This window comes from Micromonospora sp. NPDC007220, assembly GCF_040634035.1.
Taxonomy (GTDB): domain Bacteria; phylum Actinomycetota; class Actinomycetes; order Mycobacteriales; family Micromonosporaceae; genus Micromonospora; species Micromonospora reichwaldensis.
The window spans coordinates 340,237-453,651 of sequence record NZ_JBEYEU010000002.1 but is presented as its reverse complement, the minus strand read 5'-3'; the positions used below and the strand labels follow the sequence as shown (position 1 = coordinate 453,651).

106 protein-coding genes and 2 pseudogenes (1 of these 108 only partly in view) are annotated in these 113,415 nt (G+C 75.0%); 37 read left to right on the top strand and 71 right to left on the bottom strand.

The genetic code is table 11. The annotated features are described in order from the left end of the window. Positions 1–474, bottom strand: the beginning of a protein-coding gene (gene lgt / locus ABZ573_RS08225; RefSeq protein WP_358116676.1) for a prolipoprotein diacylglyceryl transferase. 714 nt of this gene lie to the left of the window's left edge; 474 of the gene's 1,188 nt are visible here — the first part of the coding sequence; it begins with the start codon at positions 472–474; its stop codon lies off the left edge, out of view. 101 nt (positions 475–575) lie between these two features. Between lgt and ABZ573_RS08220 the strand changes: the two genes are divergently transcribed. Further along, positions 576–1,115 (top strand): NUDIX hydrolase, encoded by a 540-nt coding sequence (locus tag ABZ573_RS08220; protein WP_327029101.1) that lies wholly within the window; start codon positions 576–578, stop codon positions 1,113–1,115. A 151-nt stretch (positions 1,116–1,266) separates the two neighbouring features. Here ABZ573_RS08220 and trpA read toward each other — a convergent pair whose 3' ends face one another. The 3 genes from trpA to trpC all read right to left on the bottom strand — a co-directional run bounded on the left by trpA (position 1,267) and on the right by trpC (position 4,305). Continuing rightward, positions 1,267–2,070 (bottom strand): tryptophan synthase subunit alpha, encoded by an 804-nt coding sequence (gene trpA, locus ABZ573_RS08215; protein WP_327029102.1) that lies wholly within the window; start codon positions 2,068–2,070, stop codon positions 1,267–1,269. A gap of 4 nt (positions 2,071–2,074) precedes the next feature. Continuing rightward, positions 2,075–3,313, bottom strand: coding sequence for a tryptophan synthase subunit beta (trpB, locus tag ABZ573_RS08210; RefSeq protein ID WP_151454262.1), 1,239 nt, complete (start codon positions 3,311–3,313; stop codon positions 2,075–2,077). A 188-nt stretch (positions 3,314–3,501) separates the two neighbouring features. Beyond that, positions 3,502–4,305, bottom strand: a complete 804-nt coding sequence (gene trpC / locus ABZ573_RS08205; protein ID WP_192581374.1) for an indole-3-glycerol phosphate synthase TrpC — start codon at positions 4,303–4,305, stop codon at positions 3,502–3,504. Between the two features lie 489 nt (positions 4,306–4,794). Here trpC and ABZ573_RS08200 point away from each other — a divergent pair, with 489 nt between their 5' ends. Then, positions 4,795–5,052, top strand: a complete 258-nt coding sequence (locus tag ABZ573_RS08200) for a hypothetical protein (RefSeq protein ID WP_151454286.1) — start codon at positions 4,795–4,797, stop codon at positions 5,050–5,052. On the opposite strand, the gene ABZ573_RS08195 is transcribed toward ABZ573_RS08200, so the two are convergent. The 4 genes and pseudogenes from ABZ573_RS08195 to ABZ573_RS08180 form a co-directional block, all read right to left on the bottom strand. Further along, positions 5,045–5,674 carry a Trp biosynthesis-associated membrane protein gene (locus ABZ573_RS08195; protein WP_358116671.1) on the bottom strand — a complete coding sequence of 210 codons (630 nt, stop codon included), beginning with the start codon at positions 5,672–5,674 and terminating at the stop codon, positions 5,045–5,047. The two genes, ABZ573_RS08200 and ABZ573_RS08195, sit on opposite strands and share 8 nt — an antisense overlap. Next, positions 5,671–7,257, bottom strand: a complete 1,587-nt coding sequence (locus tag ABZ573_RS08190) for an anthranilate synthase component I (protein WP_358116669.1) — start codon at positions 7,255–7,257, stop codon at positions 5,671–5,673. The genes ABZ573_RS08195 and ABZ573_RS08190 overlap by 4 nt, the downstream gene beginning before the upstream one ends. Further along, positions 7,254–7,691, bottom strand: coding sequence for a phosphoribosyl-AMP cyclohydrolase (hisI, locus tag ABZ573_RS08185; protein WP_311411668.1), 438 nt, complete (start codon positions 7,689–7,691; stop codon positions 7,254–7,256). Before hisI ends, ABZ573_RS08190 begins: the two co-directional genes overlap by 4 nt. Positions 7,692–7,871: 180 nt before the next feature. Continuing rightward, a pseudogene (locus ABZ573_RS08180) lies at positions 7,872–8,468 on the bottom strand (phosphoribosyl-AMP cyclohydrolase); the annotation flags it as partial. 308 nt (positions 8,469–8,776) lie between these two features. On the opposite strand from ABZ573_RS08180, the gene ABZ573_RS08175 reads away from it, so the two are divergent. The 3 genes from ABZ573_RS08175 (at position 8,777) to ABZ573_RS08165 (ending at position 10,933) form a co-directional block, all read left to right on the top strand. Then, positions 8,777–9,505 (top strand): ABC transporter ATP-binding protein, encoded by a 729-nt coding sequence (locus ABZ573_RS08175; protein ID WP_151454265.1) that lies wholly within the window; start codon positions 8,777–8,779, stop codon positions 9,503–9,505. Then, positions 9,502–10,257, top strand: a complete 756-nt coding sequence (locus ABZ573_RS08170; protein WP_358116665.1) for an ABC transporter permease — start codon at positions 9,502–9,504, stop codon at positions 10,255–10,257. Before ABZ573_RS08175 ends, ABZ573_RS08170 begins: the two co-directional genes overlap by 4 nt. A 67-nt stretch (positions 10,258–10,324) precedes the next feature. Continuing rightward, positions 10,325–10,933, top strand: a complete 609-nt coding sequence (locus ABZ573_RS08165) for a TetR family transcriptional regulator (protein ID WP_358116662.1) — start codon at positions 10,325–10,327, stop codon at positions 10,931–10,933. A 27-nt stretch (positions 10,934–10,960) separates the two neighbouring features. Here ABZ573_RS08165 and ABZ573_RS08160 read toward each other — a convergent pair whose 3' ends face one another. Continuing rightward, positions 10,961–11,719, bottom strand: a complete 759-nt coding sequence (locus tag ABZ573_RS08160; protein ID WP_151454268.1) for a DUF2470 domain-containing protein — start codon at positions 11,717–11,719, stop codon at positions 10,961–10,963. 68 nt (positions 11,720–11,787) lie between these two features. On the opposite strand from ABZ573_RS08160, the gene rpsD reads away from it, so the two are divergent. After that, positions 11,788–12,399 (top strand): 30S ribosomal protein S4, encoded by a 612-nt coding sequence (gene rpsD, locus ABZ573_RS08155; protein WP_151454269.1) that lies wholly within the window; start codon positions 11,788–11,790, stop codon positions 12,397–12,399. 93 nt (positions 12,400–12,492) lie between these two features. Here the strand turns inward: rpsD and ABZ573_RS08150 are convergent, their stop codons facing one another. Then, a complete protein-coding gene (locus ABZ573_RS08150; protein ID WP_151454289.1) occupies positions 12,493–14,220 on the bottom strand; it encodes an ABC transporter ATP-binding protein in 1,728 nt (575 codons plus the stop codon). 196 nt (positions 14,221–14,416) lie between these two features. Further along, positions 14,417–16,297: an ABC transporter ATP-binding protein gene (locus tag ABZ573_RS08145; protein ID WP_358116782.1), complete on the bottom strand. Its 1,881-nt coding sequence runs from the start codon at positions 16,295–16,297 to the stop codon at positions 14,417–14,419. 145 nt (positions 16,298–16,442) lie between these two features. Here ABZ573_RS08145 and ABZ573_RS08140 point away from each other — a divergent pair, with 145 nt between their 5' ends. The 3 genes from ABZ573_RS08140 to ABZ573_RS08130 all read left to right on the top strand — a co-directional run bounded on the left by ABZ573_RS08140 (position 16,443) and on the right by ABZ573_RS08130 (position 20,127). Further along, positions 16,443–17,072, top strand: coding sequence for a TIGR03085 family metal-binding protein (locus tag ABZ573_RS08140; RefSeq protein ID WP_327029107.1), 630 nt, complete (start codon positions 16,443–16,445; stop codon positions 17,070–17,072). A 124-nt stretch (positions 17,073–17,196) separates the two neighbouring features. Continuing rightward, a complete protein-coding gene (locus tag ABZ573_RS08135; RefSeq protein WP_358116657.1) occupies positions 17,197–18,162 on the top strand; it encodes a terpene synthase in 966 nt (321 codons plus the stop codon). A gap of 138 nt (positions 18,163–18,300) precedes the next feature. Next, complete coding sequence (locus ABZ573_RS08130; RefSeq protein ID WP_327029109.1) at positions 18,301–20,127, top strand: long-chain fatty acid--CoA ligase; 1,827 nt, start codon at positions 18,301–18,303, stop codon at positions 20,125–20,127. 66 nt (positions 20,128–20,193) lie between these two features. Here ABZ573_RS08130 and ABZ573_RS08125 read toward each other — a convergent pair whose 3' ends face one another. After that, positions 20,194–21,507, bottom strand: coding sequence for a low temperature requirement protein A (locus ABZ573_RS08125; protein WP_225852150.1), 1,314 nt, complete (start codon positions 21,505–21,507; stop codon positions 20,194–20,196). An 86-nt stretch (positions 21,508–21,593) separates the two neighbouring features. Beyond that, entirely contained in the window at positions 21,594–23,051 is a 1,458-nt protein-coding gene (locus tag ABZ573_RS08120; RefSeq protein ID WP_151454274.1) for a PLP-dependent aminotransferase family protein, read from the bottom strand. Between the two features lie 58 nt (positions 23,052–23,109). Between ABZ573_RS08120 and ABZ573_RS08115 the strand changes: the two genes are divergently transcribed. Both ABZ573_RS08115 and ABZ573_RS08110 read left to right on the top strand, forming a co-directional pair. Then, entirely contained in the window at positions 23,110–23,763 is a 654-nt protein-coding gene (locus tag ABZ573_RS08115) for a hypothetical protein (RefSeq protein WP_132236350.1), read from the top strand. 55 nt (positions 23,764–23,818) lie between these two features. Continuing rightward, positions 23,819–24,280: a hypothetical protein gene (locus tag ABZ573_RS08110; RefSeq protein ID WP_151454275.1), complete on the top strand. Its 462-nt coding sequence runs from the start codon at positions 23,819–23,821 to the stop codon at positions 24,278–24,280. Positions 24,281–24,379: 99 nt separating this feature from the next. On the opposite strand, the gene hisF is transcribed toward ABZ573_RS08110, so the two are convergent. The 12 genes from hisF to hisD all read right to left on the bottom strand — a co-directional run bounded on the left by hisF (position 24,380) and on the right by hisD (position 32,678). After that, complete coding sequence (gene hisF, locus ABZ573_RS08105; RefSeq protein ID WP_151454276.1) at positions 24,380–25,147, bottom strand: imidazole glycerol phosphate synthase subunit HisF; 768 nt, start codon at positions 25,145–25,147, stop codon at positions 24,380–24,382. Between the two features lie 97 nt (positions 25,148–25,244). Next, positions 25,245–26,246 (bottom strand): NADP-dependent oxidoreductase, encoded by a 1,002-nt coding sequence (locus ABZ573_RS08100; RefSeq protein WP_358116651.1) that lies wholly within the window; start codon positions 26,244–26,246, stop codon positions 25,245–25,247. Further along, a complete protein-coding gene (locus ABZ573_RS08095) occupies positions 26,243–26,668 on the bottom strand; it encodes an organic hydroperoxide resistance protein (RefSeq protein WP_311411665.1) in 426 nt (141 codons plus the stop codon). The genes ABZ573_RS08100 and ABZ573_RS08095 overlap by 4 nt, the downstream gene beginning before the upstream one ends. 5 nt (positions 26,669–26,673) lie before the next feature. Further along, positions 26,674–27,117, bottom strand: a complete 444-nt coding sequence (locus tag ABZ573_RS08090; protein ID WP_151454278.1) for a MarR family transcriptional regulator — start codon at positions 27,115–27,117, stop codon at positions 26,674–26,676. 93 nt (positions 27,118–27,210) lie between these two features. Beyond that, positions 27,211–27,600: a RidA family protein gene (locus tag ABZ573_RS08085; protein ID WP_132236340.1), complete on the bottom strand. Its 390-nt coding sequence runs from the start codon at positions 27,598–27,600 to the stop codon at positions 27,211–27,213. Continuing rightward, the gene (priA, locus tag ABZ573_RS08080; protein WP_151454280.1) at positions 27,597–28,322 is read right to left on the bottom strand and encodes a bifunctional 1-(5-phosphoribosyl)-5-((5-phosphoribosylamino)methylideneamino)imidazole-4-carboxamide isomerase/phosphoribosylanthranilate isomerase PriA; all 726 of its coding nucleotides are present in this window, start codon (positions 28,320–28,322) and stop codon (positions 27,597–27,599) included. The genes ABZ573_RS08085 and priA overlap by 4 nt, the downstream gene beginning before the upstream one ends. Before the next feature lie 17 nt (positions 28,323–28,339). Beyond that, positions 28,340–28,663, bottom strand: a complete 324-nt coding sequence (locus tag ABZ573_RS08075; RefSeq protein ID WP_358116647.1) for a hypothetical protein — start codon at positions 28,661–28,663, stop codon at positions 28,340–28,342. A gap of 99 nt (positions 28,664–28,762) precedes the next feature. Continuing rightward, positions 28,763–29,395 carry an imidazole glycerol phosphate synthase subunit HisH gene (gene hisH / locus ABZ573_RS08070; RefSeq protein WP_151454282.1) on the bottom strand — a complete coding sequence of 211 codons (633 nt, stop codon included), beginning with the start codon at positions 29,393–29,395 and terminating at the stop codon, positions 28,763–28,765. After that, positions 29,392–29,565, bottom strand: coding sequence for a hypothetical protein (locus ABZ573_RS08065; protein ID WP_192581373.1), 174 nt, complete (start codon positions 29,563–29,565; stop codon positions 29,392–29,394). The genes hisH and ABZ573_RS08065 overlap by 4 nt, the downstream gene beginning before the upstream one ends. Further along, the gene (gene hisB / locus ABZ573_RS08060; protein ID WP_132236332.1) at positions 29,565–30,176 is read right to left on the bottom strand and encodes an imidazoleglycerol-phosphate dehydratase HisB; all 612 of its coding nucleotides are present in this window, start codon (positions 30,174–30,176) and stop codon (positions 29,565–29,567) included. Before hisB ends, ABZ573_RS08065 begins: the two co-directional genes overlap by 1 nt. A gap of 38 nt (positions 30,177–30,214) precedes the next feature. After that, a complete protein-coding gene (locus tag ABZ573_RS08055) occupies positions 30,215–31,288 on the bottom strand; it encodes a histidinol-phosphate transaminase (protein ID WP_151454283.1) in 1,074 nt (357 codons plus the stop codon). Positions 31,289–31,355: 67 nt separating this feature from the next. Beyond that, complete coding sequence (hisD, locus tag ABZ573_RS08050) at positions 31,356–32,678, bottom strand: histidinol dehydrogenase (RefSeq protein ID WP_327029118.1); 1,323 nt, start codon at positions 32,676–32,678, stop codon at positions 31,356–31,358. Positions 32,679–32,784: 106 nt separating this feature from the next. Here hisD and ABZ573_RS08045 point away from each other — a divergent pair, with 106 nt between their 5' ends. Then, positions 32,785–33,489, top strand: coding sequence for an LON peptidase substrate-binding domain-containing protein (locus ABZ573_RS08045; protein WP_151454285.1), 705 nt, complete (start codon positions 32,785–32,787; stop codon positions 33,487–33,489). Here ABZ573_RS08045 and ABZ573_RS08040 read toward each other — a convergent pair. The 24 genes and pseudogenes from ABZ573_RS08040 to mraZ form a co-directional block, all read right to left on the bottom strand. Then, positions 33,404–34,066, bottom strand: coding sequence for a DUF2567 domain-containing protein (locus ABZ573_RS08040; protein ID WP_151454292.1), 663 nt, complete (start codon positions 34,064–34,066; stop codon positions 33,404–33,406). The two genes, ABZ573_RS08045 and ABZ573_RS08040, sit on opposite strands and share 86 nt — an antisense overlap. A 383-nt stretch (positions 34,067–34,449) precedes the next feature. Next, positions 34,450–36,258 carry an AAA family ATPase gene (locus ABZ573_RS08035; RefSeq protein WP_358116641.1) on the bottom strand — a complete coding sequence of 603 codons (1,809 nt, stop codon included), beginning with the start codon at positions 36,256–36,258 and terminating at the stop codon, positions 34,450–34,452. 310 nt (positions 36,259–36,568) lie between these two features. After that, positions 36,569–37,513, bottom strand: a complete 945-nt coding sequence (locus tag ABZ573_RS08030) for an RluA family pseudouridine synthase (protein WP_151455897.1) — start codon at positions 37,511–37,513, stop codon at positions 36,569–36,571. After that, positions 37,510–38,145, bottom strand: a complete 636-nt coding sequence (gene lspA / locus ABZ573_RS08025; protein ID WP_151455896.1) for a signal peptidase II — start codon at positions 38,143–38,145, stop codon at positions 37,510–37,512. The genes ABZ573_RS08030 and lspA overlap by 4 nt, the downstream gene beginning before the upstream one ends. 66 nt (positions 38,146–38,211) lie before the next feature. After that, positions 38,212–38,631 carry a TraR/DksA C4-type zinc finger protein gene (locus tag ABZ573_RS08020; RefSeq protein WP_121400566.1) on the bottom strand — a complete coding sequence of 140 codons (420 nt, stop codon included), beginning with the start codon at positions 38,629–38,631 and terminating at the stop codon, positions 38,212–38,214. Positions 38,632–38,853: 222 nt separating this feature from the next. Next, positions 38,854–40,353, bottom strand: coding sequence for a potassium/proton antiporter (locus ABZ573_RS08015; protein WP_358116638.1), 1,500 nt, complete (start codon positions 40,351–40,353; stop codon positions 38,854–38,856). Between the two features lie 22 nt (positions 40,354–40,375). After that, positions 40,376–40,675 carry a DUF167 domain-containing protein gene (locus ABZ573_RS08010; RefSeq protein WP_151455895.1) on the bottom strand — a complete coding sequence of 100 codons (300 nt, stop codon included), beginning with the start codon at positions 40,673–40,675 and terminating at the stop codon, positions 40,376–40,378. 18 nt (positions 40,676–40,693) lie between these two features. Next, a complete protein-coding gene (locus tag ABZ573_RS08005; protein ID WP_151455894.1) occupies positions 40,694–41,317 on the bottom strand; it encodes a hypothetical protein in 624 nt (207 codons plus the stop codon). A 76-nt stretch (positions 41,318–41,393) separates the two neighbouring features. After that, on the bottom strand, positions 41,394–42,206 hold the full coding sequence (locus ABZ573_RS08000; RefSeq protein ID WP_151455893.1) for a DivIVA domain-containing protein: 813 nt from the start codon (positions 42,204–42,206) through the stop codon (positions 41,394–41,396). A gap of 44 nt (positions 42,207–42,250) precedes the next feature. Next, positions 42,251–42,556 carry a YggT family protein gene (locus ABZ573_RS07995; protein ID WP_088999245.1) on the bottom strand — a complete coding sequence of 102 codons (306 nt, stop codon included), beginning with the start codon at positions 42,554–42,556 and terminating at the stop codon, positions 42,251–42,253. 30 nt (positions 42,557–42,586) lie between these two features. Further along, a complete protein-coding gene (sepF, locus tag ABZ573_RS07990; RefSeq protein WP_151455892.1) occupies positions 42,587–43,282 on the bottom strand; it encodes a cell division protein SepF in 696 nt (231 codons plus the stop codon). 191 nt (positions 43,283–43,473) lie between these two features. Next, positions 43,474–44,220: a YggS family pyridoxal phosphate-dependent enzyme gene (locus tag ABZ573_RS07985; RefSeq protein WP_358116633.1), complete on the bottom strand. Its 747-nt coding sequence runs from the start codon at positions 44,218–44,220 to the stop codon at positions 43,474–43,476. Between the two features lie 9 nt (positions 44,221–44,229). Next, positions 44,230–45,345, bottom strand: coding sequence for a cell division protein FtsZ (ftsZ, locus tag ABZ573_RS07980; protein ID WP_132236307.1), 1,116 nt, complete (start codon positions 45,343–45,345; stop codon positions 44,230–44,232). A 246-nt stretch (positions 45,346–45,591) separates the two neighbouring features. Then, positions 45,592–46,407 (bottom strand): FtsQ-type POTRA domain-containing protein, encoded by an 816-nt coding sequence (locus ABZ573_RS07975; protein WP_358116630.1) that lies wholly within the window; start codon positions 46,405–46,407, stop codon positions 45,592–45,594. Continuing rightward, a complete protein-coding gene (murC, locus tag ABZ573_RS07970) occupies positions 46,404–47,957 on the bottom strand; it encodes a UDP-N-acetylmuramate--L-alanine ligase (RefSeq protein WP_151455889.1) in 1,554 nt (517 codons plus the stop codon). Before murC ends, ABZ573_RS07975 begins: the two co-directional genes overlap by 4 nt. Positions 47,958–48,156: 199 nt before the next feature. Then, positions 48,157–49,263 carry an undecaprenyldiphospho-muramoylpentapeptide beta-N-acetylglucosaminyltransferase gene (murG, locus tag ABZ573_RS07965; RefSeq protein ID WP_151455888.1) on the bottom strand — a complete coding sequence of 369 codons (1,107 nt, stop codon included), beginning with the start codon at positions 49,261–49,263 and terminating at the stop codon, positions 48,157–48,159. Further along, a complete protein-coding gene (locus ABZ573_RS07960; RefSeq protein WP_151455898.1) occupies positions 49,263–50,675 on the bottom strand; it encodes a putative peptidoglycan glycosyltransferase FtsW in 1,413 nt (470 codons plus the stop codon). The genes murG and ABZ573_RS07960 overlap by 1 nt, the downstream gene beginning before the upstream one ends. 307 nt (positions 50,676–50,982) lie before the next feature. Further along, positions 50,983–52,110 (bottom strand): phospho-N-acetylmuramoyl-pentapeptide-transferase, encoded by a 1,128-nt coding sequence (gene mraY / locus ABZ573_RS07955; protein WP_151457328.1) that lies wholly within the window; start codon positions 52,108–52,110, stop codon positions 50,983–50,985. Continuing rightward, entirely contained in the window at positions 52,107–53,531 is a 1,425-nt protein-coding gene (murF, locus tag ABZ573_RS07950) for a UDP-N-acetylmuramoyl-tripeptide--D-alanyl-D-alanine ligase (protein WP_151457327.1), read from the bottom strand. The genes mraY and murF overlap by 4 nt, the downstream gene beginning before the upstream one ends. Next, positions 53,528–55,090, bottom strand: coding sequence for a UDP-N-acetylmuramoyl-L-alanyl-D-glutamate--2,6-diaminopimelate ligase (locus ABZ573_RS07945; RefSeq protein ID WP_358116626.1), 1,563 nt, complete (start codon positions 55,088–55,090; stop codon positions 53,528–53,530). The genes murF and ABZ573_RS07945 overlap by 4 nt, the downstream gene beginning before the upstream one ends. Before the next feature lie 52 nt (positions 55,091–55,142). Continuing rightward, complete coding sequence (locus ABZ573_RS07940; RefSeq protein ID WP_358116623.1) at positions 55,143–57,356, bottom strand: penicillin-binding protein 2; 2,214 nt, start codon at positions 57,354–57,356, stop codon at positions 55,143–55,145. A gap of 5 nt (positions 57,357–57,361) precedes the next feature. Next, positions 57,362–57,967: a septum formation initiator family protein gene (locus ABZ573_RS07935; RefSeq protein WP_151457256.1), complete on the bottom strand. Its 606-nt coding sequence runs from the start codon at positions 57,965–57,967 to the stop codon at positions 57,362–57,364. Beyond that, positions 57,957–59,070: pseudogene (gene rsmH / locus ABZ573_RS07930) on the bottom strand (16S rRNA (cytosine(1402)-N(4))-methyltransferase RsmH). Before rsmH ends, ABZ573_RS07935 begins: the two are co-directional and overlap by 11 nt. A gap of 205 nt (positions 59,071–59,275) precedes the next feature. Beyond that, a complete protein-coding gene (mraZ, locus tag ABZ573_RS07925) occupies positions 59,276–59,707 on the bottom strand; it encodes a division/cell wall cluster transcriptional repressor MraZ (RefSeq protein ID WP_151457255.1) in 432 nt (143 codons plus the stop codon). A gap of 355 nt (positions 59,708–60,062) precedes the next feature. Here mraZ and ABZ573_RS07920 point away from each other — a divergent pair, with 355 nt between their 5' ends. Genes ABZ573_RS07920 through ABZ573_RS07905 form a run of 4 tightly spaced genes read left to right on the top strand, consistent with a single transcriptional unit; the run spans position 60,063 to position 63,559 of the window. Next, positions 60,063–61,310, top strand: coding sequence for a MurT ligase domain-containing protein (locus tag ABZ573_RS07920; RefSeq protein WP_151457258.1), 1,248 nt, complete (start codon positions 60,063–60,065; stop codon positions 61,308–61,310). Beyond that, a complete protein-coding gene (locus ABZ573_RS07915; protein WP_151457254.1) occupies positions 61,300–62,022 on the top strand; it encodes a glutamine amidotransferase in 723 nt (240 codons plus the stop codon). The genes ABZ573_RS07920 and ABZ573_RS07915 overlap by 11 nt, the downstream gene beginning before the upstream one ends. After that, positions 62,019–62,702 carry a VTT domain-containing protein gene (locus tag ABZ573_RS07910; protein ID WP_357580155.1) on the top strand — a complete coding sequence of 228 codons (684 nt, stop codon included), beginning with the start codon at positions 62,019–62,021 and terminating at the stop codon, positions 62,700–62,702. The genes ABZ573_RS07915 and ABZ573_RS07910 overlap by 4 nt, the downstream gene beginning before the upstream one ends. Before the next feature lie 8 nt (positions 62,703–62,710). Continuing rightward, positions 62,711–63,559: a phosphotransferase gene (locus ABZ573_RS07905; RefSeq protein ID WP_358116618.1), complete on the top strand. Its 849-nt coding sequence runs from the start codon at positions 62,711–62,713 to the stop codon at positions 63,557–63,559. A gap of 28 nt (positions 63,560–63,587) precedes the next feature. Here ABZ573_RS07905 and ABZ573_RS07900 read toward each other — a convergent pair whose 3' ends face one another. Further along, positions 63,588–64,244, bottom strand: a complete 657-nt coding sequence (locus ABZ573_RS07900; protein ID WP_327029132.1) for a response regulator transcription factor — start codon at positions 64,242–64,244, stop codon at positions 63,588–63,590. Next, on the bottom strand, positions 64,241–65,515 hold the full coding sequence (locus ABZ573_RS07895; RefSeq protein ID WP_358116615.1) for a histidine kinase: 1,275 nt from the start codon (positions 65,513–65,515) through the stop codon (positions 64,241–64,243). The genes ABZ573_RS07900 and ABZ573_RS07895 overlap by 4 nt, the downstream gene beginning before the upstream one ends. 123 nt (positions 65,516–65,638) lie before the next feature. On the opposite strand from ABZ573_RS07895, the gene ABZ573_RS07890 reads away from it, so the two are divergent. Together ABZ573_RS07890 and ABZ573_RS07885 are read left to right on the top strand one after the other, a co-directional pair. Then, on the top strand, positions 65,639–66,562 hold the full coding sequence (locus ABZ573_RS07890) for an ATP-binding cassette domain-containing protein (protein WP_358116613.1): 924 nt from the start codon (positions 65,639–65,641) through the stop codon (positions 66,560–66,562). Then, positions 66,559–67,413, top strand: a complete 855-nt coding sequence (locus tag ABZ573_RS07885) for an ABC transporter permease subunit (protein WP_358116611.1) — start codon at positions 66,559–66,561, stop codon at positions 67,411–67,413. The genes ABZ573_RS07890 and ABZ573_RS07885 overlap by 4 nt, the downstream gene beginning before the upstream one ends. A gap of 131 nt (positions 67,414–67,544) precedes the next feature. Here the strand turns inward: ABZ573_RS07885 and leuS are convergent, their stop codons facing one another. Continuing rightward, entirely contained in the window at positions 67,545–70,379 is a 2,835-nt protein-coding gene (gene leuS, locus ABZ573_RS07880) for a leucine--tRNA ligase (RefSeq protein ID WP_358116608.1), read from the bottom strand. Between the two features lie 581 nt (positions 70,380–70,960). Between leuS and ABZ573_RS07875 the strand changes: the two genes are divergently transcribed. From ABZ573_RS07875 to ABZ573_RS07865, 3 genes are read left to right on the top strand one after another with little or no spacing between them, the layout of a single operon-like run. Continuing rightward, a complete protein-coding gene (locus ABZ573_RS07875; RefSeq protein WP_151455428.1) occupies positions 70,961–72,016 on the top strand; it encodes a MoxR family ATPase in 1,056 nt (351 codons plus the stop codon). A 1-nt stretch (position 72,017) separates the two neighbouring features. After that, positions 72,018–73,316 carry a DUF58 domain-containing protein gene (locus ABZ573_RS07870; RefSeq protein ID WP_151455427.1) on the top strand — a complete coding sequence of 433 codons (1,299 nt, stop codon included), beginning with the start codon at positions 72,018–72,020 and terminating at the stop codon, positions 73,314–73,316. Between the two features lie 16 nt (positions 73,317–73,332). Further along, complete coding sequence (locus ABZ573_RS07865; protein WP_151455426.1) at positions 73,333–75,795, top strand: DUF3488 and transglutaminase-like domain-containing protein; 2,463 nt, start codon at positions 73,333–73,335, stop codon at positions 75,793–75,795. A gap of 412 nt (positions 75,796–76,207) precedes the next feature. Here the strand turns inward: ABZ573_RS07865 and ABZ573_RS07860 are convergent, their stop codons facing one another. The 9 genes from ABZ573_RS07860 to ABZ573_RS07820 all read right to left on the bottom strand — a co-directional run bounded on the left by ABZ573_RS07860 (position 76,208) and on the right by ABZ573_RS07820 (position 87,378). Further along, entirely contained in the window at positions 76,208–76,603 is a 396-nt protein-coding gene (locus ABZ573_RS07860; protein WP_132236265.1) for a DUF3040 domain-containing protein, read from the bottom strand. Positions 76,604–76,718: 115 nt separating this feature from the next. Then, on the bottom strand, positions 76,719–77,978 hold the full coding sequence (locus tag ABZ573_RS07855) for a DNA polymerase IV (RefSeq protein WP_151455425.1): 1,260 nt from the start codon (positions 77,976–77,978) through the stop codon (positions 76,719–76,721). A 51-nt stretch (positions 77,979–78,029) separates the two neighbouring features. Continuing rightward, positions 78,030–79,211 (bottom strand): nucleotide pyrophosphatase/phosphodiesterase family protein, encoded by a 1,182-nt coding sequence (locus tag ABZ573_RS07850; RefSeq protein WP_225852280.1) that lies wholly within the window; start codon positions 79,209–79,211, stop codon positions 78,030–78,032. Continuing rightward, positions 79,208–79,972: a methyltransferase domain-containing protein gene (locus ABZ573_RS07845; RefSeq protein ID WP_151455434.1), complete on the bottom strand. Its 765-nt coding sequence runs from the start codon at positions 79,970–79,972 to the stop codon at positions 79,208–79,210. Before ABZ573_RS07845 ends, ABZ573_RS07850 begins: the two co-directional genes overlap by 4 nt. Before the next feature lie 57 nt (positions 79,973–80,029). Beyond that, positions 80,030–80,203 carry a hypothetical protein gene (locus ABZ573_RS07840; RefSeq protein ID WP_192581451.1) on the bottom strand — a complete coding sequence of 58 codons (174 nt, stop codon included), beginning with the start codon at positions 80,201–80,203 and terminating at the stop codon, positions 80,030–80,032. A gap of 99 nt (positions 80,204–80,302) precedes the next feature. Then, entirely contained in the window at positions 80,303–83,593 is a 3,291-nt protein-coding gene (locus ABZ573_RS07835; protein WP_358116601.1) for an error-prone DNA polymerase, read from the bottom strand. Positions 83,594–84,448: 855 nt separating this feature from the next. Further along, positions 84,449–86,011, bottom strand: a complete 1,563-nt coding sequence (locus ABZ573_RS07830) for a DNA polymerase Y family protein (protein WP_327029139.1) — start codon at positions 86,009–86,011, stop codon at positions 84,449–84,451. A gap of 28 nt (positions 86,012–86,039) precedes the next feature. Next, the gene (locus ABZ573_RS07825; RefSeq protein WP_358116598.1) at positions 86,040–86,840 is read right to left on the bottom strand and encodes a hypothetical protein; all 801 of its coding nucleotides are present in this window, start codon (positions 86,838–86,840) and stop codon (positions 86,040–86,042) included. Between the two features lie 88 nt (positions 86,841–86,928). Continuing rightward, positions 86,929–87,378 (bottom strand): SAV_6107 family HEPN domain-containing protein, encoded by a 450-nt coding sequence (locus tag ABZ573_RS07820; protein ID WP_132236251.1) that lies wholly within the window; start codon positions 87,376–87,378, stop codon positions 86,929–86,931. 489 nt (positions 87,379–87,867) lie between these two features. Between ABZ573_RS07820 and ABZ573_RS07815 the strand changes: the two genes are divergently transcribed. The 7 genes from ABZ573_RS07815 to crtI all read left to right on the top strand — a co-directional run bounded on the left by ABZ573_RS07815 (position 87,868) and on the right by crtI (position 94,399). Further along, the gene (locus ABZ573_RS07815; RefSeq protein ID WP_358116595.1) at positions 87,868–88,953 is read left to right on the top strand and encodes an EamA family transporter; all 1,086 of its coding nucleotides are present in this window, start codon (positions 87,868–87,870) and stop codon (positions 88,951–88,953) included. A gap of 34 nt (positions 88,954–88,987) precedes the next feature. Continuing rightward, complete coding sequence (locus ABZ573_RS07810; protein ID WP_358116592.1) at positions 88,988–89,476, top strand: YbaK/EbsC family protein; 489 nt, start codon at positions 88,988–88,990, stop codon at positions 89,474–89,476. 91 nt (positions 89,477–89,567) lie between these two features. Then, positions 89,568–90,332: a monooxygenase gene (locus ABZ573_RS07805; RefSeq protein WP_358116776.1), complete on the top strand. Its 765-nt coding sequence runs from the start codon at positions 89,568–89,570 to the stop codon at positions 90,330–90,332. Then, the gene (locus ABZ573_RS07800; protein WP_132236245.1) at positions 90,329–90,904 is read left to right on the top strand and encodes a GNAT family N-acetyltransferase; all 576 of its coding nucleotides are present in this window, start codon (positions 90,329–90,331) and stop codon (positions 90,902–90,904) included. Before ABZ573_RS07805 ends, ABZ573_RS07800 begins: the two co-directional genes overlap by 4 nt. Continuing rightward, complete coding sequence (locus ABZ573_RS07795) at positions 90,901–91,776, top strand: carotenoid biosynthesis protein (RefSeq protein WP_358116589.1); 876 nt, start codon at positions 90,901–90,903, stop codon at positions 91,774–91,776. Before ABZ573_RS07800 ends, ABZ573_RS07795 begins: the two co-directional genes overlap by 4 nt. Next, positions 91,773–92,900, top strand: a complete 1,128-nt coding sequence (locus ABZ573_RS07790) for a glycosyltransferase family 2 protein (RefSeq protein ID WP_358116587.1) — start codon at positions 91,773–91,775, stop codon at positions 92,898–92,900. The genes ABZ573_RS07795 and ABZ573_RS07790 overlap by 4 nt, the downstream gene beginning before the upstream one ends. An 11-nt stretch (positions 92,901–92,911) precedes the next feature. Beyond that, on the top strand, positions 92,912–94,399 hold the full coding sequence (crtI, locus tag ABZ573_RS07785; protein WP_358116585.1) for a phytoene desaturase family protein: 1,488 nt from the start codon (positions 92,912–92,914) through the stop codon (positions 94,397–94,399). A 111-nt stretch (positions 94,400–94,510) separates the two neighbouring features. Here the strand turns inward: crtI and ABZ573_RS07780 are convergent, their stop codons facing one another. Beyond that, the gene (locus ABZ573_RS07780; protein WP_358116583.1) at positions 94,511–95,200 is read right to left on the bottom strand and encodes a CDP-alcohol phosphatidyltransferase family protein; all 690 of its coding nucleotides are present in this window, start codon (positions 95,198–95,200) and stop codon (positions 94,511–94,513) included. Between the two features lie 43 nt (positions 95,201–95,243). Next, entirely contained in the window at positions 95,244–96,161 is a 918-nt protein-coding gene (gene metF, locus ABZ573_RS07775; protein WP_151457013.1) for a methylenetetrahydrofolate reductase [NAD(P)H], read from the bottom strand. A gap of 254 nt (positions 96,162–96,415) precedes the next feature. Between metF and ABZ573_RS07770 the strand changes: the two genes are divergently transcribed. Both ABZ573_RS07770 and ABZ573_RS07765 read left to right on the top strand, forming a co-directional pair. Then, on the top strand, positions 96,416–97,774 hold the full coding sequence (locus ABZ573_RS07770; RefSeq protein WP_358116580.1) for a transcriptional regulator: 1,359 nt from the start codon (positions 96,416–96,418) through the stop codon (positions 97,772–97,774). Between the two features lie 9 nt (positions 97,775–97,783). Continuing rightward, positions 97,784–98,866, top strand: a complete 1,083-nt coding sequence (locus tag ABZ573_RS07765; protein WP_327029146.1) for a polyprenyl synthetase family protein — start codon at positions 97,784–97,786, stop codon at positions 98,864–98,866. A 46-nt stretch (positions 98,867–98,912) separates the two neighbouring features. Here ABZ573_RS07765 and ABZ573_RS07760 read toward each other — a convergent pair whose 3' ends face one another. After that, complete coding sequence (locus ABZ573_RS07760; RefSeq protein WP_327031260.1) at positions 98,913–99,275, bottom strand: Rv2175c family DNA-binding protein; 363 nt, start codon at positions 99,273–99,275, stop codon at positions 98,913–98,915. Between the two features lie 194 nt (positions 99,276–99,469). On the opposite strand from ABZ573_RS07760, the gene pknB reads away from it, so the two are divergent. Both pknB and ABZ573_RS07750 read left to right on the top strand, forming a co-directional pair. Next, positions 99,470–101,455 carry a Stk1 family PASTA domain-containing Ser/Thr kinase gene (gene pknB, locus ABZ573_RS07755; RefSeq protein ID WP_358116578.1) on the top strand — a complete coding sequence of 662 codons (1,986 nt, stop codon included), beginning with the start codon at positions 99,470–99,472 and terminating at the stop codon, positions 101,453–101,455. 2 nt (positions 101,456–101,457) lie between these two features. Beyond that, positions 101,458–102,321 carry a deoxyribonuclease IV gene (locus ABZ573_RS07750; protein ID WP_151456991.1) on the top strand — a complete coding sequence of 288 codons (864 nt, stop codon included), beginning with the start codon at positions 101,458–101,460 and terminating at the stop codon, positions 102,319–102,321. 19 nt (positions 102,322–102,340) lie between these two features. Here ABZ573_RS07750 and ABZ573_RS07745 read toward each other — a convergent pair whose 3' ends face one another. From ABZ573_RS07745 to ABZ573_RS07730, 4 genes are all read right to left on the bottom strand, one after another. Beyond that, on the bottom strand, positions 102,341–103,372 hold the full coding sequence (locus tag ABZ573_RS07745; protein WP_327029148.1) for a GntG family PLP-dependent aldolase: 1,032 nt from the start codon (positions 103,370–103,372) through the stop codon (positions 102,341–102,343). Between the two features lie 95 nt (positions 103,373–103,467). Further along, positions 103,468–104,874, bottom strand: coding sequence for a class II 3-deoxy-7-phosphoheptulonate synthase (locus ABZ573_RS07740; RefSeq protein WP_151456989.1), 1,407 nt, complete (start codon positions 104,872–104,874; stop codon positions 103,468–103,470). 87 nt (positions 104,875–104,961) lie between these two features. Then, on the bottom strand, positions 104,962–105,444 hold the full coding sequence (locus ABZ573_RS07735) for a hypothetical protein (protein ID WP_327029149.1): 483 nt from the start codon (positions 105,442–105,444) through the stop codon (positions 104,962–104,964). Positions 105,445–105,692: 248 nt separating this feature from the next. After that, complete coding sequence (locus ABZ573_RS07730) at positions 105,693–107,318, bottom strand: glycosyl hydrolase family 18 protein (RefSeq protein WP_327029150.1); 1,626 nt, start codon at positions 107,316–107,318, stop codon at positions 105,693–105,695. 169 nt (positions 107,319–107,487) lie between these two features. On the opposite strand from ABZ573_RS07730, the gene ABZ573_RS07725 reads away from it, so the two are divergent. Both ABZ573_RS07725 and ABZ573_RS07720 read left to right on the top strand, forming a co-directional pair. Further along, the gene (locus ABZ573_RS07725; protein WP_358116572.1) at positions 107,488–107,982 is read left to right on the top strand and encodes a glutathione peroxidase; all 495 of its coding nucleotides are present in this window, start codon (positions 107,488–107,490) and stop codon (positions 107,980–107,982) included. A 78-nt stretch (positions 107,983–108,060) separates the two neighbouring features. Further along, entirely contained in the window at positions 108,061–108,492 is a 432-nt protein-coding gene (locus ABZ573_RS07720) for a hypothetical protein (protein WP_358116570.1), read from the top strand. A 10-nt stretch (positions 108,493–108,502) separates the two neighbouring features. Here the strand turns inward: ABZ573_RS07720 and ABZ573_RS07715 are convergent, their stop codons facing one another. Then, positions 108,503–108,943 (bottom strand): DUF4259 domain-containing protein, encoded by a 441-nt coding sequence (locus ABZ573_RS07715; RefSeq protein WP_358116568.1) that lies wholly within the window; start codon positions 108,941–108,943, stop codon positions 108,503–108,505. 74 nt (positions 108,944–109,017) lie between these two features. Between ABZ573_RS07715 and ABZ573_RS07710 the strand changes: the two genes are divergently transcribed. Together ABZ573_RS07710 and ABZ573_RS07705 are read left to right on the top strand one after the other, a co-directional pair. Continuing rightward, complete coding sequence (locus ABZ573_RS07710; protein WP_358116566.1) at positions 109,018–109,911, top strand: NADPH-dependent F420 reductase; 894 nt, start codon at positions 109,018–109,020, stop codon at positions 109,909–109,911. Between the two features lie 143 nt (positions 109,912–110,054). Next, the gene (locus tag ABZ573_RS07705) at positions 110,055–111,002 is read left to right on the top strand and encodes a threonine/serine dehydratase (RefSeq protein ID WP_151454550.1); all 948 of its coding nucleotides are present in this window, start codon (positions 110,055–110,057) and stop codon (positions 111,000–111,002) included. Positions 111,003–111,092: 90 nt separating this feature from the next. Here ABZ573_RS07705 and ABZ573_RS07700 read toward each other — a convergent pair whose 3' ends face one another. Beyond that, positions 111,093–111,443, bottom strand: coding sequence for a DUF2203 domain-containing protein (locus tag ABZ573_RS07700; protein ID WP_151454549.1), 351 nt, complete (start codon positions 111,441–111,443; stop codon positions 111,093–111,095). 171 nt (positions 111,444–111,614) lie between these two features. On the opposite strand from ABZ573_RS07700, the gene ABZ573_RS07695 reads away from it, so the two are divergent. After that, positions 111,615–112,910, top strand: a complete 1,296-nt coding sequence (locus ABZ573_RS07695) for a DUF1343 domain-containing protein (protein ID WP_151454548.1) — start codon at positions 111,615–111,617, stop codon at positions 112,908–112,910. Between the two features lies 1 nt (position 112,911). Here ABZ573_RS07695 and ABZ573_RS07690 read toward each other — a convergent pair whose 3' ends face one another. Next, entirely contained in the window at positions 112,912–113,301 is a 390-nt protein-coding gene (locus tag ABZ573_RS07690; RefSeq protein ID WP_151454547.1) for a hypothetical protein, read from the bottom strand. Positions 113,302–113,415 lie beyond the last annotated feature (114 nt).

The following is a 113,415-nucleotide window of genomic DNA, read 5'->3' as shown; positions in this document are numbered from 1 at the left end:
GCCGTAGAGCTCGTTGTTGAACCAGTTGCCGAGCCGGCCGATCGCCTGCGCCAGCGGCAGGCCGGGGGCCAGCGCGTCGGCGACCACCCCGAACGGGATGCCGAGCTGCCGGGCCGCGAACCACGCGCCGACGGCCCCGCCGGCCACCGCGCCCCAGATGCCGAGACCGCCCTCCCAGATGGCGAACGCCTTCATCGGGTCGCCGCCGGTGCCGAAGTACTTCTCCGGAGAGGTGATCACGTGGTAGATGCGGGCGCCGACGATGCCGGCCGGCACCGCCCAGACCGCGATGTCGAGGACCGCACCGGGGGCGACGCCGCGCTGGCGCAACCGCCGCTCGGTGACCCAGCAGGCCACCACGATGCCGACGATGATGCACAGCGCGTACGCCCGGATCGGCACCGGTCCGAGCTGCCAGACGGCGGTGCTGGGGCTCGGCAGGGCCGCCTGGGGAGTCAGCGAGGCGAGAGTCACGGATGCACACGCTACCGCCGTGGCCCCCTCCGGTGGCACCCCGGTCCACCGTCCGCCGGTCCCGGTGACTTCTGGTTTGCGCCGCCGTAGGCTCTTTGTCCATGAGCGCGCTCACCTGGGCGGTCGCCGCGGTCGTCACCGACGACGCCGGCCGGGTGCTGCTGTGCCGGCAGGGCCGGGGTGAGCGCCACGGCCTGCCCGGTGGGCGGCTGCGCCCGGCCGAGAGCCCCGTGCACGCGGTCACGCGCGACATCCGGGCCGAGACCGGGTGGGAGGTCGAGGTCGTCGACCTCGTCGGCCTCTATCACCTCGCCGGGCGGTACGGGGCGGTGCTCGCCGGTCCGGCCCCGGCGGCCGGGCGTGCCGGGCCGCTGCCCGACGTCCTGGTGCACGTCTTCCGGGCGCGTACGCGGGGGTCTGGGCCGGCCGGCGACCCGGTGGGCGGCTGCCGGCCGTCCTGGCACCACCCCTCGGCGCTGCCCGAGGCGCTCACCCCGACCACCCGGGCGGCGCTCACCGACGCCCTGGCGGGCCGCTCCGGCGTGCTGCGTGACACCGCCCCGGGCGCCCCGGCGCCGACGGCGGGCCACCCACCGGGGCAGCGGAGCACCCCGCCGGCCGACCGGGCACCGCACCCCTGACCCGGGCGGGACAGGAGGCCAGGCACCGCACCCCTGACCCGGGCGGCACGGGAAGCCGGGCACCGCGCCACCGACCCGGGCGGGACAGGAGGCCGGGCACGCACGGCTGACCCGGGGCGAGCGGGCGGGAGGGCGGCTGGGGGCGGTCGGGTCAGCGGGTCGGGTTGCGGACGCCCTCGGCGAGTTCCGCGCTCAGCGCGCGCAGGGCGGCCAGCCCGGACTTCTCGTCGGGCGCGTCGAGCAGGCACCGGATCAGCGCGCTGCCGACGATGACGCCGTCGGCGTAGCCGGCGACCGTGCCGGCCTGCGCGCCCGTGCCGACGCCCAGCCCGACGCCGATCGGCAGGTCGGTGACCTCCCGCGTGCGGGAGACCAGGATCGGGGCCGCGTCGGAGGTCTTCGCCCGGGCGCCGGTGACGCCCATGATCGCGGTGGCGTAGACGAAGCCCCGGCAGTGCTCGACGGTCATCGCCAGCCGCGCGTCGGTCGAGGACGGCGAGACCAGGAAGGTGCGGTCCAGCCCGTACGCGTCCGAGGCGGCGAGCCACTCGCCGGCCTCCTCCGGGATCAGGTCCGGGGTGACCAGCCCGGTGCCCCCGGCCGAGGCGAGGTCCCGGGCGAAGGCGTCGACGCCGTAGCGCTCGACCGGGTTCCAGTAGGTCATGGTGACCACGGGCGCCCCGGTGGCCGCGACGGCCTCGATGACGCGCAGCGTGTCGCGGGTGCGTACGCCGCCGGCGAGGGCGATGTCGCTGGCCTTCTGGATCACCGGGCCGTCCATCACCGGATCCGAGTATGGGATCTCCACCTCGATGACGTCGACGCCGGCCTCGACCATCGCGGTCATCGCGGCGATGCTGCCCTCGACGGTCGGGAAGCCGGCCGGCATGCAGCCGACCAGCACGGCCCGCCCGTCGGCGCGGGCCTTGTCGAAGGCCACCCCGATCCGGCTCACGTTCTCACTGCTCCTTGTCGAGGATGCCGAAGTAGTCGCCGGCGGTGTGCACGTCCTTGTCGCCCCGGCCGGAGAGGTTGACCACGATCGTCGGCTCCCGACCCAGCTCGGCGGTGAGCTTCGGCGCGATCTTGAGGGTGCCGGCGAGCGCGTGCGCGCTCTCGATCGCCGGGATGATGCCCTCGGTGCGGCAGAGCAGCTCGAACGCCGCCATCGCCTCCTCGTCGGTGACCGGCAGGTACGTCGCCCGGCCGCTGTCGTGCAGCCAGGCGTGCTCCGGCCCGACGCCCGGGTAGTCCAGCCCGGCGGAGATCGAGTGTGACTCGCACGTCTGCCCGTCGGCGTCCTGGAGCACGTACGTCCGGGTGCCGTGCAGCACCCCGGCGGACCCGCCGGTGATGCTGGCCGCGTGCCGGCCGGTCTCCACCCCGTCGCCGCCGGCCTCGAAGCCGTAGAGCCGCACGTCGGGGTCGCCGACGAAGGCGTGGAAGATGCCCAGCGCGTTGGAGCCGCCGCCGACGCAGGCGGTGACGGCGTCCGGCAGCGCGCCAGTCAGGTCCAGGCACTGCTGGCGCGCCTCGTCGCCGATGCCCCGGACGAAGTCGCGGACCATCGCCGGGAAGGGGTGCGGCCCGGCGGCGGTGCCGATCAGGTAGTGGGTGTCGTCGACGTTGGCGACCCAGTCGCGCATCGCCTCGTTCATCGCGTCCTTGAGGGTGCGCGAGCCGTTGGTGACGGGGACGACGGTGGCACCGAGCATCCGCATCCGGGCCACGTTGAGCGCCTGCCGCTCGGTGTCGACCTCGCCCATGTAGACCACGCAGTCGAGATCGAACAGGGCGGCGGCGGTGGCGGTGGCGACGCCGTGCTGGCCGGCCCCGGTCTCCGCGATCACCCGGCGCTTGCCCATCCGCCTGGTCAGCAGGGCCTGGCCGAGCACGTTGCGCACCTTGTGCGCCCCCGTGTGGTTGAGGTCCTCCCGCTTGAGCAGCACCCGCGCGCCCAGCTTGGCGGAGAACCGCTCCGCCGCGTAGAGCAGCGAGGGGGTGCCGGCGTAGTCGCGCAGCAGGGCGCCGAACTCGGCCCGGAACGACTCGTCGGCCATCGCCGCGCGGTGCGCCGCGTCCAGCTCGTCGAGCGCCGCGACCAGTGCCTCCGGTACGAACCGGCCGCCGAACCGGCCGAAGTGACCGGCGGAGTCAGGCAGCGGACCGGCCGCGGCGGCCGTCACGTCGGCGCTCATGCCGGCACTCCGCTTCGCTCCGTGCCGCCATGAGGCAACTCCGCACTGAGCCTGATGACTCGCTCGCTCCGCTCGCTCATGCCGGCACTCCGCTTCGCTCCGTGCCGCCATGAGGCAACTCCGCACTGAGCCTGAAGATTCGCTCGCTCATGGGATCGTCCTCTCGGTGCTGACGAACCGGCGCGGGGTCAGCGCACCGGGCGGGGCGTGGCCGGGTGGTTGCCGGCGTTGACCAGCTCGGCCACCGCCTCGCGGGGGCTCTTCTGGGTGACCAGACCCTCGCCGACCAGGACCGCGTCGGCGCCGGCCGAGGCGTACCGGATGAGGTCGTGCGGGCCGCGCACCCCCGACTCGGCGATCTTGACGACGCTGCTGGGCAGGCCGGGCGCGATCCGCTCGAACACCGAGCGGTCGACCTCAAGGGTACGCAGGTTGCGGGCGTTGACCCCGATGACCTGGGCGCCGGCCTCCAGGGCGCGGTCGGCCTCCTCCTCGTCGTGGACCTCGACCAGCGCGGTCATGCCCAGCGACTCGATCCGCTCCAGCAGGCCGACGAGGGCGTTCTGCTCCAGCGCGGCGACGATCAGCAGCACCAGGTCGGCACCGTGCGCGCGGGCCTCGTGCACCTGGTAGCTGGAGACGACGAAGTCCTTGCGCAGCACCGGGATGCGGACGGCGGCGCGGACGGCGGCCAGGTCGTCGAGCGAGCCGCCGAACCAGCGCCCCTCGGTGAGCACGCTGATCGCCCGCGCCCCGCCGGCGGCGTAGTCGCCGGCCAGGTCGGCCGGGTCGGCGATCTCGGCCAGCCGCCCCTTGGACGGCGACGAGCGCTTCACCTCGGCGATCACCGCGACGCCCGGCTTGCGCAGGGCCGCGTACGCGTCGAGCGGCGGCGGCGCGGCGGCGGCCAGTTCGCGGATCCGCTCCAGCGGAACCTGCTCCTGGCGCCGGGCGACGTCCTCGCGCACGCCGGCCAGGATCTCGTCGAGCACGCCTACGGACGCTGCCGTACCGGCGTCGTCCCCCTCCGCGTGCGCATGCTCAGCAGTCACCAACGGACTCCCCTCTCCGGGTGTCATGGGCCGATGCTAGGGGGCGCCACCTGGCGACGGCCGCCGGGGGTATGGCGTGCCTCACGAGATGGGCTGGGGCATAATGGCCGACCTCCGGTGAACGGGATGTCACGCAGGGCGACCGCACCCAGCGACGAAAGACACCCGACCATTCCCGCCCCCACCCCCCGGTCATCGACGTGATCCTATCTGAGGGTGCGGCCGGCCGCCCGGCCCGGCGACCGCCGCGGACGCCGGTCGATGGTGTGACCTACCTCAAGGCCGAACGGCCCTTTGCCTGGTGGCGGCCCTGCGAGCAGTGTTGACGTGTCGGTCACCACGGCGAAACGTGAACCAGCCAGCATCGTCCTCGGGCAGACTCGATGACGCGCCTGCCCCACCGTCACCAACGATCCTCGCGGGGTGATCATGAGCACTGTCGAGCCGCACCAGCCCATCGGACTGACGACCGTCTCGCGCACGGTCGCATCGCTCGCCGTCGGCGTGGTCCACACCCTCGAGCGCGCCGTGGTGGGCGAGGCCCGCATGCGGACCGCGCGGGGCAACGCCTGGGAGGCGGTCTGCGCCGACCGGGCCCGGGCCGAGCAGCGGGCCGAGCTGGACCGCCTGGTGGCGGAGCTGGCGGCGGCCCGGGCCGCCGCCCGCGAGCACCAGCCGGTCAGCTGACCGTCGGGTCCTCGCCCCGGTCCAGCGCGTCCCACGCCTCGGTGGTGTGCCGGCCGGTGACCCGGTCGCCCTCGCCGCGGGCGGCGGGCGCGGCGTCGCCCGCGGGCCGCCGCTCGTAGCGGGCGCCCATCGCCGGCCAGTGCCGCCCCCGCAGCGCCGTCAGCAGCCCGCCCGCCGTGGCGAGCACCCCGCCGAGCAGGCAGAGCGCCGGCCACTGCCGGGCGACCTCGCCCTCGAACGCCGCGACCAGGCCGTAGCCGCCGCCGGCCGCCACGGCCGCGCCGAGCACGCACAGCAGCCCGCCCAGCAGCCGCCGCGCCCGTCCCCGGGTGGCGAGCACGGCCCCGCCGCCGGCCAGCCCGACCAGGGCCAGCGCCGGCAGCCAGGGCAGCAGGCCGGCGCCCGTGCGGGCGTCGCGTACCGGCGGCAGCGGGGTGGGCCGGGCGGTCAACTCGACCGCCCAGGTGCGGGTCGACGCCCACAGCGCCAGGCCCGCGCCGGCCACGCAGAGCAGCACGGCGTACGTCAGCTCGCGCCGCTGCGTGCCGGACCGCGCGCCCCCGCCCGCGTCGGCGGCCGGAGTCGTCCCCGGCTCCTGGCCGCGCGGCTCGGCGGCCGTCATCGGGCGGGCCGGAGGGTCTCGGCGGCGGCGATGGCGGCGAGCACGGCCGCGGCCTTGTTCCGGGTCTCCTGGTCCTCGGCTGCCGGGTCGGAGTCGGCAACCACCCCCGCCCCGGCCTGCACGTACGCCCTGCCGTCGCGCATCAGCGCGGTGCGGATCGCGATCGCCATGTCCAGGTCACCGCCGAAGCCGAAGTAGCCCACGGTGCCGCCGTAGATGCCGCGCCGGACCGGTTCCAGCTCCTCGATGATCTCCATGGCCCGCACCTTGGGCGCGCCGGAGAGGGTGCCGGCGGGGAAGGTCGCGGCCAGCGCGTCGAAGGCCGTACGGTCCTCGCGCAGCGTGCCGACCACGGTCGAGACGATGTGCATGACGTGGCTGTAGCGCTCGATGGTGGCGAACTCCGGCACCTCCACCGTGCCCGGGCGGCAGACCCGGCCCAGGTCGTTGCGCCCCAGGTCGACCAGCATCACGTGCTCGGCGCGCTCCTTCGGGTCGGCGAGCAGCTCCGCGGCGAGGCGGGCGTCGGCCTCGGGGGTGCCGCCGCGCGGCCGGGTGCCGGCGATCGGGTGCAGCAGCGCCCGCTGCCGCCCCTCGGCGTCGCTGGTCACCTTCAGGTGCGCCTCCGGCGAGGAGCCGACGATGTCGAAGCCGTCGAAGCGCAGCAGGTACATGTACGGGCTGGGGTTCGTCGTGCGCAGCACGCGGTAGACGTCCAGCGGGTCGGCGTGCGTGTCCCGCTCGAACCGCTGGGCCAGCACGATCTGGAAGCACTCGCCGGCCCGGATCGCCTCCTTGGCCGCCTCGACGGCCTTCGGGTAGCCGCCCTCGGGCGTACGGCTGCGCACCTCGCCCGCCGGGGGCCGCCCGACGGTCGAGACCATCGGCGGGATCGGCCGCGACAGCGCGGTGGTCATCGCGTCGAGCCGCCCGACCGCGTGGTGGTAGGCCGCCGTGACCTGGGCGTCCCGGTCCGGCTCGGCCAGCGGCGGCAGGATCGCGTTGGCGACGAGGATCGCCGAGCCGTCGTAGTGGTCGAGGACCACCAGGTCGGTGGCGAGCATCATGCCCAGCTCGGGCACGCCCAGGTCGTCCTCGGTCAGCTCGGGCAGCCGCTCGAAGCGCCGGATCAGCTCGTAGCCCAGGTAGCCGACCATGCCGCCGGTCAGCGGGGGCATGCCGCTGGCCGCGTCGAACGCCGGGCCGGCGAGCGCCTCGACGGTCTCGCGCAGCACCTGGACCGGGTCGCCGGAGGTGGGCAGGCCGGCCGGTGGGTGGCCCGTCCACACCGCCGCGCCGTCCCGCTCGGTCAGCGTGGCGCTGCTGCGTACGCCGATGAACGAGTAGCGCGACCAGGCCAGGCCGGCCGAGCCGACGCCCTGCTCGGCCGACTCCAGCAGGAACGTCCCCGGGCCGCCGGCGAGCTTGCGGTAGACGCCGACGGGGGTCTCCGCGTCGGCGAGCAGCCGGCGGGTGACCGGCACGACCCGCCAGCGGGCGGCCAGCTCGGCGAAGGTGGCGAGGTCGGGGCTGACCGCGCCGTCGGTGCGGGAGCCGCCGGGCGTGACCCGCTGCGCGCTCACCGGGCACCCGCCCCGTCCCCGCCGACCGGCAGCTCGGTGAAGAAGCAGGTGCGGTGCCCCGTGTGGCAGGCCGCGCCGACCTGGTCGACGTCGACCAGCAGCGCGTCGCCGTCGCAGTCCAGCGCCACCGCGCGGACGTACTGGTGGTGCCCCGAGGTGGCGCCCTTGACCCAGTACTCCCGGCGGCTGCGCGACCAGTAGGTGGCCCGGCCGGTGGTCAGGGTGCGGTGCAGCGCCTCGTCGTCCATCCAGGCGACCATCAGCACCTCACCCGAGTCGTGCTGGCGGACCACGGCGGCCACCAGGCCGTCGGGGGTGCGGCGCAGCCGGGCGGCGATGGCCGGGTCGAGCCGGGACGGACGGACCGCGCCGTCGGCCGCGGGCTCCTGCGGACTGGGGTGGGCGCCGGTCACGGGCGCGTCAGGTACGGGCACAGTGACCCATTGTCCCGCACGCGTGGCGGGCACGGGTGACGGCTCCCGCCGGGGCCGCGGCGGCCGGTGGGCGGGCCGGGTCAGCTGGTCGACGTAGCGGTCCAGCCGGCCGTCGGTCAGGGCGTCGGCCAGGTCCCCGCCGGCGGCCCGGGCGACCTCGGCGGCGTACGGGCGGACCAGCGGCAGGACGCCGGTGACGAGGCGGGCCGCGGCGGCGCAGAGCTGGCCGACGGAGCCGGGCCGCAGGCCGAGGCAGAGCAGCAGGTCCTCCCGGTAGTGCGGAGGCGCCACCGGCAGGTCGAGGGCGGCGGCGAAGGCCGCCCGCCGGGACGTCACCCGCACCGTGGGGTTGGCCAGCCGCAGCACCGACGGGCAGAGCCGGGCCAGATCGGCGGCGGCCAGCCGGACGCCGAGGTGGTCGTCGGCGTCCCGCGCGCCGGCCACCTTACCGAGCGTCGCGATCAGCTCCTCCAGCTGCGGCTCGCCGGCGGGGTGGCAGAGCACCGGCAGGTCGATCCGGGGCCGCCAGTGCGGGTCCGCCCAGAGCAGCCGGACCGGCGCCGTCACCGGCAGCCCGAACGCCCATTCGGCGGGCTCGCCGAGGCGGGTCAGCCAGGAGTTCACGTCGCGGGCGGCCACCGAGACGTGGGTCAGCCGGCCCCCGTGCTCGGCCAGGAACGCCCGGCGGGCGGCGTACGGGGCGCCGTCGAGCAGCACGTCGACGTCGACGTCGCTGTGTGCGGTGGCGGCCCGCCGGGCGTGGCTGCCGCGCAGCATGATGCCCACCACGGGCTGCTCGGCACCGGCCCGCAACCGGGCCGCCCATTCGCCGAGGAACCTCTCGTCCGGTGACGCAGCGTGACCCACGGCGCCATCGTGCCGTACGTCCGATCAGGGCGCAATGCCCGATGGTACGCCTGATGCCCGTTGGCGGACCCGCTGTCCGGGTCCGAAGGCTAATGCCCGACCGATCTCCCCGCCGCGCCGGGGGTCCGTGCGGGTGGACCGGGGTCGACCGTTGCGGCCCGGCGGGCGTCTCCGTTAGCGTCGAGTTCAACGGATGATGAGTTTCCCGGGAGGCGCCGGTGGACGAGGCGATCGCCGTACGCGACCTGGTCGTCGAGCGGGGCGGGCGGCGGGTGCTGCACGGCGTCAGCGCGGACGTGCCGCGCGGTTCGGTCACCGGGCTGCTCGGCCCGAGCGGCAGCGGCAAGACCACACTGCTGCGGGCGGTGGTCGGCGTGCAGGTGGTCGGCGCCGGCTCGGTGACCGTGCTGGGGCGCCCCGCCGGGTCGCCGGAGCTGCGCCGCCGCGTCGGCTACCTGACCCAGGCGCCCAGCGTCTACGCCGACCTGACGGTGCGCGAGAACGCGCGCTATTTCGCCGCCCTGCACGGCCGGGGGCGGGCCGAAGCCGACCGGGCGGTCGCCGAGGTCGGGCTCGCCTCGGCCGCCGGCCAACTGGTCGGCACCCTCTCCGGCGGGCAACGCAGCCGGGCGTCGCTGGCCTGCGCCCTGGTCGGGGAGCCGGAACTGCTCGTCCTCGACGAACCGACCGTCGGCCAGGACCCGGTGCTGCGGGCCGACCTGTGGGCCCGGTTCCACGCCATGGCCGCCGCCGGCACCACCCTGCTGGTCTCCAGCCACGTCATGGACGAGGCGGCCCGCTGCGACCGGCTGCTGCTGATCCGCGAGGGGCGGCTGATCGCCGACGACACCCCCGACGCGGTCCGCGCCGCTGCCGGCACCGACGACCTGGACGAGGCGTTCCTGCGGTTGATCAGGGCGGGCGCCGCCGGACGGGAGGCGTCGTGAACCCCCGGATCCTGGCCGCCACCACCGGCCGCATCCTGCGCCAGCTGCGGCACGACCGGCGCACCGTGGCGCTGCTGCTGGTGGTCCCGTCGGTGCTGCTCGCCCTGGTCCACGCCATGTACGTCGACCAGCCCGCCCCGCCGGGGCAGCCGTCGACCTTCGACCGGGTCGCCCTGGTGATGCTCGGCTTCTTCCCCTTCGTGATCATGTTCCTGGTGACCAGCATCGCGATGCTGCGCGAGCGCACCACGGGCACGCTGGAGCGGCTGCTCACCACCCCGCTGGGCAAGCTCGACCTGCTCTTCGGCTACGGCATCGCGTTCGGGCTGGCCGCGGTGGTCCAGGCGGTCGTCGCGTCCGTGGTCGCGTACGGCGTCTTCGGGCTGGACACCGCCGGACACAGCGGGCTGGTGGTGCTGGTCGCCGCGCTGAACGCCGTGCTCGCCGTCGCGCTCGGGCTGTTCTGCAGCGCCTTCGCCCGCACCGAGTTCCAGGCCGTACAGTTCATGCCGGTCGTGGTCGTGCCCCAGTTGCTGCTCTGCGGGCTCTTCGTGCCCCGGGGCGAGATGGCGGGCTGGTTGCAGGCGGTCAGCGACGTGCTGCCCCTGTCGTACGCCGTCGAGGCGCTCCAGGAGGTCGGCGCCCACGCGGAGCCGACCGGCACGATGTGGCGGGACGTGGCGGTGGTCGCCGGCGCGGCGGCGCTGGCGCTGGTGCTCGCCGCGGCCACCCTCCGGCGGCGCAGCGGCTGAGCCGCCGACCCGACCGGCGGGCCGCGACGCGGCCGGCGGCGGGACGAAGGTGGAGCGAAGGGCGACGATGGCGCGGCGGACCGGACGACGACCCGGCAACCCGGACACCCGGCAGGCCATCCTCGACGCGGCCCGCGCCGCCTTCGCCGAGCGGGGCTTCGACGGGGCCTCGATCCGGGCCGTCGCCGCCGCCGCGCAGGTGGACCCGGCGCTGGTGCACCACTACTTCGGCAGCAAGGACCGGCTCTTCCTGGCCGCGATGCACGCGCCGGTCGACCCGGCCGAACTGCTGCCGAGGGTGCTCGCGGGCGACCGCGCGGGTCTCGGGGAGCGGCTGGTGCGCACCTTCCTCGGCGTCTGGGACTCCCCGGCCGGCACCGCCGGCGTGGCCCTGCTGCGTTCGGCGGTGAGCAACGAGTGGACCGCCCGGCTGCTGCGGGAGTTCCTGGTCACCCAGGTGCTGCGCAGGATCCTCGACCAGCTCGACGTCGACCCGGCCGAGCTGCCGCTGCGCGGCTCGCTGGTGGCCAGCCAGCTGATCGGGCTGGTCATGATGCGGCACGTGGTCCTGCTGGAACCGGTCGCCTCGGCCGCCCCGGAGACCCTCGTCGCGGCGGTCGGCCCCACCGTGCAGCGCTACCTGACGGGCGATCTCGCCGAGGTCTTCGCCGGCTGACCGGACCGCCGGGGCGGCGGCACCCGGTCAGGCGTGGTCGGCGTGCCGGGACGGGGCGTGCCGGCAGACCAGCGGATGCAGGAGCCGGGTCAGCTCCGCCTGGCAGTCCAGCGGACGCGGGAACGCCAGCCGGACGCGCCGGCGGGCGCCGGGTCGGCCGTGGACGACCAGCAGGCCGTACCGGTCGATCCGGACCACCCGGGGCGCGGTGTCGATGCCGCCGTCGGCGAGGCCGAGCTGGCGGCGCAGGTACCCGGCCACCTCGGCGGCGTGGTGGTCGGCGAGGTCGGCCAGCAGCTCGGCCTCGACGGCGTGCAGCGGGTCGGGCTCCGCCTCGGCGTACGCCTCGGGGTCGATGCGGCGGACGGTGTCGCCGCGTTCCCAGCGGGCCTCGACCACCTCGAAGCGGTGCAGCCGGAACCGGGTGCCGACATCGAGCAGGTCACCGGCCGGCTCCACGGCCGCGAAGTCCAGCGCGGCGCGGCGCTCCTCGTCGCCGTCCAGCCGGGCCGCCCAGCCGGAGACCCAGGCCCGGCCGAGGCTCGGCGCGCCGGCGGCGGGCGGCAGGTCCAGCACGTCCAGCACCAGCGCGACCTCGGAGTCGCCGTCGGCGGGGCGCAGCGCGGCGGCGAGGTCGCTGACGACCGGCACCAGCAGCAGCACCCGACCGTCCGGATCGGTCACGTGCCGGACCTGGTGCGGGCCGGGCCGGTGCGCGACGTGGGCGATGCCGGGCAGCCGGCCCGCGACGAGGGTGCGGACGATCTCCGCCGGGCTGGGCCGCATGAACGACTCCTTCGTAGGTTAGCCTTACCTAACTCGGAGACTAGAGCACCGGATCGGAGACGTCCAGCGTGAACCAACCCAGGCCCAAGGCCCGCCTCTCCCGCGCCCTCGGCATCCCCCTCACCCGCAAGTGCGTGCGGTACTTCGAGCGGCGCCCCTTCCCGCCCGGCGTGCACGGCCGGCAGCGCCGCAAGACCTCGGACTACCAGGTGCGACTGCTGGAGAAGCAGCGCCTGCGCCACCAGTACAACGTCAGCGAGACCCAGCTACGGCGCGCCTTCGACGAGGCCGCCCGGAGCGCGGGCAAGACCGGCGAGAGCCTGGTCGCGCTCCTGGAGCGACGGCTCGACGCGGTGGTGCACCGGGCCGGCCTGACCCGCAGCATCTACCAGGCCCGGCAGCTCGTCGCGCACGGCCACTTCACCGTCGACGGGCGCAAGGTCGACCGGCCGTCGTACCGGCTGCGTCCGGGACAGGTGGTGGCCGTCCGCGAACGCAGCCGCACGACCCTGCCGTTCCAGCTCGCCGCCGCGGGCGCCAACGCCACCGAGGGACCCGGCCAGCCGTACCTGTCGGTGGAGCTGGCCGAGCTGCGGACCACGTTGCTGCGCGAGCCCGCCCGGCACGAGGTGCCGGTGATCTGCGACGAGCAGCTGGTGGTGGAGTTCTACTCCCGCTGACCACCGCGCGGCCCGGTACACCGCCGGGCCGCGCGCCGCACGGGACCGACGCCCGCGCCGGGTCTGCTCAGCGGGACGGCTCAGCGGGATGGCTCAGCGGGTCTGCTCCAGCCAGGAGGCGTAGAGCAGGCCGTAGACCGACTCCGGGTCGCGGACCAGCTCGTCGTGCGGACCGCGCTGCACGATCCGGCCCTTGTCCACCACGATCACCTCGTCGGCGGCCTGCGCCGTGGAGAGCCGGTGCGCGATCGCGAGGGTGGTGCGCCCCCGGGTCACCGCGTCCAGGGTGCGTTGCAGCCGCACCTCCGTGGCCGGGTCGACCGCGCTGGTCGCCTCGTCCAGCACCAGCAGGTCCGGGTCGGCCACGTACGCGCGGGCCAGCGCCACCAGCTGGCGCTCCCCCACGCTCAGCGCCTCGCCGCGCTCCCCCACCGGCGTGTGCAGGCCCGACGGAAGCCCGTCCAGCCAGTCCGCCAGCCCCAGCTCGGTGAAGGCCGCCGAGAGCTGCGCGTCCGTCAGCTCCGGGCGGGCGAAGCGGACGTTCTCCGCCACCGTGGCGTCGAAGAGGAAGCCGTCCTGCGGCACCATCACCACCCGCGAGCGCAGCGAGCCGAACCGGACCCGCTCCAGCGGCACGCCGGAGAGCAGCACCTGGCCGGCGGTCGGGTCCATCAGGCGGGTGAGCAGCTTGGCGAAGGTGGTCTTGCCGCTGCCCGTCTCCCCCACCACCGCCACCCGGCTCTTCGCCGGGATCTCCAGGCTGACGTCGTGCAGCACGGGCGGACCCCCCGGGTACGCGAAGCGCACCCCCGCGAAGCGGATGTCCAGCGGGCCGGACGGCAGCTCGCGCCCCTGCTCGCCCGGGTCGGCGACGTCCGGCTCGACGTCCAGCACGTCCAGCACCCGGCGCCAGCCCGCGATGGCGTTCTGCGCCTCGTTGAGCACCTCGGTGGCGATCTGCACCGGCTGGATGAAGAGCGTGACCAGGAAGAGGAAGGCGGTCACCTCGCCGATGCTCAGGGTGCGGTCGGCGCCGAGGGTCACCCCGAGCACCACCACGCCGGCCAGCGCCAGGCCGGCCGCCAGCTCCCCGACCGAGCTGCCCATGATGCTGATCCTGATCGCCCGCTGCTGGGCCCGACGCTGGCCGTCGATCGCCTCGTCGAGCCGGCGGGCCGTCCGGCCGGCGATCCCGTAGGCCCGGATCACCGGCGCGCCGACCACGCTCTCCCCGATCGCGCCGAGCAGCGTGCCTGTCCGCTGCCGGACCACCCCGTACGCCCCGGCGAGGCGGCGCTGGAGCCGCCGGATCACGAACACCGCGGGCAGGAAGGCGGCGAAGACCACCAGGGTCAGCTGCCAGGAGTACGCGAACATGACAAGCGTGGTGACCGCCAGCTGACCGAGGTTGATCACCAGGATCACGCCGCCCCACTGGAGGAACTGGGTGATCTGGTCGACGTCGCTGGTCACCCGGGAGACAAGCGAACCGCGCCGCTCCGACTGCTGGTGCAGCATCGACAGGTCGTGCACGTGCCGGAACGCCCGGATCCGCACGTTGGCCAGCGCGGTCTCGCTGACCGTGAAGAGCCGGCGCATCATCAGGTAGCCGCAGATCGTGGTCACCACCAGCACCGCGACGGTGGCGGCGACCACCGTCCAGACCACGCCCAGGTCCAGGCCGCCGACGATGCCGTTGTCGATGCCCTGCTGCACCGCCACCGGGACGGCCGCCCGGCCGACCATGTAGACCAGGGCCAGGCCGAGCGTGCCGGCCAGGCCGACCCGCAGCTCCGGGGAGAGCGCCAGACCGCGGCGCAGCGTCTGCCACGTCGTCTCGGTCGTCTCCGGAACGTCGACGGCCTCGGCCTCGGCCTTCCGCGTGTCCGTGGCAGTGGTCACCGGGCTTGCCTTTCGTTCGCGACTGCGGGGCTCCGCTGCGCTGCACTCCTCGCGCTCACCAGTGCCGGCCTTTCGTTCGCGACTGCGGGGCTCCGCTGCGCTGCACTCCTCGCGCTCACCGGTCCACCTCGATTTCCAGGCCCGACGTCAGCGGGGCGACCTCGTCGTACGTCTCGTCCTTCGCGTGGTCGACCTCGGCCTGCTCGTAGGCGGTGACCAGGTCGGCGTAGCCCGGCACCGTGGCCAGCAGCTCGGTGTGCGGGCCGCGGGCGAGCACCCGGCCCTGTTCCAGGTAGACCACCTCGTCGGCCAGCGCGATGGTGGCCCGCCGGTAGGCGACCACCAGGATCGACGCCGCCGGCGCGCCGGCCTGCCCCGCCGAGGAGCGCAGCCCGGCCAGGATGGCCGCCTCCACGCGGGGATCGACGGCGCTGGTCGCGTCGTCGAGGACCAGCAGGCGCGGCCGGCCGGCGAGCGCGCGGGCCAGGGTGAGCCGCTGCCGCTGGCCGCCGGAGAGCGAGGTGCCCCGCTCGCCGACCCTCGTGTCGAGACCGTCGGGCAGGGCCGCGACGAAGCCGTCCGCCTCGGCCAGCCGCAGCGCGGCCCAGACGTCGTCGTCGCCGATGCCCGGCCGGTCCAGGGTCACGTTGGCCCGCACCGTGTCGTCGAAGACGAACGGCACCTGGGCGACCAGCGCGGCGGTGCCCGCCAGCGAGGCGGCGGTGAGCCGGCGGACGTCCACCCCGTCCACGCACACCGTGCCGGCCAGCGGGTCGACCAGCCGCACGGCCAGCGCGGCGATCGTCGACTTGCCGGAGCCGGTCGGCCCGACCAGGGCGACGGTCTTCCCGGCGGGCACGGTGAAGGAGACGTCGCCGAGCACCTCCGTGCCGGGCAGGTGCGCCTCGGCGGGCTCGTAGCCGAACCGGACGCCCGCGAACGCGAGGGTGGCCGGGCGGGGGTCCGTCACGTCGAGCGCCGTGTCGCCGTACGCCATCTCGCCGGTCGCGTCGAGCACCCGGCGGACCCGGTCCCAGCCGGCGACGCTGCGCGGCAGCTCGGCCAGCACCCAGCCGATGGCCCGGACGGGGAACGCCAGCACCGTGAAGAGGAAGGCGACGCTGATCAGCTCGGCGACGCTGATCGCGCCCTGTTGCAGCCGGATCGCGCCGACCACCAGCACGGCGAGGGTGCCGAGGCTCGGCAGGGCCTCCAGCAGCGGGTCGAAGACGCCGCGCAGCCGCCCGACCGCCACCAGCGAGTCGCGCAGCTCTCCCGCGCGGGCGGCGAACCTGTCGGTCTCCTGCGCCTCCCGGCCCATCGTCTTGACGACCAGGGCACCGTCGAAGCTCTCGTGCGCGATGCCGCTGACCTCGGCGCGCAGCCGCTGGGCCCGGGCCTGGCGGGGGGCCATCCGGCGCGAGTAGGCGACGTTGAGCGCGAAGAGCGCCGGGAAGACCGCGACGCCGACCAGGGCCAGCGCCCAGTCGGTGGCGAAGAGCGACGCCACCGCGCCGACCAGCATCACCAGGGTGCCGACCGCGAACGGCAGCGGGGCGATCGGGTACCAGGCGGCCTCGACGTCGGAGTTGGCGTTGGACAGCAACGTGCCGGTGACGTTGCGGTGGTGCCAGGACAGCGGCAGCTCCAGGTAGCGGCGGGTGACCCGGCGCCGGTAGGCGGCCTGGAGGCGGTACTGCATGTAACCCGCGCCGAGCCGGCGGCCGAAGATGCCGGCCACCCGCAGCACGCTGATGCCGAACAGCGCGACGGCCGCCAGGGCCAGCCCGCCGACCCCGACCTCGCCACGCTCGATCGCCGGCACCACCACGTCGCCGACCACGGCACCCACCACGTAGGCGCTGGCCACCGTCATGGCGCCGAAGAGCACACTGCCGCTCACCGCGACCGCGAAGATGCGCGGCTGCTCCCGGATCGCCCGCCCGAGGACGGCCAGCCCCCGCACCAGCACGTCCCGACTTGTCCTGCTCGCCACGCTCTCCCCCGCCGTAAGCCGCACCTATCCTCCTCATCCTTACCGGTCCGAGCCAGCTCCGCCGCCCCGGACCGCTATGTCCACCGTCACGGCCGCCCGGCCCGCTCAGCGCGCCGAGTGGGCCGGGCGCGCCTACGATCGGGGCATGCCGCGGTACGCCCGAACGGAGCGCGAGGCGCTCGTCGACCTGATGCAGACGCTCGGACCGGACGCGCCGACGGTCAACGAGGGATGGACCACCCGCGACCTCGCCGCCCACCTGGTGCTGCGCGAACGCCGACCCGACGCCGCCGGCGGCATCCTGCTCCCGCCGCTGCGCGGCTACGCCGAGCGGGTGCGCCTGCGCGTCGCCGCGCGCCCCTGGCCACGCCTCCTCGAAGAGGTGCGCCGGCCGCCGGTGTGGAGCCCGGTCAGCAACCCGCTCACCGACGAGCTGGCCAACACGCTGGAGTTCTTCATCCACCACGAGGACGTGCGCCGGGCCCGGCCGGGCTGGCTCCCCCGCGACCTGGGGGCGGGGCTGAACGCGGCGCTCTGGAAGCGGTGCACCGGGCTGGCCCGGCTGGCGCTGCGCCGGTTCCCCGCGGACGTCTTCGTCCAGGCGCCCGGCTACGGGGAGCTTTCCGTCGGCCGGGGCGGCGAACCCGTTCGGGTGGTGGGGGCGCCGGGCGAGCTGGCCCTGTTCCTCAGCGGCCGGCAGCGGGTGTCCCGGGTGCAGATCGACGGGCCGGCGGCACCGGCCGAGCGGCTCCGGGGCGCCAACCTGGGCATGTGACGCACTGCGCGTTAACGGTCACAGCACAATCCGGAAAAGCGGTTACCCAACGATAGCGACCGATCCCTGCTCCCGTACGCTGTCCCGCGCCGTCCCGCCGTGGGGCGGCGCGACAGGGGGCACCATGCGGACCTTCGCGGTCTCGGCGCTACGGGAACCCCCCTTTCCCGCGCGCCAGCACGACGCCACCGCACGGGTGGCGCGGGAGAGCACCGAGTGGGCGCTCGGCCACGGGCTGATCGCTAACGGGCACCGGCTGCACCGGCTGCGCCGGGCCGACGCCGCCGGGCTGGCCGGGCGGGCCTGCCCGGAGGGCCCGGTGGAGGGGCTGCGGCTGCTGACCGACCTGGTCTCCTGGCTGTTCGTGATGGACGACGCCTGCGACGAGGACGGCCTCGGCGACTCCCCCACCCGGCTGGCGCCGACCGTCGCCGCCCTGCTGGACGTGCTGGACGGCCACGGGGGACGGGCCGACGCCCCGGCGACCGAGACGGAGACCGTGGCCGGGCCGCTCGGCGAGGCGCTGGGCGACCTGTGCCGGCGGGCCCACGCCGCCGGCGGGCCCGTGGCGCTGCTGCGCTTCGTCGGCGAGGTGCGGGAATATCTGCTGGCCCTGCTCTGGGAGGCGGCGAACCGGGAGCACGGGCGGGCGCCGGGGCTGGCCGAGTACGTCCAGATGCGCCGGCACACCGGAGGGGTCCACCCCAGCTTCACCCTCACGGAGCTGGCCGCCGGGGCGCTGCCGGACGCGACCCACCGCGCCGAGCCGTCGCTGGTCGCGCTCGACCTGCTCGCCGCCGACCTGGTCTGCTGGTGCAACGACGTCTTCTCGTACGGCAAGGAGCACCTCGCGCAGCCGGACGTGCACAATCTGGTCGCGGTGATCGCCGCGGGGCGGACGGCCGGTGACGAGTCGTCGGCCCTGCGGGCGGCGGCCGACCGGTTCAACGAGGGCCTCTCGGCGTACCTGACGACGGAGGCGGCGCTGCTCGCCACCGGTGACGACGGCCTGCGGCCGGCCCTCACCGCGCGGCGCAACTGGATCCGGGCCACCTACGACTGGTCGCTGGAGGCGGCCCGGTACGCCTGAGCCGGGCGTCCATCCTCCGAGACGTGGCCCAGCCGTGATCCACAGGGCTAGCCGATGCCCGGGCGCAGGCAATACCCTTCGGTAACGAACGCCGACGTGACCGTGGTCACGTCTCCACCCCCGAAGGCGGCTACAGCGATGGCTCTCGATGTACCGTACCGTTCCATCCCCGACATGTTCCTCAAGCGCGTGGCGGCGTCCCCCGACCGCGACGCCTTCGCCCACCCGGCCCCCGACGACTCCGGGCCGGTGTGGCTGACCTGGGAGCAGATGGCCCGTCGCGCCAAGGCGGTCGCCGCCGGGCTGCACGGCCTCGGTGTCGGCCTGGAGGATCCGGTCGCGATCCTGGCGAACACCCGGCTCGACTGGGTGATCGCCGACCTCGGCATCATGTGCGCCGGCGGCGCGACCACCACCGTCTACCCCACCACGGAGCCCGACGACGCGACCTACATCATCGCCGACTCCGGCTCGCGGGTGCTGTTCGCCGAGAACCCGGCACAGGCCGCCAAGATCGCCGGTGCCGAGTTGCCGGCGCTGACCCACGTCGTGCTCTTCGACGGCGCCGCCGACCCGGCCGCCGCCGTCCCCCAGCTCACCCTCGCCGAGTTGGAGGAGCAGGGCACCCAGGCGCTGGCCGCCGAGCCCGACCTGATCGACATGCTGGTCGCCGGGATCGGTCCCGAGCACCTGGCCACGCTGATCTACACCTCCGGCACCACCGGGCGCCCGAAGGGCGTCGAGCTGCTGCACGGCGGCTGGTGCTGGGAGGGCGTGGCGCAGGTCGAGGTGGGGCTGCTCCGCGACGACGACCTGCAGTACCTCTGGCTCCCGCTGTCCCACTCGTTCGGCAAGACCCTGCTCTGCGGGGCGATCCACGTGGGCCTGCCGACGTACGTCGACGGCCGGGTCGACAAGCTGGTCGAGCTGCTCTCGGTGATCCGGCCGACGCTGATGTGCGGCGCGCCCCGGGTCTTCGAGAAGGTCTACAACAAGGCGGTGACCACCGCGCAGGCCGGCGGCGGCGCGAAGGCGAAGATCTTCGGCTGGGGCGTCCGGGTCGGCAAGGAGAAGGTCGCCCTGGAGCAGGCCGGCCGGCCGCTCCCGACGGGGCTGAAGCTGAAGTACACGGTGGCCGAGAAGCTGGTGTTCAGCAAGCTCCAGGCCCGCCTCGGCGGCCGGATCCGGGTGCTCGTCTCCGGCGCCGCCCCGCTCAGCCCGGAGATCGCCACCTTCTTCGCCGCGGCGAACCTGCCGATCTCCGAGGGCTACGGCCTCACCGAGACCAGCGCCGGCAACTTCGTCAACCCGCCGGACGGGCTGCGGATCGGCACCGTCGGCAAGGCGATGGGCGACCTGGAGTGCCGGATCGACACCGACGGCGAGATCCTGGTGCGCGGCCGGCCGGTGATGCGCGGCTACCACAACCTGCCCGAGGAGACCGCCGCCGCGTTCACCGAGGACGGTTTCTTCCGCACCGGTGACATCGGCACCCTGGACTCCGACGGCTACCTGAAGATCACCGACCGGAAGAAGGACCTGGTCAAGACCTCGGGCGGCAAGTACATCGCGCCCTCGCACATCGAGGGGATGTTCAAGGCGACCTGCCCGTACACCTCCCAGGCGGTGGTGATCGGCCAGGCCCGCAACTACTGCACGATGCTGGTCACGCTGGACCCGGAGGCGATCAAGGGCTGGGCCGCCGGCACTCCCCTGGAGGGCCGCGACTACACCGAGATCGTCACCTCGCCGGAGGCGAAGGCCATGGTCGAGGGGTACGTGGCCGAGCTCAACGCCAAGCTCAACCGCTGGGAGACGATCAAGAAGGTCGCCATCCTGCCGCGCGACCTGACCATCGAGGACGGCGAGATCACCCCGTCGCTCAAGATCAAGCGCCGCGGCGTGGAGAGCAACTTCGCCGGCGAGATCGAGAAGATGTACGCGGGCACGCTCGCCGAGCTCTGAGCCCGCGACGTCGGCGGCCCCACGTTCCGTACGGGGTCGCCGACGTCGGACGGGCGGGGCGCCGGCTCACAGGTGGTGGCCCCGCCACCGCGTCTGCTCGGCCTCGGAGGCGAGCTGTTCCTCCAGCGCCACCTGCCGCACGCGCCGCCGCCGCGGGGCGTCGACGACCGTCTGCACCGCGACCGTCAGCACGGCGGCCACCGCCAGCATGGCCAGGGCGACCAGTTCCGGCAGTTGCCCGGCCACCGGGGTCAGCGCGACGAGCAGCAGGACCCCGCAGATCGACGGCCAGCGCGCCGCGCCCAGCATCCGGCTGCCGAGCAGGATCAGCGTGAGCAGGTAGAGCGCGACCCCGCCGAAGAGGGCCAGCATGTCGAAGCCGGGCAGCGGCACCCCCCAGCTCGGGGTCGTCGGGTCGGCGCCCTCGTGGATCAGCCCCTTGAGGCCCAGGGCGAACAGGATCACGCCCGTGATCAACGGCAGGTGCAGGTAGGTGTACACGTCCCGGGCCAGCCCGGCGCGGGTACGCCGTTCCCGGGTGCGGTGCAGCACCTGCTCCATGGCCAGGGCGAGGGTGTCGAAGTACGCCCACCACAGTGCCGCGACCACCGCGATGCCGAGCAGCGCCGCGATGATCACCGGCCAGGTCAGCGGCAGGGCGGGGGTGGGGCCGGGCCCGATCCCCAACGCGATGATCGACTCGCCGAGCGCCACCATGATGATCAGCGCGTGCCGTTCGGCCCAGTGCCCCGCCGAGAGCACCGTCCAGCCCGCGCGGTGCTGGGCCAGGCCGGAGCCGTACTCGACGCCGAGCGCGGCGAGCCACAGCACCAGCCGCAGCATCATCTCGGCGCGGCCGTCGAGGAGGCGCTGCGGCACCAGCGCGGCGGTCAGGATGAGGCCCGTCGCCAGCAGGAACGGCAGGGCCAGCACGGGCATCCGCCGGCGCACCTCCCGGTCGGAGCGGACGGCCCAGAGGAAGACCGTCACCTGGGTCGCGCGGACCAGGAAGTAGCAGACGGCGAAGACCACCGGGCCGGGCAGCCCGCCGGGGCGGTCGACGAACGCCTTCGGCAGGCTCAGCGCGAGCACGAAGACGGCGGCGGAGACGACGAACCCGACCAGCGGCGCGAACCCCTGGTCGGTGCGGACCACGTTGCCCAGCGCGGCGAAGCCGCTCCAGCACCACCACAGCAGGGCGAGCACCACCAGGAGCTGGACCAGTCCGCGCGGGGTCGGGTTGTTGGCCGTCACCGTGGTGACGTTGAGGAAGGCGAAGACGAAGACGAGGTCGTAGAAGAGTTCGAGCCGGGTGGTGCGGGAGCCCGGTGCGCTCGGCAGGATCCCGCGCGGCCACCGCGCCCCCCGAACGTCCTCCACCTGCGCAGTCTCCCAGCCCCGCGGCGGGGCGCAGGCGCGATTGACCGACCCGGCGGCCCGTTCCGGCCGGCACGCCGGCCCGACCCTCAGGCGATGACCGCCGGTTCCCGCCACTGCGACCGGCCGCCCCGGTCCAGGTCGTAGCGGACGGCGGCGATGCGGCCGACCGCCTCGACCAGGTCGGCGGCCGGCAGGGTGAACGGCAGCCGCAGGAAGCGCTCCAGCGTGCCGTCCAGGCCGAACCGGGGACCGGGCGCCAGGCGTACGCCGACCTCCTCGGCGGCCCGGGCCAGCGCGCTGGAGATCGGCCCGTCGAGTTCGGCCCAGAGGGTCACCCCGCCGTGCGGGACGGTGACCCGCCACTCGGGCAGGCGCTGCGCGAGCGCGGCGAGCAGCGCGTCGCGCTGGACGGTGAGCTGGGCCTGCCGGGCGGCGACGATGCCCGGCGCGTCGGCGAGCAGGTGGACCGCGACCAGCTGGTCCAGGACCGGGCTGGCCATGTCGACGCCGACGCGGGCGGCGGCGAGCCGCTGCACCTGCGGGGCGGAGGCGCGGACCCAGCCGATCCGCAGGCCGCCCCAGAACGGCTTGCTCATGCCGCCGATGGTGATCACCCGGGAGTGCCGGTCGAAGCTGGCGGTGGGCGGGGGCAGCACCGTCCCGTCCAGCGGCAGGTCCACGAAGGACTCGTCGACGACCAGGTCGGTGCCGACGGCGTGCGCGGTGGCCACCACCCGCTCGCGCAGCGCGGCCGGCATCAGGTGACCGGTCGGGTTCTGGAAGTCCGGGATCAGGTACGCCAGCTTGGGCCGGGCCTGCCGGAGGGCGCCGAGCAGCAGGTCGGCGTCCCACCCGGGCTCCTCGACGGCCAGGCCGTGGGTGGTGATCCGGGCCCGGCGGGCGGCCAGCGCGGCCAGCGCGTTCGGATAGCTGGGCGCCTCGACCAGCACGTTGCCGCCGGGGGCGAGGGCCAGCCGGAGCACCAGGTCGAGGGCGTGCTGGGTGCCGTTGGTGACCATGATCTGGTCAGGTGAGGTGGGCAGGCCCCGGTCGGTGTACGCGCGGGCCACCGCCTCGCGCAGCTCGATGATCCCGGTCGGGTGGTAGCCGGCGCCGCCCAGGTAGCGGGGCAGGTCCTCGGCCGCCGCGCGGGCGGCCGGCAGCAGCTCGGGCGGCGCGGCGAGCGCGGCGACCCCGAGGTCGATCATGTCGCGGTCGTCCAGCGGGGTCCAGAGCCCGGTGCTCGCCACCCGGTGGGTGCCCGGGAGCATCGTCCAGCTGCCCGCACCCCGCCGGCTGGCGAGGTGCCCGCTCTCCCGCAGCTCCCGGTACGCCGCCGTGACCGTGGTCCGGCTGATCTTCAGCGCCTCGGCCAGCTCCCGCTCGGCGGGCAGCCGCACGCCCAGCGGTAGCCGGCCGTCGGCGAGCAGGCCGCGTACGGCACCGGCGAGGGCGGCGTAGTCGGGGCTGCGCCGGCGGCCGGGAAGCGCATGCCACTGACCGAGGAGCCGGGCCAATTGGACACCCCGAACCTGACTCGTCATGGCCACTCCTCCCGGATTGGCTCTTACGCTGCGCCAATTGGCCTTTAGCGTGGCATGGGTGACACCGATTGGCAATCTCCGACATCGTCCCGCGCGGCGGCTGAGCCAGCTCTACGCGGGCCTCGTCCTCTACGGCGTCAGCATGGCTCTTATGATCAACTCGGAGCTGGGCCTGGACCCGTGGAACGTGTTCCACCAGGGCCTGTCCGAGCTGACCGGCCTCTCCATCGGCACCGTCACCATCGCGGTGGGCGTGCTGGTGCTGCTGCTCTGGATACCGCTGCGCCAGCGCCCCGGCCTCGGCACGGTCAGCAACGCGCTGGTGGTCGGGCTGGTGGTCGACGCGACACTCGCGCTGATGCCGGCCGGCGGGTCGCTGGGCGTACGGGCCGGGATGCTGGTCGCCGGCATCGTGGCCAACGGGGCGGCCACGGGTCTCTACCTCGGCGCCCGCCTCGGACCCGGTCCCCGCGACGGCCTGATGACCGGCTACGTCGCCCGCCGGCCCGGCCGCTCGATCCGGCTCGTCCGCACCGTCATCGAGGTCACGGTGCTGGCGCTGGGCTGGCTGCTCGGCGGGACGGTGGGCGTCGGCACGATCGCCTACGCGCTGGGCATCGGCCCGCTGACCCAGGTCTTCCTGCCGCTGTTCACGGTCCCCGGGCCGCAGGACCCCGCCCCGGGCCCGGTGGCGCCGCTCCCCGCCACCTGACGCGACCCGGACGCCGGGTGTTCCCTTCGGACGCCACGCCCGGCAGAATCCTCGCATGGGGGAGAACGGATGGCGCTGGACCGATGCCTGGATCTTCGTCTCGGTGGTGATCGCCAGCGGGGCGGGACGGCACCGCCGCGCGGCGAGCAGCCGCCGCCCCGAGGGCGTACGCCTCGCCGACGTGATCTCCACCGCCGACCATCTCAACCAGGCGATCCCCGAGCGGCACGAGGTGGAGGCTGCGGTCCGTCGCCTCGTCGGGGCCGGGCTGGTCAGCGTCACCGACGGCTGGTTCCGGATCACCACCGACGGTGAGCGCCTCTGGCGCACCAGGCCGAACGCCGGGCTGGCCACCACGGTGGACACCGTGCAGGGCGTCCTGCTCCGGCGGCACGCCCCCGTCAGCGCCGACTGGCACCTGGACGAGGCCGACCACGCCGCCGCCGTCCAGGAGTACGTGGTGCGCTCGATCCCGGCACCCCGGCGCTCCCCCGAGAACCGGTCCCGCCGCGACTGAGCGGGCACCGACGGGCCGGGCAGGCCGGAGGGACCGGCCGGATCACGCGGGCCGGAGGGACCGGGCGGATCACGCCGGCCGGACGGATCGCGCGGGCGGTCAGCGGACGGGGTGCCCGGCCCCGCGCAGCGCGTCCTTGACCTCGGCGACGGTCAGCTCGCCGAAGTGGAAGACGCTGGCGGCGAGCACCGCGTCGGCGCCGGCGCCGATCGCCGGTGCGAAGTGCGCCACCTCGCCCGCGCCGCCGCTGGCCACCACCGGCACGTCCACCACCCGGCGCACCGCGCCGATGAGTTCGAGGTCGAAGCCGGTCTTGGTGCCGTCGGCGTCCATCGAGTTCAGCAGGATCTCGCCCGCGCCCAGCTCGGCGCCGCGCCGGGCCCACTCGACCGCGTCCAGCCCGGTGCCGCGCCGACCGCCGTGGGTGGTCACCTCGAAACCGCTGGGCGTGCCGCTGCCGGGTGCCCGCCGCACGTCGAGCGAAAGCACCAGCACCTGCCGGCCGAAGCGGTCGGCGATCTCGGCGATCAGCTCGGGGCGGGCGATGGCGGCGGTGTTCACCCCGACCTTGTCCGCGCCGGCGCGCAGCAGGGTGTCGACGTCGGCGACCTGCCGGACGCCACCGCCGACGGTCAGCGGGATGAAGACCGACTCCGCCGTGCGGCGGACCACGTCGAGCATCGTGCCCCGGTCGCTGGAGGAGGCGGTGACGTCGAGGAAGGTCAATTCGTCCGCGCCGGCCCGGTCGTACGCCGCCGCCAGTTCCACCGGGTCGCCGGCGTCGCGCAGGTCGAGGAAGTTGACCCCCTTGACCACCCGACCGGCGTCCACGTCGAGACACGGGATGACCCGCACCGCCACCGTCATGCCGCGAGCCTATCCCTCCCAGCACCGGCGGTGACCGGCCGGTACGGCCGGTCACCGCGGTCGACGGGGGTCCCCCACGCCGGAGAAGCGGCCTCGCTCACACCCGGACGAGCATCTTGCCCAGGTTCTCGCCGCGCAGCAGGCCGAGAAACGCCTCCGGGGCGTTCTCGATGCCGTCGACGACCGTCTCGTCGTACGAGACCCTGCCGTCGCGCAGCCAGCCGGCCATCTCGCGCACGAACTCGTCGCGCAGGTGGCCGTGGTCGCCGACCAGGAAGCCGCGCAGGGTGAGCCGCTTGCCGATGACCAGCGCCAGGTTGCGCGGTGCGGCCGGGGGCTCGGTGTCGTTGTACTGCGCGATCATGCCGCAGATCGCGGCCCGGCCGTGCACCTTCATCGCGGAGATCGCCGCCTCCAGGTGGTCGCCGCCGACGTTGTCGAAGTAGACGTCGACGCCGTCCGGGGCGGCAGCCTTCAGCGAGTCGCGCACCGGCCCGTCGTGGTAGTCGAACGCGGCGTCGAAGCCCAGCGCGCGCAGCCGCTCGACCTTGGCCGCCGAGCCCGCGCTGCCGATTACGCGCGCCGCGCCCCGCAGCTTGGCGATCTGGCCGACCAGGCTGCCCACCGCGCCGGCGGCGGCGGAGACGAAGACGGTCTCCCCCGCCTTCATCCCGGCGACGTCCAGCAGCCCGGCGTACGCGGTCAGGCCGGTCATGCCGAGCACGCTCAGGTAGGCGCTGACCGGGGCGAGGTCGGGGTCGACCTTCCGGGCGGCCCGCGCGTCGAGCAGTGCGTACTCGCGCCAGCCGAGGCCGTGCAGCACGGTGTCGCCGGGCTGGAGGCCCTCGGCCTCGCTGGCCACCACCTCGCCGACCGCCCCACCGTCCAGCGGGGCGTCGAGCGCGAACGGCGGCACGTACGACCTGACGTCGTTCATCCGCCCCCGCATGTACGGGTCGACCGACATGTACCGGTTGCGGACCACGACCTGGCCCGGGCCGGGGGTGGGCACCTCGGTCTCGACGAGCCGGAAGTTGTCCGCGGTCGGCCAGCCCTGCGGGCGGGCGGCCAGGTGGATCTCCCGGTTGCGGGTGCTCACAGCGCCTCGCGCACGGTGAGGGTGACCTCGACGTTGCCGCGGGTGGCGTTCGAGTACGGGCAGACCTGGTGGGCCTGCTCGACGACCTGCTCGGCGGCGGCCCGCTCGACGGCCGGGAGGTCGACCAGAAGGGTGACGGCCAACCCGAAGCCGCCGCTGCCGTTGGCGCCGATGCCGACCTCGGCCTCGACGACCGAGCCGGAGACGTCGACCTTCGCCTTGCGGGCGACCAGGCGCAGCGCCGAGTGGAAGCAGGCGGCGTAGCCGGCCGCGAAGAGCTGCTCGGGGTTGGCGGCGCCGCCGGCGCCACCCATCTCCTTCGGCACGGCCAGGTCGAGCTCGACGGTGCCGTCGGAGGTGCGGACGTGGCCGTCCCGACCGTCCCCGGTGGCCCGGGCGGACGCGGTGTAGAGCACCTGCATGGTGGTCACTGCTCCTTCTGTCGGTGGATCGTCTCGGTGACCCGGGTGAGGGTGTCGCGCAGGGCGACCAGCTCCGCCTCGGTGAGGCCCGTGGCGCGGGCGACCCGCAGCGGCACCTCGTCCATCCGGTGCCGCAGGGCCCGCCCGTCGCCGGTCAGGCCCACCTCCACCCGCCGCTCGTCGCGCGCCGACCGGGTCCGGACGACCAGCCCCGCCCCCTCCAGCCGCTTGAGCAGCGGGGAGAGCGTGCCGGAGTCCAGTCGCAGGGCGGCGCCGAGCTCGGAGACCGTGGGGGCGTCGTCGCGCTCCCAGAGCACCAGCAGCACCAGGTACTGCGGGTAGGTCAGGCCGAACTCGTCGAGGACGGGCCGGTAGACGTCGGTGAGGGCGCGCGACGCGGCGTAGAGCGCGAAGCACACCTGCCGGCGCAGTACCAGATGGTCGGTCACCGGGGAACCGTAGCGCGCGATTAGATTGCGCGCAACCGATCAGGTCGCGACGCGGCGCGTCGGGCGGCACCGTCTCGGCGCGCTTCCCGGGGCTCAGCGCTCGCCGAGGTACGCCTCCAACTCCACCTCGACCAGATGGTCCGGGTCGAGCAGGCCGGCCACCACCACCATGGTGGCCGCCGGACGGACCGCGCCGAAGACCACGTTGTGCGCCCGGCCCACCTCGTCGGCGTACGTCCGGTCGGTGACGTACATCCGGGTCCGCACCACGTCCCCGGGCTCCGCGCCCACCTCGGCGAGCGCGTCCAGGCCGATCCGCAGGGCCTGCGCGGTCTGCGCCGCCGCGTCCCCGACGTGGGTGACCACGCCGTCCACCGTCGAGGTGCAGCCGGCCGTCCAGGCCAGGTCGCCGGCCCGGACGACCCGACAGTAGCCGTACACCGACTCCCAGGGGCCGCCCGAGCCGAGCCGCGTGACGGTCACGCCGCCGCCAGGGTTTCCAGCGCCTGCGCCACGGTGAAGGCGCCCGCGTACAGCGCCTTGCCGGCGATCACGCCCTCCACCCCGATCGGCTCCAGGGTGGCCAGCGCCCGCAGGTCGTCCAGGGTGGAGACGCCGCCCGAGGCGATCACCGGGGCGTCGGTGCGGGCGCAGACCTCGCGCAGCAGGTCCAGGTTCGGCCCGCGCATGGTGCCGTCCTTGGTGATGTCGGTGACGACGTACCGCGCCGCGCCCGCCTTGTCGAGCCGCTCCAGCACCTCGAAGAGGTCGCCGCCGTCACGCGTCCAGCCCCGGGCGGAGAGGGTACGGCCCCGCACGTCGAGCCCGATCGCCACCCGGTCGCCGTACTCCCCGCACACCCGGTCGCACCAGACCGGATCCTCCAGGGCGGCGGTGCCGATGTTCACCCGGGCGGCGCCCGTGCCGAGCGCGGCGTGCAGCGACTCGTCGTCGCGGATGCCGCCGGACAACTCCACCTTCACGTCGAGCTGCCGCACCACCTCGGCCAGCAGGTGCGCGTTGGAGCCCCGGCCGAACGCGGCGTCGAGATCGACCAGGTGGATCCACTCGGCGCCGTCCCGCTGCCACGCGAGGGCGGCCTCCAACGGGTCGCCGTACGTCGTCTCGCTGCCGGCGGCTCCCTGCACGAGTCGGACGGCCTGGCCGTCGGCGACGTCCACGGCGGGCAACAGGGTGAGGCTCACGGTATTTCTCCTCGAAGTCAGGTGCGACGGTCCAGGGCGATCACCACGATCGCCGGCAGTACGAGCAGCAACAGCACGACCAGCGCGATGCGCAGCGCCAGATCGTCGACGAACGACCAGATCAGGACCATCGCCACCAGGGTCAGCAGCACGATGGCGGCCCGCTCGCCGCGACTGTGCCGGGGCAGCCGGCCCGTCCGCCCCCGGCGCAGCGACGGCGTCAACCGGCGGACCAGTGCCCGCCGCCGCGACCGCCGGGCGGTCCGCCGCTCACGGACGGCCCGCTCCCGGGCGACCTCGGCCTCCCGGGCCGCCCGGCGCCGGGCCCGCTCCTTGCTCACGGCGTGTCCCGCCGGGGGCGCGGTCGTCCGGGTAGCTGTCGACGCGCGACAGGGCGGCCGGCGGCGGGCCGGAGCGGGCCCGCCGCACCGGGCAGGCGCTCAGTCACCGGTGGGAAGCGTGGCGAGCCAGTTGCGCAGCAGCGCGGCACCGGTGTCGGCGGACTTCTCCGGGTGGAACTGCGCGGCGCAGAGCGGACCGCGCTCCACGGCCGCCACGAAGTCCGTCCCGTGGTGGGCGGTGGTGACCGTGGCGCCGGCCTCCGCCAGCGCGCCCGGGTCCCCGACCCCGTACGAGTGCACGAAGTAGAACCGGCTGTCGGCGGGCAGGCCGGCGAAGAGCACCGAACCCGCCGGCGCCGCGACCGTGTTCCAGCCCATGTGCGGCAGCCGGGGGGCGGCCAGCCTGGTCACCCCGCCGGGCAGCAGCCCGAGCCCCTTGGTCACCACCCCGTGCTCGTCGCCGTGTTCGAAGAGCACCTGCATGCCCACGCAGATGCCCAGCACCGGACGGCCGGCGGCGACGCGCTCGGCGATCACCGGGCCGGCGCCGAGGGCCTCGATCCCGGCCATGCAGGCGGCGTACGCGCCCACACCGGGCACCACCAGGCCGTCCGCCTCGGCGGCGGCGGTCAGGTCGTCGGTCACCGTCACGTCCGCGCCGGCGTGGGCCAGGGCCCGCTCGGCCGAGCGCAGGTTGCCCGACCCGTGGTCGAGCACCACCACGCGGCTCACGCGCCCTCCCCCGGCAGCAGCCACAGCACGCCGCCGACCGTGGCCAGCGCGGCGAGCAGCGCCGTGAGGACCACCGCCTTACGCGGAGCGCCCTGCTTGTGCAGCGACAACGCCCCGCCGACCAGCACACCGGCCAGGATCAGCAGCAACGTCGGCAGCACCCCACCCATCAGAGCGCCCCCTTCGTGCTGGGGATCGCGCCCGCCGCGCGCGGGTCGACGGCCGTGGCCTCGCGCAGCGCGCGGGAGACCGCCTTGAACTGGGCCTCCACCACGTGGTGGGCGTCCGGATGACCGCCGGGGCGGGCCGCCCGCAGCACGTCCACGTGCAGCGTGATCCGGGCCGCCTGGCCGAAGGACTCCCAGATGTGCCGGGTCATGCTGGTCGGGTAGACCGGCCCGATGTAGGGCGCCAGCACCGGCTCGTCGTGCACCACGTACGGGCGGCCGGACAGGTCGACCGCGGCCCGGACGAGGACCTCGTCCATCGGGACGGTGGCCGAGCCGTACCGCCGGATGCCGGCCTTGTCCCCCAGCGCCTGGTCGAACGCGGCGCCCAGGGCGAGCGCGGTGTCCTCCATCGTGTGGTGGGCGTCGATCTCCAGGTCACCCACGGTGCGCACGGTCAGGTCGAAGCCGCCGTGCCGGGCGATCTGGTGCAGCATGTGGTCGTAGAAGCCGACGCCGGTGCCGATCTCGGCCCGGCCGGTACCGTCGAGGTCGATCTCGACGAGAACCTTCGTCTCCTTGGTGATCCGCTCCACGCGGGCGGTCCGGCTCATTGCTTGCCTTTCGGTCGCGACTGCGGGGGCTCGCACGCTCACTGGATCTTCTCCGCGGCGGCGAGGAAGGCGTCGGTCTCGGCGGGGGTGCCGGCGGTGACCCGCAGCCAGCCCGGCAGGCCGACGTCACGGACCAGCACGCCGGCGTCGAGCAGGGTGCGCCAGGCGGCGGCCTGGTCGCCCCCGACCTCGAACAGCACGAAGTTGGCGTCGCTGTCGGCCACCCGCACCCCCCGCTCGCGCAGCCGCGCCACGATCCGGTCCCGCTGCGCGCAGATCGCGGCCACCGTGTCGAGGAGGGCGTCGCGGTGCGCCAGCGCCGCCCGGGCCGCGGCCTGGGTGAGCGCCGAGAGGTGGTACGGCAGCCGGACCAGCTGCACCGCCGCCACCACCGCCGGGTCGGCCGCCAGGTAGCCCAGCCGGCCGCCGGCGAACCCGAAGGCCTTGCTCATCGTCCGGGTCACCACCAGCCGCGGGTGCCCGGGCAGCACCGCCAGGGCGCTGACCGTGCCGGGGCGGGCGAACTCGGCGTACGCCTCGTCGACGACCACCATGCCGGGCGCGGCGTCCAGCACCGCGGCGACCACCGCCGGGTCGAGGGCGGTGCCGGTCGGGTTGTTCGGCGAGCAGAGGAAGACCACGTCCGGGGCGTGCTCGCGGACCTGGGCGACCGCCTCGTCGGCGCTCAGCCCGAAGTCGACGCCACGGCGGGCGGGCACCCACCGGGTGCCGGTGCCGAGGGCCAGCAGCGGGTGCATCGAGTACGCGGGGACGAAGCCGAGCGCGCTGCGCCCCGGGCCGCCGAACGCCTGGAGCAGCTGCTGCTGGATCTCGTTGGAGCCGTTGGCCGCCCACACCTGCTCGACGGTGAGCCCGTGGCCCAGGTAGCCGGCCAGGTCGGCGCGCAGCGCCACGGCGTCGCGGTCCGGGTAGCGGTTGAGGTCGCGCAGCTCCGCCGCGAGGGCCTTGCCGATCGCGTCCACCACCGGCTCGGGCACCGGGTAGGAGTTCTCGTTGGTGTTCAGCCGCACGGGCACATCGAGCTGCGGCGCCCCGTACGGCGACAACCCGCGCAGGTCGTCGCGGATCGGCAGGTCGTCGAGGGTGGTCATGCCGCCACCTCGCTTCGCTCGGCGACGGCATCGGGGCTGAGCCTGCTGGTTCGCACGCTGCGCTCGCTCACGCCAGCTCCCCCGGGAAGCGCACCTGGACGGCCCGGCCGTGCGCCGGCAGGTCCTCGACGCCGGCCAGGGTGACCACGTGCGGGGCCACCTCGCGCAGCGCCTGCTCGGAGTAGTCGATCAGGTGGATGCCGCGCAGGAAGGACTGCACCGACAGCCCCGAGGAGTGCCGGGCGCAGCCGCCGGTGGGCAGCACGTGGTTGGATCCGGCGCAGTAGTCGCCGAGCGACACCGGCGACCAGGCGCCGACGAAGATCGCCCCGGCGTTGCGCACCCGCAGCGCCCACTCGCGGGCGTCCCGGGTCTGGATCTCCAGATGCTCGGCCGCGTACGCGTCGACCACCCGCAGCCCGGCGTCGAGGTCGTCGACCAGGACGACGCCGCTCTGCTCGCCGGTGAGCGCGGTGGTGACCCGCTCGGCGTGCTTGGTGGCCGGCACCTGCCGGGCCAGCTCCCGCTCCACGGCCTCCACCAGCTCGACCGAGGGGGTCACCAGCACGCTGGCCGCGAGGGGGTCGTGCTCGGCCTGGCTGACCAGGTCGGCGGCGACGTGCGCCGGGTCGGCGGTGTCGTCGGCCAGGATGGCGATCTCGGTCGGGCCGGCCTCGGCGTCGATGCCGACGACGCCGCGCAGCAGCCGCTTGGCGGCGGTGACCCAGATGTTGCCCGGCCCGGTGATCATGTCGACCGGGTCGCAGTGCGCGGCGCCCTCGGCGTCGACCGCCGCGCCGTACGCCAGCATCGCGACGGCCTGGGCGCCGCCGACGGCGTAGACCTCGTCGACACCCAGCAGGGCGCAGGCGGCGAGCACCCGGGCGTCGGGCAGGCCGCCGTTCTCCTTCTGCGGCGGGCTCGCCACCACCAGCGAGCGCACCCCGGCCGCCTGGGCCGGCACCACGTTCATCACCACGGTCGACGGGTACATCGCCAGGCCGCCGGGGACGTAGAGGCCGACCCGGTCGACCGGCACCCAGCGCTCGGTCACCGTGCCGCCCGGCACCACCTGGGTGGTGTGGTCGGTGCGGCGCTGGTCGGCGTGCACCTTGCGGGCCCGCGCGATCGACTCCAGCAGCGCGGCGCGCACCTCGGGAGCGAGGGTGCCCTCCGCCTCGGCGATCGCCTCGGCGGGCACCCGCAGCACCTCGGGCGAGATCCCGTCGAAGCGCTCACTGGCCTCCCGGATCGCCGGGTAACCATGCTCCCGGACCGCCTCCACGAGGGGGCGGATCCGCTCGACGGCCACGGAGACGTCGAGTTGGGCACGGGGCAGCAGGCGGCGCGGGTCACGGACGCCGCCGCGCAGGTCGATCCGGTTCAACACCCTTGCGAGTCTAGGCGGCCCGCCCGGACGGCGACCGGCGCCGCCCGTACGCCGGGACGGTGAGCCGGGCCACGCCGCCGCGCCGGGATCGGGCTACGCTCGACGCGTGACTGCGCGGCTGCCGGTGTTTCCGCTCGGAATGGTCCTCTTCCCCGGTCTGGTGCTGCCGCTGCACATATTCGAGGAGCGCTACCGCGCCCTGGTCCGGCACCTGGTCGCGCTGCCCGAGGACGCCCCGCGCGAGTTCGGCGTGGTGGCCATCCGGGCCGGCTGGGAGGTCGCCCCCACCGGGCCGGACGGCAAGCCGCTGCCCGGTGGCGGCGACGTCACCCTGCACGAGGTGGGCTGCACCGCTGAGCTGCGGCAGGTCACCGAGCGCCCCGACGGTGGCTTCGACATCGTCACGGTGGGCAAGCGCAGGTTCCGCGTCGCCGACGTCGACCGGGACACCGAGCCCTACCTGACCGCCGACGTGGAGTGGCTGCCCGAGCCGGGCGGGCCCGACGAGGTCGCCGACCTGCTCGCCGCCCGGGTGATCTCGGTCTTCCGGCAGTACCTGGGCCTGATCCGGGCCGATCCCGAGGAGCTGTCCGAGCAGTTGCCGGAGGATCCGACGGTGCTGTCGCACCTGGTCGCCGCGACGGCCGTGCTGACCGTGGCCGACCGGCAGCGGCTGCTCGCCATCGACGACACCGCCGCCCGGCTCCGCGCCGAGCTGCGCCTGCTCAACCGTGAGGCGGCGCTGCTGCGCCAGGTGCGGGCGGTTCCGGTGCCGTTGACGGAGCTGGCGTCCCCGCCGACCCCCAACTGAGCCCGGGCAGGCCGGGCTCGCGCTCCGGGCGCAACGACGGCCAGCGGGACCAGCCGGCCAGCAGGGTGTACGTCACGGCCGCGCCGAACGCCGGCAGCAGCAGGTTGCCGTGCGGCACCGGCAGCACGCCGAACACCCACTCGATCCCGCCGGCCCGCAGGTCGGCCGGCTTCTCGAAGGCCTGCCCGACGGGCGCGCTCTCCAGCAGCCGCTCGTAGCCGGCCAGCCCCGTGCGCCGACCCACCTGCCAGGCGACCAGCGCCGCGCCGAAGGCGCCGAGCACGATGGCGAACAGCCCGACCGGTCCCCGGAGCCGGCGCAGCAGGAACCACAGCACGAGGGCGGCGAGCACCCCGAAGCCCAGCCCCAGCAGGCTGAACCAGCCGTCGGCGGCGATCGGCTGCTCCGGCTGCGGCTCGGCGTAGATCGCCCCCTCGGCGACCTTGATCACCGGCGTGTCCGGCGCGAGGGCGGCCCAGAGCAGCCCGAGCGGCACCCCGAGCACGCTCGACGCGAGCACCGTCAGCAGGGCGAGCCGCACCGCCCGCCCGCGCGGCAGGTCCGGCTCCACGGGCACGGGCGAATAGCCGGCGGCGTACCCGAGGTCGGTGTTGCCGGGGACGTACCCCGGCGGCCCGTCGTGCGGCGGCGCGCCGGCCGGTGCCCGCCACGCGTCGCCGGTCGGGGCGTACGCCGGTGCGCCGGTCGTGGTGTGCCACGGGTCGCCGGTCGGGGCGTGCGGCGGTGTCGTCCCCGCGTCGTACGGCGGGGCGGGTTCCCGGGCGTCGTGCGGGTCGGCGGGGCCGACGCGGGCCGGCGGGTCGGGTTCCGCCCGGGCGGCCGGTGCCCCCGGCTCGTCGGGCCGGGGGCCGGGCCGGTCGGGTTCGGGGGTGTCCGCGCTCACCCGGTGATCCTCTCAGGCCCGTGGGCGCCGTGGGCGGTCGGTGGCGGCACACCCGCTCACCGGGCGAACGGCTCCAGCATCACCGAGGCGGCCTTGAGCCACGCCTGCCGGGTCTCCTGCTGGAGCTGGTGGTACTCGATCGAGGAGCCGGTCTCCAGCGCCGGGTCGTACGGGACCACGGCGACAGCCCGGGTACGGGTGGCGAAGTGCCGCTCCAGGTCGTCCTGCAACGGCGAGCGGCCCGGGGTGGGGCAGGAGATCAGGGTGACCGCGTTGTCGGCCAGCTCCCCCATCCCGACCTCGTGCAGCAGGTCCAGCATCCAGTCGGCGCTGAACGCGGCGTCCTCGCGGGGCACGGTGGTCACCACGAGCTGGTCCGCCGCCTGCATGACGGTGCGCCAGTTGGCGCTCTCCACGTTGTTGCCCGTGTCCACGCAGACCACGTCGTGGGTGCGCCGCAGCAACTCCAGCACCCGCCGGACGGTGAACTGGTCGAGCCGCTGGGCGAAGCGGGGGCTCTCCTCGCCGGCCAGCACGTCGTACGAGCCGTCGGAGGCGTGCCGCAGGTAGTCGTCCAGGTGCGCCAGCAGCTCCGGGCCCTCCTTGATCTCGACGTGCGCGAGATCGCCGACCAGGTGCCGGATGGTCCGGGCGTGCCGCGCGCTGCCGGCGCGCAGCCCGAGCGTGCCGCGCAGCTCGTTGTCGTCCCAGGCCAGCACGCCCCGCCCGCGTACGCTGCCGACGGTCGCCGCGGCCAGCACGGTGGCGGTGGTCTTGTGCACCCCGCCCTTCGGGTTGGCGAACGCGAGCACCCGGGGGGTGCCCAGGTCGCGGCGGAGCACCCCGACGGCGCGCTCCACCTCGTTCTCCGTGCCGCGTGGGCGCCACTCGACGCGCGCCGGGTAGCCCCGCTCGGCGGGCGGCGGTGCGAGCGGCGGTGCGGTGGGCGGTGGAGCGGCGACCGGCGGCACAACGGGCGGCGGCACGGCGGGCGGCGGTACCGCCGGCGGTGGCACGGCCGGCGGTGGTGCGGCGGGCGGCGGCACGGCGGGCGGGGCCTGGTGGGCGCGCCGGGAGCGATAGCCGTTGTCAAGCACCGCGTAGCGGGACTCGACCGGGGGCGGCTCGTGCCGGTAGCCGTTGTCCAGCACCGCGTAGCGCGACTCGACCGCCCCCGGGCCCCGGCGCGGCTCGGTCTCGATGCGGGGCGGCGGTGGCTGGGCCGGCACGCGGTACGCCTGCTCGGCCGGATACCCCGGGTCCGCCCGGTAGGACGGCTCGATCGGATCCGCCCGGTAGGACGGCTCGATGGAGCCCGACCGGTAGCTCGGCTCGATGGGATCCGCCCGGTAGGACGGCTCGACCGGGTCCGACCGGTAGGACGGCTCCACCGGATCCGACCGGTAGGACGGCTCGATGGGATCCGACCGGTAGGACGGCTCCACCGGATCCGACCGGTAGCTCGGCTCGGGCGGCTGTTCCGGCTCCACCCGGTAGGCGGGCTCCAGCGGGTCCACCCGGTAGGCCGGCTCCACCCGGTAGGTGGCCTCGGCCCGGTAGCCCGCGTCGACCGGCCGGCCGTACTCCGCGCCGTACGCGGGTGGGCCGTCCGCGCCGTACGGCGGCGGGCCGGGCTCCGGCGCGTACGGCTCGGGGGCCCGCCCGATGGCCGGCACCCGCGCGGCATAGCCGTTGCCCGACGAGCGGCGGGGCAGCGGCTCCGGCGGGAGGGGCGGCGGATCGGCGTGTCGGTCGGCCTCGGCCTGCTCGGCCGTGCGGCTGCCGTGCCGGGCCCGGTCGAGCAGCGCCCGCCACCGCGGTGCTGGTTCGGCCGGCCGCCCCCAGCCGGTCTCGCTGCCCTCCAAGGCTCGCCCTCCCAGCGCCATCGATGCCCGTCTGACAGGCTACGAACGAAACCCTATTCGGACCACACCCGTCTACGCACCTTCGGTTCTTCCTCCCGTCACGGCACGGGCCCCCGTACGCCGTCGGCGCCGGCGTACGGGGAGGTCGACGGGACCGCCGGTGGCGACCCGCCGCCGGCCGGTCCGGCCGGTGTCGGTGATGGTTGCGTCACGCCCGGCGCGGGTTCCGACGTTTCGCCCACTGTCGGGTCGGGGGTACCGGCACACACGGCGGGATCCCCTCGTCGGATCGTCACGGGCGGGACGACGCTCAGTCGCGGAGGATCTCGAGCGCGCGGTCCAGGTCGTCAGGGTAGTCGCTGACGAAGCGGACCTCGTCCCCCGTGCGGGGGTGCAGGAAGCTCAGCGACCGGGCGTGCAGCCACTGCCTGGACAGGCCGAGCCGGGCGGACAGGGTCGGGTCGGCGCCGTACGTGAGGTCGCCCACGCACGGGTGCCGCAGCGTGGAGAAGTGCACCCGGATCTGGTGGGTGCGCCCGGTCTCCAGCCGGACGTCGACCAGGCTCGCCGCCGGGAACGCCTCCACCGTGTCGTAGTGGGTGATGCTCGGCTTGCCGCCGGAGACCACCGCCCAGCGGTAGTCGTGGGTGGGGTGCCGGTCGATCGGGGCGTCGACGGTGCCGCGCAGCGGGTCCAGGTGCCCCTGCACCACCGCGTGGTAGCGCTTCTCCACCTCGCGGTACTTGAACGCCCGCTTCAACGCGGTGTACGCCTGCTCGCTCTTGGCCACCGCCATGATGCCCGTGGTGCCGACGTCGAGCCGGTGCACGACGCCCTGCCGCTCGGCGGCGCCGCTGGTCGAGATGCGGTGCCCGATGGCGGCCAGCGCGCCGATCACCGTCGGGCCGGTCCAGCCGGGGCTCGGGTGGGCCGCGACGCCGACCGGCTTGTCCACCACCACGATGTCGTCGTCGGCGTACACCACCCGCAGCCCGGGCACCGCCTGCGGCACCACGGTGGGCGGGGCGACCGGCGCGGGCAGGGTCACCTCCAGCCAGGAGCCGGCCTTCACCCGGTAGGAGTTCGGCCGGGCGGCCCCGTCGACAAGCGCGTCGCCGGCGTCGACCAGGGCCGCGGCGGCGGTGCGGGACAGCCCGAACAGCCGCGACACGGCCTGGTCGAGCCGCGTGCCGTCGAGGCCGTCGGGGACGGGCAGGGAACGGTGGTCGCCACCGGCGGCGAAGGCGGCGGTCATGCCCGCTCCCGCTGTCCGGCGTCGGCCTGGGCCGCCGCCTCGTCGGTGGACTCGCCGTGGCCGATCCGGCTGCCGTCACGCTGCCGGCCGGTCAACTCCAGCAGGAGGGCGAGCAACACACCGCAGACGAGGGCGCTGTCGGCCAGGTTGAACACCGGGAACACCCGGCCGTACGGGGCGAAGACGCTGACCATGTCCACCACGTGCCCCACGAACCAGCCCGGGGCGCGGAAGACCCGGTCGGCGAAGTTGCCCAGCGCCCCGCCCAGCACCAGGCCCAGCGAGATCGCCCAGGGCAGCGAGCGCAGGCGCAGCGCCATCCAGACGATCCAACCGACCACCCCGAGGGTGATCAGCGGGAAGACCCAGGTGTAGTCGGCGCCGATGCTCCACGCCGCGCCGCTGTTGCGGGTCAGGCTGAGGTAGACCGCGCCGCCGAGCAGCCTGACCGGCTCGCGGTCCTCGAGCGCGCCCAGGGCGAGGTGCTTGGTCGCCGCGTCGGCGGCGAGCACCGTGAGCGCGAGGCCGAACAGGGTGGCGGCGGCCCGGCGGTGGGGCGTGCCGGACCTCGGCTCGGCGCTGTCGGCACCCGGCTCAGCGCTGCCGGGCCCGGCGGGCGGTGCTTCGGACATCTGCTCCCCATCGACGCTCGCGGCGACGCGTCCGCGCCGCCTCCCATGGCCGCCGGGGAGCGGGCCTCAGCGCCGCTCCTCCAGCTGCTTGCACGTCACGCAGAGGGTGGCCGACGGGAAGGCGGCGAGCCGCTCCACCGGAATGGGGTTGCCGCACCGCTCGCACCAGCCGTAGCCACCCTCGTCGAGCCGCTCCAGCGCCCGCTCGACCTGCGTGATCCGTTCCAGGATGCTGTTGGCGAGTGAGATCTCCTGCTCACGCTCGAACGTCTTGGTCCCGGTGTCGGCCTGGTCGTCCCCGGCCGAGTCGGTCAGCCGGTCGCGCTGCAGCTCGGTGATCTCGCTCAGCGTCCGATCGTACTCGGCGCGCAACTCGTCACGCCGCGCCGCCAGGGCCGCCCGGATCTTCTCGGTCTCCGCAGCGCTGCGGGTGGCCTTCGCCACCGGCTTCCGACCGGCGGTCCTGGTGTCGGCTGGCTTCGCCATCGTCGCTCCCTCGGCCGCGGAACCGCGGCGTTCCGCGGCACCTGGACAGGGGCCGCCGGCATCGGCGCCCCCAGGTACAAAAGGGGCGCGCGGCGACGGGGCCGCGCACTCCGGAGATTCGCAAGAATACGGAACGTACAGGCGCACGACAACGTGCCGCTCCGACGTACCGGCGTTCGGCCCCTGGTCATCCCTAACCGGGGCAAAAGGAACGCTAGCAGATCACGCGTCGGGACCCCGGCCGTACTCGCCAAACCAGCGGGCCAGCCGGCCCCGCCGACTGACCGCCCGCAGCCGCCGCTCCGCCTCGTCGCGCACCCCGGCCGTGGCCACGATCAACATGCTGTCGCCGGTCTTCAGCCGGAAGTCCGGGCCCGGCACGACGCCCGCCCCGTCGCGCAGCACCAGGGTCACCGAGGCGCCCAGCGGCAACCGCAACTCGTCGACGTGCACCCCGGCCAGCCGGGAACCGGGCGGCACCTCCAACTGGAGCAGGTCCGCGCCCATCCGCTCCAGCGGCGCCGTCTCCACCCGGATCTCGGTCGCCTCGGCCGGCGCGGTGACCCGCAGCCGGCGGGCCACCGGAGCCAGCGTCCCCGTCTGCAACAGCGTGAAGATCACCACCAGTACGAAGACGGAGTCGAAGAGCCGGTCGGCGCCCGGCACCCGCTCCGACAGCGGAATGGTGGCGAGCACGATCGGCACCGCCCCGCGCAGCCCCGCCCAGGACAGGAACGCCTGCTCGCGCAGGCCGAACCGGAACGGCAGTGCGGACGCCGCCACCGACAGCGGCCGGGCCAGCAGCACGAGCGCCAGCCCGGCGACCACCGCCGGCAGCACCGCCGAGCCCAGCCGGCCCGGCGAGACGAGCAGCCCGAGCAGCACGAAGAGCCCGATCTGGGCCAGCCACGCCAGGCCGTCGGCGAAACCGAGGATCGCCTGCCGGTGCGGCAGGCGGGCGTTGCCGAGTATCACCCCCGCCACGTAGACGGCGAGGAAACCCGAGGCGTGCAGCACCGCGCCGGCGGCGTAGGCGAACACGGTCAGTCCGACCGCCGCGATCGGGTAGAGCCCCGCCGACGGCAGCGCCGCCCGGCGCAGCGCCCACCGCCCGCCGACGCCGGCCGCGAGGCCGACCGCCGCGCCGGCGCCCAGCTCGTAGCTGACCAGGGAGATCTCGTACCACCACGGGTGGGTGACGCCCTCCCGGGACAGCAGCACCACCAACAGCACGACCGGGGCGTCGTTCATCCCCGACTCCGCCTCCAGGGTGGCCACCAGCCGGGGCGGCAGCCGCAGCCGGCGCAGCGTGGCGAAGACCGCCGCCGCGTCGGTGGAGGAGAGCACCGCGCCGTAGAGCAGGGCCAGCCGCCAGTCCAGTCCCAGCAGCAGGTGCACGACGAGGCCGACGACCAGGATGCTGACCACCACGCCGACCGTGGAGAGCAGTGCGGCCAGCCCGAGCACCGGGCGCAGGGTGCTCCACCGGGCTGTCAGCCCGCCCTCGGCGATGATCACGATGAGCGCGCAGAAGCCCAGGGTCCGGGTCAGCTCGACGTCGTCGAAGCGGATGCCCAGCCCCGCCTCCCCGATCGCCACCCCGAGGGCCAGGTACGCCAGGAGGCTCGGCACGCCGAGCCGGGTGGAGAGACGGACCGCGCCGACCGCGACCAGCAGGACACCCGCACCGAGCAGGAGCGCGAGATCCAGCCCCGGCGTCACCGCCGCCCGGCTCCGGCGTCCGTCACCCGGCGGCCCCGTCACGCAGCCGGCGCAGCGCCTCCGTCAACTCCGGGGCGGGCCCCTCGACCAGGAAGAGCTTGTCGCGGCTGGCCGCGCCGGCCCGCAACGACACCACGGCCGGCCGTACGCCCAGCGCCCCGGCCAGCGCCCGCCGGGCCGCCTCCGTGGCCCGCCCGTCCACGGCGGGGGCGTGCACCGCGATCACCAGGGCCGGACCGTGCGGCCCGTCGAAGCGGCCGCCGACGCGCGCCCGGGCGGAGCCGGGCTTCACCCGGACCGCGACGGTCAGCGTGGCGTCCATCAGGAAGCGTCCCGCCGCTCAGATCCGACCGGCGTCGGCGAGCAGGGCGGTGTCGGGCGCGCAGCGGCCGCACGGGGTGAAGCCGAGGTCGACGGCCTCGGCGACCGGAAGCGGCTCGTGCTCCCGCCCCACGAGGTACGCGCAGTCGGCCAGGTGGTAGCGGGGCCGCCCGTCGACCACCCGCACCTCGGCGGCGAGGCGGGCCACCCGGGCGGCCTCGCCCGGGGTGACGTCCTGCGCGGGCGGCTCGTCGTCGTACGGCACGGCGGGGCCGGCACCGGGCGTGGCGGCGGCCGGGACGGTGCCGTCGGTCACCGGCGGCTCGGGCGGTTGCCGCCACCCGGTGCCGTCGGCGTCGACCGTGGAAGGAACGTGCTGGACGGGGATTTCCGGCTCCGCCGGCGGCCCACCGGCGAAGGCCGGTCCGGCCGGGCGGGTCGCCCGACGGGGTCGCCACCCCGGCCGGCCCGGGTCCGCCGCCGCCCGGTCCGCAGCCGCCTGGCGGGCGCCCGCGACCAGCGCGACGGCGGCCAGCAGGCTGGCCGCGATGGAGATGGTCAGGAGAACGCTGGAGCCACCGGCCAGGCCGAGCACCAGCAGCACCACCGCGACGAGGATGAGCAGGAGACTGGCGACTATCACGGCTCACCCCCGCCGCGTCGTGCTGATGAGGCGAGGTCGGCGACCGTCATCGTGACGACGGTCGCCGACCGATGGTTCAGCGCCCGGTCTCGAGAGCGCCGGAGCGACCGCCGCCGCCGTAGGAGCCGGCGAGCCCTGCGGTGGCCAGCCCGTTGCCGCCGCTGGCGGCCCGGTTGCCCTCACCACCACGGGTCATCTCGACCTCCAGGCCCTGGCCGCGGCCGTCGAGGTCGCGCAGCTGGCTCTCCAGGTAGGCCTTGAGCCGGGTGCGGTACTCGCGCTCGAACTGCTTGAGCTCCTCGATGTGCTTCTGCAGGGCCGTGCGCTTGGCGTCCAGGCCGCCCATGGCCTCCTGGTGCCGCTGGCGGGCGTCGCGCTCCAGGGCGTCGGCCTTGGCGCGGGCCTCGCGGGTGACCTCCTCGGCCTTGGAACGGGCCTCGGAGAGCAGCTGGTCGGCCTCGCGGCGGGCGTCGGAGACGTGGTCGTCGGCGGTCCGCTGGGCCATCATCAGCACCCGCAGCGCCTGCTGCTCACCGTCGGCGCCGCCGACGGCCGGGCCACCGGCGGAGCGGACCTGCTCCAGCTCGGCCTGCATCGCGCGGGCGGCCTGCTCGGCCGCCGCCTTGTCGCGCTGCACCCGGTCGAGCTGGGCCTTGACGTCGTTGAGCTCCGCCGCGAGACGGGCGTCGCCACCGGGGCCGGCGGGGGCGCCACCACGGCCGCCGCGCTCCACCTGGGCGCGCAGCTCGTTGTTCTCCTCGATGAGACGGGCGAGCTCGCGCTCGACCTCGTCCAGGAAAGCGTCGACCTCCTCCTCGTCGTAGCCCCGCTTGCCGATCGGCGGCTTTTTGAAGGCGACGTTGTGGACGTCGGCCGGGGTCAGCGGCATCGAAACTCCTCGGGTCAGTTGCGGCCGCGAAAGCGCGTCGGTCATCAGACGGTGCCGATGATCGACCGCCTCAACACGAACTCCATCAGCACGAACAGGATAACCAGGAGCACAAGTGAGGCCAGGTCGATGCTCACGGTACCAATTCGCAACGGAGGGATCACACGCCTCAACGCGTTGAGAGGGGGATCAGTGACGCTCCACACGATTTCCAGCCCCACCGATGCCCCACGCCCCGGCTGCCAGCGACGGCCGTACTGGAGGACGGCGCTCAGGACGAACCGGGCCAGCAGGACGAGCAGGAAGAAGTAGAGCACCAGATACAGCACTTGCAGCACGATCGACAACACGGCAGGCGACGTCCCTCGGGTCGGGCGGGGCTAGCTCAGGCTGAAGAAGCCGCCCTCGGCGATCTTGGCCTTGTCCTCCGCAGTGACCTGGACATTGGCCGGTGAGAGCAGGAACACCCGATTGGTCACGCGCTCGATCGTACCCCGCAGCCCGAACGCGAGGCCGGCGGCGAAGTCCACAAGTCGGCGCGCGTCGGCCTCGTCCATCTCGGTGAGGTTGATGATCACCGGAACGTTGTCGCGGAAGTGCTCACCGATGGTGCGCGCCTCCCGGTACGTGGTGGGGTGCAGCGTGGTGATCTGGTAGCGCTGCTCCTCCTCGGCGACCACCGCACGCTCCCGGGGCTGCGCCTGTGGCGCCAGAGCCAGGTTGTCGCGGGTGTGGTAGGTCAGCGCGCCCGACGTGTCGCCGGCCGACGGCCGGGTGATGGAGCGGACGCTGGACCGCTCGGCCCGCTCCGCCCGGTCGGTGTCGCCCCGCTCGGCGTCGGCCGCCCGACCGGCGGCGCGCTCAGAGAGCCGGCCACGGTCGCTCAGCCGGGACCGGGGCGCCGGCGGCTCCTCGGAGTCGTCCTCGTCGTCGTCGGCGAACTCCTCCGAGTACCGGCTCTGCCGGTAACGCGAATCGCGGTAGCCCCCCTTGTCGTAGCCACCGTCGTCGTAGGCCCGCTCGTCGTCCTCTTCGACCAGACCGAGCCAGACCCCCGCCTTGCGCAGTGCACCCATCCCGCGCCCTTCCCGTCCGCCGTGCGGCACGCGCCCCCGTACCGTGTCGCTTGTCGCGAGTGGACCACTTCTGCCCACCGGGGCGGATCGGCAATCCCCTGGCACGCGATTCGCGTCGCGTGCCACGACCCCCGACAACGGGATGCCGCTCCCCCAAACAACACAGATGTAATTTGCTTCCCGCGGTCAGGCTACCGCAGCGTGGGACGCATTCCGAGCAACGCGCTGCCGACGCGGACATGTGTCGCGCCGTACCGGATCGCGATTTCCAGGTCGCCGCTCATCCCGGCGGAGAGCGCGGCGGCTCCCGGGTGGACCGTCCGGAACCCGGCGGCCACCTCGGCCAGCCGGGCGAACGCCCGCTCCGGCTCCCAGCCCAGCGGCGCCACCGCCATCAGGCCGGCCAGTCGCAGCGCCTCCGCGCCGGCCACCACCTCGGCCACCGCGCCGAGCCCGGCGCCCGGGTCGGCCGAGCCGGGCAGCGCCCCGCCGCGGGCCGCGTCGCCGTCGATGCTCACCTGGACCAGCACGTCCAGCGGCCGGTCCCGCGCCGTCGCCGACGCCGCGTCCAGCGCCCGCGCCAGCCGGACACTGTCGACCGAGTGCACGACGTCGGCGTAGCGGACCACCGACCGGGCCTTGTTGCGCTGCAACTGCCCGATGAAGTGCCACCGGGGCGTCACCCCCGCCGCGGCCACCTCGGCCGACTTGGCGGACGCCTCCTGGTCGCGGTTCTCCCCCATGTCGACGACGCCGAGCCCGGCCAGGGCCACCACGTCCCCGGCCGGGTAGGTCTTGGTCACCGCGATCATGGTGACCTCGGAGTCGTCCCGACCCGCGGCGGCACAGGCCTCCGCGATCCGGGACCGTACGCGGCCCAGGCCGGCCGCGATCTCGGCGCGCCGGTCCGGGCGCACCGTGGCTGGGCTGTCGGTCATCGGCGGTACTCAGGAACCGTTCTTGAGGAAGTCGGGCACGTCGACGTCGTCGAAGAGCACCCGGCGGGGCGACTGCTGCGGGGCCGGCATGGTGGCCGGCGGCGCGACCGGGGCGCTCGGCTGGGCCGGCTGGTTCTGGTTGCTCTTGCGGGGCGGCTCGGCCGCCTTGTACGCCGGCGTGCCGCCGTCGAAGCCCGCCGCGATGACGGTGACCCGCACCTCGTCGCCGAGGGCGTCGTCGATGACGGCGCCGAAGATGATGTTGGCGTCGGGGTGGGCCGCGTCGGTGACGAGCTGGGCCGCGTCGTTGATCTCGAACAGGCCCAGGTCCGACCCACCGGCGATGGAGAGCAGCACGCCGCGCGCGCCGTCCATGCTCTGCTCCAGCAGCGGGCTGGAGATGGCCGCCTCGGCCGCCTCGACGGCACGGTTCTCGCCCCGCGCGCTGCCGATGCCCATGAGGGCGCTGCCCGCGCCGCTCATGACGCTCTTCACGTCGGCGAAGTCCAGGTTGATCAGACCCGGCGTGGTGATCAGGTCGGTGATGCCCTGGACACCGGAGAGCAGCACCTGGTCGGCGGTGCGGAACGCGTCCATCATGCTGATGTTGCGGTCGCCGAGCGCCAGCAGCCGGTCGTTGGGGATGACGATCAGCGTGTCGCACTGGTTGCGCAGTTCGTCTATTCCGGACTCCGCCTGCACCTGGCGACGCTTGCCCTCGAACGAGAACGGCCGGGTGACCACGCCGATGGTCAGCGCGCCGAGCTTGCGGGCGATGTTCGCCACCACGGGCGCGCCGCCGGTGCCGGTGCCGCCGCCCTCGCCGCAGGTCACGAAGACCATGTCGGCGCCCTTGAGCACCTCCTCGATCTCGTCGCGGTGGTCCTCGGCGGCGTTCTTGCCGACGTCGGGGTTGGCGCCGGCGCCGAGCCCGCGGGTCAGCTCACGGCCGACGTCGAGCTTCACGTCGGCGTCGCTCATGAGCAGCGCCTGCGCGTCGGTGTTGATCGCGATGAACTCGACGCCCTTGAGCCCAACCTCGATCATCCGGTTGACGGCGTTGACGCCGCCGCCACCGATGCCGACGACCTTGATGACCGCCAGGTAGTTGTGCGGAGGTGTCATCTCCGGTCCTTTCCCTTCGAGATTGGCATGGGCCGACCGGGTAGGGCCTGGCCAGACCAGCGGCCGACGACAGCTGTCACCAGCGAGGATCAGGGTTGAACCCTCACCCTCTACTAGAGGCTTACTGTTATGTCAACCACTGATCCCCTTCGGGGCAACGTAAGCGCCCTCACGCGATGAGCCAAGGACCCGCTCGGCGTGTCGCCGCCGGAGCGGGGCGGGTCACGTCGCCGGTTGAGCGGCCGGTCACCGCAGGGTAACCACGTCGGGCGCGCTGACGTCGATGGTGTCGGCCTTCCGGTCGAGCAGGGCGCCGGCCACCCGGGCCTTGTCCGCGCCCCGGGTCGCGTCCCCCCAGACCACCACCCGGTCGCCGCGCAGCCGCAGCGTGATCCGGGCCAGGCCCTCGACGGTCACGTCCACCAGCTCGGCGCGCAGCTGCGGGGTGAGCGCGCCGAGCACCTCCAGCGCCGCCCGGGTCGACCCGTCGTCCGGGCCCGGCTCGGCGAGCCGGACCACCGGCAGGCCGTCCGGCGGCCGCGGCACGCTCCGGAAGACCACGCCCGCGCGGTCGATCACCACGAACTGCTCCCCGCGCGGCACCGCCGCCACGCCGGTGCGCTCCGCCACCCGGACGACCAGCGTGTCCGGCCAGTCCCGGGTCACCACCGCCCGCTGGACCGCCGGCAGCTCGCCGACCCGCCGCGCGGTGGCGGCCAGGTCCACCCTGGCCAGCGGGGCGTCGTCGGGCACCGCGGCCGCATCGCGGACCTGCACCGTCGTGACCAGCTCGGCGCCCTCGACGCGGACCTCGCGCACCCCGAACAGGCCGGTGCCGAGCAGGGTCCAGGCGACCAGCCCGGCCACCGCGAGCACGCCCGCGGCGACCGCCCACGGCAGGGCCGCGCGCATCCGACGCTGCCGGGCCCGGGCCATGAACCGGCGGGTCGAGGCGGGGACCGCGTCGCTGCCGGCCCGGACCAGCTGCCACCGCCGCTGCGGCCCGCGCCGTCCGCCGCCGTCCGCGCCGGTGGTGCGCCCCCGCGCCGGACCGGGACTCATCCGGCCGCGGGCGCCGCGCCGTCCGCGACCGCGCCGCCGGCACCGCCGACGCCGGGGACGGTGCCGCCGATGGTCGTCGTCCCGCCGGCGTCGCCGCCGGGCGTCGTGCCCGCTGGCGCCGCCGGATCGGTGGTACGCGCCGAGAGCACGGCCAGCAGCTGGTCCCCCATCAGCGAGATCGGCGGGGCGCCCATGGTCACCACCACGTCGCCGGGGCGGGCCCGCCGGGCCACCTCAACCGGCGCGGCCTCCCACGAGTCCACGAAGACCTTCCGCTCCGCCGGCAACGCCACCGCCTCGATCAGCGCCGCCGATCCCTCCCCCGGCTCGCGCAGCTCGCCCGGGCCGAAGACCTCCAGCAGCACCAGCTCGTCGGCGATGGCCAGCGACTCGGCGATCTCCGCCTGGAGGTCGCGGGTGCGGTAGAGCCGGTAGGGCTGGAAGACCACGATCAGCCGGCCGTCGCCGGCCACCTCGCGCAGCGTCTGCAACGCCAGCGTCATCGAGGTCGGGTGGTAGGCGTACTCGTCGTAGACCAGCACGTCGTCCGCGACGCCCTTGCGCTCGAAGCGCCGCCGCACGCCGGGGAACGCCGCGAGCGCGCCCTCCGCCGCCTCCAGCGGCAGCCCCAGCAGGTACGCGGTCAGCACGGCCGAGGCGCTGTTGAGCCCCATGTGCCGCCCGGGCACCGGCAGCCGGAACTCGCCGAGCGACCGCCCGTCGATGCTCGCCAGGTAGCGCACGCCCCGGGCCGACGAGGCGATGTCGGTCAGCCGCAGGTCGGCGTCGGCCGCCTCGCCGTAGGTGTGCACCCGGCGGCCCTCCGCGCGCAGCGTCTCGGCCAGCCGCCGCCCGCCCGGGTCGTCGGCGCAGGTGATGATGAAGCCGTCCGGGTCGGTGAGCCGGGCGAACTCGGCGAAGGCCGCCTCCAGCGTGGCGAGGTCGCCGTAGGTGTTCAGGTGGTCGGCCTCGACGTTGGTGATGATCGACACGTACGGGCGGTAGATGAGGAAGGAGCGGTCGCTCTCGTCCGCCTCGACCACGAAGTGTTCGCCCGTGCCGTGGTGGGCGCCCGAGCCGACCTCGGAGATCTCCCCGCCGATCACGAAGGACGGGTCCTGCCCGGCCTGCTGGAGCACCATGGTGACCATCGAGGTGGTGGTGGTCTTGCCGTGGGTGCCCGCGACCGCCACCGTCCGGCGGCCTGTCATCGCGGCGGCCAGCGCCTCGGAGCGGTGCAGCACGCGCAGGCCGCGCCGGCGTGCCTCCACCATCTCCAGGTGGTCCTGGGGGATCGCCGAGGAGTAGACGACCGTGTCGACGCCGTCGAGGTTGGACGCCTCGTGGCTCATGTGGATCGTGCCGCCGAGGGCGCGCATGCCGGCCAGCGAGGGCCACTCCCGCAGCTCGCTGCCGGAGACCCGGATGCCCCGGGTCAGGAAGAGCCGGGCCAGCCCGCTCATGCCGACCCCGCCCACCCCGATCAGGTGGATCGTGCCCAGGTCCTCGGCGGTGAGCGTGCCGGCCGGGGTGAACTGTGCGGTGTTCATGCCGAGTACCTTCCCGTCGCGGTGCGCCCAGTCACGGGGCCACCGTCGTTCGCGACTGCGGGGCTCGCAAGCTCACTCCTCGCGCTCACGGGCGCCTGCCTTTCGTTCGCGACTGCGGGGCTCGCAAGCTCACTCCTCGCGCTCACGGGTGCCTGCCTTTCGTTCCCGACTGCGGGGCTCGCAAGCTCACTCCTCGCGCTCACGGGGCCACCGCCTCCAGGACGAAGTTGAGCAGTGCCTCGTCGCCGTCGCGGCGGCCGTACGCGGCGGCGGCGGAGCCCATCGCGTGCAGCCGGTGCGGGTCGCGGATCAGCGGGATGATCGTCCGCTCGACCCAGTCCGGCGTCAGCTCGGCGTCGTCGACGAGCAGCCCGCCGCCGGCCTCCACCACGGGCAGCGCGTTGCGCTTCTGCTCCTGGTTGCTGTGCGGGTACGGCACGTAGATGGTGGGCAGCCCGATGGCCGCCACCTCCGCGCAGGTCATCGCCCCGCCCCGGCCGAGCATCAGGTCCGCCGCGGCGTAGCCGGCCTCCATCTCGGACAGGTACGGCAGCGTCACGTACGGCACCGGCAGGTCGGTGGGGACCGGCACCGGCTCGTTGCGGGCGCCGATCACGTGCAGCACCTGCACCCCGTGGCGGGCGAGTTCCTTCGCCGCGCCGGCGACCGCGAGGTTGATCGAGCGGGCGCCCTGCGAGCCACCGGCGACGAAGAGAACCGGCAGGTCGGGGCGGAGTCCGAAGTGGGCCCTGGCGGCGTTGCGCATGGCGAAGCGGTCCAGCCCGGCGATGCCCCGGCGCAGCGGCACGCCGACGACCCGGGCGTCGCGCAGGGCCTCGGCCTGGGCGGGCTGGTGCGGGAAGCCGGCCGCCACGTGGCGGGTGAACCTCATCCCCAGCCGGTTCGCCACCCCCGGCGGCACGTTGACCTCGTGGATCACGATCGGCAGCTCGCGTCGCCAGGCGGCGAGGTAGGCCGGCACGGAGACGTACCCGCCGAAGCCGACCACCACGTCGGCGCGCACCTCGTCGATGACCTTGCCCGCGGCGCGGGCCGCGGTCCACATCCGGCCGGGGGTCTTGACCAGGTTCATGTTCACCGACCGGGGCAGCTGGTAGGCCGGGATCTGCCGCAGGTCGTAGCCCTGCGGCGGGATCAGCTCGTTCTCCAGGCCCTTCGGTGTCCCCAGGCAGGTGATCCGGACGCCGGGGTCGTGTCGGCGCAGGCAGTCGGCGAAGGCGAGCAGCGGGTAGATGTGCCCCCCGGTGCCACCTCCCGCGAGCACCACCGAACGCAGCGGACCCATCAACGTCTCCTCTCGTCCGCCGACCCGCGGCGGGTCCGGGCCAGCCGGACACCGCGCGGTGCGGCCACATCGTCCGGCCGCCGCTCCCGCGACCGGGGCACGGACCCTCGGGCAGCCGGGGGCGCCGCCGGACGGCGGCGCCGCCCGGGAAGCGGCGGCAACGGGGCCCAGAGTAGTCGGACCCATCGGGCCGGCGGACGGGCATGCAGTGCTCTGGCGGCGTCGGGTTCGGCGCGGGCGAAGGAGGCGAGCATCCCGATGGCGGCGAGGGTGACGACCAGGGCGCTGCCGCCGTCGGAGATGAAAGGCAGCGGCACACCGGTCAGCGGCAGCAGGCCGACCACCCCGCCGATGTTGATCACCGCCTGGCCGACCAGCCAGGTGGTCGCCGCCGCGGCGGCGAGCCGGCGGAACGGGTCGTCGACCCGGCGGGCGATCCGCAGCCCGGTGTACGCCAGCACGGCGAAGAGCGCCACCACCACGACGCACCCGACGACGCCCAGTTCCTCGGCGACCACAGCGAAGATGAAGTCGTTCTCCGCCGCCGGCAGCCACTGCCACTTGGCGATGCTCTTGCCGAGGCCGACGCCGAACCACCCGCCGTTCTCGATCGCGTACCGGGCCTGGGCGATCTGGTAGCAGTCCTCCAGCTTGCACAGGTCCGGCGGGGGCGGGTTGATGAAGGCGGTCAACCGGGCCAGCCGGTAGTTCTTCTCGCCCGTCTCGCCGGAGCCGGCGCCGAGCGAGGCCACCGCGACCAGCACGCCGATGCCGAGCAGGCCCACCGCGGAGAGCGCGGCGAAGACCCGCATCCGCACCCCGGCCGCCCAGAGCAGCCCCACCACCAGGGCCAGCAGGCAGAGCATGGTGCCCAGGTCGTTGTAGCCGACGAGGACGAAGAGCAGGCCCACCACCGGGAAGAGTGGGGTGGCCAGCTCGCGCCACCAGCCCAGCGCGGCGCCCTTGCGGGCGATCACGTGGGCCCCCCAGAGCACCAGGGCGAACTTCGCGAACTCGGAGGGCTGCACCTGGATGCCGCCGACGAAGAGCCAGAGCAGCCGGGCCTCGAGCGGGCCGATCCGGGCGGAGTCCTGGTTCGTCAGCCGGGCGTACGCGAGCAGCAGGTTGAGCAGCAGCAGCAGGCCGATGGCGGTGAACAGCAGCGGCCGGCCCAGCGTCCGGTAGGTCGTCGCCGGCAGCCGCTGGCACGCCCAGAACGCGACGATGCCGATCACCGCGAAGATCGCCTGCTTGACCAGGGACGTCGAGGCGTTGCCGTTCTCCGCGTAGTCCCGGACGCTGGTGGCGGAGAAGACCATGGTCAGGCCGATCAGCAGCAGCAGGCCGGCGCTGGACAGCAGCAGGTAGTAGGAGGCCAACGGCCGGTCCAGCAGCCCGCGCAGCGCGGCCAGCCCGCCCACCGGGTCCAGCCCGCGCAGCACCTGGGGATCGGGATCGTCCGGCCCCCGCGTCGCGGCGGGCGCGTCGCGCGTACGCCTGCCTCCCGCCGACCGCCCGGACGTCCCCTCCGCCGTGACCTCTGTGCCTCGTCCCTCCCCCACCCGACCATCATGGCGGTTCCGCGGGGCCGCCACCGGCGCAACCGCCCGGTCGGCGTGTCGGGCTTGCGCCGCGGCGCGAACGCCGTCGCGGCGATGGACACGCCGCGGGGCCCGGGCGACGCGCGCCCGGGCCCCGCGGCGGGAGTTGCCGGCCGGCTCAGGTCATGTTGGCGAGGAACTCGCTGTAGAACAGGCCCAGCGCGATGGCCACGCCGATGCCGGCGATGATCCAGAACCGGACCACGATGTTGACCTCGCTCCACCCCGCGAGCTCGAAGTGGTGCTGCAACGGCGACATCCGGAACACCCGCTTGCCGGTGGTACGGAAGGAGATGATCTGGATCACCACGGACATCGTGATGATCACGAAGAGGCCACCGATGATCGGCAGCAGCAGGATCGTCCGGGTGGACATCGCCATGCCGGCGATCAGGCCGCCCAGGCCCAGCGCGCCCGTGTCGCCCATGAAGATCCGCGCTGGCGAGGTGTTCCACCACAGGAAGCCCACGCAGGCCCCGGCCGCCGCGCCGGCGATCAGCGCGATCTCCAGCGGGTCCCGGACGGCGTAGCAGTAGTCCTGGGTGTAGTTCGGGTCGGCGCACCAGTGCCGGTACTGCCAGAAGGCGATCAGCGCGTACGCGGCGAGGACCATCACCGAGGCGCCGGTGGCCAAGCCGTCGAGGCCGTCGGTGAGGTTGACGCCGTTGGTCGTGGCCATCACCACGAAGATGAAGAGAACCACCGCGCCGATCTTGGTGATGTCGAGCGCCGGGATGTCCCGGATGAAGCTGAGCGTCGTGCTGCCCACGGTCTCGGTGTTGGTCACCGCGCCCGAGGCGTCGGTCATGGTGCTCGGGAAGTAGAGCGCCACGACGCCGAAGACCGCGCCGACCAGGATCTGCCCGAGTAGCTTGCCGCGCTTGTTGAGCCCGCCGCTGTGCCGCTTGCGCACCTTGAGGAAGTCGTCGATGAAGCCGACCGCGCCGGAGAAGACCATCAGCCCCAGCAGCACCAGCGCGGTGATGGTCGGCTCGACCTGGGCGATCTGCGCGTCCGGCAGGGTCGTCAGCGCCAGGTGGCCGGCCACGTACGCGATGACCGTGGCCAGGATGAACACCACGCCGCCCATCGTCGGCGTGCCCTTCTTGCCCTCGTTGCTGGCGAGCCCGAGGTTCGATCGGATCGGCTGGCCGGCCTTCAGCCGGGCGAACACCTTGATCGCGAGCGGGGTGGCGAGCAGCGAGACCAGGAAGGCCACCCCGATGGCGACGATGACCGCCCTCATGCGGCGCCGCCCCCCGTCCCCGTCGGGTTGGTCCCGTCGCCGGCGGCGTCCGCGCGCAGCGCGTCGGCCACCTCCCACGTCCGGTACCGGGAGCCCTTCACCAGGACGACGTCGCCCGGCCGTAACTCGCTCCGCAGCACCTCGACGGCCGCCGCCTGATCGGTGAGCAGCACCGACTCTCCTCCCCAGTCACCTACCGATGTCGCGCCTTCGTGGATCGGCGCGGCCGGCTCGCCCACCACGAGCAGCCGGTCGACGCCCAGTTCGGCCGCGAGCCGGCCGACCTCGGCGTGCCCGTCGCGTTCGAAGGGACCCAGCTCGGCCATGTAGCCCAGCACCGCGACGGTGCGCCGCTCCCGCCCGATGCCGGTCAGCGCGCGCAGCGCGACCGCCATCGAGGCGGGATTGGCGTTGTACGAGTCGTCGATCACGGTCACCCCGTCGGCGCGTTCGAAGACGTCCATCCGACGGGTGGAGACCAGCCCCATGGCGCCCAGCGCGGTGGCCAGCTCGGCCAGCGGCATGCCCAGCTCGCGGGCCACCGCGGCGGCGGCGAGCGAGTTGGACACCTGGTGCCGGCCGGTCAGCCCGAGCCGCACCGGCGCGGTCCCCTCCGGGGTGACCAGGGTGTACGCGGGCCGCCCCCGGTCGTCCAGCGTCACGTCCTCGGCCCGCACGTCGGCGTGCGCCGCCTCGCCGTAGCGGACGACCCGGGCGACCGTACGCGAGGCCATCGCGTCGACCAGCGGGTCGTCGGCGTTCAGCACGGCCAGGCCGTCGGCGGGCAACGCCTCGACCAGCTCACCCTTCGCCAGCGCGATCGTCTCCACCGAGCCGAACTCGCCGATGTGCGCCACCCCGACGTTGAGCACCACGGAGATCCGGGGCGGCACCACGTCGCAGAGGTAGCGCACGTGCCCCACCCCCCGGGCGCCCTTCTCCATCACCAGGTAGCGGGTCTCGGGCCCGGCCTGCAACGCCGTGTACGGGTGCCCCAGCTCGTTGTTGAACGACCCGGGCGGGGCGACGGTCGGGCCGAGCCGCGCGGTGAGCTGCGCGATCAGGTCCTTGGTGGTGGTCTTGCCCGACGAGCCGGTCAACCCGACGACGGTGAGCCCGGGCAGCCGGTCGACCACCGCACGGGCCAGCCGGCCCAGCGCGGCCAGCGCGTCGTCGACCAGCACCATCGGCACGCCGGGCACCTCCCGGGTGCCGAGTACGGCCACCGCGCCGGCCGCCACCGCGGCGGCGGCGTAGTCGTGCCCGTCCACCTTCTCGCCCGGAAAGGCGACGAAGAGCGTGCCCGGGCGCACCTTGCGCGAGTCGAACTCGACCGGGCCGGTGACCCGGGCCTGCGGGTCGGCGCCGGCCAGCCGCCCGTCGACCGCCGAGGCGACCTCGGCCAGGCTGAGCGGGATCACCGCTGACCCGCCGGGTCGGCGAAGCGGGCGCGCAACGCGTCGGCCAGCTCGGTGCGGTCGTCGAACGGGTGCACCTCGCCACCGATCTCCTGCCCGCGCTCGTGGCCCTTGCCGAGCACCGCGACCACGTCGCCCGGCTCGGCCAGCCGGACCGCCGCGTCGATCGCCGTCCGGCGGTCGGCCACCTCCTCGACGCGCGCCGTCGTGCCGGTGCGCCGGGCGCCGGCGAGCACCTCGGCCCGGATCGCCGCCGGATTCTCGGTGCGCGGGTTGTCGTCGGTCACCAGCACCACGTCGGCTCCCTCCGCCGCGGCGGCGCCCATCACCGGCCGCTTGCCCCGGTCCCGGTCCCCGCCGGCACCGATCACGCAGATCAGCCGGCCCGCGCTGAGCTCCCGCAGCGCCGCCAGCGCGGCGACGATCGCGTCCGCCTTGTGCGCGTAGTCGACCACGCCCCGCACCGGGCCGGGGGCGTTCACCAGCTCCAGCCGGCCGGGGACCCCGCCGCACGCGGCGACCCCGGCGGCGGCGGTCTCCGGGTCCACCCCGGCGGCGACCAGCACGGCGATGGCCAGCAGCGCGTTGGCCACGTTGTGCCGGCCCGGCAGCGCCACGCCGGCCGCCACGGTCAGCCCGTCCGGGCCGTGCGCGGTGAACCGCTGCGCGTAGCCCTCGCCGCCGACCTCGTCGGCCCACCAGGTGGCGCTCGGGTCGCCGGCCGCCGAGTAGGTGACCGTCGCCGGGCGGTACAGCGACTTCAGCGCCGGGTCGTCGTGGTTGAGCACCTCCACCGCGCAGCGCCCGTCGAACAGCTGCGCCTTCGCGGCGAAGTAGTCCGCCGTGTCGGCGTGGAAGTCCAGGTGGTCGGAGCCGAAGTTGGTGTAGCCGCCGACGGTGAACCGGACCCCGCCGACGCGGCCCATCGCCAGGGCGTGGCTGGAGACCTCCATGACCACGGCGGTGACGCCGCGCTCGCGGGCGGCGGCCAGCATCGCGTGCAGGTCGGTGGCCTCGGGCGTGGTGCGCACGCTGTCGATCGCCAGGTCGCCGAGGCGGGTCTCGACGGTGCCGATGAGGCCGGTGGTGTGGCCGGCGGCGCGCAGGCCGGACTCGACCAGGTAGGCCGTCGAGGTCTTGCCGGCCGTTCCGGTCACCCCGATCACCGTCAGTCCCTCGGTCGGGTCGCCGTAGACGGCTGCGGCGAGGGTGCCCAGCGCGGCGCGCGGGTCGGACACCACCAGCGCCGGCAGGCCCGCCTCGGCCGCCGCGTCGGCGCCCGCCGGGTCGGTCAGCACGGCCACCGCGCCGGCGGCCGCCGCACCGGCGGCGAACTCCGCCCCGTGCCGGCGGGCGCCCGGCAGGGCCGCGTACAGGTCGCCGGGGCGGACCTCCTGGCTGGCGTGGGTCACCCCGGTCACCACCAGCTCGGCGGCGCCCTCCGGGGGCTCGACGGCGAGCCGGGCGGCGAGGTCGCCGAGCCGGACACCGATCACGGTACGGGGACGAGGATTGCCGGGCACGGCGTCAGACCCTACCCGGTCGTCCGGTTCCGGCCGCACTGCCGCCCCGGTGGTTCGTCCGCACTCACCGATGATGTCGCGGCGTGGCCGCTCAACGCGGATAGACCGTGAACTTCGGGGCCTTCTCCCCACTCGGCGGCACCCCATAGTGACGCAGCGTGAACTGCATCATGTCCCGGAACGCGGGGGCCGCGATGTCCCCGCCCCCGCCGGAGGGGGTGTGCGCGAAGACCGCGATCACGTAGCGCGGCTTCTCGGCCGGGGCCATCCCGATGAACGAGGCCACCTCGCCGAGCTGCTTGCGCCCGTCGACCAGCCGCCAGCCGGTGCCGGTCTTGCCGGCGACCCGCCACTCGGGGATCGCCGCGGCCCTGCCGGTCCCGTCCTCGACCGTGGTGACCGCCTCCAGGATCGTCCGCAGCGCGGCGGCGTTCTCCGGGCTGAGCACCGACCGGGTGACCGGAGGGTCGGTCGGCGTACGCTTCCCGTCCGGCCCGATCACCTCCTTGACCAGGCGCGGCTGCACGTACGTGCCGTTGTTGGCGATCGTCGCGTAGACGGCGGCCATCTGCAGCGGCGTGGCGTCCACGCTGTGCCCGATCGGCACCGACCCGTGCGACGACCCGCTCCACTCGTCGAGCGGCAGCAGCCGCCCGCTGGCCTCGCCGGGCATGCCCACCCGCGTCGGCTCCCCGAGGCCGAAGCGCTTCTGGTAGTCGATGAGCCGCTCCGGGCCGAGCTTGTCGGCGATCTGGATGGTGCCGACGTTGGACGAGTACGCCATCATGCCGGGCAGGCTCATGCGCTGTCCGTGCGCCTTGTGCGTGTCGAAGAACGGGGTGTCGCCCTTCGTGATGCTGTTGGCGATCGGCAGCGTGGTGTCGGGGGTGATCACCCGCTCCTGGAGCGCGGCGCCGAAGGTGATCGCCTTGTGCACCGAGCCGGGGTCGACCACGAAGCTGGTGGCGGCGTCCTCCCGGTCCTTCGGGTCGCTCGGCGTGGGCTTCGCCGCGTTGTAGGTGGGGTGGCTGGCCTGGGCCAGCACCTCGCCGGAGGGGATCTCGATCACCACGGCGGCGCCGGTGCTGCCCTTGCTCTGCGCCATGTGCCGGCTCAGCATCCGCTGCACCATGAACTGCAGGTCGCGGTCGACGGTGAGCTGGAGCGAGCTGCCCGGCTTGGCCTTCGTCGTCTCGCTGTAGCCGCCGGGGATCGGGGCGGCGAGGTCGCCGAGGCCGACCTCGTAGACCCGCTTGCCGTCCTTGCCGCGCAGCACGTCGTCGTAGCGGGCCTCCAGCCCCTCCAGCCCGACCATGTCCTGGCTGGTGAAGCCGAGCAGGTTGGCCGCGAGGTCGCCGCCGGGCACCTCGCGCCGCTCGTCGCGGTGGGTGTAGATGCCGGGCAGCTCCAGCCCCGTGATCTTCCGGGCCCGGTCGATGTCCACCCCACGGGCCAGGTACTCGAACTGCGAGTCGACGCCGTTGACCCGCTTGCGGGGCTTCATCTTCTCGGCCAGCTCCGAGGCCGGCATGCCGAGCAGCGGGGACAGCGCCCTGGCGGTGGCCTGCTGGTCCTTGACCTGGGTGGGGTCGGCGTAGACGTAGCGCGCCTCGACGCTGTGCGCCAGCGGGGCGCCGGACCGGTCGTAGATGGCGCCGCGCGCCGCCGGCAGCGTGACGGTGCGCAGCCGGTCGGCGAGACCACCGCCGGCGTACGCCGGAGTCTCCACGGCCTGGAGGACCACCAGCCGGATGCCGATGACGGCGAAGAGCGTCAGGGTGAGCACGGTGCCGAGCCGCAGCCGGCGACGGGGATCGGCCAGCCGGGGCGGCTTCGGCGGCTTACGCGACGGCCGCCGGGCGGCCGGACGGTCCGGCCGGCGGGCGGGGCGCGGGGCGGCGCGGCGGCGCGGCGCCGCCGGCTCGTCGTCGTGGCGCGGGGTGCGGGGCGTGACGGTGCGGACGACGCCGGAGCGGCCCGCCGCCTCCCGCCGGCCGGCGCGGCCGGCACCGGCGCGCCCGCCGTCGAGGACCTGGAGGGCGGGGCGGAACGGGTCGCCGGAGCGCGTGCTGCGTGGCGTCCGGCGCTGCTCGGCGGGGCCGGCGTCGGCGTCCCGCTCGGCGCGACCGCCGGCGCGCTGCTCGCGCACGGTGCGCCCGCGCGGGGTGTACGCCCGGGCGTCGGAGATGCCACCGACCCCCGGCTCACCGGAGCGCGGCTCGCCGCCCCGGCCCCCGCCGTTGCGCGACGAACCGCGCCGGGAGCCTGTGGCGTCCCGGCGCGGTTCCTCCGATCTCGGCGGCACGGTCGTCAGCCTCCCGCGCCCTGCTGGCTGGTGATCGAGGGCTTACCCCCGGCGGGCTGCGGCACGCCGATGACCTTGCCGTCGGGCAGCCGGATGTAGGCCGGCTCGCCCGCCTCCACCAGACCGAGCTGGCGGGCCCGGGCCTCCAGGTTGCCCGGAGCCTCGGCGTCGGCGATCTCCTTGTTGAGCTGCTGCTGCTCCACGTCGAGCTTGGCCTGCTGCTCCTGGAGCTTCTCCAGCCGGAAGGCGTTCTCGTTGATCTTCGTGTTGACCGCCAGGATGCCGAGCACCCCGCCGACCACCAGCACCAGCACCAGGGCGGCGAAGGGTGCCCGCGGCACCTTCACCGGCGGCGGCGGCGCCACCCGCAGCCGGGGCGGACGGGCCGTGCCGGCGCTGTCCCGCTCGGCCGGCCGCAGCGCGGCGCTGCCCTGGGTCGGGAACTCGCGCGCCCCCCGGGCGCGAGTCTCCCCCTGCCGGTTCGCGCGGTCCGCCCGCGGCGCGCCGGTCCCGATGCGCGTGGCCCGCTCCGCCGCGGTCCGGCCCCCCGACCGCGGTGCGCGCTGCCCGCCGCCGGCGATGTCCCGACGGTCGCGCTTGTCAATAGTCATGTCCCTCCCCCTCTTCGTCCGTCCCTGTCCCGTCCCCCGGGGTCCGTCGGATCCGTGTCGGATCCGGGAGACCCCGCCCCTGGTTGGTGCATCGCCTTGACCCGCCGGCGGTACCGTTCGCGGTCGGTGCCGCCCTGCTGTGCCGCGTCCGGGTCGAGTCGCTCCGCGGCCCGCAGCCGCACTGACGCGGCCCGCGGGTTCGCGGCGACCTCCGCCTCCCCGGGAAGTTCGGCGCCCCGGCTGAGGAGCCGGAACGTCGGACCGGACCCGGGCAGTTCGACCGGGAGGTCGACCGGGCCCTTGCTGCGGACCCGGTCGCTGAGCGCCGCCTTGGTGAGCCGGTCCTCCAGCGAGTGGTAGGACAGGACCACCATGCGGCCGCCCACGTTGAGCTTGTCGAGCGCGGCTGGCAGCGCCGTCTCCAGCGCTGCCAGTTCCTTGTTTACCTCGATCCGTAAAGCCTGAAACGTTCTCTTGGCCGGGTGTCCCCCGGTTCGTCGGGCGGGTGCCGGAATGGACTCCCTGACCAGTTCGGCCAGCCGCGCCGACGAGGTGATCCGGGCCCGCTCCCGCTCGCGGATGATCGCCGAGGCGATCCGGCCCGCGAACTTCTCCTCGCCGTAGACCCGCAGCACGCGGGCCAGGTCCGGATGGGCGTACGTGTTGACCACCTCCTCGGCGGTCACCCCCCGGGTCTGGTCCATCCGCATGTCCAGCGGGGCGTCCTGCGCGTAGGCGAACCCGCGGTCGGGTGCGTCGAGTTGCAGGGAGGAGACGCCCAGGTCGAATAGGATGCCGTCGATCGCCGGGTAGCCCAGCCGACCGAGCACCTCCGGCAGCTCGTCGTAGACGGCGTGCTCCAGGTGGACGCGGTCGGCGAAGCGGGCCAGCCGGACGCGTGCGTGAGCGAGCGCCTCGGTGTCCCGGTCCAGCCCGATCAGCACCGTCTCCGGATGCGCCTCGAGCACCGCCTCGGCGTGCCCGGCCAGGCCCAGCGTCGCGTCGACGTGGACCGTCCGTCCGCCCCGGCCCAGCGCGGGGGCCAGCAACTCGAGACACCGCTCGAGCAGCACCGGCACGTGCGTGCCGCGTAGCTCCCCCATGTCGACCCCCACTGGTGTGAAACCTTCGTCCTTCACGCGTCTGTCGTCGGACGACGCCGTGCCGTCGTACCGCCAGATCCCCATCCGCTCTCGCCCGTCGGAGGCCGCGGCCCTCCGATCGGATCGTGCGCCTGGCACCGGGGAAGGGGTGCCAGGAACTCGAAAGCGGGTGGAGATCTCGCAGTACGTCGGGCGCCGTCACGCCCTACAGACCGCCGGGCAGCACCCCCTCCTCGATGTCGGCGAAGTCGTCTTCGCTCTCCGCGAGGTAGGTCTCCCAGGCAGCCTTGTCCCAGATCTCCACCCGGGTGCTCGCGCCGATCACGACCAGATCCCGGTCGAGGGCGGCGTAGTTCCGCAGGTGGGCCGGGATCGTCACTCGGCCCTGCTTGTCGGGAACCTCGTCGTGCGCGCTGGCGAAGAAGACCCGGCTGTAGGCTCGGGCCGCCTTGTTCGTCATCGGTTGCGCGCGCAACTGCTCCGCGATCCGCTGGAACTCGGGCATCGGGAAGGCGTAGAGGCAGCGATCCTGCCCTTTGGTTATCACGACACCCCCCGCCAGCTCGTCCCGGAACTTCGCCGGGAGGATCAACCGGCCTTTGTCGTCCAGGCGCGGGGTGTGGGTGCCGAGAAACATCGGCCCAACCCCCTCGCCCTTGAGCGGCGTTCGCGGCGCCGCTGACCCCCCGGGCCGGTGGGCCCTCCCGGCCTCACCACTGCGCCCCACTCTACTCCACTTCCCTCCACCCGCAACCAGAATCGCCCGCGTGGCGCGGCCTTTCGGCGCGCAAAACCGCACGTCAACGGGGGTGGAGCGGAGTGGAGGGCCGCGGGGCGCCCCGGGCCGGTCCGCTTTCCGACATAGATCGACTCCGTCCGGCTGAGCGCGTCCCGACCACCCCGCCGGACCACCCCGGCCGAACGGTTCGCCGTCGGCGGCGATCTGGCGGGGTCGCCGGTCCGGTAACCTCGCTCGGGTGACGGACGCGAAGATGCCCCTGCGGGCAAAGGTGGCAAGCTCGGTGTCGCGGACCGCCGCGGCGCTGTCGCGGGCCGCGGGGCGCGGTGACGGCTCGGTGATCGGCGGCTGGATCGGCCTGAAGATCGACCCGGACCTGCTGGCCCACCTGTCGGCCGGGCGCGCCATCGCCCTGATCTCCGGCACCAACGGCAAGACCACCACCACCCGGCTCACCGCGGCGGCGGTCGGGGTGCTCGGCCGCGTCGCCACCAACTCGTTCGGCGCCAACATGCCGACGGGGCACACCTCGGCGCTCGCCAAGGCCGGCAGCACGCCCTACGCGGTGCTGGAGGTGGACGAGCACTACCTCGCCCAGGTGCTGGACGCCACCGAGCCGCACGTGGTGGCGCTGCTCAACCTCTCCCGCGACCAGCTCGACCGGGCCAAGGAGGTCGCCATGATGGCGCAGCTCTGGCGCGCCGCGCTGGTCCGGCACACCAACGTCCGCGTCGTCGCCAACGCCGACGACCCGATGGTGGTCTGGGCCGCGACCCCGCCGCCCAACCACGACCACCGCATCGCCCCGCCGCAGGTCACCTGGTTCAGCGCCGGGCAACGCTGGCACGACGACTCCTGGGTCTGCCCCGAGTGCGGCTCCACCATCCAGCGCTCCGGCGACCAGTGGTGGTGCAGCGGCTGCCCGCTGCGCCGGCCCGAGCCGCAGTGGACGGTGGAGGACGACGGCGTGCTCGACCCGACCGGCGCCTGGCACAAGGTCAAGCTCCAGCTCCCGGGCAAGGTCAACGTCGGCAACGCCGCGACCGCGCTGGCCGTCGCCGCCGAGTTCGGCGTCCGGCCCGTGGACGCGGTGCTCCAGCTCGGCAGCGTCACCTCCGTCGCGGGCCGCTACGCCCAGGTCGACCGGGACGGGCGCAACATCCGGCTGCTGCTGGCGAAGAACCCGGCCAGCTGGCTGGAGGCCTTCGACATGGCCGACGTCGCGCCGACGCTGCTCTCCATCAACGCCCGGGACCCCGACGGGCTGGACACCTCCTGGCTCTTCGACGTCGACTTCGCCCCGCTACGGGGCCGGCAGGTGCTGATCACCGGGGACCGCGCGTACGACCTCGCGGTCCGGCTCGAGGTCAACGACGTGCCCTTCCAGCATGTGCGGACGTTCGACGACGCCGTCCGGTCGGTGCCCCCGGGGCGCCTGGAGGTCATCGCGAACTACACCGCGTTCCAGGACATCCGAGCGGAGTTGGACCGTGTCAACTGAGAGCCTGCGCATCGTCTGGATCTACCCCGACCTGCTCTCCACCTACGGCGACCGTGGCAACGCCCTGATCCTCGCCCGCCGGGCGCGGCAGCGCGGCTTCCCGGTCGAGGTGCTGGAGGTGCGTTCCGACCAGCGTCTCCCCTCCACCGCCGACATCTACCTCATCGGCGGCGGCGAGGACGGCCCGCAGGCGCTCGGCGCGCAGCGGCTGCTCGCCGACGGCGGCCTGCACCGGGCGGTCGCCCAGGGCTCGGTCGTGTTCGGGGTCTGCGCCGGCTACCAGCTCCTCGGCACCTCCTTCTTCGCCAAGGGCACCCTCTGCGCCGGGCTGGAGCTGCTCGACCTCTCCTCCGACCGGGGGCCGACCCGCGCCGTCGGCGAGCTGGCCGGCGACATCGACCCGCGGCTGGGCGTGCCGGCGCTGACCGGGTTCGAGAACCACGGCGGGCGCACCCACCTCGGCCCGGGGGTCTCCCCGCTGGCCCGGGTCACCGCCGGGGTCGGCAACGACGGCGCCACCGAGGGGGCGTGGCGGGGCAAGCTGCTCGGCACGTATTCGCACGGCCCGGCCCTCGCTCGCAACCCCGCCCTGGCGGACCTGCTGCTGCGCTGGGCCACCGGCGCGCACCAGCTCCCGCCGCTCGACGACACCTGGTCGGACCGGCTGCGCGCCGAGCGCCGCACCGCGGTGGCCGCCGCCGCCCGGGCATGATCCTGGCCGTCCGGCGGCTGCTGCGGCAGCCGTCGGCCGTCCGGTTCGCCCTGCTGTTGCTCCTGCTCGCCTCCTTCGGGGCGGTGCTGCTCGTCGTCGACCTGCCCGAGGCGCGGGAACTGCCCGGGCTGGCCGACCGGCTGGGCGGCCTCGCCCCCGTGGCGGCGGTCCTCGGCGGGGCGCTGCTGCTGGTCGCGCTGGTCCCCCGGACCTTCATCACGCTCGCCTCGGGCGCGATCTTCGGTGCGCTGGAGGGCGCCGCGTACGCGCTGGGCGCCGCCCTGCTCGCGGCGGCGCTGGGCTTCACGGTCGGCCGCCTGCTCGGGCGGGACTTCGTCGCCGAGCGGGTACGCGGCCGGCTGGCCCGGTTGGACGGCTGGTTCGCCCGCCAGAGCGTCCTCGGCGTGGTCACCGTACGGCTGCTGCCGATCGCCGGCTTCGGGCTGGTCAGCTACGGCTACGGCACCACCGGCGCCCGGGTGCTGCCGTTCCTCGCCGGCAGCGTGATCGCCTCCGCGCCCACCGCGTTCGGCTACGCGGCGGTGGGCGCGACGGTCACCTCCCCGGGCGACGTCAACTGGTTCGGCGTCGCGCCGGCCGCGCTCGGCCTGATCGCCAGCGTCGTGCTGATCCACCGCTGGTGGCGCGCCGAGCGGCAGCGCCGGCTCGGGCCGAGCTGAGGCCGGCGGTGCGCGGCGGATCGCCCGGAGCGGGCGGGGCCACGGGGCAGGAACACGAGGGGCGGCAGCCGGCCGGCGCCACCGGTCGCGTCGACCCGATCGCCGCCGAGGAGCGGCTGCGGGGCGGCTTCATCGCCGAGGTGGTCCGGGTCGGCGACACCGTCCGGCGTACGCCGCCGGAGAACGCCGAGTTCGTCGCCGCGCTGCTGCGACACCTGGAGCGGGTGGGCGCGGACGTCGCGCCCCGCCACCTCGGCACGGACGAGCGGGGTCGGCAGGTGCTCAGCCACGTCGACGGCCGGGTGCCGTGGCGGGACAGGGAGGATCCGGCGTACTTCGCCGACCCGGCGCTGACCCGGCTGGCCGTGCTGCTCCGGCGGCTGCACGACGCCTGCGCGGGCAGCCCGCTGGCCGCCGACGCCGAGACGGTCTGCCACCGCGACCTGTCCCCCAAGAACACGGTGTACCGGGACGCTCCCGCCGGCCCGCTGCCCGTGGCGCTGATCGACTGGGACCTGGCCGCGCCCGGCCGGCGGGTCGAGGACGTCGCCTTCGCCGCCTGGCACTGGGCGGCGGTGGGGCCGGCAGCCGACCCGGTGGAGCTGGGCCGGCGCGCCCGGCTGCTCTGCGACTCCTACGAGGCGGCCGGCCCGGGGTCGCCCGCGCTGCCCCGCGCCGAACTGGTCGACGTGATGCTCGCCCAGATCGACGGCACCTGGCGCGGGATCGCGGCTGGCGCGGAGCGGGGCGATCCGGCCATGTGCCGGCTCCGCGACGCGGGGGTCGCCGACACGGTGCGCCGCTGGTACGACTGGCTGGGCGAGCACCGCCCGGTGGTCGCGGCCGCGCTGCGCTGAGCGCCCCGAGCGCGCCCGGTCGCGCGCCTCATCCCGCCGGGGAGACCAGCCCGGCCTCGTAGGCGGCGATGACGAGGTGCACCCGGTCGCGGGCGCCCAGCTTGCTGAACAGCCGGGCCACGTGCGCCTTGGCGGTGGCCGCGCTGATCACCAGCTCGGCGGCGATCTCGCCGTTGGACAGGCCCCGGCCGACGAGCGTCAGCACCTCGCGCTCCCGCTCGGTGACGCCGTCGAGGGCCCGGGTCGGGGCGGTGGGGGTCGGCCGGCGGGCGAACTCGGCGATGAGCCGGCGGGTGACCCCGGGGGCGATCAGCGCGTCCCCGGCGGCGACCACCCGGACCGCGCCGAGGATGTCGTCCAGCGCCATGTCCTTGACCAGGAACCCGCTCGCGCCGGCGCGCAACGCGGCGTGCACGTGCTCGTCGTCGTCGAAGGTGGTGAGCACGAGGACGCGGGTGGCGCCGCCGTGCGCGGTGATCGCGCGGGTGGCCTGGATGCCGTCCATGCCGGGCATCCGCAGGTCCATCAGCACCACGTCCGGCACGACCTCGCGGGCCAGCCGCACCGCCTCGGCCCCCGTACCCGCCTCGCCGACGACGTCGATGTCGGGGGCGTCGGCGATGAGCACCCGCAGGCCGGCGCGGACCAGTGGCTGGTCGTCGACGAGCAGCACCCGGACGCTCACCGGTCCCCCGCCCCGGTCCGCGCCCCGGCCGACTCTGTCGCCACGTGTGCTGCCGGTGCTGCCGGTGGTGCCGGCGCTGCGGGGGGTGCCGGCGCTGCGGGGGGTGCCGGTAGCCACGCCGCCACCCGGAAGCCGCCCTCGGGGCGGGGCCCGGCGTGGAACCGGCCTTCCAGCAGAGCGACCCGTTCGCGCATGCCGAGGATTCCGTGCCCCTCACCGCCGACCCGGGCGCCCCGGCCCTCGTCGACGATCTCCACGGCCACCTCGTCGGGGCCGTGCTCGGCGGTGACCCGGCACCGGTCGGTGCCCGCGTGCCGTACCACGTTGGTGAGCGCCTCCTGCACGATCCGGAACGCGGCGAGGTCGACCTCGGCCGGGACGGGCCGCCGCTCGCCGACGCGCCGCAGGTCCACCCGCACCCCCGCGTCGGCGGCAGCCGCGACCAGTCGGTCGAGGTCGTCCAGCCCCGGCGTCGGGTCCAGCGACGCCGACTCCGACTGCGGGCGGCGCAGCGCGCCGAGCGTACGCCGCAGGCCGGCCAGGGTGTCGCGGCTGGTCGCCTCGATGGTGGCGAGCGCGGCGCGGGCCTGGGCCGGTTGGGTGTCGATGACCCGGGCGCCCACGCCGGCCTGGATGGCGATCACCCCGATGCTGTGCGCGACCATGTCGTGCAGCTCGCGGGCGATGCGCAGCCGCTCGGCGGTGACCGCCTCGGCGGCGGTGTGCGCCCGGACGGCCGCGGCGTAGCCGCGCCGGGCCTGGACCGAGTTGCCGACCGTCCACGCGGTGACGACCGCCAGCACGGCGAGCGTGGCCCGGTTGATGGGGTCGCTGGCGGGGTTCACGAAGCCGGCGGTGATCTGCACGACGAGCACCGCGACGGCCACCGGCACCGAGACGCGGCGCGACCGGTGCGCCGCGATCAGCCCCACCACCAGGTCGATGGCCAGGAACTGCGCGTACCAGATGTCGGTCAGGTAGCCGCCCTCCGGAACGTTGACGGCTGCGGTGACCACACACGCCGCGACGACCATCAGGGCCAGGGCGAGCACCGGGCGGCGGCGCAGCAGGCCGGCGGGCGGGACCACGGCCAGCAACGGCACCAGGTAGCGCTCGGAGAACCACCAGTCGCCGAACCCCACGCCGCCCCGGCTCGACGCGACGGCCGGGGCGAGCAGCACGGTGACGGGCAGCAGCGCGACGCCGACCCAGGGCAGGACCGCCCGCGCCAGCGACGCGGCGCGGCGTGGCAGCGGCACGGTGGCGTCCATGCGCACACGGTAGACAGCCCGTCGCCGCCCGCGCATCGGCCCACGGGCGTACGCCCCGGGGCGGGTCACCGGCCGCCGGGTGTGGCCGCCGGGGCGACGCCCCGCCGGCCGCCGCCCGGCAGCGTGGGGCAGGTGATCGAACTTCAATCCCTGACGAGACGGTACGGCCGCACGACGGCCGTCGACGACCTCACCCTGACCGTGCGACCCGGCCACGTGACCGGGTTCCTCGGCCCCAACGGGGCCGGCAAGTCCACCACGCTGCGGATGATCATCGGGCTCACCGCGCCGACCAGCGGCACCGTCACGGTGGACGGGGTCCGCTTCGCCGACCGGCCACGCGGGCTGCGCCACGCCGGCGCGCTGCTCGACGCCGGGGACGTGCACGGCGGGCGCAGCGCCGTCGCCCACCTGTCGGCCCTGGCCCGCAGCAACGGCATCGCGCGCGCCCGGGTCGACGAGGTGCTCCGGGAGGTGGGGCTGTCGGCCGTCACCCGGCGGCGCATCGGCGGCTTCTCGCTCGGCATGCGGCAGCGGCTCGGGATCGCCGCCGCGCTGCTCGGCGACCCGCCCGTCCTGCTCTTCGACGAGCCGTTCAACGGTCTCGACCCGGAGGGGGTGCGCTGGGTACGGGACCTGTTCCGGCGGCTGGCGGCCGAGGGGCGCACGGTCTTCGTCTCCAGCCACCTGATGAGCGAGATGCAGAACTGCGTGGACCGGCTCGTGGTGATCGGCCGGGGCCGGCTGATCGCCGAGCAGGGCCTCGCCGAGTTCGCCGCCGGGAGCACCCGGGCCGACGTGACCGTCCGTACGCCCGACCCGGCGACGCTGTCCGCCGTGCTCACCGCCGAGGGCGCGCACGTCCGCCCGGACGACGCCGGGGCGCTCGTCGTGACCGGCCTGACGGCCGCGCGGATCGGCGACCTCGCGCTCGCCCACCGCGTCGGGCTGCACGAACTGACCGCCCGCACCGCCTCACTGGAGGAGGCCTTCATGGCACTCACCGCCGACAGCGTCGAGTATCTCGCCGGGGAGGGGACCCGATGACCGCCGTGACCGCGCCGACCCGCCGACCGACCAATACCGACGTCCCGGCCCGGTTCCGCGACCTGCTGGCCGCCGAGTGGATCAAGCTGTGGTCGCTGCGCTCGACCCGCTGGACGCTGCCGCTGGTCTTCCTGTTCGTGGTCGGGGTCAGCGTCAACGCCAGCCTCGCCGACCACCGGAACTGGCCGACGTACCCGCAGGAGCGCCGGGAGATGTTCCGCATGTACGGGCCGGTGCGCGACGCCTTCCCCGAGGCCGGCTACCTGCTGCTGATCCTCGCCTCGGCCACCATCGGCGCACTGACCATCGTCGGCGAGCACCAGAGCGGGCTGATCCGGGCCACGTTCGCCGCCGTCCCCGCCCGCCGCGCGCTGGTCGCGGCGAAGGCCGCCGTGCTGGCCGGGGTCATGCTCGTCTTCGGCGCGGTCACCGCGACGACGTCGTTCTGGGTGTCCCAGGCGATCCTCGCCGACCGGGACGCCGGCTGGTCGATCGGCGAGCCGGGGGTGCTGCGCGCGGTCGTGGCGAGCGCCGCGCTCGTGCCCGTGTGCGCGCTGGTCGGGATGGGTCTGGGCGCGCTCACCCGGCACGCCGCCGGTGCGGTGGCCGGCGCGACGGCGGTGCTCGTGCTGGTGCCGATGACGGTGGACAGCGACGAGCACCGGTGGATCGCCGAGGCGTACAACGCCCTGCCCCTCGCCGCCTGGCTACGACTGCTCGAGGTGCATCCCGACGTCGTCAACCTGGACCCGTACCCGGCCACCGTCACCGGCTCCTGGCTGACCCTGGCCGCCTGGTCCGCGGCCGCCACCCTGGCGGCGATCACCCTGACCCACCGCCGCGACCCCTGACCCGGCCCGCCCCAGCGCGCGGCCCGGCCCGACCCGGCGCGTCGATCATGCAGTCGTGGTGCCCGGCTAATCCCGCCCCGGGGACCTTGTCCCCCACCACAACTGCATGATCGACAGCGCACGGCGCGGCGTCAGGCCACCACGGAGACCATGCGGCCCTTGATGACGATGACCTTGCGGGGTTCCTTGCCGGCCAGCGAGGACGCGACCGCCTCCAGGGCCGCCGCGCGGACGGTCTCCTCGGACGCGTCGGCGGGGACCTCGACGCGGCCCCGCACCTTGCCGTTGATCTGCACCGGGTAGGTCACCGTCTCGGCCACCAGCAGCGCCGGGTCGGCGGTCGGGAAGTCCGCGTACGTCAGGGAGGTGTCGTGCCCCAGCCGGCGCCACAGCTCCTCGGCGACGTGCGGGGCGAACGGCGCCAGCATCAGCACCAGCGGCTCGGCCACCTCGCGCGGGGTCTCCGCCAGCCGGGTCAGCCCGTTGGTCAGCTCGATCAGCTTGGCGATCGCCGTGTTGAACCGGATCGCCTCCATGTCGCCGCGGACCCCGTCGACCACCTTGTGCAGCAGCCGCCGGGTCGCCTCGTCGGCGGGCGCGTCGGTGACCCGCAGCGCGCCGGTCTGCTCGTCGACGACCGCCCGCCAGACCCGCTGCAGGAACCGGTACGACCCGACGACCGCCCGGGTCTCCCACGGACGGGACACCTCCAGCGGGCCCATCGACATCTCGTAGACGCGGAACGTGTCCGCCCCGTACGCGGCACACATCTCGTCGGGCGTGACCACGTTCCTCAGGGACTTGCCCATCTTGCCGTACTCGCGGTTGACCTGGGTGTCGCCCAGGTAGAAGCCGCCCTCGCGCTCGGTGACCTCCTCGGCCGGCACGTAGGCGCCCCGGGCGTCGGTGTACGCGTACGCCTGGATGTAGCCCTGGTTGAACAGCTTGCGGAACGGCTCGAACGACGAGACGTGCCCCAGGTCGTACAGCACCTTGTGCCAGAACCGCGCGTACAGCAGGTGCAGCACGGCGTGCTCGGCGCCGCCGACGTACAGGTCGGTGCCACCGCAGTCGCCCTCGCCGCGCGGCCCCATCCAGTACGCCTCGTTCTCCGCGTCGACGAAGCGCTCGGAGTTCGTCGGGTCCAGGTAGCGCAGCTCGTACCAGCACGAGCCGGCCCACTGCGGCATCACGTTGGTCTCGCGGGTGTAGCGCTTCGGGCCGTCGCCCAGGTCCAGCTCCACCTCGACCCAGTCGCGCCGGCGCGACAGCGGGGTCTCCGGGTTGCTGCCGGCGTCCTCGGGGTCGAACGTGCGCGGCGAGAAGTCGTCCACCTCGGGTAGCTCGACCGGCAGCATCTCCTCCGGCAGGGCGATGGCCGCGCCGGTCTCGTCGTACACGATGGGGAACGGCTCGCCCCAGTAACGCTGCCGGGAGAACAGCCAGTCGCGCAGCCGGTAGGTCACCGCGCCCGTGCCGTGGCCGTTGGCCTCCAGCCACTCGATGATCCGGGCCTTCGCCTCGGTCACCCCCAGGCCGTTCAGGTCCAGGCCGCGCTCGGGCGCGGCGCTGTTGACCGCCGGGCCGTCCCCGGTGTACGCCTTGCCGTCGAAGCCCTCCGAGGGCTGCACGGTACGCACGATCGGCAGGTCGAAGACCTCGGCGAACGCCCAGTCCCGCTCATCCTGGCCGGGCACCGCCATGATCGCACCGGTGCCGTAGCCGGCCAGCACGTAGTCGGCGACGAAGACCGGGACCTGACCGCCGGTGACCGGGTTGGTGGCGTACGCCCCGACGAAGACGCCGGTCTTCTCCTTCGTGTCGGCCTGCCGCTCGACGTCGGTCTTGGCCGCCGCCGCCTTGCGGTACGCCTCCACGGCCGCGCGCGGGTTGGCGTGCCCGCCGGTCCACGCGTCCTTCGTCCCCTCGGGCCAGGCCGCCGGCGCCAGCGCGTCGACCAGCTCGTGCTCGGGGGCCAGCACCATGTAGGTGGCGCCGAAGACGGTGTCCGGCCGGGTCGTGAACACCCGGATCGGCGCGACGGCGGTCGGGAAGTCGATGTGCGCGCCCGTGGAGCGGCCGATCCAGTTGCGCTGCATCAGCTTGATCGGCTCGGGCCAGTCCAGCGTGTCCAGGTCGTCCAGCAGCCGGTCGCCGTACGCGGTGATCCGCATCATCCACTGCTTCAGGTTGCGCTTGAAGACCGGGAAGTTGCCGCGCTCGGAGCGGCCGTCGGCGGTGACCTCCTCGTTGGCCAGCACGGTGCCCAGCCCCGGGCACCAGTTGACCGGCGCCTGCGAGACGTACGCCAGCCGGTGGTCGTCGACGACGGCCCGGCGCTCGGCGACGGACAGCTCCGCCCACGGCCGCCCGTCGGGCGTGGGCCGGTTGCCGCCCTCGAACTCGGCGATCAGCTCGGCGATCGGGCGGGCCCGCCCCGCCCCGGTGTCGTACCAGGAGTTGAAGACCTGCAGGAAGATCCACTGCGTCCACCGGTAGAACTCGGTGTCGATGGTGGCCACCGAGCGGCGCTCGTCGTGGGCCAGGCCCAGCCGGCGCAGCTGCGCCTTGTAGCGCTCGATGTTGGCCACGGTCGTGGTCCGCGGGTGGGTGCCGGTCTGCACCGCGTACTGCTCGGCGGGCAGGCCGAACGCGTCGAAGCCCATGGCGTGCAGCACGTTGCGCCCCGCCATCCGCTGGTAGCGGGCGAAGCAGTCGGTGCCGATGTAGCCCAGGGGGTGGCCGACGTGCAGGCCCGCGCCCGACGGGTACGGGAACATGTCCAGGACGTACAGCTTCTCCGCCCCGGCGCGCGGATGGCCGGGGTCGGCCAGCGGGCCGGTCGGGTTCGGAGCGTGGAACGTCCCCTCCCGCGCCCAGGCGTCCTGCCAGCGCTGTTCGATCTCCTCGGCCAGGGCCGCGGTGTACCGGAACGGGGGAATGTCGGCCGGTGCTGCCTCACTCATGGCGTCTCCTCGCTTCGCTCGTCGCCGCCGGCCACGCCACGGCCGGGCTGGGTGCTGACCTCGCTCGGCGCGGTCATGTCGGTCTGGCTCGGGTCTGTCCGCCGCCGGCGCCGCGCCGCCCGAGGGCCGGCGCCGGTGCCGGGTGCCGATCGCCGGGGCGTCCGGCGGAGGGCACAAAAAAGCCCCTCGCGCAGGAGGGGCCGCCGTGCTGTCGCGCGTCAGCGCATCAGCACGGCCCGGTAAGAAGCAGGAAGAATCCGGCCATGCCCGGGAGTGTACCCCGCCGTCCGGTCCCGCACGTCGCCCGCCGCCACGGGTCGGGACGGCGACCCCGGACGTACGCGCCGCGGCAGCCCTTTGTGATCATCAACGGCACCGAGAGCGACGGTCCGATCCCCCGACCCGGCGAATGTTCGGTGCGTAACCGACCGTCTACCTGCGGGGGTCGGCGACGGCGACAAACATGGTTAGCCTGAGAGACCAGTGAGATTTCTGCGGCAGACGAGGCTCGGCGTCGCGAACCCTACGGCGGGTCCAGCTGCTCTATACAGAGCTGCCGTCCGGCGACGAGGAGGAGGCCCGTGACACAACAGACCAGGGACGAGGTGGGCGGCGTGTTGCCGCACGACGAGTTCCGTGCCGCCAGCGAAGCCATCGTGTCGAACATCGAGCAGGTCATCGAGGGCAAGACCGCCACCGTGCGGCTCGCCCTGGCCGTCCTGCTCGCCGAGGGCCACCTGCTCATCGAGGACGTGCCCGGGGTCGGCAAGACCAAGCTCGCCAAGGCCATGGCCCGGTCGATCGACTGCTCCGTGCGCCGCATCCAGTTCACCCCCGACCTGCTGCCCAGCGACGTCACGGGGGTCAGCGTCTACAACCAGGAGACGCACGACTTCGAGTTCCGCCCCGGTGCGGTCTTCGCCAACCTGGTCGTCGGCGACGAGATCAACCGCGCCTCGCCGAAGACGCAGTCGGCGCTGCTGGAGTGCATGGAGGAGCGCCAGGTCACCGTCGACGGCGTCACCTACCACCTCCAGACGCCGTTCATGGTCGTCGCGACCCAGAACCCGATCGAGATGGAGGGCACCTATCCCCTCCCCGAGGCGCAGCGCGACCGGTTCACCGCCCGCATCGCGATGGGCTACCCGGACCCGAGCGCCGAGCTGGCGATGCTCGACGGGCACGGCGCGACGGACCCGCTGGACGAGCTGCGTCCGGTCGCCGACGCCAACACCGTGCGGCAGCTGATCGGCCACGTCCGGCAGGTGCACGTCGCCGACGCCGTCAAGCAGTACGCGATCGACCTGGTCACCGCCACCCGCGAGGCCGCCGACCTGCGGCTGGGCGCCTCCCCGCGGGCGACCCTCCAGCTCCTGCGCACCGCCCGCGCGGTGGCCGCCCTGGAGGGGCGCGACTACGTCCTGCCCGACGACCTCCAGGTGCTGGCCGTGCCGGTGCTCGCGCACCGGATCATCCCCACCGCCGACGCCCAGCTCGCCCGGCGTACGACCGACGCGATCGTCTCCGAGCTGGTGCACCGGCTGCCGCTGCCGCACGACCGCGGGCGCTCCCCGTACGACACCCGCCCCACGGGCGAGGGCAACGGCCGAGCCACGTACGAGCCGCGGAGGCGGTGACGTGCGCGACGGGCTGCGCGGGCTGACCACCCGCGGCCGTTCGTTCCTGGCGGCCGCGGTCGCGGCGGCGGTCTCGGCCGGCATCCTCGGCGAGAAGGACCTGCTCCGGGTGGCCGTGCTGCTGGCCATCCTGCCGCTGCTCGCCGCGGCCTACGTCGGGCGCAGCCGCTACAAGCTGGCCTGCAACCGGTCGCTGGACCCGCACCGGGTGCCCGTCGGGGCCAGCTCCCGGGTGGTGCTGCGGTTGCAGAACATGTCCCGCCTGCCCACCGGCACCCTGCTGTTGGAGGACCGGCTGCCGTACGCGCTGGGCAGCCGGCCCCGGGTGGTGCTGGAGCGGCTCGGCGCCCACCAGGCCAGCTCGGTGGCCTACACGGTGCGCGCCGACGTGCGTGGCCGCTACGAGGTGGGCCCGCTGGTGGTCCGGATGACCGACCCGTTCGGATTGTGCGAGCTGAGCCGCGCCTTCCCGAGCACCGATCATCTGACCGTCATCCCGCAGGTCACGCCGCTGCCCTCGGTGCGCCTGCCCGGCGAGTACGCCGGCAGCGGCGACAGTCGGGCCCGCTCGGTGGCGGTGCACGGCGAGGACGACGCCGCCACCCGGGAGTACCGGATGGGCGACGACCTGCGCCGGGTGCACTGGAAGTCCACCGCCCGCACCGGCGAGCTGATGGTGCGCCGGGAGGAGCAGCCCTGGGAGAGCCGGGCCACCGTCGTGCTGGACACCCGCGCGTACGGCCACCGCGGCGACGGGCCGACGGCCTCCTTCGAGTGGGCGGTCTCCGCCGCGGCCAGCATCGCGGTGCACCTGCGGCAGGCCGGCTACAAGCTGCGTCTGGTCACGGGTTCCGGCGCGGACGTGGACGCGTCCGAGGCGGCCGGCGACGGGGTGCTCCTCGACCACCTCGCCGAGGTCCGGCTCGACAAGAACGGTGAGCTCACCACCCTGGTGCAGCGGGTCCGGCAACGGGCGGACGGCGGCCTGATCATCGGCCTCTTCGGCTCGGTGAGCACGGCCGAGGCCGAGCTGCTGGCCGGGCTGCGGGGCAACGGGGCCACCTGCGTCGGTTTCCTGCTCGACAGCTCCACCTGGCTCAACCTGCCCGCCAAGGCCCGGGCCGAGGCCGACCACGCCCACGGCGCCGCCGCGCTGGCCATGTTGCAGAGCGGCTGGCGGGTCATCGGCGTCGACCACGGCACGCAGTTGCCCGCGCTGTGGCCGCAGGCGGCCCGCGGCTCGCAGGGCTTCGCGCTGCGGGCGGCCATGGCCGAGACGGTGGCCGGCGGCATGCGATGAACGGAAGGGTCCCCTCATGATCGCCCACCGGAACCTGGGCTTCGTGGCCGCCGCGGCGACACTGCTCGCCGCCGCGCCGCTGTCGGCCATCTTCGAACGCTGGACGTGGCTGATCCAGGCGACGATCGCGGTGGCCGTGGTCGCCGCCGTGGCCGCGCTCGCCCGGCTGGCGCGGGTTCCGCTCTGGGGCCAGGCGCTGGGCATGCTGGCCGGCCTGACGCTGGCCCTGACCTGGCTCTTCCCCGGCGGCACCGAACTGCTGGGCATCGTGCCCACCCCGTCGACCTTCACGCACTTCGGCGAGCTGCTCGACGGCTCGCTGGAGGACATGCGCTCGTACGGCGTCAAGGTCCCCGACACCGACCCGCTGCTGTTCGTCACGGTGCTCGGGATCGGCGGGGTGGCCGTGGTGGTCGACGTGCTCACCGTCGGGCTGCGCCGGCCGGCGCTGGCCGGTCTGCCGATGCTGGCGATCTACTCGGTGCCCGTCGCGGTCTACGTGGACAGCGTCCCGGCGGTGCCGTTCGTCGTCGGCGCCGCCGGGTTCCTCTGGCTGCTGGTGACCGACAACGTCGACCGGGTCCGCCGGTTCGGCCGGCGGTTCACCGGCGACGGGCGGGACGTCGACGTCTGGGAGGCCTCGCCGCTGGCCGCCGCCGGCCGGCGGCTGGCGGTGGTGGGTGTGGCGCTGGCCGTGGTGCTGCCGCTGGCCGTGCCGGGGATGACGGGCGGGCTGCTGGACACGCTGGGCGGTTCGGGCAACGGCAACGGCAACGGGCGCTCCGGGCAGGGCGGCACCGGCCGGATCGACCTGTTCGCGGCGTTGAGCGGGCAGCTCAACCAGTCCGAGGTCGCCGACCTGGTCAAGGTCACCACGAACGAGCCCCGCCCCTTCTACCTGCGCTTCGGCGTGGCCGACAAGCTCACGCCGAGCGGCTTCCGTGAGGGCACCCCCACGGGCCGGCCCGTCGACGACCTGCCGGCGCCGTCCGCGCGGGGCGTCGAGCAGCGGACGTACCAGGCCACGGTCGAGGTGACGAAGACCCTCAACATGCCGCTGCTGCCGGTCTACACCGAACCGGTGCGCTCCGAGGGCCTCAACGGCAACTGGGCGTACGACCCCAGCCTCCAGGTGGTCTTCTCCCACCGGGACAACTCGCGCGACAAGCGCTACTCGTTCGAGTACGTGCGCTCGGCCTACACGCCGGCGGCCCTGCGCCGGTCGTCGCCGCTGCCGGCCGACCACGCCGTGCGGCGCCTGCATCCCGCACCGCCGCCGGTGCCCGAGGTCGAGGAGCTGGTCTCCACCCTGGTACGGGGCAAGGACACCGAGTACGACAAGGTCCGTGCGATCTACGACCACTTCTCCGCGGACAACGGCTTCACCTACTCGCTCAGCACCAAGGGCGGCACCAGCGGGCGGGAGATCGTCGACTTCCTGGACAACAAGGTCGGCTTCTGCCAGCAGTACGCCGCCGCGATGACGTGGCTGGTCCGGGCCGCCGGCGTCCCGGCGCGGGTGGCGTTCGGCTTCGCCAACGGCAGCAACTCCGGCGACGGCACGTACACGTTGACCAACCGGAACCTGCACGCCTGGACAGAGGTCTACTTCAACGAGGTCGGTTGGGTGCCCTTCGACCCGACCCCGGCGTACGGCGTGCAGGGCTCGACCCGGTCGGCCTGGGCGCCGGACATCGACGCCCCGGAGGCGGAGACGCCGACCGCAGGCCCGACGAGTGCCCCCGGCGACGTCGACCCGTCGGCCGGCCCGGCGGGGCCGGAGGGCCCCGAGGAGGACATCGACTCCGGCCTGGCCCTCGACGGCACGGCCCCGACCGACCAGGCTCCGGTCTGGCCCTGGTACGCCGCCGCGGCGGTGCTGGCCCTGCTCGCTCTGCTCGCCCTGCCGGCGCTGCGCCGCACGGCACTGCGCCGCAAGCGCAGCGGCCCGGCGAAACCGGCCGCGGCGGCGGTGCGCCCCGGGGCCACCGGCGACGCGCCCGCCGACGGGCGACGCATGGTGGTGGTGGCGGACGCGGAGCGGGCGCGGGCGGACGCGCACGCCGCCTGGGACGAACTGCTGGACACGCTTGTGGACTACCGGGTCCGGGTGGACCGGACGGAGACCCCCCGGGCGACCGCCGACCGGCTGTCCCGGGAGGCGCTCACGGCCGACGCGGGGGCGACCACGGCGGTACGCCTGCTCGGCCGCGCCGAGGAACGCGCCCGCTACGCCCGCGATCCGCTGACCGGCGAGCAGCTCCTGCCGGCCCTGCGCACCGTACGGGCCGCGCTGGCCGCACAGACCGACCGGCGTACCCGCCTGGTGGCGGCGGTGCTGCCGCCGTCGGTGCTGCTGCGCTGGCGCACGGGCACGGCCGAGGCGTCGTCCCGGCTGGTGGCGGCGGGCGGTCGGGCCCGGCACCGGTTGCTGCGCTGGAACCCGCGTCGCCTGCTGGCCGGCCGCATGGCCCGCTGACCGACGGACGAACGGGCCGGTAGGGGCACCCGCCCCGCCGGCCCGTCGCGTTCGCGGGGCCGCCGTCGCGGCACGGGCCTAAATCGGCGAGCGTTCCAGGTTCTCCAGGTCCGCTATGCCGGGTGCCGGGCCGTCACGGCGCGATACCCCCGGGGGTCGGGCCGTCGGGCCGCCAGCCGACGGCCGTCAGGGCCGACCGGCGTCACGGCCGTCAGGGCCGACCGGCGTCACGGCCGTCAGGGCCGACCGGGCTCAGGGCCGGCCGGGCTCAGGGCGGACGGGGCCGGCCGGATGCCGGACATCGGGAGATGCGGAGGATGCACGCCCCGGGGCGTGCGGAATCGTCGCTGGCCGCCGGGCGTCCCGGCGGCTGACTGTTCGTCGCGCGGCCCGCCTCAGGGGCGGGCCGGGCTCAGCGGTGCCCCTCCGGGCGCTGCCGCCACCGGTCCTCCATCCGGTCCAGGATCGAGGGCCGACGACCCGACCGGCCGCGGGGGCGACGACGACTCGTCGTCCCGCCCACGACGTGCAGGTCCGGTGACTGCCCCCGACGGTGCGACTGCACCGCGAACGCGGCCGAGGCCAGCATGACGACGAAACCCGCCACTGCCAGCGGCGGAAGCTTGATCACCGCGCCATAGACCAACAGGGCCAGCCCAGCGATGATCACGCCGGCAGCGACGAGCAGGCGACGCCGCGCGTGGAAGCGCGGATCGCTGGCGCGCACGGCCGAGGCGAATTTGGGGTCCTCGGCAAGCGACCGCTCGATCTGCTCGAACAGCCGCTGCTCGTGCTCCGAGAGCGGCACGGCACTCCTCCCCGGTCACGTTGGTCGGCCCGGTCGGGCCGACAGACCGTGGCAGCCAACCGGCTGCTTACCCGCAAGTCTACGAGGGCCCTCGCGCGTCGGAAAGCGGGACGACCTACGGCCGGGGTGGATTTTCATTTCGTCGCCCCTCGCGGACCCCGAGCAGACTGGCCGGACCTATGACGGACCGCCCGAAACGGGCAGCGGCGGCGTCAGCTGCGGCCTCCGCCTCCCGCCAGCCCCGCTCGGGCGCACCGAGGGTGAGCTGCCGTGGGGTCTCCCGCGCGGCGGCGAGCCCCTCGACCCGTACGCCGACCAGACGGACCGGCTCAACCGGGTCGAGCGCGGTGTAGAGCGCCCAGACGGTGTCGAAGATCTCCCTGGCGACGTCGGTCGGCACGCCCGTCGTGCGGGAGCGGCTGACGGTGCGGAAATCGGTCAGCCGCACCTTGAGCGACACGGTGCGCCCGACCTGCCCGGCCCGGCGCAGCCGGATGCCGACCTTCTCGGCGAGGGCGAGCAGCGCCCGGCGGATCTCCAGCGGGTCGGTGACGTCCACGTCGAAGGTCACCTCGGCACCGATCGACTTCTCCGCCTGCTCGGGGCTGACCCGGCGCTGGTCGCGCCCCCAGGCCAGCTCGTGCAGGTGGGCGGCGGACGCGTCGCCGAGCGCCTTGCGCAGCATGCCGACCGGGGCCTCGGCGAGATCGCCGATCGTGGCCAGGCCCAGCCGCCGCAGCGTCTCGGTGGACCGCTCCCCCACGCCCCACAGCGCCGACACCGGCAGCGGGTGCAGGAACTCGAGCACCCGGGTGGCCGGGACGACGAGCAGCCCGTCGGGCTTGGCGCGGGTCGAGCCGAGCTTGGCCACGAACTTGCTCGGCGCGACGCCGACGGAACAGCTCAGCCCCTGCTCCCCCGCGACCCGCTCGCGGATGCGCCGGGCGATGGCGGCCGGCGGGCCGAAGAGCCGCCGGGCGCCGGCCACGTCGAGGAACGCCTCGTCCAGGGAGAGCGGCTCGACCAGGGGGGTGACGTCCCGGAAGATCTGCATCACCGCGGCGGAGGCCGCCGAGTACTGCGTGAAGTCCGGCGGCAGGTAGACCGCGTGCGGGCAGAGCGCCCGGGCCCGGGCGGTGGGCATGGCGCTGCGTACGCCGTAGCGCCGGGCCTCGTAGCTGGCGGAGCTCACCACCCCGCGCGGGCCGGTCCCGCCGACCACGACGGGCCGACCGCGCAGCTCCGGCCGGCGACGGACCTCGACCGAGGCGAAGAAGGCGTCCATGTCGACGTGCAGGATCGGGCAGCCGGAATCGTCGGCGTCCGGCCCGAACCGGGGATCGCCACCCCGGGGCAACGACTGGCTGCGGCCCATCCCCGCAGGCTAGCCCGGACCTGCGACATCCCCGCCCGGCGGGCCGGCGCGTCAGCCGCGTACGACCAGCAGCGGGATCGCCATCTCGGCCGCCGTGTCCGCCCCGTGGTACGCCACCAGCCGGGAGACCGCCGGCGGCTCGGAGCGGGAGGCGGTCACCGCGTACGTGCCGTTGCAGATCACCACCACGTCGCCGATGCGCGCCAGGTGTTCCTCCGCCACCGGACCGAACCAGCCGGCGGCCACCACCTCGTCGCGGGTACGCACCCGGGCCGCGTCGCCGAGCACCGCCGACCAGGCGGCCACGACGTCGTCCACGGCGCCGGGGGTGACGTGCAGGTAGCGGACCCGCGGCTCCCCGGCGACCACCTCCAGCCCGGCGCGCAGCCGGGGGTCGGTGTCCAGGTCGAAGCGGTCTTCGGCCGGCACGTCGAGCTGGCCGTGGTCGGCGGTGACCAGCAGCGCGGCGTCGGGCGGCAGCCCGTCGACGAGCCGGGCCAGCAGCCGGTCCACCTCGGCGGCGGCGATCCGCCAGGGCACCGAGTCGACACCGCTGAGGTGGCCGTGCCGGTCCAGGTCGGGGTGGTAGCCGGAGACCAGGGTGGGCCCCGGCCCGGCGGCCAGGGCGGCGAGCATCCGTTCGGCGAGCGCGTCGACGCCGGCCGCGCCGCGGTAGTCGCCGCCCCGGTTGGCGGCCAGCGTCAGCCCGCTGCCGCCGAACTCGGGCCGGCTCACCACGGTCACCGCGACCCCGGCGGCGCGGGCCCGCTCCAGCTGGGTACGCACCGGCTGCCAGCGCAGCGGCGCCGGATCGGCCGCCCACTCGATGTGGTTGAGCACCCGGTCGGTCCCCGGCACCCGCACCGTGAACCCGAGCACGCCGTGCGCGCCGGGCGCGGCGCCGGTGCCCAGCGTCACCAGGCTGGTCGGCGTGGTCGACGGGAAGCCGGAGGTCAGCTGCCGCCCGACGGTGGCGGCGAGCCCCACCAGGGTCGGCGCGTACGGGGCGGCGGTCGGGATCTGGTGCCAGCCGAGGCCGTCGACGAGCAGCACCGCGATCCGGCGTACCCCGGGCAGCGCGGCCCGCAGTCCGAGCGGGTCGGTGGCGCCGGGCACGTCGAGAACGGCGAGCGCGGACGGCAGGACGTCGGCGAGGCTGGCGTCGCCGTAGCGCGGCCCGACGATCTCCAGCGTGGGCCCGGGCGGGCGCGGCGGGCGGGGCGGGTCGGTCACGGGCGGCGGGCGAACAGGTGCAGCTGGGCGGCGAGGTCCCGCCAGGGCGCCCGCGCGGCGAGCGCCCGCTCCAACTCGACCAGGGCGGCGGGCTGGCCGTCGGCGACGGCGGCGGGGAGCAGGTCGGCGAGCACGCGTACGCCGTGGATCTGCTCGACCGCGAGCCCGGCGGCGGTGAGCAGCGCGGCGGCGCCGTCGGCGTCGTAGCGCCGGCGCAGGGTGTCCCGGGTGCCGGCGGTGCCGGCCGGATCGGCGGCCAGCGCGGCGGCGACGTCCAGGTGCCCGTTCATGGCCCGGCCGAGCACGGCGGCGGCCCGGCCGGCGACGAGCACGCTCGCGGCGCCGCCCGGCCGCAGCGCGGCGGCCAACGCCGCCACCACCGCCGCGGGATCGTCGACGACCTCCAGCACGGCGTGGCAGAGCACCAGGTCGGCGCTGCCCGGCTCGACCAGGCCGGCGAGCGCGTCGCCGTCGCCCTGCACGGCGCGGACCCGCTCGGCCACGCCGGCCTCCGCGGCCCGGCGGGTCAGTGCGGCGAGCGCGTCGGGACTGGCGTCGACCACGGTGACCCGGTGCCCGGCCTGGGCCAGCGGCACGGCGAAGCCGCCCGTGCCGCCGCCGACGTCGAGCACGGTCAGCGCGGTGCCGGCGCGGCGCTCCAGCTCGGCGCGCAGCACCGACCAGATCACGGCGGTACGGGGGGTCAGCGGCGGCCCGGCGAGCCGGCCTGGGGTCTGCTCCACCCGGTCGAGCCTAGTCACCCGGTCCAGCCGCACCGCGCCGCACCTGTGGCGGCCCGGCCTGCTCCGGGTGGGAGATCAGGACTCGCCGGCTGCGGCGTCGTCCTCGGCCCGCGACCGCAGGGCGTTGGCCACCGGGCCCTCGACGATCTCGTACTCGCGCGGCTCCGTGTGGTGGCTCGGGGTCCAACCGGCGCCGAGCCGGGTCCGCCGGGAGTTCGCCACCCCACCGCTACGGTCGTTGTTTCCCATGATCGTTCGTCCCCCTCGTGCTCGCGCGGGCCACTCTGCCCACGCGAGCTGGAGTGTCCCTCCATCCGGCGCGGAAAACCGTAATGTGGATCACTGCCGTCAGCGGAAGTCGCGCGAGGGCGGACTGACCGGGGGCTCGATGGCGTCCAGCCGGTCGGCGGTGAGGTTGATCACTCCCTCGTGCCGCTGCAACCGCCCCCGCACCACCAGCGCGGCGCTCGTGCGGGCCACCCGCCGGTAGCGCTGCCACAGGCCCGGGGAGCAGGTGACGTTGAGCATCCCCGTCTCGTCCTCCAGGTTGAGGAAGGTGACCCCGCCGGCGGTCGCGGGCCGCTGCCGGTGGGTGACGATCCCGCCGACCCGGATGCGTCGCCCCGGCTCCACCCCGCCGAGCCGGGCGATCGGCACCGCGCCGAGCGCGTCGAGCCGGGGGCGGATGAAGCTCGCCGGGTGGCTCTCCGGCGACAACCCGGTCGCCCAGACGTCGGCGACCAGCCGTTCCACCGCCTCCATCCCGGGCAGGGTGGGCGCGGTCGCGCCGGTCACCGTGCCCGGCAGCCGGCCCGGCCGGTCCTGGGCCGCCGCGCCGGCGGCCCAGAGGGCCTGCCGCCGGGACAGCCCGAAACAGGCGAAGGCGTCCGCGGTGGCCAGCGCCTCCAGCTGCGCGGCGGTGAGACCCACGCGCCGGGCCAGGTCCGGCATGTCGCGGTACGGCCCGCGCGCCGCCCGCTCCGCCTCGATCCGCTCGGCCACCCCGTCGCCGAGGGTACGCACGCCGGAGAGCCCGAGCCGGACGGCGGGCCCGTCCAGCCCCCAGGCGTGCGGCGGCTCCCCCGGCGCGCTGCCCCACCGGGTCCGCGGGGTGGACTCCAGCACCGCCAGCGCGCCGCTGGCGTTGATGTCCGGCCGACGCACCTCCACCCCGTGCCGGCGGGCGTCGTCGACAAGCGTCTGCGGCGAGTAGAAGCCCATCGGCTGGGCGTTGAGCAGCGCGGCCAGGAACGGCCCCGGGTGGTAGCGCTTGAGCCAGGAGCTGGCGTAGACCAGGTAGGCGAAGCTCATCGCGTGGCTCTCCGGGAAGCCGTAGCTGGCGAACGCGGAGAGCTTGTGGAAGACGTCGTCGGCCAGCTCGCCGGTGATGCCCCGCTCGGCCATGCCCGCGTAGAGCCGGTCGGCGATGCGGGCCATCCGCTCGGCGGAGCGCTTGGCGCCCATCGCCCGGCGCAGCTGGTCGGCCCCCGCCGCGTCGAAGCCGGCCAGGTCGATGGCGAGCTGCATCAACTGCTCCTGGAACAGCGGTACGCCGAGGGTCTTCTCCAGCGCGTTGCGCATCAGCGGGTGCGGGTAGGTCACCGGCTCCTGGCCGTTCTTGCGCCGGATGTACGGGTGCACCGAGCCGCCCTGGATCGGGCCGGGCCGGATCAGCGCCACCTCGACCACCAGGTCGTAGAACTCGCGGGGCTTCAGCCGGGGCAGGGTGGCCATCTGCGCGCGGCTCTCCACCTGGAACACCCCGACCGAGTCGGCCCGGCAGAGCATGTCGTAGACCTCGGGGTCGTCCAGCGTCATGTCCCCGAGGTCCAGGCTCATCCCGATCATGTCGTAGCCGTAGTGCAGCGCGGAGAGCATGCCGAGCCCGAGCAGGTCGAACTTGACCAGGCCGACGGCGGCGCAGTCGTCCTTGTCCCACTGGAGCACGCTGCGGCCCGGCATCCGCCCCCACTCCACCGGACACACCTCGATCACCGGCCGGTCGCAGATCACCATGCCGCCGGAGTGGATGCCCAGGTGCCGGGGAAACGTCTGCAACTCGTTGGCGTACGCGACCACCTGCTCGGGGATGTCCGCCACGTCGACCGGGGCCACGGAGCCCCAGCGGTCGATCTGCTTGCTCCAGGCGTCCTGTTGGCCAGGCGAGAACCCGAACGCCTTGGCCACGTCCCGCACCGCCGAGCGGGGCCGGTAGGAGATGACGTTGGCCACCTGCGCGGCGTGCTCCCGGCCGTACCGGGCGTAGACGTGCTGGATCACCTCCTCCCGGCGGTCGGACTCGATGTCCACGTCGATGTCGGGCGGGCCGTCGCGCTCCGGGGCGAGGAAGCGCTCGAAGAGCAGCCGGTGCCGGACGGCGTCCACGTTGGTGATCCGCAGCGCGTAGCAGACCGCCGAGTTGGCCGCCGAGCCCCGCCCCTGGCAGTAGATGTCCTGCTCGCGGCAGAACGTGACGATGTCGTAGACCACCAGGAAGTAGCCGGGGAAGCCCAGCTCCTCGATCATGTTCAGCTCGTGGTCGAGCTGCGCGTACGCCCTGGGGTGCGCCTCGGGCGGGCCGTAGCGCTCGCGGGCGCCGGCGTGGGTCAGGTGGCGCAGCCAGCTCATCTCGGTGTGCCCCGGCGGCACCGGGTACGCCGGCAACCGCGGCGCGACGAGCTGGAGGTCGAAGGCGAGCTCGGCCCCGAACTCGGCGGCCCGGGCCACCGCACCCGGGTACGCGGCGAACCGGGCCGCCATCTCGGCGCCGCTTCTCAGGTGGGCGGTGCCGGCCGCGGGCAGCCAGCCGTCGATCTCGTCCAGGCTGCGCCGGGCCCGGACGGCCGCGACGGTGGTGGCCAGCCGCCGCCGGCCCGGGGTGGCGTAGTGCACGTTGTTGGTGGCCACCGTGGGCAGGCCGGCCGCCGCCGCCAGCTGGGCGAGCGCGTCGTTGCGGTCGGCGTCCACCGGGTGCCCGTGGTCGGTCAGCTCCACCGCCACCGTCTCCGCACCGAACAGGGCGGTCAGCCGGTCCAGCTCGCGGGCCGCCGCGTCCATCCCCTCGGTGAGCAGCGCCGACGGCACGTGCCCCTTGCGGCAGCCGGTGAGCACCAGCACGTGGTCGCGCAACTCGGCGGCGATCTCCTCCAGCTCGCCGTAGACCGGGCGGCCCTTCTCCCCGCCGCGCAGCTGGGCGCGGGCGATGGTCGAGGCGAGCCGGGCGTACCCCTCGTGGCCGTGGGCGAGCAGCAGCAGGTGCCGCCCGAGCGGGTCGGGCTCGCCGTTCTGCGGGCCGGGCAGGTCCAGGGAGAGTTCGGCGCCGAAGATCGTCGGCAGGTGCAGCGCGCGGGCCGCCTCGGCGAAGCGCACCACCCCGTAGAAGCCGTCATGGTCGGTGACGGCGAGCGCGGTGAGGCCCAGCCGGGCCGCCTCCTCGGCCAGTTCCTCCGGGTGGCTGGCACCGTCGAGGAAACTGAAGTTGGTGTGCGCGTGCAACTCGGCGTACGGCACCGCGTCGTCGGGGCGGGCCACCTCGGGCGGCTGGTAGTGCTCCCGCCTGCGGCTCCAGGCGGGAGAGTCGCCGCCGTCGGCGTCCACGGCCAACGGGTCGACCACGTGCAGGTGCCGCTCGTCGCGCACCCGGCTGCTCTCCCCGGCCCGCCCCTCCCTCGGCCCGCCCGCACCCCCTCGTTCCGCCTCCGGCCGGCCCGCACCCGCTCGGCCCGTACCCGTCCGCCCCGCACCCGACCGACCCGCACCTGGCCGATCCTCGTTCGTCGCCCCCGCAGCCACGCCCGGCCGCCCCGCACCCGGCCGCCCCGCACCCGCACCCGCACCCGCACCCGACCGATCCTCGCCCGACGCCCCCGCGCCCGGCCGGCCCACACCCGTCCCGCCCGCACCCGGCCGACCCGCGCCCGATCGGCCAGTGCCGGATTCCCGACCGGAGAGCACACGCTCCAACTCCGACCAGGGCAGCTTCGGGTTGTGGAAGCTCATCAGAGCCCCTCCGGGCGGGCAGCCGAAGAAATCTTGGCGAGTTTGAGCCCCTGGAGGGGCCGAAACTCACCAAGATCCGAGAGCCTGCGTCCGGCGGTCCCGTCAACGGGGCAACTCGACAGCGTCGGCGGGACGGCTGGCGAAGCCTCACGCTGGCCGAACCGACCCTCCGGCAGGGCATCGGACCGGCCGGGCCGAGCCGCCGGCAGGGGCTCAACACGCCCGGACCGAGCCGCCAGCAAGACTCCACCCCTGCCGAGCTGAGCCGCCGGCAGGGCTCCGCCCCGCGCAGACCGGGCCGCAGGCGAGGCTCCTCCCAGGCCGAGCCGACCCGTCGGCAGAGCGTCGGGGCGACCCGTCGGCAGGGGTTCAACACGCCCGGACCGAGCCGCCGGCAAGACTCCACGCCTGCCGAGCCGCCCCGTTGGCAGGGCGTCGGGGCGAGCGGGGCGGTGAGGGCGGGGCGGGGGCCGGTCGATGACCGCGGGCAGGCGCTCAGTCATAGATCGCCTCCACCAGCCACCGCCCGGCCTCGACGGCGAGCAGCAGGGCCGTACCGTCGGCCAGGCAGACCTGGAACCGGGCCCGGCGGCGGGCCTCGGACGGCGCCCACCAGCGCTCGTCGACCGGCCAGGGGCCGGCCCAGCCGACGATCTCGACCGGCCGGGCGGCGCCCACGGTCAGCCGGGCCGGCTCGGCGCTGACCTGGAGCCGCGCGCTGACCTCGACCGGTGTGCCGGCGGCGTCGTGCACGACCGCGGCGAGCGGGTCGGGCAGCACCACGGCCGGTGCTGGTGGCGGCAGGCGGCCCGGCCACGGCGGCGGGACGGGCCGGGCCGGAAGGCGTTCGTCGCCCCACGGCACCAGGCGCACCTGGTCGGCCGGTGAGCGCCCGCCGCCGAGCACTGCGGTGACCACCGCCTCGGGGCCGAGGATGCCCTGCACCCGGCTCAACGCCCGATGCGCCCGCTCCCGCTCCTCGCCGGTCTCCCCCCACAGGCCGGGTTGCAGGCCGGCCTGTGCGACCACCCCGTCCGGGACCAGCCGCAGCCGGATGATGCCCGCCGTCGGGCGGGTCGGGCGGGTGCCGGCCCGGCCGGTGCTGCCGGACAGCCAGCCGTCGAGTTGCCAGCGCACCCGGTCGGCGATGGCCGCGGCGGTGAGCAGCCCGTCGTGCCGCCAGACCCGGTGCAGTTCCTGGCCGTGCGCGGTGACCGCCTCGATGCCGAGACGGGTGCAGGCCAGCCCGTGCGCGGCGAGCCGGTCGTGCAGCCGTTCGGCCAGTGCCCGGGCGGCGAAGGCCGCCGCGTCGACCCGGTCGAGCGGCTCGTCGTGGTCGGCGGTGACCGCGAGGTCGACCGGGGGTTGCCGGACTGCGAGTGGACGGTGGTCCCGCCCGGCCGCCAGCCGGTGTGCCAACGCACCGTCGAAGCCGAACCGGGCCAGCACGTCGCCGGCGGGCAGCGCGGCGAAGTCGCCCAGGGTGCGTACGCCGAGCCGGCGCAGCAGGTCGGCCAGGGCCGGGCGGCCGAGCGCCTCGACCGGCAGGTCGGCGAGGAACCCCGGTGTCCCGCCGGGCGGAACGACCCGTCCGTCGCGGGCGGCCAGCCCGGCGGCGAAGACCCCGTCGGCGATGCCGACCTGGCTCTCCACCGCGCAGGCCTGGGCGACGTGCTCGACGATCCGCTCGGCGGCCACCTCCTCGCCCCCGAGGTAGCGGCTCGGCCCCCGGGCCGCCACCGCGCACGCGCCGGGGCGTACCACCTCGACGCCGGCGACCAGTTCCTCAACGGCGGCGACCACCGGTTCGAACGCCCGGGCGTCCCGCCCGGGGTCGTACTCGACGGCGGTGAGCTGGGGGCATCGGCCCTGGGCCTCACGTTTGCGCAGCCCTCGGCGCACCCCTTCGGCGCGGGCCCGCTCGGAGCAGGCGACCACCCGGTTGGCGTGCAGCACGGCGACCGGGTCGGTGGCCGGCACCCCGTCGACGATCTCCGCGGCGAGCACCGGCCAGTCCGGGCACCAGAGCAGCAGGGTCCGCACGGGCGCGGCGGTCACGTCGGACCGGCCAGGGTGAGCGCGGCGGTCACGTCGGACCGACCAGGGTGAGCGCGGCGCGACGGGCCGGGGCGGTGGGCGTGGAGGCGACGGCCGGGCCGACCTGGCGGAGCCGGCCGGCGGTCGACCGGCCGGTGGCGGAGACGGCGGCGGCGGGAGCGGAGCGGGGAATGACCCGGGTGAGCCCGTCCCCGGGCAGCCAGACCTTGATCTCCTTGGGGCGGGCGGCGGCCCCGCGGCCCCGCGCGGAGACGGTGACCTCGCGGCGTCGCAGCCGGCCCCGCCCCTGCCCGAGCCCCTCCCAGGCGCCCCGGACCACCTGGAGGGTCACGTCCGCGCCGTCCCACCGCCCGTACGGGACGAGGACGCTGCCGCGCTGCCGGGCCCGGGCGGCCAGCCGGTTGGCGACCGAGGCGGAGACCGTCGTCGGCACGGCGGCGACCACGACGTCCACCCCGTCGATCAGCGCGGCGATGACGGTGGCCCACTCCGGGCCCGGGTGGGGCACCAGGGCGAGCCGGTCCAGGGCGATGCCCAACTCGGCGGCGGCGCCCGCCCCGAACGTCGGGACCCCGACCACGGCGCACCACGAGCCGGCCCGGGACGCCTCGGCGAGCAGCGCCAGGACCAGCGAGGTGCCGCCGCTGCGCCGGGGCTGGCCGGTGGCCACCGCAATCGTGCTGCCCCGTCGCAGTCCCCGGTTGGGCAGCAGCCCGGTCAGTTCGGGGGCCACCGGCAACAGCCGGTGGCCGGTCGCCGGGTCCGGCGCGCTCGCCGGGCGCACCAGACCGGCCAGTGCGGCGGAACCGACCACCATCCGGCCCGCCATCGGACCTACCCCCCGTCGTGCTGTCGGATCAGACGTGCGCGTGCCGCGCCGGGGCACCCGGTCGCCGTCGGCTGGCCGGGTGCCCGGGTCAGGCCGCGAGGCCGTCGAGTGCCGGTTGGTGGGCCACGCCGAGCGCGGCCTCCACGACCGTGACGAACTGCTCGGCGGAGCGCAGCAGGTCGTCGGCCTCCCGGGCGGTCACGACCCGTGGGATGCCGGCCTCGGCGGCGGCCCGCTTGCCGGCGCCGAGGGCGAAGAACCGGGCCCACTCGTCGAGCTCGGGGGCGACACCGGAGAGCAGGATCCAGACGCTGGTCACCCGGTGGCGTCGGGTGGGGGCGGGACGCGCCCGGGCGGCAAGCACGGCCGCGGCCGCGCGGAGCGCGGCCAGATGGGCGGCGGCGTAGCGGAGGCCGTCGGGACGGGTCTGGGCGGCCTCGGCCAGCCCGCGCCGGGCCACCGCGAGAAGCTGGGCGGGGGTGCGGTGCGGCAGCACGTGCGCCGGCACCGTCGGTGCCTGAGCCGGGTTGGTCGGCATGGGACTGTCTCCTCCACGTGGCCGAGGCGCCGTCCCGGAGACGGCCCTGGGCCGCCGGCGGGACGCCGGGTCGAGTGGTGCGGAGGAAGACGCACCGGTGGGGTGGCCGGCCGGGTGTGGACGCTTCCCCACACCACACCCGGCCGGCGTTACCGGCGGGTTCGTCGCCCGCCGCCCGGGGGTCGTGGGCGGCGGGCGACGCTCCTGCCTGACGGGCCCGGACTCGCGACTGCCCGGGACCCAGGTGCGGCCCGCGGAGCCGCACCGCCCGGAGCCGCGCCGCGAAACACCGCCCCGGATGGTTGGAACGGGCGTTCGAGGCAATCGAACACTCGTTCTAACTGCTGCTGACAGTACACCCTCCCTCCGACGAAAATGCAACGTGTGACGCGCGGACCTCGGTCGACGTCCCGGCAGGTGTCGGCCCCGGCGTCCGCCGCCGCAGCTGTGCTGGACGCCGGCAGGGGACCGCGGCGGTAGCCTCCGCTCGTGACAACCCCCCGCCCCGTCCTCGGGGTCGCCATGGTGCTCGCCTCGGCCGGGCTCTTCGCCGTCAACGGCACCGTCTCCAAGCTGGTGCTCCGCGCCGGCCTGGACGCCCCGCAGCTCACCCTGCTGCGCGCCGCCGGCGCCGTCACCGGGCTGCTGGTGCTGAGCGTGCTGCTGCGTCCGGGGGCCCGCCGGCTCCGGGCCACCCCCGGCCAACTGCCGCTGCTGATCGGGTACGGGCTGGCCGGGTTCTTCGCCGTACCGATGCTCTACTTCGTCGCCATCTCCCGGCTGCCGGTCGGGATCGGGCTGCTGTTCGAGTACACCGCCCCGCTGCTGGTCGCCCTCTGGGCCCGGTTCGGTCAGCGCCACCGGGTGCGCCCGCGGCTCTGGGCCGGTCTGGCGTTGTGCCTGGTCGGTCTCGGCTGCGTGGCCGAGGTGTGGGGCGAACTGAAGCTGGACGGCCTCGGCGTGCTCGCCGGTCTCGGCGCCGCGGTCTTCCTCGCCGCCTACTACGTGCTCGGCGCACACGGAGCGGCGCGCCGGGACACGTTGTCGCTGTGCACCTGGGCGTTCGGCGCCTCCGCCGTGGCGGGCCTGCTCACCCGCGCGGTCACCGTGGGCACCGGCGGCTGGGAGCCGCTGGCCGCCGACACCGAGGGGGGCGTGCCCGTGGCGCTGCTCTGCGCGTACGCGGTGGTGCTCGGCTCGATCGCGCCGTACCTGCTGGTGGCCGGGGCGATGCGGCACCTGCCCGCGACCAGCGTCGGGATCATCGGCATGGCCGAGCCGGTGCTCGCCTCGGCGGTCGCCTGGGTCGTCATCGGCCCCGGTGAGGCCCTCAACACCGCCCAGCTCACCGGCGGGCTCCTGGTGCTGGTGGGCGTCGCGCTGGCCGAGACGGCCCGGGTCGCCCCGGCCCGGGCCACCGCTCCGCCCACCCCGGACACCGCTCCGCCCGCCCAGGACGCCGTGCCGCCCGCCCAGGACACAGGGCCGCCCGCCCCCGACGCCGCCACCGTCCCGCCCGGAGCCGGCCGGACGTCGCCCCGCCCCGCCCGGTCGGGGCCCGGCACGGCCGGCTGAGCCGCCGACCGGCGTACCGGGAAGAATGGTCGACATGCAGCCACACCCGAACGTGCGGGCGGTGCAGGACGTGCTCGACGCCGCGGGCGCCCGGGACGGGTCCGGCGTGCCGAGCCTCGTCCGCCTGCTGCCCGACGCGGTCCACACCGCCGCTGCCGCCGCCGAGTCGCTCGGCGCCGCGGTCGGCCAGATCGCCAACTCGCTCGTCTTCGAGGCGGACGGCGCGCCGCTGCTGGTGCTCACCTCCGGCGCGCACCGGGTGGACACCGCCGGCCTGGCCGCGTCCATCGGGGTCGGCCGGCTGCGCCGGGCCACCCCGGAGTTCGTCCGCGCGCACACCGGGCAGGTGATCGGCGGGGTCGCCCCGGTCGGCCACCCGCGCCCGTTACGCACCCTGGTGGACACCGCCCTGGAGTCGTACGACGAGATCTGGGCGGCCGGCGGCGTGCCCCAGGCGGTCTTCCCCACCACGTACCAGGAGCTGCTGCGGGTCACCGGCGGCGTCCCGACCGGGGTGGCGTGAGCGAGCGGAGCGAGCAAACCATGGGGCTCAGCAGCGTGGCGCCTCGCGCCGCCGTGGAGCGGAGCGAGGCGGTGGCGTGAGCGAGCGAACCATGGGGCTGAGCAGCGCGCGAACCGTGGGGGCCGACGTCCCGGAGCTGGTCACCCTGCACGTGTGGCGCACCTCCCGCGCCGCGCTGCCCCGGGCGTTGACCCGGATGGCGGTCGACCCCCGCCGGCTGCGGGCCGTGCCCGGCGTGCGGTTCGGCAAGCTGCTCGGCACCGGGACCGGCACCGGCTTCGGGCCGGGCGACGCCGACCTCACCCGGTGGGCGGCGCTGACCGTGTGGGACTCCCCCGCCGCCGCGGCCGGCTTCGACGGCTCGCCAGTGGGACGCGCCTGGGCGCGGATCGCCCGCGCGTCCGTCCGGGTCGACCTGCGCCCGCTGAGCAGCCGGGGCGAATGGTCGGGGCGCCGGCCGTTCGGGGAGCCGCCCGGCGGCCGGGTCTCCGGCCCGGTGCTGGCGCTGACCCGGGCCCGGCTGCGGCCCCGTCGGGCGGCCACCTTCTGGCGGGCGATCCCACCGGTGGCCGCCGCGCTGCACGCCGCGCCCGGCCTGCTGGCCCGCTTCGGCGTCGGCGAGGCCCCGCTGGGCTGGCAGGGCACGGTGAGCGTGTGGCGCGACCCGGCGGACCTCGTGGCGTTCGCGTACCGTCACCCGGAGCACCGGGCGGCGATCATGCGGACCCCCACCGAGGGGTGGTACGCGGAGGAACTCTTCGCGCGGTTCGAGGTGCGCGACGTGGTGGGTGACCGGGCGGTGCTGGGGTGGGTCGCGGACGGCGATCCGGGAGCGGCGGAGGGTGTACGGGCATGAGGTTGGTGCGGTGGACGCCGGACGATCTCGTCCGACGGCTGGACGACGTGGTGGCCGTCTACGGCGAGGCGATGGGCTACCGCCCTGAGCTGCTGGAGTCCCGACGCGGCTACATCGCCACCCACGTACGCCGGCCCGGCTTCCGCGCCGTCGCCAGCCTGACCAGCGAGGGCCACCTGGCCGGCTTCGGCTACGGCTACCTGGGCGGCTCCGGGCAGTGGTGGCACGACCAGGTCTGGCGGGCACTGGACGCCCCGACCCGGCAACGCTGGCTGACCCACTGCTTCGAGGTGGTGGAGCTGCACGTCCGCCCGCCCGCGCAGGGGCACGGCCTGGGCGCGCGGCAGCTGCGGGCCCTGCTCAGCCTGGCGGAGGGGACGACCACGCTGCTCTCCACCCCCGAGGCCGACGAGCAGCGGTCCCGGGCCTGGCGGCTGTACCGCCGGTTCGGCTTCGCCGACGTCCTGCGCGACTTCCACTTCCCCGGCGACGAGCGCCCGTTCGGCGTGCTCGGCCGGGACCTGCCGCTGGAGCCGCCGACACCCACCCCGCCCGGCCGGCCCGTGCCATGACCCGACGGCTGTCCTGGGCGCTGCTGGCCGTGCTGGTGCTGGCGCAGATCTGCTACCCGCTGACCACCGGGGAGACCAGGGCCCGGCTGACCGTCGCCACCGTCGTGCTCGGCTACCTGCTCTCGGTCGGCCACGCGCTGCTCAGCCGGGGCCCGCGTACGGCGGCGGCGCTGGTCGCGGTGGCCACGGTCGGCGGGTTCGCCATCGAGGCGCTCGGCGTGGCCACCGGCTTCCCGTTCGGCAGCTACGACTACTCCGGCGAGCTGGGGCCGAAGCTGGCCGGGGTGCCGCTGATCATCCCGCTGGCCTGGACCTGGATGGCCTGGCCGGCCTGGCTGGCCGCCACCCGGCTGACCGGCGGCGACGCCGGGGACCCGCGTACCGGCGGCGACTCCGGCGGCCGGCCGGGGCGCCGGGGCGGGCGGTTCCCCGTCCGGCGGATCGCGCTGGCCGCCGTCGGGCTGGCCGCCTGGGACCTCTTCCTCGACCCGCAGATGGTGGCCGAGGGCTACTGGGTCTGGCGGGACGCCACCCCCGCGCTGCCCGGCCTGCCCGGCATCCCGGTGAGCAACTACCTGGGCTGGCTGCTCTTCGCCGTGCTGATGATGAGCGCGCTGCGCCCGCTGGCCGGGCCCGCCGTGGCCACCACCGACGGGCGGGACGGCCCGATGTTCGCGCTCTGGCTGTGGACGTACTTCTCCAGCGTGCTGGCCCACGCGGTCTTCCTCGACCTGCCCGCCTCGGCCCTGTGGGGCGCGGTCGGCATGTCGGTGGCCGCCGTGCCGCTGGCGGTCACGCTGATCCGCTCCCGCCGCGACGACCGGCACGGGACCCGTCAGCCGCAGCGCCCCGGCGTCGACGCGACGGCATGACCGCCGTCCTCGCGCTGCTGCTCGGCGTGGCCGCGCTGACCGCGCACACCCTGCTCAACGCCGGCCGCTGGCTGCGCCGCCCGGCCGAGCGGCCGGCGCCGGTCACCGAGCCGGTGGCGGTGCTGCTGCCGCTGCGCGACGAGGCCGCGCGGGTCACCCCGTGCCTGCGCGCGCTGCTCGCCCAGCGGGGCGTGCCCCGGCTGCGCGTGGTGGTGCTCGACGACGGGTCCACCGACGGCACCGCGGACGTGGTCCGCGCGGTGGCCGGCGACGACCCCCGGGTCACCCTGCTCGACGGGGTCGCCCCGCCGCCGGGCTGGCTGGGCAAGCCGCACGCCTGCTGGCAGCTGGCCACCCGGGCCGACCCCGCGGCGACCGCGCTGGTCTTCGTCGACGCCGACGTGGTGCTCGCCCCGGACGCGGTCGCGGCGGCCGTCACCGAGCTGCGCGCCGCGCGGGTGACGCTGCTGTCGCCGTACCCCCGGATCCTGGTGGCGACGGTGGCCGACCGGCTGGTCCAGCCGCTGTTGCAGTGGCTGTGGCTCACCTTCCTGCCGCTGCGGGCGATGGAGCGCTCGCGGCGGCCGTCGCTGGCCGCCGCCGGCGGGCAGTTCCTGGTGGTGAACCGGGCCGGCTACGAGGCCGCCGGCGGGCACGCCGTGGTGGCCGGGAAGGTCCTGGAGGACGTCGAGCTGGCCCGCGCGGTCAAGCGGGCCGGCGGCCGGATCGCCCTCGCCGACGGCTCGCGGCTGGCCGCCTGCCGGATGTACGAGGACTGGCCGCAGCTGCGCGACGGCTACTCGAAGTCGCTCTGGGCGACCTTCGGCAACCCGGGGGCGGCGGCCGCCGTGGTGGCCCTGCTGCTCCTGCTCTACACCGCTCCCCCGCTGCTGGCGGTCGTCGCCCTGGCCGTCGGCGCGCCGACGGTGGCCGCCGCGGCGCTCGCCGCCTACCTGCTCGGGGTCACCGGACGGGCGGTCAGCGCCCGGGCGACCGGGGGCCGGTGGTGGCCCGACGCGCTGGCACACCCCGTGTCGGTCGTGGTCCTCGGTTGGCTGACCCTGCGGTCGTACCATCTGCGAAAGCGGCGTCGCCTGTCCTGGCGCGGCCGCCCCGTCACCTAGGGAGGCGCGGCATGGCGCGGATCGTGGTCGTCGGCGCCGGGGTGGGAGGGCTGGCCACCGCCGCCCGGTTGGCCGCCACCGGGCACCAGGTCACCGTGCTCGAACGCGCGGGCACCGTCGGCGGCAAGCTCGGCCGGTACGTCCGCGACACGCCGGCGGGCGCGTTCCACTTCGACACCGGGCCGAGCCTGCTCACCCTGCCCGACGTCTTCCACGACCTGTTCGAGGCGACCGGCGCGAAACTCGACGAGTACCTGGACCTGACGCCGGTGGACCCGATCGTCCGGCACGTCTTCCCCGGCGGCGGCCCGGCCCTCGACTCGTGCGCCGACCCGGCCGAGTTCGCCGCCCGGATCGGCGCGGCCTTCGGCGACCGGGCCGCCGCGGACTGGCAGCGGCTGTGGCGCCGGGCCGCGCGGGTGTGGCAGGCCTCGGACCGGGACATCCTGCGCCGCCCGATCGACTCCCCGCAGGACCTGGCCGCGCTGGCCTGGCGGCTGGGCGACCTGGCCGCCATCGGGCCGGGCCGGACGCTGCGCGGGCTGGGCCGACGGCACCTTTCCGACCCCCGGCTGCGGATGCTGCTGGACCGGTACGCCACCTACACCGGCGCCGACCCGCGCCGGGCGCCGGCCGCGCTGGTCGCCGTGCCCTACGCCGAGCTGACCTTCGGCGGCTGGTACCTGCGCGGCGGGCTGGGCACGCTCGCCGACGCGCTGCTCACCCGCTGCCTGGACCTCGGCGTGGTCGTGCGGACCGACGCCACGGTCACCCGGATCGACGCCGCGGGCGGCCGGGTGCACGGCGTACGCCTGCGCGGCGTCACCGCCCCCGTCCCCGCCGACGTGGTGGTGGCCAACGTCGACGCGCTCACCCTCTACCGGGACCTGCTGCCCAGCCCGCGCCGGCTGACCGGGCTGACCGACCGCAGCCTGGCCGGTTTCGTGCTGCTGCTCGGCCTGACCGGGGACTCCGGGCTGGCCCACCACAACGTGTTCTTCCCCGGCGACTACGACGCCGAGTTCGACGCGGTCTTCGGCCACCCAGGGCGCGGCGTGCGGGCCCGACCGGCAGCCGATCCCACCGTCTTCGTCACCGTGGCCAACGACCCGGTGGTCCGGCCGGCCGGCCACGAGGCGTGGTTCGTGCTGGTCAACGCACCCCGGCACGGCACCGCCACCGGTGCCGTCGACTGGCGCCGGCCCGGCCTCGCCGAGGCGTACGCCGACCGGGTCCTCGACGTGCTGGCCGAGCGGGGCGTCGACGTGCGGGACCGGCTGGTGTTCCGGGAGGTCCGCACCCCGGCCGACCTGGACGACGCGACCGGCGCGCCCGGGGGATCGATCTACGGCACCGCCGGCGGCCTGCTGCGCCCGGCCAACCGGGGGCCGGCGCACGGGCTGTGGCTGGTCGGCGGCTCCAGCCACCCCGGCGGCGGCCTGCCGATGGTGACCCTCTCCGCCCAGATCGTCGCCGACGACATCGGCCCCGCCTGGTAGCACCGGCTGCCGGGTAAGGAAGGGCACTGGTCAACGCCTGAGGTAGCGGAAGGGCACCTTCCTGACACCACGGCACCCGGTCAGAGGCCGTTCGGACGGGCCCGCGCGCGGTCAGCCGGCGTCGATCAGGGCGCGGCGGACGGCGGAGAGCAGCTGGCCAAGGCCGAACCCGGCCAACAGCACCCAGACGGCGGTCGCCATGGTGATCGTGCCGGCCGGCAGGTCCGGCTCGATCAGCCCGGTCAGCCCGGCCAGCAGCAGCCCGACCAGGGCCACCGAGACCCGGGTGGGACGCTCCCCCACGGTTACCGCGCCGAGTTCCCGCATGCCGGCGGAGACCGCCCGGGCGCGGACGTACTCGTGCAGCCAGGAGAGCGCGCCGGCGGTCACGACGAGCGCCCCCGGCGCGCCGATCAGCCAGAACGCGGCCAGCCAGGCGACCTCGCCGAGCCGGTCGGCCAGCGAGTCGTAGACGTAGCCGAGCCGGGTGGTCCGGTTCGTGGCCACCGCCACCGCGCCGTCGACGCTGTCCGCCACCGCGGCGAGCAGCACGAACAGCGCCGCGAGGAAGGGACCGTTCTGCGGCCGTACGGCGAACAGCGGCACGCAGGCGCAGAGCAGCACGCCGACCACGGTGACCGGGGTCGGGCCGACCCGCAGCCGGCCCAGCACGAACCCGACGTAGTAGGCGAACCGCAGCCAGGCGCGGACGACGGGGGCCGCCGCCCGGGGGTCGAAGCCCCCGTGCAGCCGTGCCCAGGCCGTGGCGTACTCGTCCCAGTTCAGCTGTGTGCCCACCACGGAACAACCGTCGCACCGCCGTTCAGGTGTCGCGGCACCGGGGTCACACCCGCGCGTCGACCTGGAGGTTCTGCCACACCTCGCGGGTGGCGGTGGAGCGGTTGAGGGTGATGAAGTGGATCCCCGGCACGCCCTCGTCGAGCAGCCGCCGACACATCTCGCTGGCCTGCTCGACGCCGAGCCGGCGCACCGCCTCCGGGTCGTCGGCGACCTTCGCGAACCGCTCGGCCAGGGCCGGCGGGAAGGGTGCCCCCGAGAGCTGCGTGGAGCGCTCGATCGTGCCGATCTGGGTCACCGGCATCACGCCGGCCAGGATCGGGGTGTCGCAGCCGGTGGCGGCGACCCGGTCGCGCAGCCGCAGGTAGTCGTCGGCGTCGAAGAACATCTGGGTGATCGCGAAGTCGGCGCCGGCCCGGCACTTGCGCACGAAGTGCTCGGTGTCGCTGTCGACGTCGGTTGAACGCGGGTGCTTGTAGGGGAAGGCCGCCACCCCGACGCTGAAGTCGCCGGCGTCGCGCACCAGGCGGACCAGGTCCTCGGCGTAGAGCACGCCCTCGGGGTGGCGCACCCAGTCGCCGCCCGGGTCGCCCGGCGGGTCGCCCCGCACGGCGAGCACGTTGCGCACCCCGACCCCGGCGAGCCGGCCGATGACGTGGCGCAGCTCGGCCACGGAGTGGTTGACCGCGGTCAGGTGGGCCATCGGCAGCAGGGTGGTCTCGGTGGCGATCCGCTCGGTGACCGCGACGGTGGTGTCGCGGGTCGACCCGCCCGCGCCGTAGGTGATCGAGACGAACGACGGACGCAGCGACTCCAGCTCGCGGATCGCCTGCCACAGCAGCCGCTCGCCCTGCGGGGTCTTGGGCGGGAAGAACTCGAAGGAGAAGGTCGGCTGGCGGTCACGGATGAGCTCCCCGATCGCCGGCTGCGGATTGGGAAGGACCGATGGAAGACCGAGCGCCACGCCCCGACTCTAGCGGGCCGGGCCCTCCAGGCCGAGACCTTCCCACACTGGTGGACGCCGGACCGCACGGCCGCCGGCCCCGCCGGGGCCGGAAAGCGTCGTACCCCCGGAGTAGTCATGGGGTTGCGCGGGGTGGGCCCGGCCGGAAGGCCGACCCGCCGGGGGCACGCGCGGGGGTCAGCATCCACCGGTGGCGCACCGGTCCCGTTCCGGGGCCCGCGCCACCGCCTCGCCGACACCGTCCCGGAGGACCGATGACGCCGCCCCCGCCGCCCGGCCCGCAACTGCTCGGGCCGCTGCTCGCCCAACTCCGGCTGGCCCGGGGTTGGAGCCAGCTGCGGGTCGCGGCCGAGCTCTGCGCCGCGTCCGGCGTGCCGACCCTCAGCCGGCACGAGGTCTCCCGGTGGGAGCGGCAGCTGCGCCTCCCCGGCGAGTTCTGGCTGGGCTGGCTCGCCGTCGTCCTCGCGGTGCCGGCCGACCTGCTGGCCACCGCCGCGGCCCGCACCCGCAGTCTCGGTCCGCCGCCGGCCTTCGGCGGGTCCCGGCCCCGGGCGGCGCTGCTCGCCCTGGCCCAGCGCTGGCTCGCCGACCCACGCGCCGTGCTGCTGCCCGGCACACCCGCCCGGCCCGCCGCCCGGGGCGACGGCGCGGGGCCGCTACGGCTGGCGGAGCTGCGCCGGCTCGACGACCTCGTCGGCGGGGCCGACCTGGCCGGGCTCGGGGCGTACCGGCTGGGACGGGCGGTGCGGGCGCTGTCCGGGTGCGCCCCCTCCGCACGCCCCCGGCTGCTGCCCGAGCTGGCCGAGTCCGCCCAGCTCGCCGGCTGGCTCGCCGCGGACGCGGGGGACGCCGCCGGTGCCCTGGACGCGTACCGGCTGGCACTGCGCGCCGCCGCGACGGCCGGCGACCCGTCGCTCGCCGGGCACGTGCTCGGCTCGGCCAGCCACCTGCTCACCGGCGTCGGCGACCCGGAGGGCGCGCTGGTGCTGGCCCGCACCGCGTACGCGGGGGCACGGCGGTCGGCCAGCCCCGGCCTGCGTGCCCTGCTGCTGCACCGGGTGGCCCTGGCCGCGGCGCTCGGTGGCCGGGCGGGGGCGGCCCGGCAGGCGCTCGACGCGGCCCGTCGGGTGACCGACGCGCCGGAGCCGGGCCGGGAGCCACCGTGGCTCTACTGGCTCGACGGGCCGGAGTTGGCGGCGATGACCGGGCGCACGCTGGTCGCTCTGGGCCGACCGCTCCCGGCCGAGGCGCCCCTGCACGCCGTCCGGCGGCGCGGCCCCCGCACCTCCGCGATCTACGGCGGCTGGCTGGCCCGGGGCTACCTGCAACTCGGCGAGGTGGAGCGGGCCTGCGCGGTGGCCGGCGAGGCGCTGCTCGACGCGGTCCGCGCCGGGTCGCCCCGCGCGCTGGGCCAACTGGCCGACGTACGCCGGCGGCTGGCCGGGCACGGCGACGAGCCGGCCGTCCGGCGGTACCGGGCGCTCGCCGCCGCGGCGGCTCCGTACCTGCCCCGGCCGGGGCCGCCACCTGGGCCGGCAGGCCGGCAGGCTCCCACGTGGCGTGCGGCGCGTCGGCCCCCCGGTGCCGCGACGGGGTCCACCCCGACCGGCTAGCGTCGTGGCGTGACCCACGCTGCTCCTGTTTCCCCCGTCGACCGCGCCGGGCTGCGCCAACGGATCGACAAGGCCCTGACCGAGTTCCTGGCGAGCCAGCGCGCCTGGATGGCCGGGGTCGACGACGCCCTGGCTCCGCTCGCCGAGGCGATCGAGGCGTTCGTCCTCGGCGGCGGCAAGCGACTGCGCCCGGCGTTCGCCTACTGGGGGTTCCGGGGAGCCGGCGGGGTGGACACCGACCAGGTGGTCACCGCCCTGGCCGCGTTGGAGTTCGTGCAGGCCAGCGCGCTCATCCACGACGACCTGATGGACCGCTCCGACACCCGGCGCGGCGAGCCGGCGGTGCACCGGCGGTTCGCCGCCCGGCACCGGGCGTCCGGCTGGGGCGGCGACGCGGACGGCTTCGGCGACGCGGCGGCGATCCTGCTGGGCGACCTGTCCCTGGTCTGGTCCGACGCCCTGCTGCACTCCGCCGGGCTGGACCCGCGCACGGTGGCCCGGGCCCGGCCGGTCTTCGACGCCATGCGCACCGAGGTCACCGTCGGCCAGTACCTCGACGTGCTGACCCAGGTCACCGGGGACACCTCGGTGGAGCGGGCCGGCAAGGTCGCCCGCTACAAGTCGGCGAAGTACACGGTCGAACGGCCGCTGCTGCTCGGCGCCGCGCTGGCCGACGCGCCGGCGGAGGTCCGGGCGGCGTACTCCGCGTACGGGCTGCCGCTGGGCGAGGCGTTCCAGCTCCGCGACGACGTGCTGGGGGTCTTCGGCGATCCCGCCCAGACCGGCAAGCCGGCCGGTGACGACCTACGTGAGGGCAAGCGGACCTACCTGGTGGCGGCGGCCCTGGAGACGACCGACGGGGCGGGCCGGGAACTGCTGCTCGGCGGGCTGGGCGACCCCGGGCTGGACGAGGCCGGGGTCACCCGGCTGCGCGAGCTGATCGACGGCAGCGGGGCGCTGGCGCGTACGGAGCAGCGGATCGGGGTGCTGACCGACACCGCGCTGGCGGCGCTGGCCGCCGTCGACCTGGACACCGAGGCCCGGCAGGCCCTGGTCGACCTGGCCATCGCCGCCACCCGCCGCGCCGACTGACCCGCTGACCGGCCCACCCGCGCGGGGGCGAGGGGCAGGGGCGGGGTCAGAAGCCCAGGGCCTGGGCCCGGCGCTTCACCTCGCGGGCCTGGTCGCCGGCGAGCGCCTTCGCGGGGTTGCCGCCCGGCAGGGTGTCGTCCGGCTCGTAGAGCCAGCGCAGCGCACCCTCGTCGTCGTAGCCCCCGTCGGCCAGCAGGTTGAGCACGCCGGGCAGGTGCTTCAGCACCGTCTGGTTGGCCACCAGGTCGGCCGGTATCCGGCGGACGCCGTCGCGGCGTACCGCGATCAGCTCCCGGTCCCGGATCATCTGGTGGACCTTGCTGATCGACACGTCGAGACGCTCGGCCACGTCCGGCAGGGTCAGCCAGTCGGCGGCATCGGCGGGGCCGGCGGATTCGGGGCCGGGCACGGCCCGGTCGGCGGGTACTGAGTCGGTCACCGGACCACCCTGCCATGTCCCGCCCGGTCGGGGTCAACGGCACCCCCACGAGCCGGCTGAGCAGGGCCGGCGGGGGAAGCGAGCGCGGCGGGGCAGTCCTGGTCGCACCCCATCTGTAGCATCCTGTTCAACCTTCACCCCCTGGACACATAGACTCCCTGCCGATGGACACACAGGTCGCCGACACGTTGCTGGGCTCGCTGATCGACGGGCGCTACCGCATCCGCGGTCGCGTGGCCCGTGGCGGCATGGCGACCGTGTACACCGCCACCGACGAACGCCTCGAGCGCACCGTCGCACTCAAGATCATTCACCCGTCCCAGGCCCCGGAACCAGGGGCGCGGACGGCGGGCTTCGTGGAGCGGTTCACCGACGAGGCGAAGACCATCGCCCGGCTGACCCACCCCAACGTCGTCGCCGTCTACGACCAGGGCAAACACTCGGGCCTGCCCTACCTCGTGATGGAGTACGTCCGCGGTCGCACCCTGCGCGACGTGCTCGCCGAGCGGCGTCGGCTCAACCCCGACGAGGCGCTGGCCATCGCCGAGCAGATGCTCGCCGCGATCGCCGCCGCGCACCGGGCGGGGCTGGTGCACCGCGACGTGAAGCCGGAGAACGTGCTGGTCGCCGAGGCCCCCACCGGCGGCGCGGCCAACCTGGTCGACAGCGTCGTCAAGGTCGCCGACTTCGGGCTGGCCCAGGCGGTCGAGGCGAGCGCCGACGACGAGAACGGCAACCAGTTGATGGCCACGGTCGCGTACGTGGCCCCGGAGCTGGTCACCGACGGGCACGCCGACCCCCGCACCGACGTCTACTCCGCCGGCATCGTGCTGTTCGAGATGCTCACCGGTCGGGTGCCCTACGACGGGGACCGTCCGGTCGACGTCGCCTGGCAGCACGTCGACAACGACGTCCCGACGCCGTCGACCCTGGTGCCCGGCCTGCCCAGGGCGCTCGACGAACTGGTCGCCCGGGCCACCCGGCGTGATCCGGGCGGCCGGCCGACCGACGCCGGCGCGTTGCTGGCCGAGGTGCAGGCGGTCCGGGACGACCTGGGCGACGCGAACACGCGTACCGCCGTGTTGCGCCGGGTGTCCGACGAGCCGATGGCCGGGCCGACCATGATGGTCGCGGCGGTCCAGCCGGCCCAGCGGCCCGCCTGGGCCCGGCTGCCCGAGGGCGCCGCCCCCCGGGCGGGCCGTCGCCGGGCCGAGCCCGACGAGGACGAGAGCCTGTGGTCGCGGCTGTCCGCGCTGCGCACCCGGGTGATGGGCGACCCGCGCGGCCGCAGGGCGGTCATCGCCGCCGCGGTGGTGCTGGTCCTGCTGGTCGCCGGCGGCGGCTGGTGGCTGGCGGCCGGACGCTACACGGAGGCACCGCAGCTGGTGGCGATGACCAAGGCCGACGCGGAGGCGCAGGCCGCCCGCGTCGGGGTCGTCCTCAGCTACGCCGATCCGCGCTACGACGAGAAGGTCCCGAAGGACGCCGTCCTGGCGCAGGACCCGGCCTCGGCCACCCGGATCGTCAAGGGCGGCACGATCACGCTGACCCTCTCGCTGGGGCCGGAGCGTTTCCCGGTGCCCGACGTGGTGGGCAAGGAGTTCGAGCTCGCCGAGGCGGACCTGCTCGACGCGAAGCTGGTGGTGGCGAAGGGCACCGCCCGCTACGACGACAACCTGCCCGCGGGCGTCGTGTTGGAGACCAACCCGAAGGTCGGCGCCGAGGTGAAGCCGGGCGACAAGATCACGGTCGTCCTCAGCAAGGGCAAGGCCCCGATCTCCGTGCCCAACCTGGTCGGCAAGAGCCTGGGTGAGGCCAAGACGATCCTCGCCCAGCTGGGCCTGGAGCTGGTGGAGCCCACCTACAAGGACTCCGACAAGCCCAGGGACGAGATCCTCGGGCAGAGCCCGGCCGACGGCACCGGGGTGGAGCGGGGAGCGAAGGTCAAGCTGGAACTCAGCAAGGGCCCGCCGCTGGTCGCCGTGCCCCGGGTCATCGACCTGCCCTGCCAGCAGGCCAAGCAGCTCCTGGAGAGCCAGGGCTTCCCGGTGGCGATCCAGTTCAACCCGAACGGCATCACCCGGTTCCAGAACCCGCCGGAGAACACGCAGGTGCCGCCGGCCACCCCGGTCACCCTCGGATGCATGTAGCGATGCCGGCACCGCAGCGGCTGGTCGGCTCGCACACGCCCACCTCCGGCGGCCTGGCGAGGGCCGCCCTGCCGTACGCCGACGCGGCCGGCTCGCGGGTCGTGCAGGTCTACGTGTCCAACTCGCGGGGCTGGGCGCTGCCGCCCGGCGACCCGGCCCAGGACGTGGCGTTCCGCGACGGCTGCGGCGAGCGGGGCGTGCCCGTCTTCATCCACGCGTCCCTGCTGGTCAACCTCGGCTCCCCCACCGCCAACACGGTCGAGCGTTCGGCGGAGACGCTCGCCCACGCGCTGCGCCGGGGCCGGGCGATCGGCGCCGAGGGCGTGGTCTTCCACGCCGGTAGCGCGGTCGACGAGGGGTACGCCGAGGCCGCCATGCGGCAGGTACGCGAGACGCTGCTGCCGCTGCTCGACGAGGCGGCGGCAGCGGACGGCCCGCGGCTGCTGGTCGAGCCGAGCGCGGGCGGCGGTCGCTCGCTCGCCTCGCGGGTGGAGCAGCTCGGGCCCTACCTCGACGCGGTGGAGCGGCACCCCTGGCTCGGGGTCTGCTTCGACACGTGCCACGCCTGGGCCGCGGGGCACGATCTGGCCGCCGAGGGCGGCATGACCGCGACGCTGGACACGCTCGTGGCGACGGTCGGGGCCGACCGGCTTCGGCTGGTGCACGCGAACGACTCGAAGGACCTCTGCGGTTCCACCCGGGACCGGCACGAGAACATCGGCAAGGGCACCATCGGCGAGCCGGCGTTCGCCGAGCTGATGGCGCATCCGGCCACCGCTGGCGTCCCGGTCGTGGTGGAGACGCCGACGGAGAAGCACGTCGGCCACGCCGCCGACATCGCCACCCTCAGGCGTCTGCACCCCTGACGCGGGGCCGGCGGGGCGGTCAGCCCCGCAGGACGCGGGTGAGGACCTCGACGGCGCGCTCGATGCCGGCGTCGTCGACGTCCAGGTGGGTGACCAGGCGGGCGGTGCGGGGGCCGAGCACCGAGACCAGGACGCCCTCGGCGCGGGCGGCGGCGGCCAGGGCGTGCGCGTCCAGCGGCGCCTTGGTCAGGTCCAGCGGCACCAGGTTGGTCCGGACGGTCGTGGCCAGCACCCCGAACGGGGCGATCGCCTCGGCGAGCCGGGCCGCCTTCGCGTGGTCGGCGGCGAGCCGGTCGACGTGGTGGGCCAGCGCGTACCGGCCGGCGGCGGCCAGGATGCCGGCCTGCCGCATCCCGCCGCCCATCCGCTTGCGGATCACCCGGGCTCGCGCGATCTTGTCGGCGCTGCCGACGACCAGCGAGCCGACCGGCGCGCCGAGCCCCTTGGAGAGGCAGACCGACAGGGTGTCGAAGAGGGCGCCGTACCCGGCCAGCGGCACACCGTCGGCGACGTGCGCGTGCCAGATCCGGGCCCCGTCGCAGTGCAGGGCCACGCCCGCGTCGTCGGCGACCCGGCGCAGCTCGCGCAGGGTGGCCAGCGGGATCACCCCGCCGCCGCCCCGGTTGTGGGTCTGCTCGACGGCGATCGCCCGGGTGGGGACCGCGTGGTAGCCCTCGGGACGGACCATCGCGGCGACGACGCCCGGGTCGATGTCCGCGCCCACCGGTGACCAGGTCCGCGAGGAGATGCCGCCGTACGCCGCAGCGGCCCCGATCTCGTACGTCACCACGTGCGCGTCGGCGTCGCAGAGCAGCTCGTCGCCCGGCGGCACCACCAGTTGCAGGGCGATCTGGTTGGCCATCGACCCGCTCGGGGCGAACAGCGCCGCCTCGTGCCCGAACAGCGCGGCGACCTCGGCCTCCAGCGCGTTGACGGTCGGGTCCTCGCCGTAGACGTCGTCGCCGACGTCGGCGGTGGCCATCGCCTCCCGCATCCCCGGCGTGGGCCGGGTCACGGTGTCCGAACGAAGATCGACGAATACGTCAGCCACTGTCATCCTTTCGGCTGCCGACTGCGGGGCTCACAAGCTCACTCCTCGCGTCAGCCACTGTCATCCCTCCGGCTGCCGGCTGAGGGGCTCGCACGTCAGCCACGGAGCATCTCCGCCACGAGGAAGGCCAGCTCCAGCGACTGCTGGGTGTTCAGTCGCGGGTCGCAGGCGGTCTCGTAGCGGCCGGGCAGGTCGAGGTCCTCGATGCCCTGGGCGCCGCCGAGGCACTCGGTGACGTCCTCGCCGGTCAGCTCCACGTGCAGCCCGCCCGGGTGGGTCTCCAGGCCCCGGTGCACCTCGAAGTAGCCGAGCACCTCGTCGACGATGCGGTCGAAGTGCCGGGTCTTGTAGCCGTTGGACGACTCGTGCGTGTTGCCGTGCATCGGGTCGCACTGCCAGACCACCTTGGCGCCGGCGGCGGTCACCTTCGCCACGATCGGCGGCAGGGCGTCGCGGACCCGGTGGTTGCCCATCCGGCTGATCAGGGTGAGCCGGCCGGGGACGTTCTCCGGGTTGAGCTTCTCGCAGAGCTCGATGGCCTCGTCCGGGGTCGTCGTCGGGCCGAGCTTCACGCCGATCGGGTTGGCGATGCGGGAGATGAAGTCGATGTGCGCCCCGTCGATCTGCCGGGTGCGCTCGCCGATCCACAGGAAGTGCCCGGACAGCCCGTACGCCCGGCGGTCGGAGACCCGGGTCAGCGCCCGGTCGTACTCCAGGGCGAGGGCCTCGTGCGAGCAGTAGAGGGTGACGGTGCGCAGCGCCTCGTCGTCGGTCATTCCGCAGGCCCGGATGAAGGCCAGCGCCCGGTCGATCTCGCGGGCGATCGCCTCGTAGCGCTCGCCGGCCGGGGAGTTCTTGACGAAGCCCTTGTTCCAGTCGTGCACGGCGTGCAGGTCGGCCAGCCCGCCGGCCAGGTACGCGCGGAGCATGTTCATCGCGGCGGCCGAGTTCGCGTACGCCCGGATCATGCGCTGCGGGTCGGCGGCCCGTGCCTCCGGCGTCGCCTCCAGCGAGTTGATCATGTCGCCGCGGTAGGCGGGCAGCCCGCGCGCGTCGGTCGGCAGCGACCGGGGCTTGGTGTACTGCCCGGCGACCCGGGCCACCTTGACCACCGGCAGCGAGGCGCCGTAGGTGAGCACAATCGCCATCTGGAGCAGAGTGCGGGCGTTGGCCAGCAGGTGGCTCTCGGTGTTGTCGACGAAGGTCTCCGCGCAGTCGCCGCCCTGGAGCAGGAAGGCCTTGCCCTCGCACACCAGCGCCAGCCGCTGCCGCAGTTGGTCGACCTCGTAGGGCGCCACCACCGAGGGCACCGTGTCGAGCACCTTGCAGACCTCGGCGACCTCCGCCGGATCCGGCCACGGCGGGATCTGTGTGCGCGGCAGCTCCCGCCAGCGGTCGAGGCCGAGGGCCGCGTCCTCGGCGGAGTCGACGGTCGGACGGCTGGTCTGCAGCCCAGGGCTGCCCACCGCGGGATGGCTCAGCTGATGCCACTCATGGCGCATGACAGAAAGCGTACGGCGAGCGGCCCGGCGACCGACCGGCGAGGGGGATGGTTCCGGCAGGTGAGAGCGGGCTCACCGGGAGGCGGGTCAGGGGGTGGCGGCGGGGGCCGGGGTGTTGCCGCCCGGCGCCTCGGCGGCGATGCACCAGTCGGCGCCGTCGCGGGTGACCGTGAACAGCAGCGGCCGGGTGAGTGTGCGGGAGCCGGCGGCGACCGAGATCGACGTGCTCACCTCCTGGCCCCGGGGCCCGGAGCGGATGTCGGTGATCTCGGCCTGCGGCACCGTGAAGTGGTCGGCGAAGTCGCCGTTGGGGCCGGTCGCGGCGGCGTCGAAGCTCTCCTGGAGGGCGGCGCAGAGCTGGCTGCGCCCGGCCGCGACGTCCTTGGCGGTCATCGCGTCGAGGTAGGCCTGCACCCGCTCCCGCGACTTCGTGGTGGCCTCCTCGGCCGGGGCCCGCCCAGGCTTGGTCGCCGGATCCTCCTCCTCGCCGATACCGCAGCCGAGCAGGACGAGGGGAAGGGTCCCGAGCAGCACGGCGCCCGCCGCGAGCCTCCCGCGCGTCGCGCGCATCGCCACCTCCGTCGCCGTGGACATCGAGCCCGTTGAGCGGCGAGTCTGTCACATCGACGCACGTGCCCGGACGCCGCCGCGCCCGAACCGCCCGGTCACCGGCACGCGACGTGCCCGTCACCGAACGCCACCGAACGCCCGGCCGGGCCGACGCGGGACACTCCCCCGCGTCGGCCCGGACACAGCGGGCGGGGAGGGACCGGTGCGTGGTCCCTCCCCGCCGTGTGGGTGGTGCGTCGGCCCTCGGCTCAGCCGAGACCGCCCTTGATGGCGCCGATCAGCTCGCCGTTGCCGGTGTCACCGGAGAGCTCCCAGAAGAACGCGCCACCGAGGCCCTGGTTCTTCGCGTACGTCATCTTGCCGTTGATCGTGGAGGGGGTGTCGTAGCTCCACCAGTTGCTGCCGCACTTGGCGTACGCCGTGCCGGCGACGGTGCCGTTGGCCGGGCAGGTGTTCTTGAGGACCTTGTAGTCCTCGATGCCCTGCTCGTAGGTGCCCGGGGCGGGGCCGGTGGCGGTGCCACCCGGGGCAGCCTGGGTCACCCCGGTCCAGCCCCGGCCGTAGAAGCCGATGCCGAGCAGCAGCTTGTCCGACGGGATGCCCTTGCTCTTGAGCTTCTGGATCGCCGCGTCCGACCAGAAGCCCTGCTGCGGGATGCCGGCGTACGAGGTGAGCGGGGAGTGCGGGGCGGTGGGGCCCTGCGCGTTGAAGGCGCCGAAGTAGTCGTACGTCATCGGCATGATCCAGTTGAGGTGCGTCGCGGCGCCGGCGTAGTCGGTGGCGTCGATCTTGCCACCGTTGCTGCCGTCCGCCGTGATCGCGGCGGTGACCAGCGCGGACGAGCCGAACTTCGACCGCAGCGCGCTGACCACGTTCTTGAAGGCGTTCGGGCCGCTGCTGTCGCAGGTGAGCCCGCAGGCGTTCGGGTACTCCCAGTCGACGTCGATGCCGTCGAAGACGTCCGCCCAGCGCGGGTCCTCGACCAGGTTGTGGCAGCTCTCGGCGAACGCGGCCGGGTTCTGCGCGGCCTGGGTGAAGCCGCCCGACCAGGTCCAACCACCGAAGGACCAGATCACCTTCAGGTTCGGGTACATCTTCTTGAGCTTGCGCAGCTGGTTGAAGCTGCCGCGCAGCGGCTGGTCCCAGGTGTCTGCGACGCCGTCGACGCTGTCCGCCGCGGTGTAGGCCTTCTCGTAGTCGGCGTAGCTGTCACCGATGGTGCAGCGGCCACCGGTGGTGTTGCCGAAGGCGTACAGGATGTGGGTCAGCTTGGCGGCCGAGCCGCTCGTGTGGATGTTCTTCACGTGGTAGTTGCGGGCGTAGACGCCCCACTGCGCGAAGTAGCCGACGACCTTCTTGCCGCCCGGGCCCGGCGGCGGGGTGGTCGGCGGGGGCGTGGTCGGCGGCGGGGTGGTGGGCGGCGCCGTGGTCGGCGGGGTGGTGGTCGGCGGCGCGGTGGTGGGGGGCGGGGTGCCGCCGCCGCACGCCGCGCCGTTGATCGTGCAGTTCAGCGGCGCCTTGTACGCGCCGGTGCCGTTGTAGCCCCAGCTGAACGAGGCACCCGCCGCGATCGGGCCGGCCCAGCTCTTCTTGACCGCGACGTAGTGGTTGCCGGTGCGCGTGACGTCGGCGTCCCAGGAACTGCTGATGCTGGTGCCCGACGGCAGGTCGAACTCGATGCGCCAGGTGCTCACCGGGGCGCTCGTCCCGTTGGTGACGGTCACCCGCGTCTCGTGACCGGTCCCCCAGTCCTGCGCCTTGGCGAAGCCGGCGGTCACGCTGCCGGCGCCGAACGCACTGGCCATCGGGACCGTGGCGGCGGTCACCGCCATCACGGCGCCGACCCAGAGGGCCCGGCGGAGCGATCTCTTCATGCGGCGTCTCCCTAAACAGTTAGGAAACTTTCCAGATTGTTGGTGAGACGCTACTCACGCCGTCATCCATTCGTCAAGATGTCGATGTATCGATTTGCCTTGGGAGCGCGACCAGCCCTCCGGCCGCTCCCCCGGGCGACGGCCCGGCGACGGCGCGTAGCCTCGACCCATGACCGTCTTCGACACCCGGATCGACGCCCTGGCCGGAGGTCCGGCCGACCTCGCGCGGTACCGCGGACGCGCGCTGCTGGTGGTCAACGTCGCCTCGCGCTGCGGCCTCACCCCGCAGTACGCCGGCCTCCAGGCGCTGCACGACGAGTACGCCGACCGCGGCCTGGTGGTGCTCGGCGTGCCCTGCAACCAGTTCGCCGGCCAGGAGCCGGGCACCGCCGCCGAGATCAACGACTTCTGCCAGGTCAACTACGGGGTGACCTTCCCGCTGACCGAGAAGGTCGACGTGAACGGCCCCGGCCGCCACCCGCTCTACGCGGCGCTGGTCGGCACGGCCGACGCGGAGGGCCACGCCGGCGACGTGCGGTGGAACTTCGAGAAGTTCCTCGTCGCCCCGGACGGCACGGTGGCGGCCCGGTTCGCGCCCACCGTCGAGCCCGGCTCGGCCGACCTGCACGCCGCGATCGAGAAGGTGCTGCCCCCGGCGGCCTGAGGGCACCCGCCTCGGCCGTGCCGCTGCGTGCCGACCGGACTACGATCGGCGACACCTGGTCCGAGTGGAGGGGGCGGGATGTTCTTCGCGGTGCAGCCGGCACTCACACCGGGCCAGGTCCCGCCCGAACACCACGTCAGCATCCAGCGTCCGCTCGACGCCGGTCGGGTGGTGCTCGACGCCGCCGTGCCCGACGACGTGCTGCGCGACCACAGCCGCCTGCGGCACCTCCCGCCGGCTCCCGCGCACCTCGACGGCCCGGGGCGGCACCGCTTCACGCTGGCACACCTGCGCGGCCGGCTCGAGGACGCGACGTCCTACATCCGGATGTCGCCCGAGGACCTGCCGCCGTTCGCCCGGGAGCTCCTCGCGGCGGCCAGGCCGGTCGTGCTCGTCTGGACCGACCCGACGACCGGCGAACGGGTCGAGCGGGTGGTGGTGGCCGTCCGGCGCGACGGCGATCCGGGCGGCCGGAGCGGGCGCACCCCGCCCGGCCCCCGCTGGCCGTGACTCCCGCGCCTCAGCCCCCGACGACGACGGACCCGGTCGGATCGGCCAGCGCGGCCCGGATCGGGGCGAGCGCGGCGGCGAACTCGTCGAGCTCCCCGGCCTCGTCCCAGAGCTCGGCCAGCTCGGACCCGTCGGCGAGCACCCGGTCCAGCGCCCGCAGGGCCAGCGCCGGCAGCTCCGCGGAGAGCGTGAGGCGCCCGCCGGCGGTGAGGAAGTCCGGCGCGTACGCCGAGTCGACCGGCGGGCCGCCGGGGAGGTGCGCGGCGACCACCGCCGACGCCGCGACCGCCTTGGCGCCGGGCCACGAGTCCAGGAAGTCGCCCTCCCCCGCCGCCTCGCGCAGCGCCTGCTCGACCAGCAGGGGCCGTCGCTCCGGCGACGCCTCGTCGAGGCCGCCGCACCAGTCCGCCGCCACGTCGTTGTCGAACGGTCCCGCCGCCCACGTGCCCATCGCACTCCCCGTTCCGTGTTCGCAAGTGGAGGCAGGCTAGCCGCCGGGGCCGACATCGTTCCCGCCGCGACGCGTTGCGGGCCGCCCGACGGGCGTTGTCCCGAAGCCGGCCCCCAGCCCCCGCGCCGGCAGTACGTTGGGCGGGCGGCGCAGGCCGTCACCGCCGCTGCGCGCGGCGGGGACGCAGCCCGGTCCGATCCCGCCGGCCGGCCCGCCACACGCCAGACACCAGACGGAATTGTCGACCATACCGGTGGGGAATACCGTCGCCGCGAACGAGGTTGGGGACCGACATGACAACTGTGGGACTGATCGGCAGTGGACACATCGGCGGCACGGTGGCGCGGCTGGCGGTGGCCGCCGGCTACGACGTGGTGCTGAGCAACTCGCGCGGCCCGGAGACCCTGAAGGATCTCGTCGAGGAGCTGGGCCCGCGCGCCCGGGCGGCCACGGCCAGCGAGGCCGCGGAGGCCGGCGACCTGGTGGTCGTCACCATCCCGCTGAAGGCGTACCGGGACGTGCCGGTCGAGCCGCTGGCCGGCAAGCTCGTGCTGGACACCAACAACTACTACCCGGAGCGGGACGGCCGGTTCCCCGAGCTCGACTCGGGCTCCACCACCAGCAGCGAACTGCTCCAGCGGCACCTGCCGCAGTCGCGCGTGGTCAAGGTGTTCAACAACATCTTCTTCAAGCACCTGCACGCGCTGGCCCGGCCGACCGGCGCCGACGACCGCAGCGCGCTGCCCATCGCCGGCGACGACGCGGGCGCGAAGGCGGAGGCCACCGCCTTCCTCGACCGGATCGGCTACGACGCCGTGGACGCCGGCGCCCTCGCCGAGAGCTGGCGCTACCAGCCGGACACCCCCGCCTACGGGACCATCTACTCGGCCGACCCGGCGGACTGGGAGCGCGAGGCGCCGGCCGACGCCGCCAGGGTGCGGGCCGCCCTGACCGAGGCCACCCGCTGATCGTTCGCCCCTCCGGCCGGCGCCGCCGCACCGTCCGCCCATCGTGGCGCGACGGTTCTGCCGCAGGCACCACGCCCGGTCGCACCACGGGCGGTGCGGCCGGGCGAGCGGTGCGGCCGGGCGGGCCGGGCTAGGCTGCGACGGTGCAGCTCACCACCGTGGACGACATCGTCACGGCCGAGAAGCGCATCGCGGGGCGGGTCGCCCGCACGCCGCTGCTGCCCTGCCCCCGCCTCGGCGACCCGCTCCGGCTCGACCTCGCGGTGAAGGCGGAGAACCTCCAGCACACCGGCAGCTTCAAGGTGCGGGGCGCGCTGAACGCGCTGCTCGCCCGCGTCGAACGGGAGGGGGCGCCCGCCGGGCTGACCGCCTTCTCCGCCGGCAACCACGCGATGGCCGTGGCCTTCGCCGGCCGTACCTTCGGCCTGCCGACGGTCGTCTGCATGCCACCGCAGGCGGTGCCGACCAAGATCGAGGCGGTCCGGCGGTACGGCGGCGAGGTCGTCCTCACCGAGGACCTGCTGGGCACCTGCCAGGCCCTCGCGGCAAAACGCGGATACCACCTTCTGCACCCGTTCGACGAGCCGGACGTCATCGCCGGCCAGGCCACCGTCGGCAGGGAGATCCTGGCCGACGGCCCGCCGCCGGAGCTGGTCCTCGTGCCGGTGGGCGGCGGCGGGCTGATCAGCGGGGTGGCGTCGGCCGTCCGGGCGGCCGTCCCCACCGCCCGCGTCGTCGGGGTCGAGCCGGCCACTGCCAACGCCGTCGGCCACGCGCTGCGCACCGGCGGCGACGCCCTGGCGGTACGGCCGACGTCGATCGCCGACGGGCTGGCGGCGCCGTTCGCGGGGCGGCACACCCTGGCGCACGTCCGCGCCCTCGTGGACGAGGTGGTCGAGGTGTCCGAGGAGGACATCCGGGCCGCCTGGTGGGAGCTGCTGGACGCGACGAAGCTCCTGATCGAACCGTCCGCCGCCGTCACCCTCGCCGCGCTACGGGCCGGCCTGGTCGACGCCGGACCGGGCACCCGTACCGTGCTGGTCCTCAGCGGCGGGAACGTCTCCCCGGCCATGCTCGCGTCCCTGGCCTGACGCACGCGGGGGGTCGACGAGGCCGTCGAACTGCGGGCCGACGCACCACCGGCGCGGCCGACGGGCCGACCGGTCCCCCGCCGGGCCGGATCAGAGCGGGCGGCGACCGGCGAAGCCGCACTCCATCCGGTGGTACCAGCGCACGTCGGTGTCCCCCTCCAGCCAGCACCAGAGCACCGGCCGACCGTCGCGCTCGCCGGGGAAGTCGAGCAGGACCGGCGCGATCCCCTTGACCTGGATGTCGTGGGAGTGCAACTCCTCGACGAGGGCGTGCAGCCGCGCCTCCAGCCCCTTGACCTCGGCCAACCCGCCGAGCGGGCTGGCGCCCCGGTCAGCCAGGTCGACGCGCAGCTCGGCCAGGTCGGCCCGCAGCCGGATCAGCTCGTCGACGCGCGGGCGCAGGGTGGCGATCAGGTGGCGGGCCTGGGCGAGGGTGAACACCGGGCCAGTATGGAGCACCGCCCGACCGGTGGGACCGCACCACGCGCCGCCGGGGCGGCAGGTCCGACAGCGCCGCCGGCCGGACCCATCCACCCCCGCTTTGTAGCTAACCTTCCTTGACGGGGCATCAACGTGTAGCTAAGTTTCGACCAAACCGACGGGAGGGTCGACATGGAGCGAAGGAAGTTCCTGGCCGGAGCGGGTGCGGTGACCGCGGGCGCGGTCGCGGCGACGGCACCCGGCGCGGCTGGTCACGCCGCGCCCGGCATCCGCCACGTGGAGACCGGGCTCGACGTGCTCGTCCGGTCCGACTTCGCCGAACTCGCCGGCCAGCGGGTCGGGGTGATCTCGAACCCCACCGGCGTGGACTCGGCCTACCGGCACCTGGTCGACCTGATGCACGCCTCCGGCACGGTGCGGCTGGCCGCCGCCTTCGGCCCCGAGCACGGCTTCCGCGGCTCGGCGCAGGCCGGCGGCAGCGAGGGCACCGGCATCGACGCCCGCACCGGGGTCACCGTCTACGACGCGTACGGCGCCTCGCTGGCCAAGTGGGAGACCATGTTCACCCAGGCCGGCGTCGACACCGTCGTCTTCGACATCCAGGACGTCGGCGCCCGCTTCTACACGTACATCTGGACCATGTACACCTCGATGATGGCCGCGGCCCGGACCGGCAAGCGGTACGTGGTGCTGGACCGGCCGAACCCGGTCGGCGGCCGGGCCTACGGGCCGATGATGACCGCCGGTTTCACCTCCGGGGTGGGCCTGAAGGAGATCGTCCAGCAGCACGGCATGACCGTCGGCGAGCTGGCCCGGTTCTTCAACGCCGAGTTCCTGCCCGCCGAGGCCGGCCGCCAGGTCGACCTGCACGTCGTGAAGTGCCGGCACTGGAAGCGCGACAGGCTGGCCGCCGACACCGACCTGCCCTGGGTGCTGCCCAGCCCGAACATGCCCACCACGGACACCGCGCTGGTCTACCCCGGCACCGGCCTGTTCGAGGGCGTCGCCTCGCTCACCGAGGGCCGTGGCACCTGCAAGCCGTTCGAGCTGATCGGCGGGCTGGCCGAGGACTTCGACTACCACTGGTCCGACCGGCTCAACGCCCGCGAGCTGCCCGGCGTCGAGTTCCGCGAGGCGTACTTCACGCCGACGTCCGCCGGGCAGAAGCCCGCGCTGCTCAACAAGCTCTGCGCCGGCGTCGAGGTCAAGGTCGTCGACCGCGCGAAGTACGACCCGATCCGCACGGCGGTCGCGATGCTGGTGGAGGCGCACAAGTACGAGGCGTTCGCGTGGCGGCGCGACTCGTGGGACGCCGTGCGTCCGTACTGGATCGACAAGCTCACCGGGTCGCCACGGCTGCGCACGATGATCGACGCGGGCGCCGACGTGGACGACGTGGTCGGCGCCTGGGCCGACGAGTTGGCGGACTTCGACCGCCGCCGCAAGCCCCACCTGCTCTACCGGTGACTCAGGCGAAGACCCAGCTGACGGCGGCCAGGACGAGGTAGGCGACGGGGACCGAGCAGGACGGCACGAGAGCGGCCAGTCGTCGACGCCTCTCGCCCACCCGCGGTGCTCCCGGCACGGGGGCGAAGGGGGAGGTGACGAGGTCGCCGTCCCCGTCGCCTGCCAACTCCCGGTGCTCGACGAACGCCAGGACCCCGACCACCACGAACAGCCCGAGGGAGAGCGCCGGGGCGGGAAGGGTCAGTACGGCCGGCAGGCCGAGCCGGCCGGCGGCCGCTGCCCCCACGGCGACGAGGGGCACCAGGGCGGCCAGGGGAAGACCGACCGCCAAGGGGTGACGCATCAGGGGCGACAGCAGCTTGGGCAGGCTCGGGAGCACGAGCAGGAACACCCCGAGGCAGGCGAGCTGGACCGCGTTGTAGCTCAGCCGCTCGGGGGGTGGTGTTCACGGCGTCCTCTTCTCGGAGCTCCGGGGGTGGGGCAGTGACAGGTCGTCGCCGGTGTC

What these genes read in the sequence shown, in the direction of transcription:
- ftsZ (WP_132236307.1), bottom strand. Translation starts at nt 45,345, where the DNA reads ATGACACCTCCGCACAACTACCTGGCGGTCATCAAGGTCGTCGGCATC.
- ABZ573_RS08020 (WP_121400566.1), bottom strand. Translation starts at nt 38,631, where the DNA reads ATGGCGAAGCCAGCCGACACCAGGACCGCCGGTCGGAAGCCGGTGGCG.
- pknB (WP_358116578.1), top strand. Translation starts at nt 99,470, where the DNA reads ATGGACACACAGGTCGCCGACACGTTGCTGGGCTCGCTGATCGACGGG.
- ABZ573_RS07800 (WP_132236245.1), top strand. Translation starts at nt 90,329, where the DNA reads ATGAGGTTGGTGCGGTGGACGCCGGACGATCTCGTCCGACGGCTGGAC.
- ABZ573_RS08160 (WP_151454268.1), bottom strand. Translation starts at nt 11,719, where the DNA reads ATGCGGCCCAGCCCGGCGGAGATCGTCCGCACCCTCGTCGCGGGCCGG.
- ABZ573_RS07805 (WP_358116776.1), top strand. Translation starts at nt 89,568, where the DNA reads ATGGGGCTGAGCAGCGCGCGAACCGTGGGGGCCGACGTCCCGGAGCTG.
- hisB (WP_132236332.1), bottom strand. Translation starts at nt 30,176, where the DNA reads ATGAGCCGGACCGCCCGCGTGGAGCGGATCACCAAGGAGACGAAGGTT.
- ABZ573_RS07885 (WP_358116611.1), top strand. Translation starts at nt 66,559, where the DNA reads ATGACCGCCGTGACCGCGCCGACCCGCCGACCGACCAATACCGACGTC.
- ABZ573_RS07865 (WP_151455426.1), top strand. Translation starts at nt 73,333, where the DNA reads ATGATCGCCCACCGGAACCTGGGCTTCGTGGCCGCCGCGGCGACACTG.
- sepF (WP_151455892.1), bottom strand. Translation starts at nt 43,282, where the DNA reads ATGGGTGCACTGCGCAAGGCGGGGGTCTGGCTCGGTCTGGTCGAAGAG.
- ABZ573_RS08135 (WP_358116657.1), top strand. Translation starts at nt 17,197, where the DNA reads ATGCGGACCTTCGCGGTCTCGGCGCTACGGGAACCCCCCTTTCCCGCG.
- ABZ573_RS08165 (WP_358116662.1), top strand. Translation starts at nt 10,325, where the DNA reads ATGGCGCGGCGGACCGGACGACGACCCGGCAACCCGGACACCCGGCAG.
- ABZ573_RS07735 (WP_327029149.1), bottom strand. Translation starts at nt 105,444, where the DNA reads ATGCGCGCGACGCGCGGGAGGCTCGCGGCGGGCGCCGTGCTGCTCGGG.
- lspA (WP_151455896.1), bottom strand. Translation starts at nt 38,145, where the DNA reads ATGTCCGAAGCACCGCCCGCCGGGCCCGGCAGCGCTGAGCCGGGTGCC.
- ABZ573_RS08130 (WP_327029109.1), top strand. Translation starts at nt 18,301, where the DNA reads ATGGCTCTCGATGTACCGTACCGTTCCATCCCCGACATGTTCCTCAAG.
- leuS (WP_358116608.1), bottom strand. Translation starts at nt 70,379, where the DNA reads ATGAGTGAGGCAGCACCGGCCGACATTCCCCCGTTCCGGTACACCGCG.
- ABZ573_RS08055 (WP_151454283.1), bottom strand. Translation starts at nt 31,288, where the DNA reads ATGACCACCCTCGACGACCTGCCGATCCGCGACGACCTGCGCGGGTTG.
- ABZ573_RS07795 (WP_358116589.1), top strand. Translation starts at nt 90,901, where the DNA reads ATGACCCGACGGCTGTCCTGGGCGCTGCTGGCCGTGCTGGTGCTGGCG.
- ABZ573_RS07740 (WP_151456989.1), bottom strand. Translation starts at nt 104,874, where the DNA reads ATGCGCCATGAGTGGCATCAGCTGAGCCATCCCGCGGTGGGCAGCCCT.
- ABZ573_RS07910 (WP_357580155.1), top strand. Translation starts at nt 62,019, where the DNA reads ATGATCCTGGCCGTCCGGCGGCTGCTGCGGCAGCCGTCGGCCGTCCGG.
- murG (WP_151455888.1), bottom strand. Translation starts at nt 49,263, where the DNA reads ATGGGTCCGCTGCGTTCGGTGGTGCTCGCGGGAGGTGGCACCGGGGGG.
- ABZ573_RS07975 (WP_358116630.1), bottom strand. Translation starts at nt 46,407, where the DNA reads ATGAGTCCCGGTCCGGCGCGGGGGCGCACCACCGGCGCGGACGGCGGC.
- ABZ573_RS07855 (WP_151455425.1), bottom strand. Translation starts at nt 77,978, where the DNA reads ATGGGCCGCAGCCAGTCGTTGCCCCGGGGTGGCGATCCCCGGTTCGGG.
- ABZ573_RS08030 (WP_151455897.1), bottom strand. Translation starts at nt 37,513, where the DNA reads ATGACCGCCGCCTTCGCCGCCGGTGGCGACCACCGTTCCCTGCCCGTC.
- ABZ573_RS07895 (WP_358116615.1), bottom strand. Translation starts at nt 65,515, where the DNA reads ATGGACGCCACCGTGCCGCTGCCACGCCGCGCCGCGTCGCTGGCGCGG.
- ABZ573_RS07820 (WP_132236251.1), bottom strand. Translation starts at nt 87,378, where the DNA reads ATGCCGACCAACCCGGCTCAGGCACCGACGGTGCCGGCGCACGTGCTG.
- ABZ573_RS08000 (WP_151455893.1), bottom strand. Translation starts at nt 42,206, where the DNA reads ATGCCGCTGACCCCGGCCGACGTCCACAACGTCGCCTTCAAAAAGCCG.
- ABZ573_RS08220 (WP_327029101.1), top strand. Translation starts at nt 576, where the DNA reads ATGAGCGCGCTCACCTGGGCGGTCGCCGCGGTCGTCACCGACGACGCC.
- ABZ573_RS08065 (WP_192581373.1), bottom strand. Translation starts at nt 29,565, where the DNA reads ATGGGTGGGGTGCTGCCGACGTTGCTGCTGATCCTGGCCGGTGTGCTG.
- crtI (WP_358116585.1), top strand. Translation starts at nt 92,912, where the DNA reads ATGGCGCGGATCGTGGTCGTCGGCGCCGGGGTGGGAGGGCTGGCCACC.
- ABZ573_RS08200 (WP_151454286.1), top strand. Translation starts at nt 4,795, where the DNA reads ATGAGCACTGTCGAGCCGCACCAGCCCATCGGACTGACGACCGTCTCG.
- ABZ573_RS07720 (WP_358116570.1), top strand. Translation starts at nt 108,061, where the DNA reads ATGTTCTTCGCGGTGCAGCCGGCACTCACACCGGGCCAGGTCCCGCCC.
- ABZ573_RS08010 (WP_151455895.1), bottom strand. Translation starts at nt 40,675, where the DNA reads ATGGACGCCACGCTGACCGTCGCGGTCCGGGTGAAGCCCGGCTCCGCC.
- ABZ573_RS07715 (WP_358116568.1), bottom strand. Translation starts at nt 108,943, where the DNA reads ATGGGCACGTGGGCGGCGGGACCGTTCGACAACGACGTGGCGGCGGAC.
- ABZ573_RS07790 (WP_358116587.1), top strand. Translation starts at nt 91,773, where the DNA reads ATGACCGCCGTCCTCGCGCTGCTGCTCGGCGTGGCCGCGCTGACCGCG.
- mraZ (WP_151457255.1), bottom strand. Translation starts at nt 59,707, where the DNA reads ATGTTTCTCGGCACCCACACCCCGCGCCTGGACGACAAAGGCCGGTTG.
- ABZ573_RS07725 (WP_358116572.1), top strand. Translation starts at nt 107,488, where the DNA reads ATGACCGTCTTCGACACCCGGATCGACGCCCTGGCCGGAGGTCCGGCC.
- ABZ573_RS07825 (WP_358116598.1), bottom strand. Translation starts at nt 86,840, where the DNA reads ATGGCGGGCCGGATGGTGGTCGGTTCCGCCGCACTGGCCGGTCTGGTG.
- murC (WP_151455889.1), bottom strand. Translation starts at nt 47,957, where the DNA reads ATGAACACCGCACAGTTCACCCCGGCCGGCACGCTCACCGCCGAGGAC.
- ABZ573_RS08120 (WP_151454274.1), bottom strand. Translation starts at nt 23,051, where the DNA reads ATGACGAGTCAGGTTCGGGGTGTCCAATTGGCCCGGCTCCTCGGTCAG.
- ABZ573_RS08195 (WP_358116671.1), bottom strand. Translation starts at nt 5,674, where the DNA reads ATGACGGCCGCCGAGCCGCGCGGCCAGGAGCCGGGGACGACTCCGGCC.
- ABZ573_RS07695 (WP_151454548.1), top strand. Translation starts at nt 111,615, where the DNA reads ATGGAGCGAAGGAAGTTCCTGGCCGGAGCGGGTGCGGTGACCGCGGGC.
- ABZ573_RS07840 (WP_192581451.1), bottom strand. Translation starts at nt 80,203, where the DNA reads ATGGGAAACAACGACCGTAGCGGTGGGGTGGCGAACTCCCGGCGGACC.
- hisF (WP_151454276.1), bottom strand. Translation starts at nt 25,147, where the DNA reads ATGACGGTGGCGGTGCGGGTCATCCCGTGTCTCGACGTGGACGCCGGT.
- ABZ573_RS07770 (WP_358116580.1), top strand. Translation starts at nt 96,416, where the DNA reads ATGACGCCGCCCCCGCCGCCCGGCCCGCAACTGCTCGGGCCGCTGCTC.
- ABZ573_RS07730 (WP_327029150.1), bottom strand. Translation starts at nt 107,318, where the DNA reads ATGAAGAGATCGCTCCGCCGGGCCCTCTGGGTCGGCGCCGTGATGGCG.
- ABZ573_RS07985 (WP_358116633.1), bottom strand. Translation starts at nt 44,220, where the DNA reads ATGACCGACAGCCCAGCCACGGTGCGCCCGGACCGGCGCGCCGAGATC.
- ABZ573_RS08095 (WP_311411665.1), bottom strand. Translation starts at nt 26,668, where the DNA reads ATGCAGGTGCTCTACACCGCGTCCGCCCGGGCCACCGGGGACGGTCGG.
- ABZ573_RS07750 (WP_151456991.1), top strand. Translation starts at nt 101,458, where the DNA reads ATGCCGGCACCGCAGCGGCTGGTCGGCTCGCACACGCCCACCTCCGGC.
- ABZ573_RS07810 (WP_358116592.1), top strand. Translation starts at nt 88,988, where the DNA reads ATGCAGCCACACCCGAACGTGCGGGCGGTGCAGGACGTGCTCGACGCC.
- trpB (WP_151454262.1), bottom strand. Translation starts at nt 3,313, where the DNA reads ATGAGCGCCGACGTGACGGCCGCCGCGGCCGGTCCGCTGCCTGACTCC.
- mraY (WP_151457328.1), bottom strand. Translation starts at nt 52,110, where the DNA reads ATGAGGGCGGTCATCGTCGCCATCGGGGTGGCCTTCCTGGTCTCGCTG.
- ABZ573_RS08140 (WP_327029107.1), top strand. Translation starts at nt 16,443, where the DNA reads ATGCCGCGGTACGCCCGAACGGAGCGCGAGGCGCTCGTCGACCTGATG.
- ABZ573_RS07935 (WP_151457256.1), bottom strand. Translation starts at nt 57,967, where the DNA reads ATGACTATTGACAAGCGCGACCGTCGGGACATCGCCGGCGGCGGGCAG.
- ABZ573_RS08110 (WP_151454275.1), top strand. Translation starts at nt 23,819, where the DNA reads ATGGGGGAGAACGGATGGCGCTGGACCGATGCCTGGATCTTCGTCTCG.
- ABZ573_RS07920 (WP_151457258.1), top strand. Translation starts at nt 60,063, where the DNA reads ATGCCCCTGCGGGCAAAGGTGGCAAGCTCGGTGTCGCGGACCGCCGCG.